General features: G+C 59.0%; 108 protein-coding genes and 2 pseudogenes (1 of these 110 only partly in view). 56 read left to right on the top strand and 54 right to left on the bottom strand.

The window, feature by feature from the left end; all coding sequences use genetic code 11:
• From ACM6IO_RS06410 to ACM6IO_RS06390, 5 genes are all read right to left on the bottom strand, one after another.
• Positions 1–620: the 5' portion of an ABC transporter ATP-binding protein gene (locus ACM6IO_RS06410; RefSeq protein WP_008034381.1), read on the bottom strand. The gene continues 82 nt to the left of window position 1, outside the view; the window shows 620 of its 702 coding nt (coding positions 1–620); it begins with the start codon at positions 618–620; the stop codon falls past the left edge of the window.
• Positions 621–1,388, bottom strand: a complete 768-nt coding sequence (gene livG, locus ACM6IO_RS06405) for a high-affinity branched-chain amino acid ABC transporter ATP-binding protein LivG (RefSeq protein ID WP_008034380.1) — start codon at positions 1,386–1,388, stop codon at positions 621–623.
• A complete protein-coding gene (locus ACM6IO_RS06400) occupies positions 1,385–2,641 on the bottom strand; it encodes a high-affinity branched-chain amino acid ABC transporter permease LivM (RefSeq protein ID WP_008034379.1) in 1,257 nt (418 codons plus the stop codon). The genes livG and ACM6IO_RS06400 overlap by 4 nt, the downstream gene beginning before the upstream one ends.
• Entirely contained in the window at positions 2,638–3,561 is a 924-nt protein-coding gene (gene livH, locus ACM6IO_RS06395; RefSeq protein WP_008034378.1) for a high-affinity branched-chain amino acid ABC transporter permease LivH, read from the bottom strand. Before livH ends, ACM6IO_RS06400 begins: the two co-directional genes overlap by 4 nt.
• Before the next feature lie 232 nt (positions 3,562–3,793).
• Positions 3,794–4,921 (bottom strand): branched-chain amino acid ABC transporter substrate-binding protein, encoded by a 1,128-nt coding sequence (locus ACM6IO_RS06390; protein WP_223437626.1) that lies wholly within the window; start codon positions 4,919–4,921, stop codon positions 3,794–3,796.
• A 340-nt stretch (positions 4,922–5,261) separates the two neighbouring features.
• On the opposite strand from ACM6IO_RS06390, the gene ACM6IO_RS06385 reads away from it, so the two are divergent.
• The gene (locus ACM6IO_RS06385; RefSeq protein ID WP_008043547.1) at positions 5,262–5,567 is read left to right on the top strand and encodes a DUF2288 domain-containing protein; all 306 of its coding nucleotides are present in this window, start codon (positions 5,262–5,264) and stop codon (positions 5,565–5,567) included.
• Between the two features lie 1,071 nt (positions 5,568–6,638).
• Here the strand turns inward: ACM6IO_RS06385 and ACM6IO_RS06380 are convergent.
• Entirely contained in the window at positions 6,639–8,840 is a 2,202-nt protein-coding gene (locus ACM6IO_RS06380) for a hypothetical protein (RefSeq protein ID WP_008034213.1), read from the bottom strand.
• Between the two features lie 198 nt (positions 8,841–9,038).
• Between ACM6IO_RS06380 and ACM6IO_RS06375 the strand changes: the two genes are divergently transcribed.
• Entirely contained in the window at positions 9,039–9,935 is an 897-nt protein-coding gene (locus ACM6IO_RS06375) for an NAD(P)-dependent oxidoreductase (RefSeq protein ID WP_414911171.1), read from the top strand.
• On the opposite strand, the gene ACM6IO_RS06370 is transcribed toward ACM6IO_RS06375, so the two are convergent.
• Together ACM6IO_RS06370 and ACM6IO_RS06365 are read right to left on the bottom strand one after the other, a co-directional pair.
• Positions 9,826–12,108 (bottom strand): putative bifunctional diguanylate cyclase/phosphodiesterase, encoded by a 2,283-nt coding sequence (locus ACM6IO_RS06370; protein WP_414911170.1) that lies wholly within the window; start codon positions 12,106–12,108, stop codon positions 9,826–9,828. The genes ACM6IO_RS06375 and ACM6IO_RS06370 overlap by 110 nt on opposite strands.
• A gap of 143 nt (positions 12,109–12,251) precedes the next feature.
• Complete coding sequence (locus tag ACM6IO_RS06365; RefSeq protein ID WP_414911169.1) at positions 12,252–12,611, bottom strand: YkgJ family cysteine cluster protein; 360 nt, start codon at positions 12,609–12,611, stop codon at positions 12,252–12,254.
• 337 nt (positions 12,612–12,948) lie between these two features.
• Here ACM6IO_RS06365 and ACM6IO_RS06360 point away from each other — a divergent pair, with 337 nt between their 5' ends.
• Positions 12,949–14,298 carry a spinster family MFS transporter gene (locus ACM6IO_RS06360; protein WP_008043599.1) on the top strand — a complete coding sequence of 450 codons (1,350 nt, stop codon included), beginning with the start codon at positions 12,949–12,951 and terminating at the stop codon, positions 14,296–14,298.
• Positions 14,299–14,499: 201 nt separating this feature from the next.
• Here ACM6IO_RS06360 and rapA read toward each other — a convergent pair whose 3' ends face one another.
• Entirely contained in the window at positions 14,500–17,346 is a 2,847-nt protein-coding gene (gene rapA / locus ACM6IO_RS06355; RefSeq protein ID WP_008034221.1) for an RNA polymerase-associated protein RapA, read from the bottom strand.
• 219 nt (positions 17,347–17,565) lie between these two features.
• Here rapA and ACM6IO_RS06350 point away from each other — a divergent pair, with 219 nt between their 5' ends.
• A complete protein-coding gene (locus tag ACM6IO_RS06350) occupies positions 17,566–17,907 on the top strand; it encodes a hypothetical protein (RefSeq protein WP_008034222.1) in 342 nt (113 codons plus the stop codon).
• Here the strand turns inward: ACM6IO_RS06350 and ACM6IO_RS06345 are convergent.
• The 3 genes from ACM6IO_RS06345 to ACM6IO_RS06335 all read right to left on the bottom strand — a co-directional run bounded on the left by ACM6IO_RS06345 (position 17,904) and on the right by ACM6IO_RS06335 (position 20,654).
• The gene (locus tag ACM6IO_RS06345; protein WP_192228643.1) at positions 17,904–19,091 is read right to left on the bottom strand and encodes an aminotransferase class V-fold PLP-dependent enzyme; all 1,188 of its coding nucleotides are present in this window, start codon (positions 19,089–19,091) and stop codon (positions 17,904–17,906) included. The genes ACM6IO_RS06350 and ACM6IO_RS06345 overlap by 4 nt on opposite strands.
• A complete protein-coding gene (locus ACM6IO_RS06340) occupies positions 19,088–19,558 on the bottom strand; it encodes a RidA family protein (protein ID WP_008043590.1) in 471 nt (156 codons plus the stop codon). The genes ACM6IO_RS06345 and ACM6IO_RS06340 overlap by 4 nt, the downstream gene beginning before the upstream one ends.
• A 202-nt stretch (positions 19,559–19,760) precedes the next feature.
• Positions 19,761–20,654, bottom strand: a complete 894-nt coding sequence (locus tag ACM6IO_RS06335) for a LysR substrate-binding domain-containing protein (protein WP_414911168.1) — start codon at positions 20,652–20,654, stop codon at positions 19,761–19,763.
• Positions 20,655–20,840: 186 nt separating this feature from the next.
• Here ACM6IO_RS06335 and ACM6IO_RS06330 point away from each other — a divergent pair, with 186 nt between their 5' ends.
• Both ACM6IO_RS06330 and ccoM read left to right on the top strand, forming a co-directional pair.
• The gene (locus ACM6IO_RS06330) at positions 20,841–21,002 is read left to right on the top strand and encodes a hypothetical protein (RefSeq protein ID WP_085988412.1); all 162 of its coding nucleotides are present in this window, start codon (positions 20,841–20,843) and stop codon (positions 21,000–21,002) included.
• Between the two features lie 142 nt (positions 21,003–21,144).
• Entirely contained in the window at positions 21,145–21,261 is a 117-nt protein-coding gene (gene ccoM, locus ACM6IO_RS06325; RefSeq protein ID WP_007906619.1) for a cytochrome c oxidase subunit CcoM, read from the top strand.
• A gap of 1,197 nt (positions 21,262–22,458) precedes the next feature.
• On the opposite strand, the gene ACM6IO_RS06320 is transcribed toward ccoM, so the two are convergent.
• Together ACM6IO_RS06320 and ACM6IO_RS06315 are read right to left on the bottom strand one after the other, a co-directional pair.
• Complete coding sequence (locus tag ACM6IO_RS06320) at positions 22,459–23,934, bottom strand: inorganic phosphate transporter (RefSeq protein WP_008025627.1); 1,476 nt, start codon at positions 23,932–23,934, stop codon at positions 22,459–22,461.
• A 377-nt stretch (positions 23,935–24,311) separates the two neighbouring features.
• The gene (locus tag ACM6IO_RS06315) at positions 24,312–24,512 is read right to left on the bottom strand and encodes a hypothetical protein (protein ID WP_007903846.1); all 201 of its coding nucleotides are present in this window, start codon (positions 24,510–24,512) and stop codon (positions 24,312–24,314) included.
• 667 nt (positions 24,513–25,179) lie between these two features.
• Here ACM6IO_RS06315 and pcaR point away from each other — a divergent pair.
• The 11 genes from pcaR to pcaC all read left to right on the top strand — a co-directional run bounded on the left by pcaR (position 25,180) and on the right by pcaC (position 36,034).
• Positions 25,180–26,022: a pca regulon transcriptional regulator PcaR gene (pcaR, locus tag ACM6IO_RS06310; RefSeq protein WP_008025635.1), complete on the top strand. Its 843-nt coding sequence runs from the start codon at positions 25,180–25,182 to the stop codon at positions 26,020–26,022.
• A gap of 127 nt (positions 26,023–26,149) precedes the next feature.
• Complete coding sequence (locus tag ACM6IO_RS06305) at positions 26,150–27,496, top strand: MFS transporter (RefSeq protein ID WP_008039434.1); 1,347 nt, start codon at positions 26,150–26,152, stop codon at positions 27,494–27,496.
• A gap of 269 nt (positions 27,497–27,765) precedes the next feature.
• Positions 27,766–28,623, top strand: a complete 858-nt coding sequence (locus ACM6IO_RS06300) for a CoA transferase subunit A (protein ID WP_223556989.1) — start codon at positions 27,766–27,768, stop codon at positions 28,621–28,623.
• Positions 28,623–29,402, top strand: coding sequence for a CoA-transferase subunit beta (locus ACM6IO_RS06295; protein ID WP_008025640.1), 780 nt, complete (start codon positions 28,623–28,625; stop codon positions 29,400–29,402). Before ACM6IO_RS06300 ends, ACM6IO_RS06295 begins: the two co-directional genes overlap by 1 nt.
• Complete coding sequence (gene pcaF, locus ACM6IO_RS06290) at positions 29,399–30,604, top strand: 3-oxoadipyl-CoA thiolase (protein WP_414911167.1); 1,206 nt, start codon at positions 29,399–29,401, stop codon at positions 30,602–30,604. The genes ACM6IO_RS06295 and pcaF overlap by 4 nt, the downstream gene beginning before the upstream one ends.
• Positions 30,605–30,640: 36 nt before the next feature.
• The gene (gene pcaH / locus ACM6IO_RS06285) at positions 30,641–31,345 is read left to right on the top strand and encodes a protocatechuate 3,4-dioxygenase subunit beta (protein WP_223450964.1); all 705 of its coding nucleotides are present in this window, start codon (positions 30,641–30,643) and stop codon (positions 31,343–31,345) included.
• Position 31,346: 1 nt separating this feature from the next.
• Complete coding sequence (gene pcaG / locus ACM6IO_RS06280) at positions 31,347–31,913, top strand: protocatechuate 3,4-dioxygenase subunit alpha (RefSeq protein WP_008025646.1); 567 nt, start codon at positions 31,347–31,349, stop codon at positions 31,911–31,913.
• Between the two features lie 184 nt (positions 31,914–32,097).
• Entirely contained in the window at positions 32,098–33,402 is a 1,305-nt protein-coding gene (locus tag ACM6IO_RS06275; protein WP_226298743.1) for an MFS family transporter, read from the top strand.
• A 45-nt stretch (positions 33,403–33,447) separates the two neighbouring features.
• On the top strand, positions 33,448–34,812 hold the full coding sequence (locus tag ACM6IO_RS06270; protein WP_414911166.1) for a 3-carboxy-cis,cis-muconate cycloisomerase: 1,365 nt from the start codon (positions 33,448–33,450) through the stop codon (positions 34,810–34,812).
• Between the two features lie 11 nt (positions 34,813–34,823).
• Positions 34,824–35,630 carry a 3-oxoadipate enol-lactonase gene (gene pcaD / locus ACM6IO_RS06265; RefSeq protein WP_223436409.1) on the top strand — a complete coding sequence of 269 codons (807 nt, stop codon included), beginning with the start codon at positions 34,824–34,826 and terminating at the stop codon, positions 35,628–35,630.
• Between the two features lie 11 nt (positions 35,631–35,641).
• Positions 35,642–36,034 carry a 4-carboxymuconolactone decarboxylase gene (pcaC, locus tag ACM6IO_RS06260; RefSeq protein WP_008025653.1) on the top strand — a complete coding sequence of 131 codons (393 nt, stop codon included), beginning with the start codon at positions 35,642–35,644 and terminating at the stop codon, positions 36,032–36,034.
• A gap of 112 nt (positions 36,035–36,146) precedes the next feature.
• Here pcaC and ACM6IO_RS06255 read toward each other — a convergent pair whose 3' ends face one another.
• From ACM6IO_RS06255 to emhA, 7 genes are all read right to left on the bottom strand, one after another.
• Positions 36,147–36,965 carry a methyltransferase domain-containing protein gene (locus ACM6IO_RS06255; RefSeq protein ID WP_414911165.1) on the bottom strand — a complete coding sequence of 273 codons (819 nt, stop codon included), beginning with the start codon at positions 36,963–36,965 and terminating at the stop codon, positions 36,147–36,149.
• A gap of 20 nt (positions 36,966–36,985) precedes the next feature.
• Positions 36,986–37,363 (bottom strand): DUF1641 domain-containing protein, encoded by a 378-nt coding sequence (locus ACM6IO_RS06250; protein ID WP_192228649.1) that lies wholly within the window; start codon positions 37,361–37,363, stop codon positions 36,986–36,988.
• 22 nt (positions 37,364–37,385) lie between these two features.
• The gene (locus tag ACM6IO_RS06245; RefSeq protein WP_192228650.1) at positions 37,386–38,576 is read right to left on the bottom strand and encodes an FAD/NAD(P)-binding oxidoreductase; all 1,191 of its coding nucleotides are present in this window, start codon (positions 38,574–38,576) and stop codon (positions 37,386–37,388) included.
• Positions 38,577–38,768: 192 nt separating this feature from the next.
• On the bottom strand, positions 38,769–40,022 hold the full coding sequence (locus ACM6IO_RS06240; RefSeq protein ID WP_414911164.1) for an OprD family porin: 1,254 nt from the start codon (positions 40,020–40,022) through the stop codon (positions 38,769–38,771).
• Between the two features lie 439 nt (positions 40,023–40,461).
• Entirely contained in the window at positions 40,462–41,922 is a 1,461-nt protein-coding gene (emhC, locus tag ACM6IO_RS06235; RefSeq protein WP_192420621.1) for an efflux RND transporter outer membrane subunit EmhC, read from the bottom strand.
• Positions 41,922–45,083, bottom strand: a complete 3,162-nt coding sequence (emhB, locus tag ACM6IO_RS06230) for an efflux RND transporter permease subunit EmhB (RefSeq protein ID WP_008025664.1) — start codon at positions 45,081–45,083, stop codon at positions 41,922–41,924. The genes emhC and emhB overlap by 1 nt, the downstream gene beginning before the upstream one ends.
• A 3-nt stretch (positions 45,084–45,086) precedes the next feature.
• A complete protein-coding gene (gene emhA, locus ACM6IO_RS06225; protein WP_008025666.1) occupies positions 45,087–46,244 on the bottom strand; it encodes an efflux RND transporter periplasmic adaptor subunit EmhA in 1,158 nt (385 codons plus the stop codon).
• Positions 46,245–46,512: 268 nt separating this feature from the next.
• Here emhA and emhR point away from each other — a divergent pair, with 268 nt between their 5' ends.
• Positions 46,513–47,145: an efflux system transcriptional repressor EmhR gene (gene emhR / locus ACM6IO_RS06220; RefSeq protein ID WP_192228653.1), complete on the top strand. Its 633-nt coding sequence runs from the start codon at positions 46,513–46,515 to the stop codon at positions 47,143–47,145.
• 191 nt (positions 47,146–47,336) lie between these two features.
• Here the strand turns inward: emhR and ACM6IO_RS06215 are convergent, their stop codons facing one another.
• From ACM6IO_RS06215 to ACM6IO_RS06195, 5 genes are all read right to left on the bottom strand, one after another.
• The gene (locus ACM6IO_RS06215) at positions 47,337–47,984 is read right to left on the bottom strand and encodes a hypothetical protein (RefSeq protein ID WP_414911163.1); all 648 of its coding nucleotides are present in this window, start codon (positions 47,982–47,984) and stop codon (positions 47,337–47,339) included.
• A gap of 149 nt (positions 47,985–48,133) precedes the next feature.
• A complete protein-coding gene (locus ACM6IO_RS06210; protein ID WP_414911162.1) occupies positions 48,134–48,799 on the bottom strand; it encodes a hypothetical protein in 666 nt (221 codons plus the stop codon).
• A 298-nt stretch (positions 48,800–49,097) separates the two neighbouring features.
• Entirely contained in the window at positions 49,098–50,147 is a 1,050-nt protein-coding gene (locus ACM6IO_RS06205; RefSeq protein ID WP_192228656.1) for an alkene reductase, read from the bottom strand.
• Positions 50,148–50,176: 29 nt separating this feature from the next.
• On the bottom strand, positions 50,177–51,343 hold the full coding sequence (locus ACM6IO_RS06200; RefSeq protein WP_192228657.1) for an MFS transporter: 1,167 nt from the start codon (positions 51,341–51,343) through the stop codon (positions 50,177–50,179).
• Between the two features lie 34 nt (positions 51,344–51,377).
• Positions 51,378–51,680 carry an ArsR/SmtB family transcription factor gene (locus ACM6IO_RS06195; RefSeq protein ID WP_226298752.1) on the bottom strand — a complete coding sequence of 101 codons (303 nt, stop codon included), beginning with the start codon at positions 51,678–51,680 and terminating at the stop codon, positions 51,378–51,380.
• Between the two features lie 156 nt (positions 51,681–51,836).
• Between ACM6IO_RS06195 and ACM6IO_RS06190 the strand changes: the two genes are divergently transcribed.
• On the top strand, positions 51,837–52,406 hold the full coding sequence (locus tag ACM6IO_RS06190) for an ACP phosphodiesterase (RefSeq protein WP_192228658.1): 570 nt from the start codon (positions 51,837–51,839) through the stop codon (positions 52,404–52,406).
• Between the two features lie 110 nt (positions 52,407–52,516).
• Here the strand turns inward: ACM6IO_RS06190 and ACM6IO_RS06185 are convergent, their stop codons facing one another.
• Positions 52,517–53,311, bottom strand: coding sequence for a lysophospholipid acyltransferase family protein (locus ACM6IO_RS06185; RefSeq protein WP_223450946.1), 795 nt, complete (start codon positions 53,309–53,311; stop codon positions 52,517–52,519).
• A complete protein-coding gene (gene olsB, locus ACM6IO_RS06180; protein WP_008025682.1) occupies positions 53,311–54,066 on the bottom strand; it encodes an L-ornithine N(alpha)-acyltransferase in 756 nt (251 codons plus the stop codon). Before olsB ends, ACM6IO_RS06185 begins: the two co-directional genes overlap by 1 nt.
• 154 nt (positions 54,067–54,220) lie before the next feature.
• On the opposite strand from olsB, the gene ACM6IO_RS06175 reads away from it, so the two are divergent.
• The 5 genes from ACM6IO_RS06175 (at position 54,221) to ACM6IO_RS06155 (ending at position 58,800) form a co-directional block, all read left to right on the top strand.
• A complete protein-coding gene (locus ACM6IO_RS06175) occupies positions 54,221–55,099 on the top strand; it encodes an acyl-CoA dehydrogenase (RefSeq protein ID WP_008039481.1) in 879 nt (292 codons plus the stop codon).
• A 154-nt stretch (positions 55,100–55,253) separates the two neighbouring features.
• The gene (locus ACM6IO_RS06170; RefSeq protein WP_414911161.1) at positions 55,254–56,348 is read left to right on the top strand and encodes a serine hydrolase domain-containing protein; all 1,095 of its coding nucleotides are present in this window, start codon (positions 55,254–55,256) and stop codon (positions 56,346–56,348) included.
• On the top strand, positions 56,345–56,674 hold the full coding sequence (locus ACM6IO_RS06165) for an amidase (RefSeq protein WP_414911160.1): 330 nt from the start codon (positions 56,345–56,347) through the stop codon (positions 56,672–56,674). The genes ACM6IO_RS06170 and ACM6IO_RS06165 overlap by 4 nt, the downstream gene beginning before the upstream one ends.
• Positions 56,675–57,050: 376 nt before the next feature.
• Positions 57,051–57,641, top strand: a complete 591-nt coding sequence (locus tag ACM6IO_RS06160) for a YceI family protein (RefSeq protein WP_008039484.1) — start codon at positions 57,051–57,053, stop codon at positions 57,639–57,641.
• Between the two features lies 1 nt (position 57,642).
• Positions 57,643–58,800, top strand: a complete 1,158-nt coding sequence (locus ACM6IO_RS06155) for a phospholipase D-like domain-containing protein (RefSeq protein ID WP_414911159.1) — start codon at positions 57,643–57,645, stop codon at positions 58,798–58,800.
• Between the two features lie 140 nt (positions 58,801–58,940).
• On the opposite strand, the gene bglX is transcribed toward ACM6IO_RS06155, so the two are convergent.
• The gene (bglX, locus tag ACM6IO_RS06150; protein ID WP_223436432.1) at positions 58,941–61,232 is read right to left on the bottom strand and encodes a beta-glucosidase BglX; all 2,292 of its coding nucleotides are present in this window, start codon (positions 61,230–61,232) and stop codon (positions 58,941–58,943) included.
• Between the two features lie 239 nt (positions 61,233–61,471).
• Here bglX and ACM6IO_RS06145 point away from each other — a divergent pair, with 239 nt between their 5' ends.
• The 4 genes from ACM6IO_RS06145 (at position 61,472) to ACM6IO_RS06130 (ending at position 64,945) form a co-directional block, all read left to right on the top strand.
• Positions 61,472–62,080 carry a LemA family protein gene (locus ACM6IO_RS06145; RefSeq protein WP_008025694.1) on the top strand — a complete coding sequence of 203 codons (609 nt, stop codon included), beginning with the start codon at positions 61,472–61,474 and terminating at the stop codon, positions 62,078–62,080.
• 34 nt (positions 62,081–62,114) lie between these two features.
• Complete coding sequence (locus ACM6IO_RS06140) at positions 62,115–62,870, top strand: TPM domain-containing protein (protein ID WP_414911158.1); 756 nt, start codon at positions 62,115–62,117, stop codon at positions 62,868–62,870.
• A 28-nt stretch (positions 62,871–62,898) separates the two neighbouring features.
• Positions 62,899–63,516: a TPM domain-containing protein gene (locus tag ACM6IO_RS06135; RefSeq protein ID WP_008025698.1), complete on the top strand. Its 618-nt coding sequence runs from the start codon at positions 62,899–62,901 to the stop codon at positions 63,514–63,516.
• A gap of 214 nt (positions 63,517–63,730) precedes the next feature.
• Positions 63,731–64,945 (top strand): class I SAM-dependent methyltransferase, encoded by a 1,215-nt coding sequence (locus ACM6IO_RS06130; protein WP_414911157.1) that lies wholly within the window; start codon positions 63,731–63,733, stop codon positions 64,943–64,945.
• Positions 64,946–65,050: 105 nt separating this feature from the next.
• Here the strand turns inward: ACM6IO_RS06130 and ACM6IO_RS06125 are convergent, their stop codons facing one another.
• Positions 65,051–65,941 (bottom strand): DMT family transporter, encoded by an 891-nt coding sequence (locus ACM6IO_RS06125; protein ID WP_008025702.1) that lies wholly within the window; start codon positions 65,939–65,941, stop codon positions 65,051–65,053.
• A gap of 293 nt (positions 65,942–66,234) precedes the next feature.
• Here ACM6IO_RS06125 and ACM6IO_RS06120 point away from each other — a divergent pair, with 293 nt between their 5' ends.
• From ACM6IO_RS06120 to ACM6IO_RS06110, 3 genes are all read left to right on the top strand, one after another.
• Positions 66,235–66,816 carry a DJ-1/PfpI family protein gene (locus ACM6IO_RS06120; protein ID WP_192228667.1) on the top strand — a complete coding sequence of 194 codons (582 nt, stop codon included), beginning with the start codon at positions 66,235–66,237 and terminating at the stop codon, positions 66,814–66,816.
• Positions 66,817–66,830: 14 nt separating this feature from the next.
• On the top strand, positions 66,831–67,136 hold the full coding sequence (locus ACM6IO_RS06115) for a ribbon-helix-helix domain-containing protein (RefSeq protein ID WP_008025707.1): 306 nt from the start codon (positions 66,831–66,833) through the stop codon (positions 67,134–67,136).
• A 164-nt stretch (positions 67,137–67,300) separates the two neighbouring features.
• On the top strand, positions 67,301–67,645 hold the full coding sequence (locus tag ACM6IO_RS06110; RefSeq protein WP_008025708.1) for a YegP family protein: 345 nt from the start codon (positions 67,301–67,303) through the stop codon (positions 67,643–67,645).
• A gap of 111 nt (positions 67,646–67,756) precedes the next feature.
• Here ACM6IO_RS06110 and ACM6IO_RS06105 read toward each other — a convergent pair whose 3' ends face one another.
• Both ACM6IO_RS06105 and ACM6IO_RS06100 read right to left on the bottom strand, forming a co-directional pair.
• Entirely contained in the window at positions 67,757–68,644 is an 888-nt protein-coding gene (locus ACM6IO_RS06105) for a dihydrodipicolinate synthase family protein (RefSeq protein WP_414911156.1), read from the bottom strand.
• A 29-nt stretch (positions 68,645–68,673) separates the two neighbouring features.
• Positions 68,674–69,456: an aldolase gene (locus ACM6IO_RS06100; RefSeq protein WP_414911155.1), complete on the bottom strand. Its 783-nt coding sequence runs from the start codon at positions 69,454–69,456 to the stop codon at positions 68,674–68,676.
• Positions 69,457–69,614: 158 nt separating this feature from the next.
• On the opposite strand from ACM6IO_RS06100, the gene ACM6IO_RS06095 reads away from it, so the two are divergent.
• On the top strand, positions 69,615–70,157 hold the full coding sequence (locus ACM6IO_RS06095) for a helix-turn-helix domain-containing protein (protein ID WP_414911154.1): 543 nt from the start codon (positions 69,615–69,617) through the stop codon (positions 70,155–70,157).
• Positions 70,158–70,278: 121 nt separating this feature from the next.
• Here the strand turns inward: ACM6IO_RS06095 and ACM6IO_RS06090 are convergent, their stop codons facing one another.
• The gene (locus tag ACM6IO_RS06090; RefSeq protein WP_414911153.1) at positions 70,279–71,298 is read right to left on the bottom strand and encodes a DUF4917 family protein; all 1,020 of its coding nucleotides are present in this window, start codon (positions 71,296–71,298) and stop codon (positions 70,279–70,281) included.
• A 156-nt stretch (positions 71,299–71,454) separates the two neighbouring features.
• On the opposite strand from ACM6IO_RS06090, the gene yiaY reads away from it, so the two are divergent.
• From yiaY to ACM6IO_RS06040, 10 genes are all read left to right on the top strand, one after another.
• A complete protein-coding gene (gene yiaY / locus ACM6IO_RS06085) occupies positions 71,455–72,603 on the top strand; it encodes an L-threonine dehydrogenase (RefSeq protein ID WP_008025719.1) in 1,149 nt (382 codons plus the stop codon).
• A gap of 70 nt (positions 72,604–72,673) precedes the next feature.
• Positions 72,674–73,582 carry a LysR family transcriptional regulator gene (locus tag ACM6IO_RS06080; protein ID WP_008025723.1) on the top strand — a complete coding sequence of 303 codons (909 nt, stop codon included), beginning with the start codon at positions 72,674–72,676 and terminating at the stop codon, positions 73,580–73,582.
• Positions 73,583–73,807: 225 nt separating this feature from the next.
• Entirely contained in the window at positions 73,808–75,001 is a 1,194-nt protein-coding gene (locus ACM6IO_RS06075) for a CaiB/BaiF CoA transferase family protein (RefSeq protein ID WP_414911152.1), read from the top strand.
• Positions 74,998–75,924: a hydroxymethylglutaryl-CoA lyase gene (locus ACM6IO_RS06070; protein WP_414911151.1), complete on the top strand. Its 927-nt coding sequence runs from the start codon at positions 74,998–75,000 to the stop codon at positions 75,922–75,924. Before ACM6IO_RS06075 ends, ACM6IO_RS06070 begins: the two co-directional genes overlap by 4 nt.
• A 174-nt stretch (positions 75,925–76,098) precedes the next feature.
• A complete protein-coding gene (locus ACM6IO_RS06065) occupies positions 76,099–77,430 on the top strand; it encodes an MFS transporter (protein WP_008025730.1) in 1,332 nt (443 codons plus the stop codon).
• 602 nt (positions 77,431–78,032) lie between these two features.
• Positions 78,033–78,497 carry a fosfomycin resistance glutathione transferase gene (gene fos / locus ACM6IO_RS06060; RefSeq protein WP_414911150.1) on the top strand — a complete coding sequence of 155 codons (465 nt, stop codon included), beginning with the start codon at positions 78,033–78,035 and terminating at the stop codon, positions 78,495–78,497.
• Between the two features lie 17 nt (positions 78,498–78,514).
• Positions 78,515–79,153: a LysE family translocator gene (locus ACM6IO_RS06055; protein ID WP_414911149.1), complete on the top strand. Its 639-nt coding sequence runs from the start codon at positions 78,515–78,517 to the stop codon at positions 79,151–79,153.
• 87 nt (positions 79,154–79,240) lie between these two features.
• Complete coding sequence (locus tag ACM6IO_RS06050; protein WP_008036168.1) at positions 79,241–80,590, top strand: bifunctional diguanylate cyclase/phosphodiesterase; 1,350 nt, start codon at positions 79,241–79,243, stop codon at positions 80,588–80,590.
• A 118-nt stretch (positions 80,591–80,708) separates the two neighbouring features.
• Positions 80,709–80,867, top strand: coding sequence for a KGG domain-containing protein (locus ACM6IO_RS06045; protein ID WP_008025734.1), 159 nt, complete (start codon positions 80,709–80,711; stop codon positions 80,865–80,867).
• A 73-nt stretch (positions 80,868–80,940) separates the two neighbouring features.
• Positions 80,941–81,444 carry a DUF4142 domain-containing protein gene (locus ACM6IO_RS06040; protein ID WP_192228673.1) on the top strand — a complete coding sequence of 168 codons (504 nt, stop codon included), beginning with the start codon at positions 80,941–80,943 and terminating at the stop codon, positions 81,442–81,444.
• A 98-nt stretch (positions 81,445–81,542) separates the two neighbouring features.
• On the opposite strand, the gene ACM6IO_RS06035 is transcribed toward ACM6IO_RS06040, so the two are convergent.
• Both ACM6IO_RS06035 and ACM6IO_RS06030 read right to left on the bottom strand, forming a co-directional pair.
• Positions 81,543–82,079: an AidA/PixA family protein gene (locus ACM6IO_RS06035; RefSeq protein WP_414911182.1), complete on the bottom strand. Its 537-nt coding sequence runs from the start codon at positions 82,077–82,079 to the stop codon at positions 81,543–81,545.
• Positions 82,080–82,205: 126 nt separating this feature from the next.
• Positions 82,206–82,709 carry an inclusion body family protein gene (locus tag ACM6IO_RS06030; RefSeq protein ID WP_008025740.1) on the bottom strand — a complete coding sequence of 168 codons (504 nt, stop codon included), beginning with the start codon at positions 82,707–82,709 and terminating at the stop codon, positions 82,206–82,208.
• Positions 82,710–83,102: 393 nt separating this feature from the next.
• Here ACM6IO_RS06030 and tam point away from each other — a divergent pair, with 393 nt between their 5' ends.
• The gene (gene tam / locus ACM6IO_RS06025) at positions 83,103–83,873 is read left to right on the top strand and encodes a trans-aconitate 2-methyltransferase (protein ID WP_414911148.1); all 771 of its coding nucleotides are present in this window, start codon (positions 83,103–83,105) and stop codon (positions 83,871–83,873) included.
• A gap of 277 nt (positions 83,874–84,150) precedes the next feature.
• On the opposite strand, the pseudogene ACM6IO_RS06020 reads toward tam, so the two are convergent.
• From ACM6IO_RS06020 to ACM6IO_RS06000, 5 genes and pseudogenes are all read right to left on the bottom strand, one after another.
• Positions 84,151–84,408: pseudogene (locus ACM6IO_RS06020) on the bottom strand (type II toxin-antitoxin system HicB family antitoxin); the annotation flags it as partial.
• 77 nt (positions 84,409–84,485) lie between these two features.
• Positions 84,486–84,755: a short-chain dehydrogenase gene (locus ACM6IO_RS06015; RefSeq protein ID WP_414911147.1), complete on the bottom strand. Its 270-nt coding sequence runs from the start codon at positions 84,753–84,755 to the stop codon at positions 84,486–84,488.
• Positions 84,756–86,289: 1,534 nt separating this feature from the next.
• On the bottom strand, positions 86,290–87,459 hold the full coding sequence (locus ACM6IO_RS06010) for an AAA family ATPase (RefSeq protein ID WP_414911146.1): 1,170 nt from the start codon (positions 87,457–87,459) through the stop codon (positions 86,290–86,292).
• A 118-nt stretch (positions 87,460–87,577) separates the two neighbouring features.
• Positions 87,578–89,122 carry a Fic family protein gene (locus ACM6IO_RS06005; protein WP_414911145.1) on the bottom strand — a complete coding sequence of 515 codons (1,545 nt, stop codon included), beginning with the start codon at positions 89,120–89,122 and terminating at the stop codon, positions 87,578–87,580.
• A 325-nt stretch (positions 89,123–89,447) separates the two neighbouring features.
• Entirely contained in the window at positions 89,448–89,786 is a 339-nt protein-coding gene (locus tag ACM6IO_RS06000) for a hypothetical protein (protein ID WP_008036183.1), read from the bottom strand.
• A gap of 455 nt (positions 89,787–90,241) precedes the next feature.
• On the opposite strand from ACM6IO_RS06000, the gene ACM6IO_RS05995 reads away from it, so the two are divergent.
• Genes ACM6IO_RS05995 through ACM6IO_RS05975 form a run of 5 tightly spaced genes read left to right on the top strand, consistent with a single transcriptional unit; the run spans position 90,242 to position 95,317 of the window.
• Positions 90,242–91,720: a cytochrome c oxidase subunit II gene (locus ACM6IO_RS05995; RefSeq protein ID WP_207286105.1), complete on the top strand. Its 1,479-nt coding sequence runs from the start codon at positions 90,242–90,244 to the stop codon at positions 91,718–91,720.
• Between the two features lie 43 nt (positions 91,721–91,763).
• Complete coding sequence (ctaD, locus tag ACM6IO_RS05990; RefSeq protein WP_414911181.1) at positions 91,764–93,539, top strand: cytochrome c oxidase subunit I; 1,776 nt, start codon at positions 91,764–91,766, stop codon at positions 93,537–93,539.
• Positions 93,536–94,228, top strand: a complete 693-nt coding sequence (locus ACM6IO_RS05985) for a cytochrome c oxidase subunit 3 (protein WP_008036190.1) — start codon at positions 93,536–93,538, stop codon at positions 94,226–94,228. Before ctaD ends, ACM6IO_RS05985 begins: the two co-directional genes overlap by 4 nt.
• Before the next feature lie 6 nt (positions 94,229–94,234).
• Positions 94,235–94,945 (top strand): heme-copper oxidase subunit III family protein, encoded by a 711-nt coding sequence (locus ACM6IO_RS05980; RefSeq protein ID WP_008036192.1) that lies wholly within the window; start codon positions 94,235–94,237, stop codon positions 94,943–94,945.
• 54 nt (positions 94,946–94,999) lie between these two features.
• On the top strand, positions 95,000–95,317 hold the full coding sequence (locus tag ACM6IO_RS05975; RefSeq protein WP_007988247.1) for a cytochrome C oxidase subunit IV family protein: 318 nt from the start codon (positions 95,000–95,002) through the stop codon (positions 95,315–95,317).
• A gap of 52 nt (positions 95,318–95,369) precedes the next feature.
• Here ACM6IO_RS05975 and ACM6IO_RS05970 read toward each other — a convergent pair whose 3' ends face one another.
• Positions 95,370–95,924 (bottom strand): magnesium transporter, encoded by a 555-nt coding sequence (locus tag ACM6IO_RS05970; RefSeq protein WP_192228681.1) that lies wholly within the window; start codon positions 95,922–95,924, stop codon positions 95,370–95,372.
• A gap of 492 nt (positions 95,925–96,416) precedes the next feature.
• Here ACM6IO_RS05970 and ACM6IO_RS05965 point away from each other — a divergent pair, with 492 nt between their 5' ends.
• Entirely contained in the window at positions 96,417–97,616 is a 1,200-nt protein-coding gene (locus tag ACM6IO_RS05965) for a tyrosine-type recombinase/integrase (RefSeq protein WP_414911144.1), read from the top strand.
• A 6-nt stretch (positions 97,617–97,622) separates the two neighbouring features.
• Here ACM6IO_RS05965 and ACM6IO_RS05960 read toward each other — a convergent pair whose 3' ends face one another.
• The 10 genes from ACM6IO_RS05960 to ACM6IO_RS05915 form a co-directional block, all read right to left on the bottom strand.
• Positions 97,623–97,805 (bottom strand): helix-turn-helix transcriptional regulator, encoded by a 183-nt coding sequence (locus ACM6IO_RS05960; RefSeq protein WP_414911180.1) that lies wholly within the window; start codon positions 97,803–97,805, stop codon positions 97,623–97,625.
• 13 nt (positions 97,806–97,818) lie between these two features.
• Positions 97,819–98,136 (bottom strand): hypothetical protein, encoded by a 318-nt coding sequence (locus ACM6IO_RS05955; RefSeq protein ID WP_414911143.1) that lies wholly within the window; start codon positions 98,134–98,136, stop codon positions 97,819–97,821.
• A 3-nt stretch (positions 98,137–98,139) separates the two neighbouring features.
• Entirely contained in the window at positions 98,140–98,565 is a 426-nt protein-coding gene (locus tag ACM6IO_RS05950; protein WP_414911142.1) for a DUF2528 family protein, read from the bottom strand.
• Complete coding sequence (locus tag ACM6IO_RS05945; RefSeq protein WP_414911141.1) at positions 98,558–98,839, bottom strand: hypothetical protein; 282 nt, start codon at positions 98,837–98,839, stop codon at positions 98,558–98,560. The genes ACM6IO_RS05950 and ACM6IO_RS05945 overlap by 8 nt, the downstream gene beginning before the upstream one ends.
• Positions 98,840–98,937: 98 nt before the next feature.
• The gene (locus ACM6IO_RS05940; RefSeq protein ID WP_414911140.1) at positions 98,938–99,228 is read right to left on the bottom strand and encodes a hypothetical protein; all 291 of its coding nucleotides are present in this window, start codon (positions 99,226–99,228) and stop codon (positions 98,938–98,940) included.
• Positions 99,229–99,242: 14 nt separating this feature from the next.
• The gene (locus ACM6IO_RS05935) at positions 99,243–102,026 is read right to left on the bottom strand and encodes a toprim domain-containing protein (protein WP_414911139.1); all 2,784 of its coding nucleotides are present in this window, start codon (positions 102,024–102,026) and stop codon (positions 99,243–99,245) included.
• Complete coding sequence (locus tag ACM6IO_RS05930; RefSeq protein ID WP_414911138.1) at positions 102,023–102,262, bottom strand: hypothetical protein; 240 nt, start codon at positions 102,260–102,262, stop codon at positions 102,023–102,025. The genes ACM6IO_RS05935 and ACM6IO_RS05930 overlap by 4 nt, the downstream gene beginning before the upstream one ends.
• Before the next feature lie 75 nt (positions 102,263–102,337).
• On the bottom strand, positions 102,338–102,700 hold the full coding sequence (locus ACM6IO_RS05925) for a hypothetical protein (RefSeq protein WP_414911137.1): 363 nt from the start codon (positions 102,698–102,700) through the stop codon (positions 102,338–102,340).
• Positions 102,697–103,176 carry a YmfL family putative regulatory protein gene (locus tag ACM6IO_RS05920; RefSeq protein WP_414911136.1) on the bottom strand — a complete coding sequence of 160 codons (480 nt, stop codon included), beginning with the start codon at positions 103,174–103,176 and terminating at the stop codon, positions 102,697–102,699. The genes ACM6IO_RS05925 and ACM6IO_RS05920 overlap by 4 nt, the downstream gene beginning before the upstream one ends.
• A gap of 29 nt (positions 103,177–103,205) precedes the next feature.
• A complete protein-coding gene (locus ACM6IO_RS05915; RefSeq protein ID WP_414911135.1) occupies positions 103,206–103,418 on the bottom strand; it encodes a DNA-binding protein in 213 nt (70 codons plus the stop codon).
• An 84-nt stretch (positions 103,419–103,502) separates the two neighbouring features.
• Between ACM6IO_RS05915 and ACM6IO_RS05910 the strand changes: the two genes are divergently transcribed.
• Together ACM6IO_RS05910 and ACM6IO_RS05905 are read left to right on the top strand one after the other, a co-directional pair.
• A complete protein-coding gene (locus ACM6IO_RS05910) occupies positions 103,503–103,853 on the top strand; it encodes a helix-turn-helix domain-containing protein (RefSeq protein ID WP_414911134.1) in 351 nt (116 codons plus the stop codon).
• Positions 103,854–103,954: 101 nt separating this feature from the next.
• Complete coding sequence (locus tag ACM6IO_RS05905; RefSeq protein WP_414911133.1) at positions 103,955–104,140, top strand: hypothetical protein; 186 nt, start codon at positions 103,955–103,957, stop codon at positions 104,138–104,140.
• A 34-nt stretch (positions 104,141–104,174) separates the two neighbouring features.
• Here ACM6IO_RS05905 and ACM6IO_RS05900 read toward each other — a convergent pair whose 3' ends face one another.
• The 3 genes from ACM6IO_RS05900 to ACM6IO_RS05890 form a co-directional block, all read right to left on the bottom strand.
• Positions 104,175–104,432, bottom strand: coding sequence for an ogr/Delta-like zinc finger family protein (locus ACM6IO_RS05900; RefSeq protein ID WP_414911132.1), 258 nt, complete (start codon positions 104,430–104,432; stop codon positions 104,175–104,177).
• A gap of 65 nt (positions 104,433–104,497) precedes the next feature.
• Complete coding sequence (locus ACM6IO_RS05895; RefSeq protein WP_414911179.1) at positions 104,498–105,376, bottom strand: phage portal protein; 879 nt, start codon at positions 105,374–105,376, stop codon at positions 104,498–104,500.
• Complete coding sequence (locus ACM6IO_RS05890) at positions 105,288–107,351, bottom strand: terminase large subunit domain-containing protein (protein ID WP_414911131.1); 2,064 nt, start codon at positions 107,349–107,351, stop codon at positions 105,288–105,290. Before ACM6IO_RS05890 ends, ACM6IO_RS05895 begins: the two co-directional genes overlap by 89 nt.
• A 162-nt stretch (positions 107,352–107,513) precedes the next feature.
• Here ACM6IO_RS05890 and ACM6IO_RS05885 point away from each other — a divergent pair, with 162 nt between their 5' ends.
• The 5 genes and pseudogenes from ACM6IO_RS05885 to ACM6IO_RS05865 all read left to right on the top strand — a co-directional run.
• The gene (locus tag ACM6IO_RS05885) at positions 107,514–108,416 is read left to right on the top strand and encodes a GPO family capsid scaffolding protein (protein WP_414911130.1); all 903 of its coding nucleotides are present in this window, start codon (positions 107,514–107,516) and stop codon (positions 108,414–108,416) included.
• 1 nt (position 108,417) lies between these two features.
• Complete coding sequence (locus ACM6IO_RS05880; protein WP_414911129.1) at positions 108,418–109,434, top strand: phage major capsid protein, P2 family; 1,017 nt, start codon at positions 108,418–108,420, stop codon at positions 109,432–109,434.
• Positions 109,434–110,150, top strand: a complete 717-nt coding sequence (gpM, locus tag ACM6IO_RS05875; protein ID WP_414911128.1) for a phage terminase small subunit — start codon at positions 109,434–109,436, stop codon at positions 110,148–110,150. Before ACM6IO_RS05880 ends, gpM begins: the two co-directional genes overlap by 1 nt.
• Positions 110,151–110,251: 101 nt before the next feature.
• Positions 110,252–110,713, top strand: coding sequence for a head completion/stabilization protein (locus ACM6IO_RS05870; RefSeq protein ID WP_414911127.1), 462 nt, complete (start codon positions 110,252–110,254; stop codon positions 110,711–110,713).
• A pseudogene (locus ACM6IO_RS05865) lies at positions 110,710–110,829 on the top strand (phage tail protein); the annotation flags it as partial. The gene ACM6IO_RS05870 and the pseudogene ACM6IO_RS05865, both read left to right, overlap by 4 nt.

Raw genomic sequence — 110,829 nt, 5'->3', positions numbered from 1 at the left:
TCCAGAACGTATGCGCGGTCAGCGATTTTCAGCGCCTGGTTGGCGTTCTGCTCGACCAGGAACACCGTCACGCCATCCTTGCGCAGCTGTTCGATGATGTCGAAGATCTGCTGGATGATGATCGGCGCCAGACCCAGCGATGGCTCGTCGAGCAGCAGCAGCTTGGGCTTGCTCATCAGCGCACGGCCGATGGCGAGCATTTGCTGTTCGCCGCCGGACATGGTGCCGCCGCGCTGATTGAAACGCTCTTTCAGGCGTGGGAAAAGTCCGAGGACCTTGTCCATCTGTTCCTGGTAATCGCCCTTTTCAGTGAAGAAGCCACCCATGGAGAGGTTTTCTTCTACGGTCAGGCGAGCAAACACCCGACGACCTTCCGGCACGACGGCGATGCTCTTGCGCATGATCTGCGACGAACTCTGGCCGACGAGCTCTTCGCCCATGTAGCGGATGCTGCCGCTGTGGGCTTGCGGCGAACCGCAGAGGGTCATCAGCAGGGTCGATTTGCCGGCACCGTTGGCACCGATCAGGGTCACGATCTCGCCCTGACGGACTTCGACGTTGACGCTGTGCAGCGCCTGGATCTTGCCGTAGAAGGTGGAAACGTTTTCGAATTGCAGCATTTACGCTTCCCCCAGGTAGGCTTTGATCACTTCAGGATTGTCGCGGATCTGTTCCGGCGTACCGTCGGCCAGAGGCGTGCCCTGGTTGATCACGACGATGTGGTCGGAAATGCTCATGACCAGTTTCATGTCGTGTTCGATCAGCAGCACGGTGACGTTGTGCTCTTCACGCAGCATGCTGATCAGCGCCTTGAGATCCTCGGTTTCCTTCGGGTTCAGGCCGGCAGCCGGTTCGTCGAGCATGAGGATCCGCGGGCGGGTCATCATGCAACGGGCGATTTCCAGACGACGTTGCTGACCGTAGGCCAGGGTTCCGGCCGGACGGTTGGCAAACGCCTTGAGGTTGACCTTGTCCAGCCAGTACTCGGCGAACTCCATGGCTTCGCGTTCGCTTTTGCGGAAGCCCGGGGTCTTGAACAGGCCCGCCAGGAAGTTGGTGTTCAGGTGACGGTGCTGGGCGATCAAGAGGTTCTCGACCGCTGTCATGTCCTTGAACAGCCGCACGTTCTGGAAGGTGCGCACCACGCCTTTGAGGGCGATCTTGTGGCCGGGCAGGCCTTCGATCGGCTCGCCGTCCAGCATGATGCTGCCGCCGCTCGGCTTGTAGAAACCGGTCAGGCAGTTGAACACGGTGGTCTTGCCGGCGCCGTTGGGGCCGATCAGTGCCACGACCTGTTTCTCTTTCACGCTCAGGGCTACGCCATTGACGGCCAGCAAGCCGCCGAAGCGCATGCTCAGGTTTTCGACTTTAAGGATCTCGCGGCTCATTTGCGCAGCTCCATGTGAGGACGTTGCATGGGCAGCAGACCTTGAGGACGCCAGATCATCATCAGCACCATCAAGGCGCCGAACATCAACATGCGGTATTCACTGAACTCACGCATCATTTCCGGCAACAGGATCATCACCGTGGCGGCGAGTACGACGCCCAGCTGCGAGCCCATGCCACCCAGCACCACGATGGCGAGGATGGTCGCCGACTCGATGAAGGTGAAGGACTCCGGTGTGACCAGGCCCTGACGCGCGGCGAAGAAGCTGCCCGCGAAACCGGCGAAGCACGCGCCGAGGGTGAAAGCCGAGAGCTTGATGATCGTCGGGTTCAGACCCAGAGCACGGCAGGCGATTTCGTCTTCACGCAACGCTTCCCAGGCACGGCCCAGGGGCATGCGCAGCAAGCGGTTGATGACGAACAGCGCAAACAGCGCGAGGAACAGCGCGACCAGGTAAAGAAAGATCACCTTGTTGATCGAGTTGTATTCCAGGCCGAAGTACTCGTGGAACGTCTGCAGGCCTTCAGCCGCCTTACGTTCGAAAGTCAGGCCGAAGAACGTCGGTTTCTCGATGTTGCTGATGCCGTTCGGACCACCGGTGATGTCGGTCAGGTTACGCAGGAACAGACGGATGATTTCGCCGAAGCCCAGGGTCACGATCGCCAGGTAGTCACCGCGCAGACGCAGGACCGGGAAACCGAGCAGGAAGCCGAAAGTGGCCGCCATCAGGCCGGCGATCGGCAGGCAGATCCAGAAGCTCAAGCCGTAGTAGTGCGACAGCAGCGCGTAGCTGTAGGCGCCGACGGCATAGAAACCGACGTAACCGAGGTCGAGCAGGCCGGCCAGACCGACCACGATGTTCAGGCCCAGGCCGAGCATCACGTAGATCAGCACCAGCGTGGCGATATCCACCGCACCGCGAGAACCGAAGAACGGCCAGACCAGCGCGCCGACGATCAGCGCGATGATGATCCAGCGTTGGGTGGTCGGCAGGGTCAGGAAATTACTGGCCTTGGCCGGCATCACCGGCAGGTTGGGCGAGGATTTCCAGGCCGAGCTGATCTGCTGGTCGAACAGCACCCGCAGGAACATCAGTACCGAGCACACGGCGATGGTGATCAGCGTGGCAGTGCTGGTGCCATGGACTTCGAGGTTGATGCCGACAATGGTCAGCTTCAGACCGAGTACCGGGTAGGCAACGGCCCACACCAGCAAGGCGCTGAACAACGCCTGTTTAAGATTCCTAGTCATACTTTTTCAACCTCCGGACGGCCCAACAGGCCGGTAGGCCGGAACAACAACACCAGAACCAATAGGCCGAACGCCACGACGTCCTTGTACTGGTCGCCGAAGATATCGGCACCGAAGGCTTCCGCCACCCCAAGCACGATCCCGCCGAGCATGGCGCCGGGGATGCTGCCGATACCGCCCAGTACCGCTGCGGTGAAGGCCTTGAGGCCGACCAGGAAACCGGCGTTCGGGTTGATCACGCCATATTGCATGCTCAGCAGCACGGCCGCGATGGCCGCCAGTGCTGCACCGATGACGAAGGTCAGGGCGATGATGTTGTTGGTGTTGATACCCAGCAGGTTGGCCATCTTGATGTCTTCGGCACAGGCGCGGCAGGCGCGACCCAGGCGAGAGCGGGAGATGAACAGCGTCAGGCCGAGCATGGCGATCAGGGTCACCACGAACACCACGATTTGCATGTAGGAAATCAGCACTTCATGTGCGCCACCTGGCCCGATGGCGAAGTTGCCGGGGATCAGGTTGGGGATGGATTTGTCCTTGGAGTCTTGCGCCAGCAGAACCGTGTTCTGCAGGAAAATCGACATACCGATGGCGGAAATCAGCGGGATCAGACGGTTGCTGCCGCGCAAGGGGCGGTAGGCGATCCGTTCGATGCTGTAACCGTAGGCACTGGTCACGACGATGGTCGCGAGGAAAGCGGCGGTCATCAACAGCGGAACACTGTCGAGTCCCATCATGGACAGGCCCGCAATGGCGATGAACGCCACGTAGGAACCGATCATGTACACCTCGCCGTGGGCGAAGTTGATCATTCCAATGATGCCGTAAACCATCGTATAGCCGATGGCGATCAGGGCATACGTGCTGCCAATGGTCAGACCATTAACCAGCTGTTGGAAGAAGTGATAGATGTCAGGCATTACAGCGCTCCTAAAAACCTGATACGCATTTCACTGGTGGAGTCATTTTCCCGCTCGAGCCCCGTGGATCTGCATCCACTTCGAACGCGAGGTTTGCCAGCGAACCGCTGATGACGGTTTTGAGATTTTCAGGTGGGGAGACTGGCGGATCACGCCAGCGCGGCCCAATACGTTCGTAAAACAAAGCCCACGGCACGCCGTGGGCTTTATTGGCAGTCAGTCAGGCAACGCCTTACTGAGGCTTGGCTTCAGTTTTTGGTTTGCCGAAGTGCCACTCGTAAACCACAAATTTGAAGTCTTTCAGGTCGCCCTTCTCGTCGAAGCTCAGGTCGCCGGTAGGGGTCTTGAAGGTGCCTTTGTGGATGGCTTCAGCCACTTTGGCGGAGTCTTCGGACTTGGCAGCCTTGATACCGTCGGCAATTACGGTCACCGCCGAGTAGGCCGGGAACACGAACGGACCGCTCGGGTCTTCTTTCTTCGCTTTGAACGCGTCAGCCAGGGCGATGTTGGCAGGATCCTGGTCGAAGGATTTCGGCAGGGTCACCAGCAGGCCTTCGGAAGCTTCCTTGGCGATCTGCGAAATGGAGTCGTTACCCACGCCTTCCGGACCCATGAACTTGGCTTTCAGGCCTTTTTCCTGGGATTGACGCAGGATCAGACCCAGCTCCGGGTGGTAGCCGCCGTAGTAGACGAAGTCGACGTTGGCTTGCTTGAGCTTGGAGACCATCGAAGAGAAGTCTTTGTCGCCGGCGTTGATGCCTTCGAACACGGCAACCTTGACGCCTTTGCCTTCCAGGGTTTTCTTCACGGCACTGGCGATGCCTTCACCGTATTGCTGTTTGTCGTGCAGGACAGCAACGATCTTCGGTTTTACGAAGTCGGCAATGTAGTTACCGGCGGCAGGGCCCTGGGCGCTGTCCAGACCGATAGTACGGAAGATCATTTTGTAACCGCGATTGGTGATGTCCGGGCTGGTGGCAGCCGGGGTGATCATGATCACGCCTTCGTCTTCGTAGATGTCCGAAGCCGGTTGAGTGGAGCTGGAGCACAGGTGACCGACTACGAACTTGACGCCGTCGTTGACGACCTTGTTCGCTACAGCCACAGCTTGTTTTGGATCACAGGCGTCATCGTATTCAACGGCTTCGAGTTTCTTGCCGTCTACGCCGCCCTTGGCGTTGATCTGTTCGATGGCCATTTTGGCGCCACTGAACTGCATGTCGCCGTATTGGGCTACAGGGCCGGTTTTAGGGCCGGCGATGCCGATCTTGATGGTGTCAGCTGCGAACGAATGGCTGGCAACCCCGGCCAGAACCATAGCGGCAAACAGTTTGGAAATCTGCTTAGTAGCCTTAGTCATAGTGCTCCACTCTTACTGTTGTAGTTTTTATAGTCCTGGCGCCGTAGCAGCAGAACCGGGTCAGATATCTTCGAATATCCTCCGGAAAATGCCCCCGGCAACTGTACCGGTACAGTGTAGAGCGCCGATTGTTAGCCTGGGAAGGCAGCGCCGGGGGGCAAAACCTGAGGGTGTCGCTTTTTTGAAAGAAAAAGACAGAATTGCGGCGGGGGTTGTAGCTGAATTCTCAGCAATCCTTGGCTTTCCTGCAGTTTTCAATCGGTAACTCAATTGCATCCGGGTTTTTCTGCCTGACCACCGACGTTATCATCCACGTCGATTTCTTTTCCGGACAGGACCCATGACTCAAGAACCTAGCACCCTCTATGCCAAGCTGCTTGGTGAAACCGCATCTATTACCTGGAAGGAGCTGGAGCCCTTCTTCGCCAAGGGTGCCCTATTGTGGGTCGATCCCGGTCTGGATTTGATCGCGGTGGCCGAGGCTGTGGCGACGGACGAAGGGACGAAAGTGGCTGCCTGGCTGGCCGCCGACACGGTCGCCAAGCTGTCTGAAACGCGGGCGCTGGATCTTTTTGAACGTGATCCGGAGTTGTGGGCAGTGGTGGTTTCGCCGTGGATTCTGATCCAGGAAAGGGCGACGAAGTGAAGTTGCGCACCGAATGAGTGCGTCGCTTCGCCGGGGAAAAGTGTGTAGCCGAGTAGCGTGATGGCATGTTGCCGTAGAGAAAGGCCACAGGCGGAGTTGGCATAACGGTGACGTAAACGTAACGGGCACAGTTTATTGAGCAGCCGATGGGCTGCTTAATTGTTTCTGGATGTTGGAATTGGGGGGCTGTTCAGGCTGGGAGTTGTGGTTTTGTGTACATATCCATTGCTGCGGTAACGGCCTCTATGGGTTTCGCCCTTACGGCGAGTCACTTGGAAAAGCCCCAAGTAACCAAGGGCTCTTGCCCCTTTCGTCCGGTGCCTCGCCCAGGCTCGGCATACCCTCGCTCCGGTCCTGCTCCGTGGGCCCGCCGCCATCGGCCATCCATGGCCGGGGGCGGCTAACCCGGCATCCATGCCGGGTTGCCCACTGCGCAAAACCTCCACTCGGCCTCCCCATGGGGCAAGCAGATCAAAATCAAAAGCCAGATCAACACCGCGCGAGGCGGCCTTAAAGTCGACCTGGCTCTTTGGTGGTCCGCGTTGTCCTTCTTTGTTTCGTACACTCATTCCGGACTTGTACACCAATCCCCTGTAGGAGCCGGCTTGCTGGCGATGGACGTTAACGATGACGCGGGCTGCCTGAATGTGCGCGGTGGCTGGGCGTTTTTCGCGAGCAGGCTCGCTCCTACATGGGATCGGCGTCAGCACGGTCAAACAAGCGCAGCGCGCCCGCTTGACGCCCCGGTCGGCCCAAAGGCCGCCTCGTTTTTGATTTTGATCGCAGGCGCCCCGTTAACCACGCTGGCCGAACGCAGGCATTGCGCAGCGGGGAAACCGGCAAGGATGCCGGTTTAGCCGCGCTGGGCCAGGGATGGCCCATCGCGGCGACCCGCGGAGCAATGCCGGAGTGAGGGCACACCGAGCCAGAGCGAGGTGCCAAGTGGTGGGGCAAGAGCGTTTGGTTACTTGGCGCTTTTCCAAGTAACTCGCCGTAAGGGCGAAACCAATATCCGCCATCACCCAAAAAACGGATATACACCCCGAAACAATGGAACGACGCGATTTCAGATCAGACGGTAAACGTCTTGCCCGTGTGGTTATTAAGCGAAATAACCTTGGTCTTGCCAATCCGGTGACGGTAGATCTCGCGCAGGTACTTGATCGCCTTTTTCACGCAATCGCGCGACAGGCGAATGTCATTGATCGAGACAAATTTTTCCTTGTCGTTGATCAGCTCGCGGTACTTCTTCTCGTACATCGGTTTGATCGCATACCAGTTGGTATCGAGGATCTTCGCCGGGTTCTCGAACTCGTTCAGCAAGTCGTCGATCAGCTCTTCGTTGAAGTCTTCGTTGATGATGAAGTCGAGGATCGAGTTGTCCAGCGTATCGTCGAAGCGGTACGGGTTCTTCGCGAAGCAGCGCTTGATGAAGGCCACGATCAGCGTCAGGAAGTCGTCCGACAGGCACGGGCTCTTGGCGATCAAGGTGGTCAGCGACAAGTTGGCCGACGCGCCGATCACCAGCGCATAACGCTTGAGCGTGGTGTTCGGGAACAGGCTGTTGAGGTGAGTCTTCAACCGGTTCAGGTCCATGTACGACAGCTTGTAGTCTTTGGGCAGCGAAACAATCGACACCACCGACGAGCAGTTCTTGAAGAAGTGCAGGTCGTGCAACGCGGCCGCGTCGTAACCGGAATTCTTGTACTGCTCCAGCGAGGCGCGATAGCGCTTGGACTCGATCGGCAGCAGGCTGATGCCTTCAATGGCCTGGGTCACTTTGTTGAAGTGCGGCAGGTCGATGGAGCGGAAGAACAGGTCATCGATGTTCAGGCGCTGCGGCTCTTTCTCGAACACCTTGAACTTGTCACTGCTTGGCGGCGGGGTTTCCGGCACGACCGATTCGGCGTAGGCAATCGCCACCGGGCCGGCCAGGCTCATGAACAGGTCGTTGGCGTCGAGGCGAATGGTTTCGCCGATGTCGATGCCGGCGCGACGGAAATAGTTCTGGTCGTAGTCAGTCGTGACCGCCTGCGCCGTCAGAATGTTGAAGATCTGCTGCGAAATGTATTGGTTGGCGTGCTTTTCCATCGCGTTGACGTCGATGTTCTGGATGTTGCCGTCATCGCTTTCTTCGGCATAACGCATGATGTCGTTGGAAATCAGCATCATCGCGTTCCATGGGCGGATACGGCCCATGACGCTGGCTTCGCTGCTGTCTTCGTTGGCGAAGTTGTAGGAGAAGTCCCATTCTTCCGAGAGATATTTGCACAGCAGGCGACCGGCGTTGATGTGCAGCGCCTCGGACATTTCACTGCGGTGATCGGAAATGTTCGGCAGTACGCAGATGCCGCTGGTGAAGATCGGTTCGAAGACGAAGGAATGACCGCTTTTGCCGTCGTGCTCGTCCATCGGCTTGGTGTCGAACGTCTTGTTCATGTACGAGTGCTGCTGGGCCAGGCCGAATTCCGAAGCCATGCCCGAACCGGTACCGCCGCCGGCACTGAAGATCGAGAAGTACAGGCGCGACTGGTTGGCCTTGATGCCGCAGCTGTCGATCAGGTACGAGTGAATCATTTTCCAGTCCGGGCTGGAGAAACGCTGGGTGTCCTTGTTCAGGATGATCTTGGCCAGGTACTGACCGAGGATCGGCGCGTTACCGGCGCCACCGGCGTGGACTTCCGACAAGTCCATGATTTTCATTTTGCTGTAGTCGCGCAGGAAGCCGCTTTTTTCGCCCTTGCGCGAGAAACGGATGCGACCGGCGATGTCTTTGTCGAGGTCGCCGAGCATCACCAGCGGTTCGACCAGGAACACCGGCTTGGTGGCCTTGTTCGGGCCCAGGCGCAGGTTGTTGCGGATCCACTGGGCCGGGCTGTAGCCCTTTTCCGCGTAGCGCTTGTCCGGCGACAGGCGATCTTCGTTGTTGAATTCGTTGAGGTAGAACTTGCGGGCGTTGTACACCAGCTCCGCGACGTCCAGCGCGATGTTCGAGCCGCAGCGACCGAGGCCGATCAGGCACACCGACGGGAATTCCTGATCGTTGTGCTGTTCGTTATCGCCTTCCAGGTGCGGCGGACGCGGGAACACCATGTCGCGCAGACCGTCGAGGTTATCGAGGATGCGGTCGGTATTGGTCTCGGTGAAGTACAGGTATTGCTGAGTCGCCAACGGGCGCGAGGGGCTCAATGGCTTCGACGGCGTGGGGCTGTTCGCCGCGGGGCTCAGCGTCAGATCGGAAATCGCAGTGGCCGGATTGTTTTTAGAAGTCATTGTGCGCCATGTACCTGGGCTGGTTGGCTGGACGACTACGTGTCGTCAAACCATCACGGATGGGTTCTCGCGTCTTTTTTCAGCGCGTATTGGGCCCAAGCGTCAGGGACTGGGCCTGAACATCACTCGGGGGAATCCTTTCCTTAGTCATGATGAATCGGCCAATATTTGGCGATCTTTAATGAAAAAGGAGGCCAAATGATGTCAACCCTACCTTCGTTGGGTTTTGCCGGTATCGGCCTTATGGGCCTGCCGATGTGTCGGCGCCTGCTGGCTGCGGGGTTTTCGCTGACTGTATGGAACCGCAATCCGGCCAAATGTGCGCCGCTGGTCGAGGCGGGTGCGCGACAAGTTGCCACGCCTGCCGAGCTGTGTCGGCACGCCGATGTGCTGATGTTGTGCCTGGCCGACACGGCCGTGGTGCGCGAGGTGGTGTTTGGTCCGGGCGGAGTGGCCGAAGGTGGGAAAAGCGGCCAGTTGCTGGTGGATTTTTCCAGCCTGGAACCCACCGCGACGCGGGAAATGTCGGCGCGGTTGGCCAGCCAGACCGGCATGCGCTGGCTGGACGCTCCGGTGTCCGGGGGCGTTATCGGCGCCGAGGCCGGGAGCCTGGCGATCATGGTGGGCGGCGAAGCGGCGGACCTTGAGCGTGTCAGGCCTGTTCTGCTCAGCCTCGGCCAACGTGTCACTCATATGGGCGCGGTCGGGGCGGGGCAGGTGACCAAGGCCTGCAATCAGATGATCGTTGCCTGTAACGCTCTGGTCATCGCCGAAGTCGTGGCGCTGGCCGAACGTTCCGGTGTGCAGGCCAGTCTGATTGCCGAAGCGCTCGCCGGCGGTTTTGCCGATTCAAAACCGTTGCAGATCCTCGCCCCGCAAATGGCCGAAAGCCGTTTTGAACCGGTGAAATGGCACGTGCGCACGCTGCTCAAGGACCTCGATACCGCGGTGAAATTTTCCCGTGAGCAAGGTTCGGCCACGCCCATCAGCGGATTGGCCGCACAATTGATGCGGTTGCATGGTAGCCAGGGATTCCTGGAAAAAGATCCGTCGACCCTGGTGCAGCTGTACCGCGAACCGGACTCAGCGGACTGATCGTGTGCCCGTGTTTGCGCTGGTTGATTTCACTGAGTACCGGACGGAGTTCCGCCAGCGGCACCGGGCGGCTGAGCAGGTAGCCCTGGACGAAATCGCAGCCGTTGCGCTGGAGAAACTCGTATTGCTCAAGGGTTTCGACGCCTTCGGTGATCACCTGCAAATGCAGGGTGTGAGCCATGACGATAATCGCCTGAACGATTTCCATGTCCTGAGTCGACTTGGGAATGTCCTGGATGAACGAGCGATCGATCTTCAGCGAGTTGAGCGGCAGGCGCTTGAGGTAGGCGAGGGAGGAATAACCGGTGCCGAATTCGTCGATCGACAGCGACACGCCGAGGGCGCGAATCTGGCGCAACAACACCAGCGAATTGGCGATGTTGACCATCAGCGCGTTCTCGGTCACTTCCAGTTCCAGTCGCTGCGGCGCCACTCCGGCAACCCGCAACGCGTGTTCGATTTCATCGGCGAGGTCTTCGCGCGCCAGGTTCAGCGGTGAGCAGTTGACGGCGATGTGCAGTTCTTCGCAGCCCTGACGTGACAGCTCGCTCAGGTCCTCGCAGGCTTTGCGCAGAACCCAATTGTCCAGCTCGGCAATCAACCCGTTGGCCTCGGCGATGGCAACGAAGCGGTCCGGTGTCAGCAACCCGTGAACCGGATGTTGCCAGCGGACCAGCGCTTCCAGCTTGCTGACCTGTGCGGTTTGCAAGTCGAAAATCGGTTGGTAATGCAGGATCAGCCCGGTGTTTTCATGCAGGGCGTGGCGCAGTTCCTCTTCGAGTTGCAGCTCCAGCGTGGCTCGGGTTCTCAGGTTCGGGCTGAAGAAATTCAGGCCGTTGCGGCCGCCGCCCTTGGACTGGTACAGCGCCAGGTCGGCGTGTTTCAGCAATTCCTCGCAGGTGGTGCCATCCTCCGGAAACAGGCTGATGCCGATGCTGGTGGTCATGACCATGCGCCGCCCGGACAGCTCGATCGGTTCCTTCATCTTCAGCATGATGCGCTGGGCCATGGCCCGTGCTTCCTCGCGTTCACGCAGGCTGATGAGGAGGCAGAACTCGTCACCACCGAAACGCGCCACCACATCTTCGTGACTGCGTACCGAACCCTTGATGTGCTGGGCCAGGACTTTGAGCAATTCGTCGCCGGCGTCATGGCCGAGGCTGTCGTTGATCCGCTTGAAGTGGTCGATGTCCAGAAACATCACCGCGAGCATGCCGCCTTCATCGGTTTTCTGGAGCAGCCTCTCGGCGAAGATCTGGTTGAAGCCTCGGCGGTTGATCAGGTTGGTCAGGGCGTCATAGTTAGCCACTTCCTGCAGCGACATGCGCGCCTGATCCAGTTGGCCGAGCAGCGTGTTGACCCGTTGCAGGTCGCGTTCCTTGTGTTGCAGTTTCTTGTCCGCCAGTGCTGCGCTGATGCTGCTGCCGATGATCAGCAGCGTGATGACCGCCACCGTCAGCCCCAGTTGCAGGTGATTGTTGTCACCGGGCAACGTCAGTGGGCTGCCGGTCGGCAACACCAGGCTGAAGGCGGCCATGCCGGTGAAATGCATGCTGATAATGCCCGCCCCAAGCACCAGGCTGGCGCTGAATTTGACCAATTGATGGAGCAGGCCAGAGCCTTCGCGCAATCGACTCGACAGCAACAGCGCCGCGAGGCTGGCGCCAATGGCGATGACGATGGAAAGGATGAACAGCACCGGTTCGTAATACGTCATCGCATTCGAACGCATCGCCGCCATGCCCACGTAATGCATGATCGCGATGCCCAGGCCAATGCAAATGGCCGCCTGGATGTACTGCCGGATGCTCAGGTGAGGATGACTGAGGGTGTGCATCGCCAGCCACGAGGCGAACAGGGCAATCAGCAGGGAGGCAAGGGTGACGGGCAGTTCGTATTGAATCTCGACCGGCGCCTGAAACGCCAGCATGCCGATGAAATGCATGGCCCAGATGCCGCCTGCCAGGCACCCGGCGCCGATCCAGCGCCACAGCCGTTGTGACGCCGGGTTTTCCGAATGCCCGACCCGTTCGGCCATGTCCAGCGTGGCGAAGCCGCCCACACAGGCGACCAGATAGGCCAGCAGCACCAGAAAAGGATCATGTGTGCAATTGAGGACAACTTGCCCGTTCGCGGTTAGCTCGGTAAAAAAATGCAAACCAAGCCACTCCATAGCATGCCCCGTCTTGTCCCGGCCCGCGCCATGCACGCTGGCGAATGCTTTGGAGTATAGAGGTCATACAAAGAGCGTCAGCGGTGATGGCACATTGGCACTAATGATTTTGGCATAAGCGTTATAGCGTTTACGGCTAAGACTCAGGCGATCTGCTCATAAGGTAAATCGGGTTGCAGCGCTGGTAACCCGAAGGCGGCTCGTGCCGCATCGCAATCCACATTCGCCTCGCCGTTGGCCCAGGAAGCATCGAACTCGCGGCAAGTGCTGGAGCGTTGGTCGTAAATCGAGCATTGCACCGCGGTGCCGACTTCACCGACCAATCCGACACAACGAGTCGGTTTGCAGTCGGTGCCGAGCATGGCCACCCGGCTGGGGCTGATCGGCGCCACCAGTTCATCGGGCACTAAACCTCCGGCCGAGGTGCATTCACCCCAGAAAAAAGACACGCGAAAGTGAGAACAGCAGGCACCGCAATTCAGACACGGACTGGCTTCGGACATGGGCGATAATCAAAGGAGGGATGGGGGCATGGTGTGGCAGACAAGGCCGCTATTCTAGGCTTCGCCTCGGGCTTTGGAAGGGGGGTACAGAGGTATTTTTCAACGGTTGGTCGGATCATGGAAAACACCACCAACCCACTGTGGGACGGGCGATACGACCGGTATATCAGTCACATGAATGTTGAATGTGGCATCGCCATCGCTTGCAAGCCAGCTCGACTGGCGCCATGGGTTGATATCAGCCTTACGAATAATTACAGACAGTTGCACCGGGCCTGACTAGATTGCAGGTTCCGGGGACAGTGATGCCCCAAAAACAATAAAAAGAGACGGACCCATGCAGAACTCGACCCAAGCGGCGAATGCCTGGCGCATTCTGTTCCTGCTGTTCCTGGCCAATCTGTTCAATTTCTTCGATCGCACCATTCCGGCCATCATCATCGAGCCGATCCGTATGGAATGGCACCTCAGCGACTTTCAACTGGGGATCATCGGTACCGCCTTCACCATTGTCTATGCGATTGCCGGGCTGCCGCTGGGGCGGATGGCCGATACCGGCTCGCGCGCCAAGTTGATGGGTTGGGGGCTGGCGGCCTGGAGCGGGCTGACAGCGGTCAATGGGCTGGTGGGCAGTTTCTGGAGTTTCCTGATCGTGCGCATGGGCATCGGTATCGGTGAGGCCAGTTACGCACCTGCCGCCAACTCGCTGATCGGCGACCTGTTCCCGGCCCACCGCCGTGCGCGTGCGATGGGCATTTTCATGCTGGGTCTGCCGTTGGGCCTGCTGCTGGCGTTCTTCACCATCGGCTGGATGGTCAAGGCGTTCGACAGCTGGCGCGCGCCGTTCTTCATCGCGGCGGTGCCGGGGCTGATCCTGGCGGTCTTCATGTTTTTCATCAAGGAACCGAAACGCGGCGCAGCGGAAAGTGTGCAGGTCTCGCAGGAGCGTGTGGACCGGCCGATCCGCCGGGTGCTGGCGGTGCCGACCTTTCTGTGGTTGGTGATGGCGGGGCTGTGTTTCAACTTCGCGACCTATGCCTGCAACTCGTTCCTGGTGCCGATGCTGCAACGCTACTTCCAGATGCCATTGCACGAAGCGGCGGTGGCGACCGGTGTGATCGTTGGTGTGACGGGGCTGTTCGGCCTGACGTTGGGCGGCTGGGTCGCAGACAAGATTCACCAGCGGGTGGCCAATGGGCGGCTGCTGTTTGCGGCGTTCAGCCTGATCGTTTCGACGGTGTGCACCGCGTGGGCGTTGCATGCCGGGCGGATCGAGATCGGGGTGTTCGTGGCGGTGTTCAGTCTGGGCTGGTTGTTTGCCTACAACTTCTACACCTGCGTTTACACGGCCATCCAGGACGTGGTCGAACCACGCCTGCGGGCCACGGCGATGGCGCTGTTCTTTGCCGGGCTGTATTTGCTGGGTGGCGGATTGGGGCCGGTGGTGGTGGGCGGTTTGTCCGATCACTTTGCGCACACGGCGATGCTGGCGGCCGGCGCCGAACAGATGACCGAAGCGTTCAAGGCTGTTGGCCTGCATGACGCGATGTACCTGATTCCGGTAGCGCTGTTCTTTACGATGGTGTTCCTGTTCATGGCGTCGCGGTGTTTTGTGCGGGATGCGAAGCGGATGAAGGAAGGCTTGGTGGCGGTGGTTGAGCCGCAGATCCCGGCGGTCACCGCTTAGAAAAACTGGAATAGAAGACCTGTAGGAGCCGGCTTGCTGGCGATGGACTCGAATACGCCGCGGTGAACCAGTCAGTACGCGTTATCGTTAACGACCATCGCCAGCAAGCCGGCTCCTACAGGGATTGTCTGGTTTATCCGAGACAAAAAAAGGCCCGCATCGCTGCGGGCCTTTTTCATTGCGCGAGGTGGGGCAGGGCGATTAACCCGCCACCAACACCCGAATCGCTTCCAGTCGCAGCGCTGCCTTGTCGAGCATCGCCAGACCTTGTTCACGCTGTTTACGCAGGGCAACCAGTTCGCTGTCGCGTACGGTCGGGTTGACCGCTTGCAACGCGGTCAGGCGCGCCAGTTCTTCATCGGTATCAGCCGCGAGACGACGTTGCGCCTCAGCCACGCGCTCGGCATGACGCGGGAAGATTTTCTCTTCGCCGGCGTTGATCCGTGGCGTCAGCTGATCGCGCTGGGCCTGGATGAACTTGTTGGCGCTGGCACGCGGCACGCTTTCCAGTTGATCGTTCAGGGTCTCGAACGACACCCGGGCCGACAGGTCATTGCCATTGGCATCGAGCAGGCAGCGCAGCGCGGCCGGCGGCAGGTAACGACCCAGTTGCAGCGAACGCGGTGCAACCACTTCGCTGACGTAGAGCAGTTCCAGCAACACGGTGCCCGGTTTCAGCGCCTTGTTCTTGATCAGCGCCACGGCGGTGTTGCCCATCGAACCGGACAGCACCAGGTCCATGCCGCCTTGCACCATCGGGTGTTCCCAGGTGATGAACTGCATGTCTTCGCGAGACAGCGCCTGGTTGCGGTCGTAAGTGATGGTCACGCCTTCGTCGTCGCCCAGCGGGAAGCTGGCGTCGAGCATTTTTTCGCTCGGCTTGAGGATCAGGGCGTTTTCCGAGTGGTCTTCACTGTCGATACCGAATGCATCGAACAGGGTTTCCATGTAGATCGGCAGCGTGAACTGATCGTCTTGCTCGAGGATGTCCTCGACCAGTGCATCACCTTCGCCAGCGCCGCCGGAATTGAGTTCCAGCAAGCGGTCACGGCCAGTGTGCAGCTCGGCTTCCAGGCGCTCACGCTCGGTGCGAGCCTCGTCGATCAGCGCTTGCCACTCGCCGTCGTCGGCATTTTCCAGCAGCGGCAGCAGGCGCGGGCCGAACTGATGCTGCAAGGCGTTGCCGGTCGGGCAGGTGTTGAGGAATGCGTTCAACGCTTCGTGGTACCACTGGAACAAGCGCTCTTGCGGGCTGGTTTCGAGGTACGGCACGTGCAGTTCGATGATGTGCTTCTGGCCGATCCGGTCGAGACGACCGATCCGCTGCTCCAGCAGGTCCGGGTGCGACGGCAGATCGAACAGCACCAGGTGGTGCGAGAACTGGAAGTTGCGACCTTCACTGCCGATTTCCGAGCAGATCAGCACTTGCGCGCCAAATTCTTCATCGGCGAAGTAGGCGGCGGCGCGGTCACGCTCAAGGATGTTCATGCCTTCGTGGAACACCGTCGCAGGAATACCGGAACGCACGCGCAGGGCGTCTTCCAGGTCCATGGCGGTTTCGGCGTGGGCGCAGATCACCAGCACTTTGGTGCGTTTGAGCATTTTCAGCTGGTCGATCAGCCACTCGACGCGCGGGTCGAATTTCCACCAGCGTTCTTCTTCGTTGGCGTCCGGCTGGGCCTGGAAGCTGACTTCCGGGTACAGCTCGGCGTGATCGCCCAGCGGCAGTTCGAGGTATTCATCGGGGCACGGCAGCGGGTACGGATGCAGTTTGCGTTCCGGGAAACCCTGCACAGCGGCGCGAGTGTTGCGGAACAGCACACGGCCAGTGCCGTGGCGGTCGAGCAGTTCACGGACCAGGCGGGCACTGGCTTCAGTGTCGCCATCATTGACGGCGCTCAGCAGCGCTTCACCTTCGTTGCCGAGGAAACCGTGAATGGTCTTGTGCGCTTCAGGCGACAGGCGCCCCTTGTCCAGCAGCTCCTGAACGGCTTCGGCCACCGGGCGATAGTTCTCGCTCTCGGCGCGGAAGGCGTGCAGGTCATGGAAACGGTTCGGGTCGAGCAGGCGAAGACGCGCGAAGTGGCTGTCCTGACCCAGTTGTTCCGGGGTGGCGGTCAGCAGCAATACGCCGGGAATGACTTCAGCCAACTGTTCGACCAGCGAGTACTCAGGGCTGGCCTTGTCTTCGTGCCACACTAGGTGGTGGGCTTCGTCGACGACCATCAAGTCCCAACCGGCGGCGAACAGCGCGTCCTGGGCCTTTTCGTCTTCCACCAGCCATTCCAGGGCGACCAACGCGAGCTGGGTGTCTTCGAATGGGTTGGCGGCGTCGCTTTCGATGAAGCGTTCTTCGTCGAACAGCGCGACTTGCAGGTTGAAGCGGCGGCGCATTTCCACCAGCCACTGGTGCTGCAGGTTTTCCGGCACCAGGATCAGCACGCGGTTGGCGCGGCCCGAGAGCAGTTGGCGATGAATCACCAGGCCGGCTTCGATGGTTTTGCCCAGGCCCACTTCGTCTGCCAGCAATACCCGCGGCGCAATGCGGTCGGCGACTTCACGGGCGATGTGCAACTGGTGCGCGATGGGTTGCGCACGCACGCCGCCCAGGCCCCAGAGCGAGGATTGCAACTGGCGGCTGGTATGTTCCAGGGTGTTGTAGCGCAGGGAGAACCAGGCCAGCGGGTCGATCTGCCCGGCGAACAAACGGTCGCTGGCCAGTCGGAACTGAATGAAGTTCGACAGCTGGGTTTCCGGCAGGGTGACCACTTCGTTCTGCGCGTTGAGGCCGTGGTAGATCAGCAGGCCGTCGATGTCGTCGACTTCCTGTACGGTCAGTTTCCAGCCTTCGAAGTGAATGATCGAATCGCCCGGCGAAAAACGCACGCGGGTGAGGGGCGCATTCCGTAGCGCGTACTGGCGAGTCTCGCCAGTGGCCGGATAGAGCACGGTCAACAAGCGGCCGTCCTGTGCCAGAACGGTGCCTAAACCCAGCTCGGCTTCGCTGTCACTGATCCAGCGTTGCCCCGGTTGATACTGCTGCGCCATGCTGCCTGACTCCCACCTTGAAAAAGCGGGCTATCTTAACGGAATGAGGGCTTCAGGGCCAAAGGACTCTCAGAAAAACTCACAGTCTTACGTTAGTCCACCGCTTGAGACGTGTGCGGGCCGGGGCACTTGTTAGTGCCAATCCGGTCACAGTTTGCGACCGATGGCTCAAGTCGCCATCCCCGCAGCCGACAGCCTGCTGACAGGAGACAAATAATTATGCTGCCACCGATGCTCCCCTTGAGTGCCGTGCCGATCACTTCACAGCACGACCCGATCCGCCAGCGCCCGGATATTCCGCCTGTTGTACCGGTGCAGGAAAGCTCCAACGAAAGCACGATCGACCTGCAACAGCGCGATCCGGAAGAGGCGGCGTTTCAGCTGCGCGAGGAACAGCGCCGCAAGCAGGAAAAGGAACGCCGTCGCCGTGAAGCCGATGAAGATCCTGAAGAGCACCTGGCCATTCCCGGCACGGAGCTCAACGCGGATAACACCGTGCCGGTCGCGCCATTGATGGACGACGAGCCGCGTCAGGGGTTGTGGGTCGACATTCAGATTTAGTCCTTGATGAGGGAAAGTTCGTTGAGGGCGTTGAGCAGTACATCCACTTCTTCTTCGGTATTGAGGTAACTGACGGCAATCCGCGCGATGCTGTCCAGCCCTCGGGCCTGCATATCCAGCGGCGTATAGGCGACGCCATTGGCGCCGATGTTGATCCCTCGTTGCGCCAGCCGCTGCTTCAATTCAACGCTGTCCCAACCCTTGAGCGTGAAGGCGACCAAGCCTGATTGCTGATTCGCCGGCCCCAGGTTGTGTAGCGTCAGCCCGCTGACCGACTCAAGGCGTTCGCGCAGTTGCCCGCTCAAGCCCTCGATCCGCTGGCGAATCCGGGTTGCACCCAAGTGGTTGAACTCCTCCAGCGCATTGGCCAGCCCGGCCAGCAAAGCCACCGACACTTCACTGGTTTCAAACCGCCGCGCATCGTCACGCACCGAGAAACCTTCGCCGTCCCACGGTGCGGAAAGCACGTCCAGATGGCCGGGCACGAGACGTTCGAGAAACCCCGGTTTGATGTACAACAACGCCGTTCCTCGCGGGCCACGGAGGAATTTGCGTCCGGCGCCCTTGAGCACATCGCAGTTCAACGCCTGCACATCGCAGGGCAATTGCCCCAGCGCCTGGCCGGCGTCGATGAAGTAGGGAATGCCGTGCTGGCGCGCCACGGCGCCGATGGCCTCGGCCGGGTTGATCAGGCCGCCGTTGGCCGGCAGCCAGGTCAGCGCGATCAGCTTCACCTTCGGGTCGATCATCTGCTGGAGGGCGGACACGGACACGGCGCCCGTCTCATCGCAGGGAATCACCTCCAGCCGCGCCCCGGCGCTGACGGCCCCGGCGATGCAGGCCAGATTGCCGCCCCATTCATGGCGCCCGACCAAAATCCGCTCGCCGTCCTGCCATGGCCCCAATGCATTGAATGCCATGCCCCAGGCAGCCGAACCGCTGCTGGCGAACGCGATGTTTTCAGTGTTTGCATTGAGCAGCAGGGCCGCCGCACTGCGAGCGCGGGCCTGCACGCTCTGGTCGGCGGCCTCCATGGGGCCGCAGCGGGCTTCGAGTCGCAGTTGCTCGATGATCGCGTCGAGGGTGGCCTGGCTCGGCAACGAGGCGCCGGCGTGGTTGAAGTGAATCACGCTGGCACACCCCGGCGTCGCCGCTCGCAAACGCTCCACTTCGTCGAGGTTCATGGACGCAGCTCGAAAATCGCGTCGATTTCCACGGCCACGCCGCCGGGCAGGCTCGATACGCCGACAGCCGTGCGCACATGCCGGCCTTTTTCGCCGAGGGCATTGACCAACAGGTTGGACGCGCCATTGGCGACCGCACCTTGACGCGCAAAATCCGCGGCGCTGGCGATGAACACGCCAAGACGGATGATGCGCACCAGTTTCGACAGGTCATCACCGAGCGCATCGCTCAATTGTGCGAGCAGGCCCAGCGCGGCAAGTTCGGCGGCGTTGGCGCCTTCTTCATCGGAGATCGACTCTCCCAATCGGCCGATGAATGCCGGTTTGCCGTCCAGTAACGGAATCTGACCGGAAATGAACAACTGGTTCTGGCTGACCACGTGGTTGACGTAATTGGCGATGGGCTGGCTCGGTGTCGGCAGGCTCAGGCCAAGTTGCTGGACGCGGTGGGCGAGTGAATCGGTCATGGTGAATCCTCCTGAATGAAGGCTTCAGCATGTTGGCGGACGGGGAGTGCGACAAACGGATAGATTTAATCCGACGTATTCAATTGGCTCATGCGTAGATCGAATGTGGGAGCGAGCCTGCTCGCGAAAGGGTGTGTCAGTCACATGAATGTTGGATGGGACATGGCCTTCGCGAGCAGGCTCGCTCCCACAATTTTGAACTTCAGTCGCCGTGAGATTTGTGTGCGATGTTGGCCATCTCATTCAGCCATTCACTAAAGCATTGTGTTGCGTGGCTCGGCGGTCGCTCGGGCGTGACCAGCCAATAGCCGATATCGCTAATGAACGGCGGGGTGGAGAAGGCTTCTACCAACGAGCCGTCCTTGAGTCGGCGCTCGATCAAGTGATGACGTCCCATGGCGATGCCTTGGCCGGCCACGGCGGCTTCGACGACGATGTTGTAGTCGTGGAGCATGACGCTGGGGCAATGGCTGAGGTCGATGGCGTTGTGCGCGCTCCAGTCGATCCACTCGAACGGCTGGTGCGACTTGGCCATGAGCAGCGGGCCTTGGTCGGTGCCCTTGGCCTTGAACGCCGGGCTGCAGACCGGGGTCAGTGTTTCCACCATAAAGCGTCGGGCCTGGACTTTCGGCCAGCCACCTTTGCCGTAGCGAATGGCCAGGTCGACTTCGCCGCCGCTGACGTCGGCCAGTTGCACCGAGGGCAGGAGTTCGACATGAATGTGCGGGTGGCGCGCGTTGAAACTGGCCAGGCGCGGCGCCAGCCACAGGGTGGCGAACGAGGCGAGCAGGCCGATGCGCAGGGTGCTTTCCTGGTGCTCATTGCCCCGCAGTTCACGGGTGGCCAAGGCGATGGAGGTGAGAGCCGGTTGAATCTGCCGGTAATACGCTTCGCCGGCAGGCGTCAGATCGATGGCCCGGGTGCGGCGGATAAACAGCCGCTGGTTGAGGAACTGTTCCAGTTTCTGCACTTGATGGCTGATTGCACTTTGGGTCACCGACAATTCATCGGCGGCCTTGATGAAACTCAAATGGCGCGCCACGGCCTCGAAGGCGCGCAGGGCCATCAAGGGAGGCAGATCCTGGTGCAGTTCCACGGCGCGGGTCCTTTGGGTCCATCGCAAAGTCGCGATTGTGCGTTGAAAAAACGCCGTGAGCACATATTTTGTTAAGCCGCTGTTACGCAGGCGACTGGTCAGCGCGGGCGCCAGACCGCATTATTGGCGCAATCCTGCCGAGCGATGCGGCAGTTGAACTTCATTTCACACGATGCACTGAAGACCATGAGCCAAGACGACAAACTGATCGACCTCAATTCCGAACGCGCCAAGCGTGTTCATGACCTCAACGAAAAACGCCTGAACGAAGTGCGCCAGGCATTCGAGCAGGCAATGCCGTTGGGCAAAGCGAAGAAGAAGCCGAAGAGCAAACCGAAAAAGCGTTAAACCCCTCGCATCCGTTGATGCAGATCAGTTTTCCCCCTCCTTTGCGCCCAGTCTCGGGCGATATTGATCCCGGTCAATTTCCTCTCCTGCCTGATTGGTTAACTTAGCCCCATCGCAACAGGGCAAGTGCAGGAGGCCAGTCATGTTTTTCGACAACGTGGTGATCGCCGGAGTGCTGACAGTCGGCCTCATGGTTCTGTTTTTCGCAGGGTTTGGATTTTTTATCTGGAAAGATTCGCACAAACGGAAAAAACCGTAGGTCTTTCTGGATGCAATGAGCACGCAAGGCATTTTGGGCAACTTCGGTTGCCCTTTTTTTTTGCCTGCGAAAATCTGGTGGTTTGTGTGGGTTGGCGGTGGGGGGGGCTGAGTTGGGCAACGGCCTGGGGGTTTCAGGTAGGTTGTTGGGTGGGGGACATATCCGTTTCTGTGGTAACGGCGGCTATCGGTTCCGCTCTTACAGCGGGTCACTTGGAAAAGCCCCAAGTAACCAAGGGCTCTTGCCCCTTTCGTTCGGTGGCTCGCTAATGTTCGCCATACCCTCGCTCCGGTCCTGCTCCGTGGGCCCGCCGCGATCGGCCATCCTTGGCCGTGCGCGGCTAACCCGGCATCCATGCCGGGTTGCCCACTGCGCAGAACCTGCGCTCGGCCTCTCGAGGGGGCGACTACCGCCACAGCCCGCCGAGGCGGCCTGAAAGCCGACCTGGCTCTTTTGATGTCCGCGTTCTCCTTCTCTGCTGCGTTCACTCATTCCGGATATGTACACCGATCCCCTGTAGGAGCCGGCTTGCTGGCGATGGCGTCCGTCCAGCCAATACATACGTTGACTGACCCACCGCTATCGTCGGAACGCCGCCCGCAGCAAGCCGGCTCCTACAGGAGATCGTGGACATACCGAAAACATGTGCATTTCCCCTGTAGGAGCCAGCTTGCTGGCGATGGACGTCAACGTTAACGCGGGCTGTCTGAATGAATGCGGTGTCCAAACGATTTTCGCGAGCAAGCCTCGCTCCTACAGGGAATCGCGTGCGCTTTTGATTTTCACCACTCATCAGGCCGAGCGTTAGCTCGCCTTCCGCTTTTGATCTGAGCGCCCCCTCGAGAGGCCGAGTGGAGGTTCTGCGTAGTGGGCAACCCGGCATGGATGCCGGGTTAGCCGCCCCCGGCCATGGATGGCCGATGGCGGCGGGCCCACGGAGCAGGACCGGAGCGAGGGCATGCCGAGCCTAGGCGAGGCACCGAACGAAAGGGGCAAGAGCCCTTTGGTTACTTTGGGGCTTTTCCAAAGTGACTCGCCGTAAGGGCGAAACCAATAGCAGCCGTTACCGCAGAAATGGATATGCACCCCATCCAACACCACCCCCCCCAGCTCGCGTGCTTCGTGAAGTTCACTAATACGCAGCGATAAAAAAGGCGCGAACCTCACGGAACGCGCCTTTTTCGTTGCAGCGATGTATCAGCTGGCCAGTGCCTTCGAAGCCAGCCAGAACAGGCCAGCCGACAGGCCCACGGTTGCCGGCAGGGTCAGGACCCAGGCCAGCAGGATGGTTTTGACGGTGCCGCCCTGCAGGCCGCTTTTGTTGGCAACCATGGTGCCGGCCACGCCCGAGGACAGAACGTGGGTGGTGGACACCGGCAGGCTGAAGATGTTGGCCATGCCGATCAGGCTCGCCGTCGTGATCTGCGCCGACATGCCCTGGGAGTAAGTCATGCCTTGCTTGCCGATCTTCTCGCCGATGGTCAGTACCACGCGTTTCCAGCCAACCATGGTACCCAGGCCCAGCGCCAGTGCGACCGCCAGGATTACCCAGAACGGAGCGTATTCGGTGGTGGTGGTCAGGTCTTTGCGCAGTTTGTCCAGGTCAGCCTTTTCACGGGCCGCGAGGCTTGGCAGTTTGCTGACTTTCTTGGCCGTGTCGTCCAGGCAGAGCAGGTAGCGACGCACTTCGATGCGGCTTTCCGCCGACAGCGAGTGGTAATCGGCCACACCTTTAAGGGTGTCGAGCAGGGCGGAAATGGTCGGTTCGGTCTGTTTCGGGTTGCAACGGAATTTCTCCGGCAGATCGCCTTCCACGCTTTTGCCCAGTGCCAGGAACTCGCCCAGCGTATCGGCATTGCGTTTGTAGAACTGGCTCAGGTGCAGGGTCGCATCGCGAGTCCGTTCGATCTGGTACGTGGTGCTGCCCAAGTCGAGGACGAACTGCGCCGGCACGATACCGATCAGCACCAGCATGATCAGGCCGATACCTTTCTGACCATCGTTGGAACCGTGCACGAAGCTCACGGCCATGGCCGAGATCACCAGCACCAGGCGGTTCCAGAACGGCGGATGCTTCTTGTCGTCGATCTTGCGGCGCTGTTCCGGCGTCTTGTGCATCTTCGACAGCGGACGCCACCATTTAAGGCCGATCAGAATCAGCGCGGCGACCAGGAAGCCGGCCATTGGCGAGAACACCAGGGAGGCACCGATATCGATCGCCTTCTGCCAGTTCACACCATCGGCCAACGGAATGTCGTTGATCAGGGCGTTGGCCAGGCCGACCCCGAGGATCGAGCCGATCAGCGTGTGGGAGCTGGAGGCCGGGATACCGAAGTACCAGGTGCCCAGGTTCCAGGTGATGGCGGCGGCGAGCAACGAGAACACCATGGCCAGCCCGTGACCGGTGTTCACATTGATCAGCAGTTCTACCGGCAGCAGGTGGACGATGGCATACGCCACGCCGACACCGCCCAGCAGCACGCCAAGAAAGTTGAACACACCGGAAAAGAACACGGCCAGATGAGGCGGCATGGCTTTGGTGTAGATAACAGTGGCCACCGCGTTTGCAGTGTCATGAAAGCCGTTGATGAACTCGAAGGCGAGGACAAAGGCGAGGGCGAGCAAGAGGCTCACAAGCACCCAAGCATCCAGTCCGCTGAATAAATCGATCATGAAGGTTTTCTGACCCGGTCATAAGGGGGCGCGATTATGCCAGAAAAGACTGCTAATCGATGCACTAGCTGCTCATCGGTAACATTCTTCAACGAATTAGTTTGCGGAAATAGCCCAGGCGCCGGGTTTTTACCGGGTTTTGCAAGTCGTTGAATTTCTTTGGAAAGCCCGCAGGCACAAGGGTTTCTCTCTTGTAGGCGAGAGACTTGAACGCTTGTGTGAAATATCTGAGAAGAGGGCCAGACATGAGCCATTTGCCTCATCAGATGGATGAGGAGGCCGCTGCCCGCTCGTAGCGGGCGCGAATGGCAACATCATTGCTTCCCGCTTTTAACGGGGGCAGGCGCGGGCCCTTGAAAGGAATCAGGCCGGGGCAATCATGGCTCTTCGGCTTTGAGTTCCTTTTCCATCTTCTGCAATTCCTGGGAAAAAGCCTGATCCTGAACGGTGGCGCGTTTACGCCAGGGTTTGCGTTCCGGTTCGGGCTGAGCGGCGTAGGTGGTGACTTCCCCGCCGTAAACTTCCTTGTAACGTTGTTCCTGGCGCTCAAGTTCCGCGCGCAGTTCGTCTTTCGTCACAGTGCTACCTGTATGGGTTGAGATTAATTCTGGTAAATCGCGCTGCAGCAAATGCATTGACCACGCTCGCCGAAAGGACAATGCCCGCAAAGGCATCGTTTTACGACACGGCAATCAATACTTCCATGTTGCAGGCGGCCACGGCACCAGAGCAAAACGGCTGACGTAGCATCAGTTTCCTGTTTCAGCGAGCGCGCTGGCGGAGCATATGAAATGAACGACAGGCACTTGCTGCGGGCAGCCGCGATGGAACATCGTGCTGCCGGGTGACGCAATCGGCAAGTAAAAACCGAGGGGTCACTGAATTGCATTATAGCGGTCGATTTGCAGAACACTATCGCCAAGGAGTTAAAAATGAATGGCAATGTGTGATTGTTTTGTTACTTGAAAGTTTTGTGGTCACTTAGCAGTGATGTCTTTCTGGCGTCATTAAGCCGAACAAGTTAAAGCTTATATGGGGTGCTTTAACGGCGGGTTCAAGCAAAGGTAAAACATGTAATAGAGGGCGAGCCGAAACCTGCACAGCGTCTGTCGCGTCCATAGGGCTGATTGCGATTATCGGTCGGCCGTTCGATAATCGCCCGATCTTGGCTGCCTGTGGCTTGTGCGCCGAACCCGGCGCCGCATGTAATAGCCTTCGCCGATCCGTGTGGGAAAAGGACCTGATATGAACGAGCAAATGCGCAATTCCTTCGCTTCAGTAGCGCCGCCGATAGTCGCGTCGCCCGCCAAGCGGATCCAGGCCCTGACCGGCGACCCGGATTTCATGACGTCCCTGGCCCGTGGCCTGGCCGTGGTGCAAGCGTTCCAGGAGCGCAAACGGCATTTGACCATCGCCCAGATCAGTCACCGCACGGAAATTCCCCGCGCCGCTGTGCGACGTTGCCTGCACACCCTGATCAAACTCGGCTACGCCACCACCGACGGTCGCACCTATTCGCTGCTGCCCAAAGTGCTGACCCTCGGCCATGCCTATCTCTCCTCGACCCCGTTGGCGGTGTCGGCCCAGCCTTACCTCGACCGCATGAGCGAGCAACTTCATGAGGCCTGCAACATGGCCACGCTGGAAGGCGACGACATTTTGTACATCGCCCGCTCGGCGACCACTCAGCGTCTGATCTCGGTGGACCTGTCGGTGGGCGGACGCTTGCCCGCCTATTGCACCTCCATGGGCAGGATTCTTCTCGCGGCACTGGACGACACGTCGCTGCGCGAATACCTCGACCATGCCGACCTGCAAGCCAAGACCAGTCGCACTCTGCATACCCCCGAAGCGTTGCTCGAGTGCCTGCAGGAAGTACGGCAACAAGGCTGGTGCATCGTCGATCAGGAACTGGAACAAGGCCTGCGCTCGATTGCCGTTCCGGTGTACGACGCTTCCGGGCAAGTGGTGGCGGCGCTCAACGTCAGCACGCACGCCGGCCGGGTCAGCCGCAACGAGCTGGAGCAACGGTTCCTGCCGGGTCTGCTGGCGGCCAGCCGCAACCTCAGCGCCCAGTTGTTTGCCTAAGCTGTTCGGTAATCGCCCAGACTCGCGTTTAACGAATTGACGCACTTTCCCCAGGATCACTAATGTCGCGGCAGCGCCAGCCTAGGCTGGCACCTGTCCGACTGCGTTCTTGCGTGGAATAAAAATAATGAACCAGCCTCAGTCTGCTGTAGGAAACTGCCTCGACGTGCAGTCCTTCATCAATGCTCAACCCATTTCGCGCTACCAGTGGCGAGTGGTGATCCTGTGTTTCCTGATTGTCTTCCTTGATGGCCTCGACACCGCGGCCATGGGCTTCATCGCGCCAGCACTGTCCCAGGACTGGGGCATCGATCGCGCCAGCCTCGGTCCGGTGATGAGTGCGGCGTTGATCGGTATGGTCTTCGGCGCACTGGGTTCCGGCCCGTTGGCTGACCGCTTCGGGCGAAAAGTCGTACTGGTGGGCGCCGTGTTGTTGTTCGGCGCCTTCAGCTTGGCGTCGGCTTACAGCACCAATGTCGATCAATTGCTGGTGCTGCGCTTCCTGACCGGCCTGGGCCTGGGCGCCGGCATGCCGAACGCCACGACGTTGCTGTCGGAATACACCCCGGAGCGCAAAAAATCCCTGCTGGTGACCAGCATGTTCTGCGGCTTCAACCTCGGCATGGCCGGTGGCGGGTTTATTTCGGCCAAGCTGATTCCGGCGTTCGGCTGGCACAGCCTGTTGCTGATCGGCGGAATTCTGCCGCTGATCCTCACCGTCGTTTTGCTGCTCTGGCTGCCGGAATCGGCGCGTTACCTGGTTGTGCGCAATCGCGGCACCGACAAGGTACGCAAGGCGCTGGCGCCGATCGATCCGAGCGTTGTCGCTCAGGCATCCAGCTTCAGTGTGCCGGAACAGAAAACCGTGAAGGCCCGCAACGTGTTTGCAGTGATCTTCTCCGGCACTTACAGCACCGGCACCTTGCTGTTGTGGCTGACCTACTTCATGGGCCTGGTGATCGTTTACCTGCTGACCAGTTGGCTGCCGACGCTGATGCGTGACAGCGGCGCGAGCATGGAGCAAGCGGCGTTCATCGGCGCGCTGTTCCAGTTCGGCGGTGTGTTGAGCGCCGTGGGCGTGGGCTGGGCGATGGATCGGTTCAATCCGCACAAAGTCATCGGCACTTTCTACCTGCTGGCGGGGGTGTTTGCCTACGCAGTAGGGCAGAGCCTGGGCAACATCACGCTGTTGGCAACCCTGGTGCTGGTGGCGGGGATGTGTGTCAACGGCGCGCAATCGGCGATGCCTTCTTTGGCGGCGCGGTTTTATCCGACTCAAGGGCGGGCGACGGGTGTGTCGTGGATGCTCGGGATTGGCCGCTTTGGCGCGATCCTCGGGGCGTGGATGGGCGCGACGTTGCTGGGGTTGGGCTGGAACTTTGAACAAGTGCTGACGGCGCTGGTGATTCCGGCGGCGTTGGCGACGACGGCGGTGGTGATCAAGGGCATGGTCAGCCATGCGGATGCGACCTGAGTCCGGGTTTCAGAATCTTCAGTGGGTTTGATGGCCTCTTCGCGGGCAAGCCTCGCTCCTACAGGTAATCACTGAACCTGTAGGAGCGAGGCTTGCCCGCGAAGCTTTTTGGGATCGGTAGCCAAACAACAATCTGTTCGATAAACGAACACTCAGTCGATTATCGGATTGTTTGGCGTTTTTCAGGGGCTTACTCTCTAGTCATTCCGGCGCGCGCATCGCGCCTTTTTCTACCACTGTCGGTTCATAACAAAACGGGAGCCTGCCCCATGGCTGAAATCCTTTCGCTGCACGACGCGGTGAAGCAATTCGTTAACGACGGCGATACCGTTGCGCTCGAAGGCTTCACTCACCTGATCCCTACGGCGGCGGGTCATGAAATCATTCGTCAGGGCAAGAAAGATCTGACGCTGGTACGGATGACACCTGACCTGATCTACGACCAATTGATCGGTGCCGGTTGTGCTCGCAAGCTGATTTTCTCCTGGGGCGGCAACCCGGGCGTGGGTTCGCTGCACCGTCTGCGTGATGCGGTCGAGAAGCAGTGGCCGCACCCGCTGGAAATCGAAGAACACAGCCACGCCGACCTGGCGAACGCCTACGTCGCTGGCGCCTCCGGCCTGCCGTTCGCGGTGCTGCGTGCCTACGCCGGTTCCGACCTGCCGAAGGTCAACCCGCTGATCAAATCCGTTACCTGCCCGTTCACCGGCGAAGTGTTGGCCGCCGTGCCTTCGGTACGCCCGGACATCACCGTGATCCACGCGCAGAAGGCCGACCGTAAAGGCAACGTGCTGCTCTGGGGCATCCTCGGTGTACAGAAAGAAGCCGCACTGGCCGCCAAGCGCTGCATCGTCACCGTTGAAGAAATCGTCGACGACCTCAACGCACCGATGAACTCCTGCGTGCTGCCGACCTGGGCGTTGAGCGCTGTCTGCCATGTTCCCGGCGGTGCGCATCCTTCCTACGCCCACGGCTACAACGAGCGTGACAACCGTTTCTACCAGGCCTGGGACCCGATTGCCCGCGACCGTGACACCTTCACCGCGTGGATCAACGAGTACATCCATGGCTGCGCTGACTTCAGCGAGTTCCAGGCCAAGCTGGCCGCTGCTTCGGAGGCGAAGTAATGACTTACACCACCAATGAAATGATGACCGTTGCCGCCGCTCGCCGACTGAAGAACGGTTCGGTGTGCTTCGTTGGCATCGGCCTGCCGTCGAAAGCAGCCAACCTGGCGCGGCTGACGTCCTCGCCGGACGTAGTCCTGATCTATGAATCGGGTCCGATCGGTGCCAAACCGAGTGTATTGCCGCTGTCGATTGGTGACGGTGAACTGGCGGAAACCGCTGACACCGTCGTCCCGACCGGTGAGATTTTTCGCTACTGGTTGCAGGGCGGGCGCATCGACGTCGGTTTTCTCGGCGCCGCGCAAGTCGACCGCTTCGGCAACATCAACACCACGGTGGTCGGCGATTATCACGCACCGAAAGTCCGTCTGCCGGGCGCCGGTGGCGCGCCGGAAATCGCCGGTTCGGCCAAAAGCGTGTTGATCATCCTTAAACAGTCGTCGCGTTCCTTCGTCGACAAGCTCGACTTCATCACCTCGGTCGGCCATGGCGAGGGCGGCGACTCGCGCAAGCGTCTGGGTCTGCCGGGCGCCGGTCCGGTCGGCATTATTACCGACCTGTGCATCATGGAACCGGAAGCGGGCACCCATGAATTCGTGGTCACGGCGTTGCACCCTGGCGTGACCCGCGAGCAAGTGGTTGCGGCCACCGGTTGGGCGATTCGTTTCGCTGACACTGTTGAACACACCGCCGAGCCGACCGAGGTTGAACTCAAGGCACTCAGGGATCTGGAAGCCCGCACCGCCGCCGCCCACGGCCAAGCACCCGGAGAAGCGTGATGCGTGACGTTTATATCTGCGACGCGATTCGCACCCCCATCGGCCGTTTCGGCGGTGGCCTGTCGGCGGTTCGCGCCGACGACCTGGCCGCCGTGCCGATCAAGGCCTTGATGGAGCGCAACCTGTCGGTGGACTGGAACGCCGTGGACGAGGTGTTCCTCGGCTGCGCCAACCAGGCCGGTGAAGACAATCGCAACGTGGCGCGCATGGCGCTGCTGTTGGCAGGCCTGCCGGAAACCATTCCGGGCGTGACCCTCAATCGCCTCTGCGCTTCGGGCATGGATGCCATCGGCACCGCGTTCCGCGCCATCGCCAGCGGTGAAATGGAACTGGCGATTGCCGGCGGCGTCGAGTCGATGTCCCGCGCACCGTTCGTGATGGGCAAGGCCGATGCGGCGTTCTCGCGCAACATGAAGCTGGAAGACACCACCATCGGCTGGCGTTTCATCAACCCGTTGATGAAAGCGCAATACGGTGTCGATGCGATGCCGCAGACCGCCGACAACGTGGCCGACGATTACGAAGTGTCCCGCGAGGATCAGGACGCGTTTGCCCTGCGCAGTCAGCAGCGGACTGCCGCCGCGCAAGCTGCAGGATTTTTCGCGGAAGAAATCGTTGAAGTGCGGATTGCCCACAAGAAGGGTGAAACCGTCGTCAGCCAGGACGAACATCCTCGCGCTGATACCACGCTGGAAACCCTGGCCAAGCTGAAACCGGTCAACGGTCCCGACAAAACCGTCACCGCCGGCAATGCGTCGGGTGTGAACGACGGCGCGGCGGCACTGATTCTGGCCTCGGCCGACGCGGTGAAGAAACACGGTTTGACCGCTCGCGCCAAAGTGCTGGGCATGTCCAGCGCCGGTGTCGCACCGCGTGTCATGGGCATTGGCCCGGTGCCGGCGGTGCGCAAGCTGACCGAACGCCTCGGCCTGGCGGTCAGCGATTTCGATGTGATCGAACTCAACGAAGCCTTCGCCAGCCAAGGCTTGGCGGTGTTGCGTGAACTGGGCCTGGCGGACGACGCGGCGCAGGTCAACCCGAACGGTGGCGCCATTGCCCTGGGCCATCCACTGGGCATGAGCGGTGCGCGCCTGGTGTTGACGGCGTTGCATCAGCTGGAAAAAACCGGTGGCAAGAAAGGTCTGGCGACCATGTGCGTCGGCGTTGGCCAGGGTCTGGCCTTGGCCATCGAACGGGTCTGACCCACAGCAGTGACAATAAGAACTGAGGAAAGCGAAATGACTGACAAGCCTGGTTACCGTCGCCCGCAGGAAGGCACCCAGCCGGAATACCTGCACCCGACTTATCAATCCACTAACTTGCGCTCACCGTCGAAGCCGTTGGTGTTTTTGCCTCATTCGTTGTCGGAAATTACCGGTCCGACCATCGGCGCCGAACGCGTCAACGAGAAGGACAATGACCTGACGGCCCAGCACAAGGGCGAGCCGCTGGGCGAGCGCATCATCATTCACGGCCGCGTGCTGGATGAAAACGGTCTGCCGGTGCCGGGGATTCTGGTGGAGATCTGGCAGGCCAACGCCGCCGGTCGCTACAACCATGCCCGCGACCTGCACGACGCGCCGCTGGACCCGAACTTCACCGGCACCGGCCGCACCGTGACCGACGCCGATGGCTGGTATCAATTCCAGACCATCAAGCCCGGCGCTTACCCGTGGGGCAACCACCACAATGCCTGGCGTCCGGCGCACATCCATTTTTCGCTGTTCGGGCCGAGCATCCTGACGCGCCTCGTCACGCAGATGTATTTCCCCGGCGACCCGTTGCTGGCGTACGACCCGATCTACAACTGCGTGCCCGATACCAGCGCCAAAGAGCGCTTGATCGCCAGTTTCGACCTGGAAAAAACCATCCCTTCCTATGCCCTCGGTTACCGCTGGGACATCGTCTTGCGCGGCCGCGACGCCACGCCGATGGAGAAATAAGATGACGCTGACTGCGACCACGTCCCACACCGTCGGGCCGTATTACCACATCGGCCTGACCTGGCTGAACCGCGAAAACCTGACCGTCGAACAAACCCTGGGCGAGCGCGTGGCGATCACCGGGCAAGTCATCGACGGCAACGGTGACATCGTCAACGACGCGATGCTGGAAGTCTGGCAGGCCAACGCCGCCGGCAAGTACGACCACCCCGAAGACGATCAGGCCAAACCGCTGGACCCGAACTTCGAAGGCTTTGGCCGGATCCCGGTGGATGCCGAAGGGCGCTTCCGCTTCACCACGATCAAACCGGGCACAGTGGAAGGCCTGAAAGGTTCGACCCAGGCGCCACACCTGGTGGTGCTGGTGTTTGCTCGCGGGCTGGTGAAGCACTTGCTGACGCGGATCTACTTTGATGGCGAACCGGCCAACGTCGCCGACCCGTTGTTGGAGTGCGTGCCAGCCGAACGCCGCAATACCTTGCTGGCGAAGCAGGATGCGACCGGTGTTTACCAGTGGAATGTGATTCTGCAAGGCACGGACGCGGAGACGGTGTTCTTCGATTATTGAGTGAACACCACAACCTTGTAGGAGCCGGCTTGCTGGCGATCGCGGTGTGTCATTCAGCATTGATGACACTGACACACCGCAATCGCCAGCAAGCCGGCTCCTACACGGGATCTGTGTGCATCTGTGGAACGGGACTGTTGCAAAGTGTGTCTAGACTCTCACTGTCCCCATTGAGTGAAAAACAATGACAACGCCAATCGCTTCAACCGCGCTATACACCGGCGAAGAGCGCAGCAAACGGATCTTCGCGATTGTCGGCGCCTCGTCCGGCAACCTCGTCGAATGGTTCGACTTCTACGTCTACGCCTTTTGCGCGATCTATTTCGCCCCTGCCTTTTTCCCGTCCGACAACCCTACGGTGCAGTTGGTCAACACCGCGGGCGTCTTTGCCGCCGGGTTCCTGATGCGCCCGATTGGCGGCTGGATTTTCGGTCGCGTCGCGGACAAGCACGGGCGCAAGAATTCGATGCTGATATCGATTCTGATGATGTGCTTCGGTTCGTTGCTCATCGCCTGCCTGCCGACCTACAAGGACATCGGCGTCTGGGCGCCGATCATGCTGCTGTTCGCCCGTTTGCTCCAGGGCCTGTCGGTGGGCGGCGAATACGGCACCACCGCCACCTACATGAGCGAAGTCGCCCTCAAGGGCCAGCGCGGTTTCTTCGCCTCGTTCCAGTACGTGACTTTGATTGGCGGGCAACTGCTGGCGGTGTCGCTGGTGGTGGTGCTGCAACAGTTCCTCACCGAGGATGACCTGCGTGCCTATGGCTGGCGGATTCCGTTCGTGGTCGGTGCCATGGCGGCATTGGTTTCGCTGTACCTGCGTCGTTCGCTGAAAGAAACCACCAGCAAGGAAATGCGCGAAAACAAGGACGCCGGCAGCATCCGCGCGCTGTTCCGCGACCATAAAGCCGCGTTTATCACCGTGCTCGGCTATACCGCCGGTGGCTCGCTGATTTTCTACACCTTCACCACGTACATGCAGAAGTACCTGGTGAACACCGCCGGCATGCATGCCAAGACCGCCAGCTACATCATGACCGGCGCGCTGTTCCTTTATATGTGCATGCAGCCGATCTTCGGCATGCTCTCGGACAGGATCGGCCGCCGGAGCTCGATGCTGTGGTTTGGCGCACTCGGCACGCTGTGCACCGTGCCGATTCTGCTCAGCCTGAAAAGCGTCACCAGTCCGTTCATGGCCTTCGTGCTCATTACCCTGGCGCTGGCGATTGTCAGTTTCTACACCTCGATCAGCGGTCTGGTAAAAGCCGAGATGTTCCCGCCCGAGGTGCGTGCATTGGGTGTTGGCCTGGCTTACGCGGTGGCGAATGCAATATTCGGTGGTTCAGCGGAGTATGTAGCCTTGAGCCTCAAAGCGGTCGGCATGGAAAACTCCTTCTACTGGTACGTGACGTTGATGATGGCGATAGCGTTCCTGTTCAGCCTGCGTCTGCCCAAACATGCGAAGTATCTAGAAAACGACCTTTGATCCACACCCGCGGGCCCAAGCGGCCCGCGCCTCCAGGGACTGTTTATGAACCAGCGACCGGGCAATCAATTGTTCGATGCCTATTTCACTGCGCGCGATATGCGCGAGGTGTTTTGCGATCAGGGCCGGGTTCAGGCCATGCTCGATTTCGAAGCGGCGCTGGCCCGCGCCGAGGCGCATGTCGGGTTGATTCCGCAGACGGCGGTGGCGCCTATCGAAGCGGCTTGCCGCGCCGGGCATTACGATTTCGCCGCCCTCGGCGAGGCGATTGCCACGGCCGGTAATTCGGCGATTCCACTGGTGAAGGCGTTGGGCAAACAGATCGCGACCACCGATGCCGACGCCGAGCGCTATGTGCATCTGGGCGCCACCAGCCAGGACGTGATGGACACCGGTCTGGTGCTGCAATTGCGCCGGGCGCTGGAACTGATTGAGAGCGATCTGGCGCAACTGGGCGAAACCCTTTCAACGCAAGCCCGGCGTTATGTCGCCACGCCGCTGGCCGGTCGCACCTGGTTGCAGCACGCAACGCCGGTCACCTTGGGCATGAAGATCGCCGGTTGGCTGGGCGCGGTCACCCGCAGCCGTCAACGCCTGCAAGAACTCAAACCGCGCCTGCTGGTGCTGCAATTCGGCGGCGCCTCCGGGACCCTCGCGGCCCTCGGTGCGCAAGCGCTGCCGATTGCCGACGCGCTGGCCACTGAGCTGCACCTGACGTTGCCCGACCAACCGTGGCACACCCAACGCGACCGCTTGGTGGAGTTCGGTTCGGTGCTGGGATTGATCGCCGGCAGCCTCGGCAAGCTCGGTCGCGACATCAGCTTGTTGATGCAGACTGAAGCGGGCGAAGTGTTCGAACCCTCGGCGCCGGGCAAGGGCGGTTCGTCGACCATGCCGCACAAACGCAACCCGGTGGGCGCCGCCGTGCTGATCGGCGCTGCAACACGGGTTCCCGGTCTGCTCTCGACCCTGTTCAGTGCGATGCCGCAAGAGCACGAGCGCAGCCTCGGCCTGTGGCATGCCGAGTGGGAAACCCTGCCGGAGATCTGCTGCCTGGTGTCCGGCAGCCTCAAGCAGGCATTGCTGGTGGCAGAGGGACTGGAAGTGGACGCCGAGCGCATGGCCCGCAACCTCGACCTGACCCAAGGCCTGGTGCTGGCCGAAGCGGTGAGCATCGTTCTCGCGCAACGGGTCGGCCGCGACACCGCGCATCATTTACTGGAACAGTGCTGCAAGCGCGCCGTGGCCGAGCAACGGCATTTGCGCGCGGTGCTGGGCGACGAGCCGCACGTGACCGCCGAGCTCTCGGCCGCTGAACTCGATCATCTGCTGGACCCCGCTCACTACCTCGGACAGGCCCGTACCTGGGTCGAGCGAGCGGTGGCTGAACATTCTGCGTTAACTGCCTGAAGGAGACTGCTGTGGCTTTCGTACAACTCGCCGAGGGCGAACTGCACTACCAAATTGAAGGGCCGCACTTCGATGGCCCGGTCGATGCGCCGGTGCTGGTGCTGTCCAACTCGCTGGGCACCGACCTGCACATGTGGGACGCGCAAATTGCCGCGTTCACCGAGCATTTCCGAGTGCTGCGTTTTGATACCCGTGGCCACGGCAAATCCCTGGTCACGCCGGGGCCGTACAGCATCGAACAACTGGGCCGAGACGTGCTGGCGCTGCTGGATGCGTTGCACATTGAGAAGGCGCATTTTTGCGGTCTGTCGATGGGTGGCTTGATCGGCCAGTGGCTGGGCATCAATGCCGGTGATCGATTGAACAAACTGGTGGTGTGCAACACCGCCGCGAAAATCGGCGACCCGTCGATCTGGAATCCGCGCATCGAAACCGTGTTGCGTGACGGCGCAGCGGCCATGGTTGCCCTGCGTGATGCGTCGATTGCGCGCTGGTTTACCCCGGACTTTTCCGAGGCCAATCCGGCAGCGGCGAAACGGATTACCGACATGCTCGCGGCCACTTCACCGCAAGGCTACGCAGCCAATTGCGCTGCCGTGCGCGATGCCGATTTCCGTGATCAGCTGTCCTCGATCAAGGTGCCGTTGCTGGTGATCGCCGGCACCGAAGACGCGGTCACGCCGCCGTCCGGTGGGCACTTCATCCAGGAACATGTGGCGGGTGCCGAGTACGCCGAGTTCTACGCGGCGCACCTGTCCAACGTGCAGGCCGGCGATGCGTTCAGTGATCGCGTTCTCGCTTTTTTGCTGGGTCATTGAGGGGAACATCCGTGGACGAGAAACAACGTTACGACGAGGGCATGAACGTCCGCCGTGCAGTCCTCGGCGACGCCCATGTCGACCGCAGCCTGAACGCGCTGACCGAGTTCAATTCGGAGTTTCAGGAGATGATCACCCGCCACGCGTGGGGCGACATCTGGACCCGACCTGGCCTGCCACGCCACACTCGCAGCCTGATCACCATCGCCATGTTGATCGGCATGAACCGTGAGGGCGAGCTCAAACTGCACCTGCGTGCCGCCGCCAACAATGGCGTGACCCGTGGCGAGATCAAGGAAGTGATCATGCAGAGCGCCATCTACTGCGGCATCCCGGCGGCGAATGCGACGTTTCATTTGGCCGAGTCGGTTTGGGACGAGTTGGGCGTCGAGTCCCGGGAATAATGTTCGCGATTTGCGGTGCATGAATTGACGCCTTCGCGGGCAAGCCTCGCTCCCACAGAGGTTGTGATAATCCTGTAGGAGCGAGGCTTGCCCGCGAAGGCAATGTCATGCGTTACACCGTCGCGACGATGAATATGCGCTTGAACGGAAACAGCGTTCGCCCGTCGCTCTCCGGCGGGTAATGCGCGTGTATGCGCATCAGGTAGTGGTAAATGAAGCGCGCCTGTTCGTCGGCCTTGAGTCCCTGCATCACTGCCCGCAGCGCCGAGACCTTGACCCAGTCATAGATCGGCGATTGGCCGCAGACCACCTGCAATTGCTCGGTCTCCCAGATGTCCAGGGTTTCGCAAATCGGGGCGAGCAGGCGGTAGTAGTCTTCCAGCGACAAGAGCGTTCGTGCGGCCATGGCCTCGCGCAGTTGCGCCGTGCCTAACGGTTGGCCGCACGCCCCCGCGTCTTCCAGCGTGTCGAGCACCAGCCGATACCACAACGCATCCCGCCAGTCGGGCATGTGCGCTGCCAGGCAACCGCCTGGGTTGAGCTGCCCGAGCAGTCGCGGCAGCAGTTGATGGTGATCCTTGATGAAGTGCAAAACGGCGGCGGCGAACAGCAGGTCTGCTGGCTGTTCGGGCTGCCAGTCGAGCAGGTCACACTGTTTCCACAGCGCCTTGATGGGCAGACGGCGGGCTTCGTCGAGCATTTGTCCGGAGCTGTCGATGCCCTGCAACTGCGCGCGAGGCCAACGCTTGGCCAACAGTTGCGTGGCGATGCCGGTGCCGCACCCCAGGTCATAAATGCGTTGGGGCGATTTGAGTTCGACACGACTGAGCAATTCACAGATCGGTCGTTGCCTGAGGCGCGAAAACTGCTGGTACGCCTTGGCGTCCCAGTGCGTGCAGGCGCTCCCTGCCTTATCAAGTTTGACGCTCATGAGGTGGCCCTCTCTGGCGGTTACAGTTGTCTTCCGATGACGTTCAGGGTTTTCAGGACAACAGCCACACCTTTGCGCGTGTCCGGCTCGTTCAGCAGTTTGATCAAGGCGTAGACCCCCGGTGGTTCCGGGGCGGCGGCGACTTCGGCGTGGGCCATGCGCACGGCGTTACTGACGGTCCAGGTGGCCGCCGTAGCGTTTTCGAACAACCGCGCCAGTTTTTCCACCATGGCCGCGTCCAGCAGGTCGACCATGTCCGAGGTCAACGAGAGCAAATCGACAAGGTTATCCAGTCGCCCTCCATCGATCAGTGGTTGCAGTTTTGCCATCAAGGCATCGTGTCCCTCCGACCTGTCGGCCGTGCCGATGGCGAGGGTTTCATCTGTCAGGTTTGTCATTGTGTTTGTCTCCCTGAACCCGTCACAGCATGCCCCGGGCAACCGCCCAGTACAGGCCATGATTGAAGCCGTGTCTGAGCAGGCCACCGAGTTTGGTCGGTGGAGTTGGCAGAACGTCGCGCATGTAGTTGTACCAAAGCGGCATGCCGGCATAGAGGCCCATTTGCGCGACGGCCTGGACCCGTCCGTCGTAGACATCGATGGGACCACCAAGACGGATTTCAGCGGCAATGTTGTTGGCGATCACCGGTGCCTGGTTATGGCACGCGCCACCGGCCTTGCTCACCGGCAGATCGCAGGTGTCGCCGATCACGTAGACGCCTTCCAGACCATAGACTTGTAGGGTTTCATGGTGGGTGGGCAGCCAGCCTTCGTTATTGGGCGCTTGTGACGCTCCGGACTCCAGCACGGCATCCACGGCGCTGATCGGCGGCGTTGCCATCAGGATGTCATAGGGCTGCGAGTCGCCTTCTGCGGAGTAGGCAATTTTGCTGTCGGGATCGACACGGTCCAGGGTGAACCCACGCTGAAAACGGATGTTTTTCTGCTCGAAAATACTCGGCAGAATTTCCCCTGTCGGTCGTTGCAGGAACAGGCAATTACGCAGGAGTTGGGCCGTGGTCGGGTAGGTGTAGACGATTTCCACTTTGTCTCGCACACCCCGACGCCGCAAATAATCATCAAGCATCAAGGTGGTTTCGACGGGTGCGATGCCGCATTGATGCGGCACGTTGGGCGTTTGCGGGAAGGACACGGTTATGAAGATCCGGCCTTTTTCGATGGTGCTCAGCTTCTGCGCCAGTTGCCGGGCCGGGTCGTATTGATAGAAGTGGTCGCCGCCTTCTTTCAAACCTTCGATGCGTTCCGGGGCGGGCACGCAACCGGTGGCGATGACCAGAAAATCGTAGTCGTAGACTTTGCCGCTGCGGGTCTTGAGGCATTGCCCCGCGAAATTGAAACGCGTCACTTCTTCAACGTTGAAGGTGATTTCCGGGCGCAGCAATGAGCGTTCCGGGCGCTTGAGTTCTTCCTGAAAAAACAGGTTGAACGCCACGTACATGAACGCAGGTTTGTAGTAGTGATCGGGGGAGTTGGACAGCAGGGTAATCAGGACTTCGCCGCGCAGGATTTCTGGATACAGCTTGTTGACCAGTTGATTGGCCAGCATTGTTCCACCGACGCCGCCACCTACGATAACTATTCGCTTGCTCATACCTGACCTCCGTGGTCATGGCAGCTTCGCGTACAGCATCCGGAGATAACGGAAGAAAATGGGGGCTCCTACATCAGGCTGGAGAACTTGAACGTCTTGATGACTGTATCTGCGGTTCAATAATTCGCCAGTCATCGCGACCAGTGGTCAGCGCCAGCGTTTCCCGCAAGGAGTCAACGCTGGCGCTGAGGCTTACAACAAACTGATCGGGTAGCTGATGATCAACCGGTTCTCGTCGAACTCGTTGTTGCTGTAATCGCGGCGCATGGTCGAGTTGCGCCATTTGACGTTCAGGTCCTTCAGCGCGCCGCTCTGCACGGTGTAGCCCAGTTCACTCTCGCGGCCCCATTCCTTGCCGTCGGTGATGGTGCCGGTGTGTACGTTTTCGCCGCTGATGTAGCGGTTCATCAGGGTCAGGCCCGGTACGCCGAGCGCAACGAAGTTGTAGTCGTGACGTACTTGCCAGGATTTTTCCCGCGCGTTGTCGTAGCTGGAGTTGTAGCTGTCGTTGGCCAGGGTGCCGCCGCTGGTGCCGTTGACGCGCATCCAGGCGCTGTCGCCGGTGAGTTTTTGCAGGCCGACATAGAAAGTGTTGCCGCCGTACTTCGCGGAGAACATTCCTGACCAGGTCTTGTTGTCCAGATCGCCGGCGCGGGCGCTTCCGTCTTCCTTGCCGTAGAAGAAACCGAGGTTGGCGCCCAGGGTCCAGTCGCCGACGGGTTGGCTGTGGGTCAGGTTGACGAATTGCTGGCTGTAGATGTCTTTGAGTTCGGCATTCCATACGCCGATCTGGGTGCGCTTCTCGTTGAACAGGTATTCGCCGCCCTGGAAGTTGAAGCGGTCGGAGGTGAACGCCGCTTTGCCGGTCATCGACATGTCGTTCATGCTGCTGTCGTCACGCGGGCTGTTCTGGCGGAACTGGCCGCCGTAGAGCGTCAGGCCGTTGATTTCCTTCGACGTGATCTGACCGCCACGGAAGGTTTGCGGCAGCGAGCGTCCATCGTCCGAACGCAGGATCGGCAGCACCGGCATCCATTCGCCGACCTTCACTTCGGTCTGCGACAGCTTGGCCTTGAACGCCACGTTGGTGCGACCGAAGTTGTCCGCCGGGCGGCCATCATGGTCCAGCGGCAGCAACTGCGTACCGCCGGTGCCTTTACCGCCGTCGAGTTTTACCGAGTACAGCCCCAGCACATCCATGCCGAAGCCGACGGTGCCTTGGGTGAACCCGGACTTGGCGTCGAGGATGAAACTTTGCGTCCACTCTTCAGCCTTGCCTTGTGCCTTGGTCGGGTTGGTGAAGTTGCGGTTGATGTAGAAGTTGCGCAGGTTCAGGTTGACCTTGGCCCCTTCGACAAAACCCGCCTCTTCGGCCGTGGCGGGCAGGGCGGCGCCGGCCAGTGCGAGAGCGATCAGGCTGGGAACGAAATAAGTGGAAGGCGTCATGGGCTCGGTCTCTCTAATTCTTGGAGATGAAACGGGGCGATGCCGCAACCGTCGGGTTGCAGACAAAAAGATTCGAATTCAAATGAAACGGGGCGAGATCAGCCGGACAGGGCGGGGCGCGGGGGCATGGTGTCGAACCTGTTGTTATTGGTTTTGTGTGGCGAATGGTGCGGGGAATGAACTGGATGGTTCAATTGGTAAAAGCGGGTTTTGGGCGATTATCGAACGCAACATTTGCTGGGTTTTGTGTTGTTAATCTTGGCCCCTTCGCGGGCAAGCCTCGCTCCTACGGGTTAGCGGGGTTCACACATTTTGTGATCGACACGCAACCTGTAGGAGCGAGGCTTGCCCGCGAAGGGGCCTGCATTGCCAACAAACCTTTTCCAGCAGCCAACAAAAAGCCCACCAAACGGTGGGCTTCGTGTTTACAGCAACTCGATCAGAACAACTTCAGCTTCGGCGCTTCTTCTTTCAGCGGCTCGACTTTCGCAGTCTGCTCGTTCCAGCCACCGCCCAGTGCCTTGTACAGATTCACTGCGCTGGTCAGCTGCGCCAGGCGGTCGGTGATCAGCGCCTGTTGGGCACTGAACAGCTGACGCTGGGCATCGAGGAAGGTCAGGTTGCTGTCGACGCCAATGCGATAACGACGCTCGGCCAGACGGTAGTAGTCCTGGTTGGCGGTGACGAAATCACGCTGGGCCTGCAACTGCTCGGTGTAGGTCTGGCGGGCGGCCAGGCCGTCGGCGACTTCCTGGAAGGCCGTTTGAATGGACTTCTCGTAGTTCGCTACGCCGATGTCTTTCTGGATTTTCGAGTAATCCAGGCTGGCGCGCAGGCTGCCGGCGTTGAAGATCGGCAGGTTGATTTGCGGCTGGAACAACCACGTGCCCGAACCGCCCTTGAACAGGCCGGACAGGTCCGGGCTCAACGTACCGGCATTGGCGGTGAGGCTGATGCTCGGGAAGAACGCTGCGCGCGCCGCGCCGATGTTGGCGTTGGCTGCTTTCAGGTTGTATTCGGCTTGCAGAATGTCCGGACGACGTTGCAGCAGATCCGACGGCAGGCCAGGCGGTACATCGCTCAGCAAATCGTCAGACAGCGGCCTGGCTTCCCGCAGATTGGCCGGGATACCGGTGCCGAGCAGCAGCACCAGGCTGTTTTCATCCTGGGCGACCTGGCGTGTGTAGCGGGCCAGTTGCGCACGGGCGTTTTCCACCGAAGTGCGCGACTGCGCCAGGTCCAACGCCGAGGCCACGCCTACTTCGTTGCTGCGCGCGGTGAGCTTGTAGCTCTCCTCGAACGCAGCGAGGGTGTCCTGAGTCAGTTTGCGCAGCTCTTTATCGGCCTGCCAGGTCAGGTAGGCATTCGCCACGCTGGCCACCAGACTGATTTGCGTGCTGCGACGGCCTTCTTCAGTGGCGAAGTACTTCTGCAGGGCTTCTTCGTTCAGGCTGCGAACCCGACCAAACAGGTCGAGTTCATAGGCGCTGATGCCGACGGTGGCCGAGTAGGAACTGGTGATGCCTGCCTGACCGGTCTGTGAAGCGTCAGCCGGAACCCGCTGACGGCTGCCGGTACCGTTGGCCGAAACCGCCGGGAACAGGTCGGCACGCGAGATGCGGTACTGCGCCGCGAACGCGTCGATGTTCAGCGCCGCGACACGCAGGTCGCGGTTGTTTTCCAGGGACAGCTGGATCAGCTGCTGCAACGCCGGGTCATGGAAAAACTGCTTCCAGCCCTGTTCGGCGGCAGCCTGGCTCGGCGCCTGGGCCGGCGAATACGCCGGGCCTTGCGGGTACTGGGCGGCCACCGGTGCTTCAGGCTGCTGATAATCGGGTATCAGCGAGCAGCCGCTCAGCACGAAGGCCGCGACTGCGATGGAGAGTAGCGACTTGCTCATTAGCCAGCCTCTTTAGAAGGTTCAATAGCGTCGTCCTGATCAGCGATTTTTCGCTGACCCATGGCCGACACGGTGACGAAGAACAACGGGACCCAGAAGATCGCCAATACGGTGGCGGTGATCATACCGCCAATTACCACGGTACCGATGGCGTGTTGGCTGCCAGAGCCGGCGCCGCTGGAAATGGCCAGAGGCACTACACCGAGAATGAACGCCAGGGAGGTCATGATGATCGGGCGCAAACGCATGCGGCAGGCCTCGATGGCAGCCTCCTGCAAGCTCTTGCCCTGTTCGTGCAGATCCTTGGCGAACTCGACGATCAGAATGGCGTTTTTCGCCGCCAGACCGATGGTGGTCAACAGACCCACGAGGAAGTACACGTCGTTGGACAGACCCCGCAGGCTGGTGGCCATCAACGCACCGATAATCCCCAGTGGCACCACGAGCACAACGGCAATCGGAATCGACCAGCTTTCGTACAGCGCCGCCAGGCACAGGAACACCATCAGAATCGACAGCGCGAACAGTGCAGGCGCCTGGGAGCCCGCCAGTCGTTCTTCATACGACAGACCGGTCCAGGAAATACCGACACCGGCCGGCAGTTTCAGGGCAAGCGCCTCGACTTCGGCCATGGCTTCACCGGTGGAATAACCCGGGGCAGGGGAGCCGAGGATTTCCATCGCTTCTACGCCGTTGTAACGGGCCAGTTTTGGCGAACCGTAAATCCACTCACCCTTGGCAAACGCGGTGAAGGGAACCATGGTCCCGGTGCTGTTGCGCACGTACCACTTCTTCAGGTCTTCAGGGCTCATGCGCGCGCCGGGCTGGCCTTGCACGTAAACCTTCTTCACACGACCACGGTCGATGAAGTCGTTCACATAGCTACTGCCCAAGGCAATCGACAAGGTGTTGTTGATGTCGGCGATGGTAACGCCCAGCGCACTGGCCTTCTCGTCGTCGATTTCCAACTGGAATTGCGGCTCGTCGTTCAGACCGTTCGGGCGCACTTGCGCCAGCACTTTGCTCTGCGCCGCCATGCCGAGGAACTGGTTACGGGCAGCCATCAGCTTTTCGTGACCGATACCGGCGCGGTCTTGCAGGAACACGTCGAAACCGGTGGCGTTACCCAGCTCCAGTACCGCTGGCGGTGCGAACGCGAACACCATGGCGTCACGGAAGGTGAAGAAGTGCTGTTGCGCACGGGCCGCGACTTTGAACACGTTGTTGTCGGCGTTACGTTCGTGCCACGGCCTCATCATGATGAACGCCATACCCGAACTCTGGCCACGGCCGGCGAAGTTGAAGCCGGTCACGGTAAACACCGAGTTCACCGCATCGCCTTCACCGCCATCCTTGCTTGGACGCAGCAGGAATTCACGCATCTCGTCCACGACGACCTGAGTGCGCTGGGCAGTCGAGCCGGCCGGGGTCTGCACCTGAGCAAACAGTACGCCCTGGTCTTCCTCCGGGAGGAACGAGGAAGGAATACGCATGAACAACCAGATCATGCCGACGACGATGATCACGTAGGCCAGCAGGTACGGTGCCTTGTTGCGCAGAATGTTGCCGACACCACGCTCGTAGCTTTTCACGCTACGGTCGAAGTTGCGGTTGAACCAGCCGAAGAAGCCGCGTTTCGGCACGCCATGCTCGCCCTTGGGAATGGCTTTGAGCATGGTGGCGCAGAGCGCCGGGGTGAAGATCAGCGCGACCAGTACCGACAGGGCCATGGCCGAGACGATGGTGATCGAGAACTGCTTGTAGATCACACCCGTGGAACCGCCGAAGAACGCCATCGGCAACAGTACCGCCGAGAGCACCAGGGCAATACCGACCAGCGCACCCTGGATCTGCCCCATGGATTTCTTGGTGGCCTCCTTGGGTGACAAGCCTTCTTCGCTCATGACCCGCTCGACGTTTTCCACCACGACGATGGCATCGTCCACCAACAAGCCGATGGCCAACACCATACCGAACATGGTCAGGGTGTTGATGCTGAAACCGAACGCCGCGAGGATGCCGAACGTACCCAGCAATACCACCGGGACAGTCATCGTGGTGATGACGGTGGCGCGGAAGTTCTGCAGGAACAGGAACATCACCAGGAACACCAGCACGATCGCTTCGACCAGGGTTTCAACCACACCCTTGATCGACTCGGTCACCACTGGCGTGGTGTCGTACGGGAACACCACTTCCATCCCTTGCGGGAAGAACGGCTTGAGGCTGTCGATGGTCTTGCGCAGGGCTTTCGCGGTGTCGAGGGCGTTGGCACCGTTGGCCAGTTTCACCGCCAGGCCGGAAGCCGGGGCGCCGTTGAACTGGGCGTTGATGCTGTAGTTCTCGCCACCCAGACCGACGTCGGCGACATCTTTCAAGCGAACCTGGGAGCCGTCCTTGTTGACCTTGAGCAGGATTCTGTTGAATTGCTCAGCGGTCTGCAGGCGGGTCTTGCCGATGATCGTCGCGTTCAACTGAGTGCCGGGCAGGGCCGGCAGGCCGCCGAGCTGGCCGGACGATACCTGGACGTTTTGCGCGGCGATGGCGGTTTTCACGTCAATCGGGGTCAGGTTGAAGTTGTTCAACTTGGCCGGGTCGAGCCAGATACGCATGGCGTACTGGGAACCGAACACCTGGAAGTCGCCCACGCCGGCTGTCCGCGAGATCGGATCCTGCATGTTGGACACGATGTAGTTGGACAGGTCGTCCTTGGTCATGCTGCCGTCACGCGAGACCACGCCGATCACCAGCAGGAAGTTTTTCACTGCCTTGGTCACGCGGATACCTTGCTGCTGTACTTCTTGCGGCAGCAGCGGGGTGGCCAGGTTCAGCTTGTTCTGGACCTGAACCTGCGCGGTATCGGAGTTGGTGCCTTGCTCGAAGGTCGCGGTGATCGTCATGGTGCCGTCGGAGTTACTTTCCGAGGACACATAACGCAGGTTGTCGATACCGTTGAGTTGCTGCTCGATCACCTGAACCACGGTGTCTTGCACGGTTTGCGCGGAAGCGCCCGGGTAGGCCACGGAAATGGCGATCGCCGGAGGCGCAATGCTCGGGTACTGGTTGATCGGCAACTTGAGGATCGATAGAGCCCCGACCAGCATGATCACCAGGGCAATTACCCAGGCGAAAATCGGACGGTCGATAAAAAATTTCGACATGGTTTACTCCCCTTTGCCGCTGGAAGCCTTGTTAGCTGCCTGTGCGGGGGCCGGGTTCTTTGCGCCAACGTTAGTCGCCTCAGTGGCTTTGACTTCAATGCCAGGTTTGACGAATTGCAGCCCTTCGGTGATCAGGCGATCGCCGGCTTTCAGGCCGTCCTCGATCAGCCACTGGCTGCCGACAGTGCGGCTGGCCTTGAGCTGACGCAGTTCGACCTTGTTGTCCGCACCGACGACCAGCGCGGTCGGGGAGCCTTTGAGGTCGCGGGTCACGCCTTGTTGCGGCGCCAGGATGGCGGCTGCATTCACGCCGGCCTGAAGCTGGGCGTGAACGAACATGCCGGGCAACAGGGTGTGATCAGGGTTCGGGAACACCGCACGCAGGGTGACGGAACCGGTGGTCTGGTCAACCGAGACTTCGGAGAATTCGAGCTTGCCGTCGAGCTTGTACTGGCTGCCGTCTTCGAGGGTCAGCTTGACCGCCGCCGAGTTGTCGCCGGCCTTTTGCAGGCGACCGCTTTCCAGTTCGCGGCGCAGTTCAAGCAGCTCTACCGAGGACTGGGTGACATCGACGTAGATCGGGTCGAGTTGCTGGATCACCGCCATGGCGTCCGCCTGGCCACTGGTGACCAGTGCGCCTTCGGTCACGCTGGAACGACCGATGCGACCGGACAGTGGCGCATACACTTTGGTGTAGCGCACATTGATCTGGGCGCTTTGCAGGGCGGCTTCCGATTGCAGGCGGTTGGCCTGTGCGGTGTCGTATTCCTGACGGCTCACAGCCTGTTCGTTGACCAGTTGCTTGTAGCGATCGGAGATCGACTTGGTCTGTTGCAGGTTGGCTTCGGCGCTTTTCAGCGTGGCTTCATAGACGGCTGGATCGATCTGATACAGCTGTTGGCCGGCCTTGACGTCGCCGCCTTCCTTGAACAGACGTTTGAGAATGATGCCGTTGACCTGCGGGCGAACTTCCGCGATGCGGTAGGCGCTGGTGCGACCCGGCAGCTCGGACGTCAGGGTGAAGGCTTGAGGTTGCAGGGTGACAACGCCGACCTGAGGCGGTGGAGCGGCCGGTGCCGCTTCTTCCTTTTTGCATCCGCTGAGCAGCGATGCCAAGGCGACGGCAGTGACCAGAGCGGTAACAGCTGGCTTGAATTGCATGAAAATCCTCGGGTCAGGCGCGCAAAAAAACGCACAAGAAAAGATGGAAGGTTAAAAATTGGGTACCGGGTGGATAAGTAGCATGCTAAGGAATATACTTACATTCACGGTTGTTTGTAAATACCTTGGCTGTGTACCCTCGCTGTTACAGAGGCCGTCGCAAGGTTGGAATTGTAGGCCCGGGGACGAGTCCCAAGAGCGCTCGCCCCACTTTTATTCAGCTGATATTCAGACATCGCTGAAGCATCCTGATTGAGGTTGTACTGCCATGGTCCGTCGCACCAAAGAGGAAGCTCAAGAAACCCGCAGCCAGATACTCGAGGCGGCCGAAAAAGCCTTTTTCGAGCGGGGCGTGGCCCGCACGACGCTGGCGGACATCGCAACCCTGGCCGGCGTCACCCGTGGCGCCATTTACTGGCATTTCAGCAACAAGGCCGATCTGGTGCAGGCCATGCTCGACAGCTTGCATGAGCCCCTTGATGAGCTGGCCAAAGCCGCGGAGAGCGAAGACGAGCTCGATCCGCTGGGCTGTATGCGCCGGCTGCTGATTCATTTGTTTCATGAAGTTGCGCTGGACCCCAAGACCCGGCGCATCAACGAGATTCTGTTTCATAAGTGCGAATTCACCGATGAAATGTGCGACCTGCGCCAGCAGCGCCGAACGGCCAGCCTCGAATGCAACATGCGCATTGGCCTGACCTTGCGTAATGCCGTGAATCGCGGGCAGCTGCCGGAAAATCTCGACACCGCCCGTGCGGCCATCAGCATTCATGCCTATATAGATGGCCTGCTGTACCAATGGTTGCTCGCACCGGACAGTTTCCAGCTGCATACCGAGGCCGAGCGTTGGGTCGATACCGGGCTGGACATGCTGCGTTTCAGTCCCAGCCTGCGAAAATGAAGCAACATGCGTAATTGGATCCGTTTATGTCAATAGACGCGGGCGAAGATCAACTCTTCGCCCGCGTTGGTGTACTGGGGTGCTTTTATATAGGGACGCGCTCTGGGATGACAGGTAGCGAGCTACGTATTTTGTAGGAAATTTGTGTCGCAGATGTGAAAAGGTAAGAGCGATCCCCAGTGGTCGCTGCTTCAGCCCAGTGTGATTTCCACCTCGAAGTTGAAAGGCTGATCCTCTGCCATGCGGGTGATTTTGGTGGAGCAATTGATTTTGGATGAGCCGATGGAGGTGACGGTGTTTTTTACCGTTGCCCTGTGTCTTGGCGAAATAACGCCGAAGGATTTGTTCATGATCATGCCGAGCTCAAAACGTATCCCGACGTCCTGATCGATAAAATCCACGAACTGATTGAACATGATTTTGTTCTTCGGCCACGGAGCGGCGTACGTATAGGCAAAATCGGATTTGAATGCTGTCTCTGCGTGAGCCCCGAGCAGGAATGACTCACGCTCTGATGGGCGCAAAGGCAGACTGGTTTGTGCGATTTTAAACGTGTGCGGTGTGTTGTTAATGAGTTTGACGATCACACGAGTGTTTTTCGAACTTTCATCTTGATGACGCCACTGTTCGATTTTCTGATTCAACTCGCGCTCTGACTCAATATTTTCGAGGAAGCCGATTAATTCTACTTGGGCGATCCCGATCAACTCATCCAGCGCCTGCTGATTCTCTTCGCTGAATAGTAGTGGTGTCAGGTTGTAAAGTGTGCCAATGGAAGTGTAATTGAAAAACGATAGTAGATCTTCGTATTTGTTACTGGTTTCTTTGATGTCGTTCATATCGATTCCTTTCGATTGGGTTGAATGGGGCTTGCTGTCATTGCATGTTGAGGCGCATCAATGATATTTCGTTTGATAAGTGCGAGTACATTGATGGCGTGCGCGGCTTTTACCAACAGTGTCAGGTCGTCAGCCTGGACGTGAGTGTTTCAATCAAGAATAATTACAACTCTGTAACTATAAGGGTGTTCAGATAGGCGCTGGGCTATATAGGTTCTGTATGTCGGCTGAGCGTCGCCAAAGGAGCGAATTTTGAGTTCCCATTCAGGTGTGTCGAACCCGGGGAAGGGGAATATTGGTATCGGGTTCTCAATTTTTACCTGCGTCAATATATCAAAACTTTTCTCGATCGCTGTGTAAGTGAAGTAGGTTTTGACTCCGCTTTCTCCTAGTTCGGGTGGTGCGCTATCCATTATGTAGGACTTGGAGCTCCAGGGCGAAACGTCGTATTCACCCTCTGGTTCTGTCGTTGCATCCCAGTTGGAGTAGCTCAGTTTGAAAATATCCGAAGTGCCGTTATAGATGGCAATAATAACGCTTGTTACAGAGTCCTGGAGGTCAGGGGGAGGCCATGCTTCTGCCTCTTTGTTTTCAATGTCTTCTACAAATTTTTTAAATTTATTACTCAGCTCGATTTTTATTTTTTCCTCTCTGGTAATGGAGTTTTCAAATGTAGAGGCAGTATCTTTTATTGAATCTATCATGCCTTGAAGGTTGTCGTACGCGGCAGTTAGAAGATTCTCGATTGTTGGGGTGTTTTCAAGTTTTATGTCTGAAATATTGTGGTTGGTCTTTTTGCTTTGTTTCTCGTCCATGATTTCGGTCTCTCTGGAGCTTGTTTGAGTGATCGAAGATATCAGCAGTTAGAGAAAGTCCGTTGTTCAGATGTGTATTGATTTATTGCCCTGAATAGTCAGATAAATCCGAAGACTATCCCGTCGAAGAAAAGTGCAATAACGCATCAAAGTGAAAAAAACAGGAACTTCGGGTTTTTTTACAAGGTACGAAGGGGGCATTCGTAGCTTCGGCACTTTAAATAAAGAAAACTAAGCATCCGACAAAAAAGCCCCGGCTCTTTCGAGTCGGGGCTTTTTGCGTTTCAGCGGGTGACGATTACAGCGTCGGGTAGTCGATGTAGCCGACCGGGCCCTTGCCGTAGAACAGCTCCGGACGCGCTTCGTTCAGCGGCGCATCGGCTTTCAAGCGTGCCGGCAAATCCGGGTTGGCAATGAACGGCACGCCGAAGGCGACCGCGTCGGCCTTGCCGCTGGCCAGCCAGGCGTTGGCGCTGTCCTTGGTGAAGCGTTCGTTGACGATGTACGGACCGCCGAAGGCTTCCTTGATTTGCGGGCCGAGGCTGTCGGTGCCTTCTTTTTCGCGGGAGCAGATGAACGCGATGCCACGTTTGCCCAGTTCGCGAGCGACGTAGGTGAAGGTTTCGGCGAGGTTGTCGTCACCCATGTCATGGGAGTCGGCACGCGGTGCCAGGTGCACACCGACGCGGCCGGCGCCCCAGACTTCGATGGCGGCATCGGTCACTTCCAACAGCAGGCGAGCACGGTTTTCCACGGAGCCGCCGTATTGGTCGGTGCGCTGGTTGGTGCTGCTTTGCAGGAACTGGTCGAGCAGGTAACCGTTGGCGCCGTGGATTTCCACGCCGTCAAAACCGGCGGCCTTGGCGTTTTCGGCACCGACGCGGTAAGCGTCGACGATGTCGGCGATTTCAGCGGTTTCCAGGGCGCGCGGCGTCGGGTAATCGGCCAGTGGGCGAACCAGGCTGACATGGCCTTTGGGCTGGATGGCGCTCGGTGCGACCGGTTTTTCGCCGTTCAGGTACGACTCGTGGGAAACCCGGCCGACGTGCCACAGTTGCAGGAAGATCTTGCCGCCCGCGCCGTGGATCGCCTTGGTGACGTTAGTCCAGCCGCGCACTTGATCGTTGGACCAGATGCCCGGAGTGTCCGGGTAGCCAACGCCCATCGGCGTGACCGAGGTGGCTTCGCTGAGGATCAGGCCGGCCGAGGCGCGTTGAACGTAGTACTCGGCCATCAGCGCGTTTGGCACACGGCCTTCGTCGGCGCGGCAGCGGGTCAGCGGAGCCATGATGATGCGGTTGGCCAACTCGAGGTCGCCCAGTTTGATCGGATCGAAAATAGTCGTCATGAAATGCACCCTCGTGAGGTATCAGTGAGTCAGTTGGTAGCAGGGGCCAGTTCGGGATTACCGCTCTGACGGAAAGTAATCAGGGTCACCAGCAGGGCGAGTACCGCCAGTGCGGCGGCCGCCAGTGGCACGCTGGTCAGGCCGTAGCCGTGGGCGATGACGCTGCCGCCGACCCAGGCACCGAGTGCGTTGCCGACGTTGAAGGCGCCGATGTTCAGGGTCGAGACCAGGTTCGGTGCAGCCTTGCCGTAGGTCACCACGTTCACTTGCAGGGCGGGTACGGCGGCAAAGCACGCGGTGGCCCAGAGGAACAGGGTGATTTCGGTCGGGATCAGCGCAACGCTGGTCCAGGTCAGTACGGTGGACACCACGGCCATGCTGATGAACACCCCGACCAGCGTCGCCGCCAAGCCTTTGTCGGCCAGTTTGCCGCCGATGATGTTGCCGACCGTCAGGCCCAGGCCGATGAGCATCAGCGTCCAGGTCACGCCGCGTGGCGAGACGCCGGTCACCTCGCCCAGCAGCGGGGCGACGTAGGTGAACAAGGTGAACACCGACGCGGCGAACAGCGCGGTCATGCTCAACGACAGCCAGATACCGGCGCCTTTGAGGGCACGCAGCTCGGCGCGCATGTCGAGTTTCTCTTCGTCGCGCTTGGCCGGCAGGAAGCGGATCAGGCCGATCAAGGCGATCACGCCGATAACGGTCACCGCCCAGAACGTCGAGCGCCAGCCCGCTTGTTGACCCAGCGCGGTGCCCAGCGGCACGCCGAGGACGTTGGCCAGGGTCAGGCCAGTGAACATCAGGGCCACGGCCGAAGCGCGTTTGTTGGCTGGCACCAGGCCCGCAGCCACTACCGAACCGATACCGAAGAACGCACCGTGGCAGAGGGCTGTCACCACTCGGGCAAACATCAGCACGTTGTAGTCACTGGCCACTGCGCAGAGCAGATTGCCGATGATGAATATCCCCATCAACGCCACCAGTGCAGCCTTGCGCGGCAGCCTGGCGGTGGCCAGTGCCATGAACGGCGCACCGATGGCCACGCCCAGGGCGTAACCGGTCACCAGCCAGCCGGCGCCGGGGATCGACACACCGAGGTCGGCCGCCACATCGGGCAGCAGGCCCATGATGACGAACTCGGTGGTGCCGATGGCGAAGGCGCTCAAGGCCAGGATGAGGAGCGAGAGGGGCATTGTTGATTCCTTGTCGGCTGACTGACGTTAAGGGTCAGAGCTCTTTGCTGAAGGTGCGGAGGAATTCCTGGATGGTTTCCTCGTTGCGTTTGAAAAAGTGCCACTGGCCGACTTTGCGGCTGCTGATCAGGCCGGCGCGTTGCAGGGTCGCCAGGTGTGCGGACACCGTGGACTGCGACAAACCGCACCGTTGATCGATCTGCCCGGCGCAGACGCCGTGCTCGTTGCTGTGGGTCTGGTCGGGAAATTCGACGTCCGGGTCTTTGAGCCAGTGCAGGATTTCTCGCCGTACTGGGTGTGCCAGGGCTTTTATTATTTCGTCGAGGTCGAGGTTCATGGCTTGGGGCTCGTGATGAGTAAAACGCTATATCGCGATGAGGCGAACTTTAAATCGGTATTTCGCGATATACAAATATGATTTTGATCTGATGACCGCATAAATCGGTATATCGGGTTATAACGATATGAATGCCGCAGTGTTAAGCTGGGCGGCATGAACTATCTCGCACATCTTCACCTCGGTGGCCAGCGTCCCGGTCAATTGCTCGGCAGTCTGTATGGCGATTTCGTCAAAGGACGGCTGCAAGGGCAGTTCGACCCGGAGATCGAAGCGGCTATCCAGTTGCATCGCAGCATCGACGTGTTTACCGACCGCCATCCGATGGTGGACGTGGCGTTGTCGCGGTTTTCCCTGACCCGCCGGCGTTATGCCGGGATCGTGCTCGATGTGTTTTTTGACCATTGCCTGGCGCGGGACTGGACGCTGTATGCCGACCGGCCGCTGGCGCTGTTCACCGGCGATGTGTATCGGGTGCTGTCCAATGAGCCGCAATTACCGGAACGCCTGGCGAGGATTGCGCCGCACATGGTGGCGAATGACTGGCTGGGTTCTTATCGGGAATTCGACGTGTTGGAGCAGGTACTGCGGGGGATTTCGCGGCGGCTGACCAGGCCCGAGGAACTGGCGGCGGCGATGCAGGAGTTGCGGATGTTGTATGAGCCGTTGAGCGAGGATTTTCGGTTGTTCTACCCACAGCTTCAGGATTTCGCCCGGAACCGCTGACACAAAACCTGTAGGAGCGAGGCTTGCCCGCGAAGAACGATAACGCGGTATATCAGTTACACCGCAGCGTTCCCTTCGCGGGCAAGCCTCGCTCCTACAGAAAGGCAGTGTTACGCGGCGATGAGTTCGCCGGGGCGCCGTGGCTCTGCCGGTTTCGCCACCTCGCCAAACAACACCTTCTGCACCGCCTGCTGCGCTTCGAACGCCAGCGCCGCGCGTTCCCGGCCTTCGCAGGCAATCGGCTTGAGCAGATGAATCTCCACATCGCCCCGGTCATTGGCAAACAGGCGCATCAGGTGCGAGAGCAAGTCATCATCGCCAATGAACGGCGCCAGCGAATCGATTTCACCCTCGCGCAGGTAACGAATCGCCAACGGTTGCAACTTCGCTTGCGAATCAATCGCCGCCGACAGCAAGCGACCATGGAAGGTGCGCAACGAACGGCCATCGGTGGTGGTGCCTTCCGGGAACATCAGCAGCGGATGCGCTTGTTCCAGGTGGCGCGTCATCTGTTTGCGGATCAACTGACTGTCACCCGAACCACGGCGGATAAACAGGCTGCCGGCCTTGGCCGCCAACCAGCCCGCCACCGGCCAGGTGCGCACTTCGGCCTTGGACAGGAATGACATCGGCGTGAGCATGCCCAGCAGCGGAATGTCCGTCCAGGACACGTGGTTGCTGACCCAGAGCATCGGCTCCTTCGGCAATTCACCGTGCACGGTCACGCGAAAGGGCAGGGCATTCGCCAGGCGTGCCATGAAAAATCGCGACCAGCGCTGACGGCGGACCATTGAATGGGCGATGCCCAAACGCTCGAACAAACCGAAGACACTGGCCATGCTCAACCCCAATGCCACCACGACCAACACTCGCGCAATCCGCGCGTACACCCGCAAGCGGCTCATTACACAGCCGCCTTGAAGTGTTTGGCGTAGCGCGGGCAGAGTTCGTCGCGCTTGAGCAGGATGAACACGTCGGCGACCTGGAAGTCTTCGTCCCAGCACGGCTCGCCGCAAATCTTCGCACCGAGGCGCATGTAGGCCTTGAGCAGCGGCGGCATTTCGGCGATGACGTTGGAGGGGATGTCCAGAACCGGCAACGGTTTTTTCGGTTCGGCGCGCAGGTTCTCGGTGCACAGGTAACGTTCGCGCAGACGCTGCATGATCGCGTGAGCCTGAATGCCGCCGTCCTGCATCGGGATGCTCGCGCAACCCATCAGATAGCTGTAGCCGCCCTGGTTCAGGACTTCGGCCAGTTCACCCCAGAGCACGGCGATGGTGCCGCCGTTGCGGTAGGCCGGGTCGACGCAGGTACGGCCGATTTCGAGGATCGGGCCTTTGAGTTGGATCAGGCCGTGCAGGCTGAATTCTTCTTCGCTGTAAAATTTGCCCAGGCTGCTGGCGGCGGTGTGGTCTAGCAAACGGGTGGTTGCCACCAGGCGCCCGGTGTTCAGGTCACGCACGCCGATGTGGGCGCAGTGAACATCATAGTCATCCATGTCCAGACCCAGTTCCGCGCCTTTGAGCTTGGCGTTGAACTCGCCGCTGAACACGTTGAAGCGCAAAGCCTGGGCTTCCTGCAAGGCCTCGGCGCCCACCAGGCGTTCGGCTTGCAGGCGGCGTTCATTGCCGGTGTCGCTGATGCGGGCGATCTGAGTCATTGCGATTCTCCGTGCGGGCTGGTCACCCGTCTTGGGTTAGAGCCGATCGACTTTCTTTATGCGGCCGTGTTGTGCAAAGTCAGGCTATGTAGCCCCGGTGTCATCGCCATGAAGCTTTGGTGATGCTTATATGACAGCCCACGAGGAGCCTCTTATGCCCTGGCAAACCCTGTTGAAACGCCGCGATCGCTTGCCCGCCAATCCGGACCTCGGTGAAGGCTTCGCGACCTTGTTGCAGCAGTTGGGCACGGTCACGCCGTTTGAGTTGGCGGTGGGCGGTGGACGCCTGATGGCGACACCGGGGCTGGCGTTTCTGGTGGGCTATCAGGCGGCTTTGCGCATGCTGTGGCCGAGCGCGCCGCCGAGTCTTGGCGCGTTGTGCGCGACCGAACAGCGCAGCCTGCGAGTGGCGGACATGCAGACGCGCCTGAGCGAACTGCGCCTGAGCGGACGCAAGGATTTCGTGACCGCCGGCGATGCGGCCGACTGGCTGCTGATCGCTGCGCGCAGTGAAGCGCCTGGCGAGTCGCCGCGCCTGAGCCTGGCGGTGGTTTATCCCGGTGAGCCGGGTGTGCGTCTGGAAAAACTCCCGCCGATCCCGCTGATGCCGGACATCAGTCATGGCCGGCTGTTTCTCGACCATGCCTTGTGTGAATTGCTGGCGGGGGATGGCTGGGATGCGTACGTCAAACCGTTCAGAACGCTGGAAGACGTCTATGTGTTGAGCGCGATGACGGCGTGGTTGTATGGCGTCGGCCAGGACAGCGACTGGCCGCAGGCCTTGCAGTTGCGTTTGCTGGCGCTGTTGGCCGGGTGTGCGGAAATGAGCCGGCAGGCGCCGAACAATCCGGCGGGGCATGTGTTGCTGGGCGGGTTGTTTGCGCAGTTCGACGGGTTGAAGGTTGAGGTGAACCAGGCATTGGCCGATGGCCCGCCGCAGTGGGCGGCGATGTGGCAGCGGGATCAGGCGGTGATGGATTTGGCGGCGGGGGCGCGGGGCAAGCGGTTGGCCAAGGCGTTGGCGGCGATCTGACGGGCCTCTTCGCGGGCAAGCCTCGCTCCTACGGATGGCACCGTCCCTGTAGGAGCGAGGCTTGCCCGCGAAGGCGTCTTCATTGACGACACAAATTTTAGATCTGTCATAAACCTCAACTAGGCTCAGCAATCAAATCCGCCGAGCCCCCGCCATGTTCAAAGGCTTGTCCCTGTTTTTCATGCTGCTGCTCAGCCTCTCGACCCAGGCCGAAACCTGGCCCGCCGAGCAATGGTCGACTGGCCCGACCCCGAGCGGCCCGGCGCTGCAAGCCCTGGAAACCTACGCCTTCCCACCCCGAGATGACATCAGCCGAAAAGGCATCCGCACTGACGCCTTGCTGGTGATCCGCGACGGTCAGTTGATCTACGAACGCTACGCCGGCCCGACCAGCGCCGACACGCCGCACCTGACCTGGTCGATCAGCAAGAGCCTCATGGCCACGGTGCTCGGCGTCGCCTATGGCGAAGGCCTGTTCAAATTGCAGGACCCGGTGCTGAAGTTCTATCCAGCGCTGAAAAAACACCCGGCGATCACCCTGGCCGATCTGCTGCACTGGGCCTCGGGCCTGGACTGGCAGGAAGACTACGAATACGCACCGTTGAAGTCCTCGGTGGTAGCCATGCTCTACACCCGCGGCCATCACGACATGGCCGCCTTCACCACCGATCACGCCGAGTACGCCAAGCCCGGTCAGGCTTTTCGCTATTCCAGCGGCGACAGCAATCTGTTGTCCGCGGCGCTGAAAAACATCGTCGGCCCGGCGCGTTATCCCGACTATCCGTGGACCGCGCTGTTCGAGCCGCTGGGGATTCGCCACGCGGTGTGGGAAACCGACGGCACGGGCACTTTCGTCGCCTCGTCCTATGCCTACCTCACCGCCCGCGACCTGGCGCGAGTCGGCCTGTTGATGGCGCGTGACGGCCGTTGGGGCGAGCGGCAATTGCTCCCCAAAGACTGGGTCACCTTCAATCGTGAGCCCTTCGCCCACTATCAAGCGAATCAGGACGACGCAGTTCCGGGCGGTCAGTGGTGGCTCAACCGCGCCGTGGATGGCGCAGCACAACCCTGGCCCGATGCACCTCCCGATACCTTCGCCGCCCTTGGCCATTGGGGTCAGGCGATGTACGTGATCCCCAGCGAAAAACTGGTGATCGTGCGCTACGGCGACGACCGCGACGGTAGCTACAGCCACAACGCATTGCTCAACCTTGCGCGCAAGGCATTCGCCGGGAAGGTGCAGCCATGAGCTGTCGCCCGTTTGTCCGCCGCCGACCGTTCAGTTCGCTGTTGTTGATCCTGCTGATCGCCTTGCTTGGCTGGATCTGGCACGAGCGCGTGGCGCTATGGGCCTTCCCGGACATCATCAGCGCCTACACCGCCAAGGAATACTGCTCGTGCCGATACGTGATGAACAACGACGCCGAGTATTGCCGTGGCTATGTGAAGCAATGGCTGCCCTTCAGCGGTTTTACCGATGACGCCGCCGGCAAACGCGTGACGGTCAGCGGCATGGGGCGCAGCAACAGCGCGCAATGGATCGGCGAACACCAAGGCTGCCGTCTGCAACCCTGACAGATTGCTTTTGTAGGAGCCGGCTTGCCGGCGATAGCGATCTCAGGAACGCCATCGCCGGCAAGCCGGGCTCCTACGGATTTGCGGTGTGCTCAAGAATTGAAGGTTCACGCCAAACCTGTAGGAGCCGGCTTGCTGGCGATAGCGATCTCAGGAACGCCATCGCCGGCAAGCCGGGCTCCTACGGATTTGCGGTGTGCTCAAGGTTGAAGGTTCACGCCAAACCTGTAGGAGCCGGCTTGCTGGCGATGGCGATCTCAGGGACGCCATCGCCGGCAAGCCGGGCTCCTACAGGTGCTGTGTTTGGTCATCGCGGTTTGCAATGCGCTCGCGGACGGTTAAGGTTCGTTCAGGTTTATCTGCCCCACGAGTCTTTATGTTCAAGCGGTCCCTCACCAAAACCCTCGCCTTTGTGCTGCTGGCCAGCGCTACTTTGTCGGCTCAGGCCAATTGGTACCTGGACGGCGAATCCTCGCGGCTGTCATTTGTCAGCACCAAAAACGCCAATGTTTCCGAAGTGCAGCGCTTCCTGGTGCTGCATGGCAAGGTCAGTCCCAAGGGACTGGCCGAGGTGGAAGTCGAGCTGGATTCGGTGAACAGCGGCATCCCCTTGCGTGACGAACGCATGCGCAAGGAGTTGTTCGAGATCCAGACCTTTCCCGAAGCGTTGATCACTGCGCAGATTGATTTGCGCCCGATCAACGACCTCGCCCCTGGTGCGCAACTCGAGCTGCGCTTGCCGGTGACCGTCAACCTCCACGGCAAAACCCGTGAGTACAACGCCGAGTTGTTGGCGACTCGCCTCGATGACCGGCGCTTTCAGGTGGTCACGCTCGAACCACTGGTGATCAACGCCGAGGATTTTGATCTGGCGCCGGGGCTGGACAGCTTGCGCAAGGTCGCCGGGTTGTCGGCCATCAGTCTGTCGGTGCCGGTGGGTGCGGTGCTGATTTTCACGGCGCGCTGACATGGCCGGCGCGATTTTTCCCTGGCGTGAAGGCAACAGCTTCGAACTGCTGATCGACGGTCCGCAGTTCTTTCCGCGGATGCTGGTCGCGATTGCGCGCGCCGAGGAACAAGTTGAACTGGAGCTGTACCTGGTGGAGGCGGGCGCGTGTGCCGAGGCCATGGTTCAGGCACTGGTCCAGGCCGCTGAGCGCGGCGTGCGGGTGCGCTGCCTGTTCGATGATTACGGCAGCCTCGCGTTTACCCTGACCTTGCGTCAGCGGCTGATGGCGGCCGGCGTAGAGCTGCGCTTCTACAATCGCCTGAGCTGGCGACGCTGGGTCGGCAATTTCTACCGCGATCATCGCAAGCTGTTGCTGGTCGATCAGAGCATGGCTGTGGTCGGCGGCACCGGTGTCACCGATGAGTTCTGGACGCCGGGCGAAGACGTCAGCGAATGGCACGAAGTGATGGTGGAAATCACCGGTCCTCTGGTCATCGATTGGCAGTTGCTGTTCGATCGCCAATGGATCGCCAACCGCCATCGCCGCGCCTGGAAACCTGCCTCGCATTTCGGTTTGCCGCGATTGCCACGTGTGCCGCCGATGGGCGAGGGCATGGGCCGGGTCGCGTATGCCGACGCCCGCCAGCACCGCGACATCCTGCAATCGCTGGTTCGTGCGCTGAACAGCGGGCAAAAGCGAATCTGGCTGGCCACACCGTATTTCCTGCCGACCTGGAAAGTCCGCCGCTCGTTGCGCCGGGCGGCAGCTCGAGGCGTTGATGTGCGTCTGTTGTTGACCGGTCCGCGCACCGATCACCCGTCGGTGCGTTATGCCGGGCATCGTTACTACCCGCGATTGCTCAAGGCCGGGGTGAAGATCTTCGAATACCAGCCGTGTTTCCTGCACCTGAAAATGGTGCTGGTCGATGATTGGGTGAGCATTGGCTCGTGTAATTTCGATCACTGGAATTTGCGATTCAACCTGGAAGCCAACCTTGAAGCGCTGGACCCGGGGCTGACGCGTGCGGTGGCGGCGAGTTTCGAGCGGGACTTTGCATTGAGCCAGGAAGTGAGCCTGGAGGCCTGGCAACGCCGGCCGCTGTGGCGGCGGGTGAAGCAGAGGATCTGGGGATGGGTGGATCGGCTGGTGGTGAATCTGCTGGATCGCCGGGGCTGAACGCAGATCCCGAAAACACTGGGATCAAATGTGGGAGCGGGCTTGCTCGCGAAGGGGCCGTGTCAGTCAACGAAGATGTTGACTGACAGTCCGCTTTCGCGAGCAAGCCCGCTCCCACAGGTTTTGTGGCGTTTGAAGGATTACAGAAGTTCGAAGCTCTGCTGCGTCACGTCCTGGGAATCCAGGCCGATCTGCACGTTGAACTTGCCTGGCTCCGCTGCGTACTTCAACTGAGCGTTGAAGAACTTCAGGTCATCCTCGGTGATGGTGAAGTGCACGACTTTCTGTTCACCGGCCTTGAGCGTGATTTTCTGGAAGTTCTTCAGTTCCTTCAGTGGCCGGATCATCGAGCCGGTCACGTCCTGGATGTACAACTGCACCACGGTTTCGCCGTCGCGCTTGCCGGTGTTTTTCACCATGACGCTGGCGTCGAGCTTGCCGGTCTTGTTCAGCGTGGTCGATGACAGGGCCATGTCGGTCAGGCTGAAATCGGTGTAGCTCAGACCGAAGCCGAACGGAAACAGGGGGCCGGTGGTGTCATCGAAATACTGCGAGGTGTAGTTGCCCGGTTTGCCCGGCGTGAACGGCCGGCCAATGCTCAGGTGGTTGTAGTAGGTCGGAATCTGGCCCACCGAACGCGGGAAGGTGATCGGCAGTTTGCCCGACGGGTTGTAGTCGCCGAACAAAACGTCGGCGATGGCGTTGCCGCCTTCAGTGCCGCTGAACCAGGTTTCCAGAATCGCGTCAGCCTGTTCCTTCTCCTGGAGAATCGACAACGGACGTCCGTTCATCAACACCAGCACCAGTGGTTTTCCGGTGGCCTTCAAGGCGCGAATCAGTTCACGCTGGTTTTCCGGAATATTCAGGTCGGTACGGCTGGAGGACTCGTGGGACATGCCACGGGATTCGCCCACGGCTGCCACCACCACATCGGCATCCTTGGCGGCTTTCACCGCTTCGTCGATCAGCACTTGCGCCGAGCGCGGGTCATCGACCACTTCCGGTGCGTCGAAGTTGAGGAAGTTCAGGTAATCCAGCGCCTTCTTGTCGCTGGTGATGTTGGCGCCACGGGCGTAGATCAGCGTCGACTGCGCACCGAGTGCGGTGGTCATACCGTCGAACAGTGTCACCGATTGCGCAGGGCGACCGTTGGCGGCCCAACTGCCCATCATGTCGATCGGTGCCTTGGCCAACGGACCGACCAGCATGATTTTCGCGGTTTTCTTCAGCGGCAGGGTTTCGCCCTGGTTCTTCAGCAACACCAGGCTGCGGCGCGCAACGTCGCGGGCCTCGGCGCGGTGCAGGCGGCTGTCGGCGTTAGTGTCGACCGGATCATCTTCAGCCTTGCCGATGCGCAGGTACGGGTCCTTGAACAGACCCATGTCGTACTTGGCATCGAGCACCGCTCGCACAGCATTATCGATGTCGCTCTGCTGGATCTCGCCGGCCTTGAGCAGCCCTGGCAGCTCCTTGCCGTAGAGCGTGTCGTTCATGCTCATATGAATGCCGGCCTTGATCGCCAGCTTCGCGGCTTCGCGGCCATCAGCGGCAACGCCGTGCTTGATCAGCTCGAAAATCGCCCCGTGGTCGCTGACCGCCAGGCCTTTGAAGCCCCATTCCTTGCGCAACAGGTCGTTCATCAGCCAGGTGTTGGCGGTGGCCGGTATGCCGTTGATCGAGTTCAACGCGACCATGACCCCACCAGCACCGGCGTCAATCGCGGCGCGGTACGGTGGCAGGTAATCCTGGTACATCTTGACCGGGCTCATGTCGACGACGTTGTAGTCGCGACCGCCCTCGACCGCGCCATACAAGGCGAAGTGCTTGACGCTGGCCATAATGCTGTCGGCCGCGTTCGCGCCGGCGCCCTGGAATGCCTTGACCATCACGCCGGCGATGCGCGACACCAGATAGGTGTCTTCACCGAAGCCTTCGGAAGTACGGCCCCAGCGCGGGTCGCGGGAGATGTCGACCATCGGCGCAAAAGTGAGGTCGACGCCGTCCGACGAAGCTTCCTTGGCGGCGATGCGCCCGGACAGGCCAATGGCGTCCATGTCCCAGCTCGAGGCCAAGGCGATAGGGATCGGGAAAATCGTGCGGTGGCCGTGGATCACGTCGTAGGCGAAGAACATCGGGATCTTCAACCGGCTGCGCATCGCCGCGTCCTGCATCGGACGGTTTTCCGGGCGGGTGATCGAGTTGAACGTACCGCCGATGTTACCGGCGGCAATTTCCTTGCGGATCAGCTCCCGAGGCATTTCCGGGCCGATGCTGATCAGGCGCAACTGGCCGATTTTTTCATCGAGGGTCATCTGCTTCATCAGGTTGCTGATGAAAGCGTCCTTGTTTTCCAGAGGTGTGGGCGTCGTGGCGGCCAATACGTTATGACTGGCCAGGCTGACGAACAGGCCCAGCAAACACAGCTTCTTCATGAATGGTTTTCTCAAAAGCCCAAACGGCAGTGAATACGCGCCGGTCAGCCAAAATTTAGGGAGCGACTATTGTTGTTCAGGTAAATGCGGGCACACTTGCGCAGTGTTTTCGCGCAGGGGCATCTTTTAGCCCATTGGCTCGATGCAATCCAGTAGCGGCGGCAGATTATGCCCGAAGTGTCCGGTCAGGAGGTTGCTGGTTGTTTTTTCAACGGAATGTGCACGGGAGCGTCAACCAGATGAATGTACGACATCACACTCGGTCGAGCCTGCAGGTCGCAGCCTTGATGTTGCTGACCACGTTGCTGGCCGGTTGCGGCATCAACAATATTCCGACCCTCGACGAACAGGCCAAGGCCGCCTGGGGCCAGGTGCAAAACCAGTACCAGCGCCGCGCCGACCTGATCCCCAACCTGGTGGAAACCGTCAAGGGCTATGCGAAACACGAGGAGGAAACCCTGACTGCGGTGATTGAAGCCCGGGCCAAGGCGACGTCCATTCAGGTGGATGCCAGCACCCTCGACAACCCCGAGAAACTCAAGCAGTTCCAGCAGGCGCAGGATCAGTTGACCGGTGCCTTGAGCCGTTTGATGGTGGTGTCCGAGCGTTATCCGGACCTCAAGGCCAACCAGAATTTCCTGGCGTTGCAATCGCAACTGGAAGGCACCGAGAATCGCATCGCCGTGGCGCGTCGCGATTTCATTCTCGCGGTGCAGAACTACAACACCGAAATCCGCACTTTCCCGGGCCGCTTGTGGCACACCGTGATGTACAGCGACTTGCCGATCCGCGAAACCTTTGAAGCCACCACCCCCGGTGCCGAGAAAGCGCCTGAAGTGAAGTTCTGACCGGCTTGAAGCATTACCACGGATGAGGTTGCCAATGCGCGTGTTGAATGTGGGCCTGGCGCTGTTGCTTTGGGTGTTTGCTGCCACGGCCCAGGCCGAGCTGAAGTTTCCGGAGCTGACCGGGCGGGTGGTGGACAACGCCGGGATGATCGAGCCGTCGGTGCGCGAGCAGCTGACGCAACAGCTCAATGCCCATGAAAAGGCCACCGGCGAGCAGTTGGTGGTGGTGACGTTGCCGGACTTGCAGGGCGCCGAGATTGCCGACTTCGGTTACCAACTCGGGCGTCATTGGGGCATCGGCCAGAAGGACAAGAACAATGGCGCGCTGCTGATCGTCGCCCGAGATGAGCGCAAGCTGCGGATTGAAGTCGGTTATGGCCTGGAAGATCGCCTGACCGATGCGCAGAGTTCGGTGATCATCCATCAGGTGATCACCCCGGCGTTCAAGGCCGGTAACTTCAGCAAGGGCATCAGCGACGGGGTCGCGGCGATGCTGGTGGTGTTGGGCGGCAGCCCGCTGGATGAACCGTCGACTATTTATGAGTCGGGCGGCGATCAGGACGGTGATTTTGTTTCCCGACACCCGGGGATTTTCGTGTTTCTGGTGGTTCTGTTCATCCTGATGATATTCGTCTTGCAGATGTTCGGGATTCTGCCGGCGGGCCGAGGCGGGTCGGGTGGTTCGAGTGGTGGTTTCGGCGGTGGTGGTTTTGGCGGCGGCGGTGGAGGCGGGGGCTTCAGCGGCGGTGGGGGCAGTTTCGGGGGCGGCGGTTCGTCGGGCGGCTGGTGATAACAATAATGAACGAGCACTTTAAGACATGGCATTACTGACTGAACACGAACAACGCAAAGTCGCCGAGGCAATCGCCCGGGTCGAGCGCGACACCGATGCCGAGCTGGTGACGGTGCTTGCAGCCCGCGCCGACGACTATGCGTACATCCCGCTGCTATGGGCCAGCCTGCTGGCGCTGGTGGTGCCGGGTGTCGTGCATTATTTGACCGGCTGGCTGACCATGCACAGCCTGCTGCTGGTGCAATGGCTCACCTTCATCGTGCTGTGCCTGGTGTTCCGTATTCCGAAAGTCACCACGCACCTGATCCCGCGCTCGGTGCGTCACTGGCGCGCCTCGAACCTGGCGCGCCGGCAGTTCCTGGAGCAAAACCTGCACCACACCGTTGGCAGCACCGGCATGCTGATTTTCGTTTGCGAGGCCGAGCGCTATGTGGAAATCCTGGTGGACGAAGGGATTTCCAAACGGCTGGACAACAAGAACTGGGACGCCATTGTGGCGGCGTTCACCCAGCAGGTGAAACAGGGGCAGACGTTGCAGGGCTTTGTGACGTGCGTGGAGGCGTGCGGCGAGTTGCTCAAGGTGCACGTGCCGGTGACGCATGTGCGCAATGAGCTGCCGAACCGGTTGGTGGTTCTAGGCTGAATCCCAGGCCGCGACGCTTTCCCCTGTGGGAGCGGGCTTGCTCGCGAAGGCGTCGTGTCAGCCGGCATCAATGTTGGATTGAGCACCGCCTTCGCGAGCAAGCCCGCTCCCACAGGGGATGTGTGCCGTTCGGGAAATTACCCGTGCCCTCAATCCTTATCCCCCCTAAAATACCCGCCATTCCCGATTCGCTCCGCCCGAGGCCGTTTTTTCCATGTCCGTCACCGCCACTCCCGCCAGCCTCGCGCCGGATCACCACGCCCAGTTCATCGACCTGCTGCAAACCAGCCTCGACGCCAATGCCTTTATCAAACTGGTGCTGGCCAAGTACGTCGGCACCGAAGCGGATCTGCAACGGCTGATCATCAAGCAACTGACGGTCAAGGATCAGCCTTGCCTGTCCTTCGTCTACCGCTACAAAACCCGCGACATCACCAAGAACCTGCCGCTGGCCGAGGGCGTGGCGACCATCGCCGCGTTGCTGCCGGCCTCGTTCAAAAATGCGCATTTGTTGTCGCTGACCGACGAAGCCCAGCTCGAATACAGCAAAAAGGGCAAGTCTTCGCTGTTCAAGAGCAAACCTCAGCAATTGCGCGAAGTGCCGTCCGCCGAGCACAACCGCGAGAAAAACCGCTTCCTCGACCTCAGCCGGCCGTTCCTCGCCGACCTCGGAGTGACCAACAGCAAGCACGAGCTGATCCCGGCGATGTCGCGCAAGTGGAAGCAGATCAACAAGTTCATCGAAGTCTTCAGCCATGCCCTGACCACCTCGCCGCTGGCACTGGACAAACCGGTGCGGGTCGCGGACTTCGGTTCGGGCAAGGGCTACCTGACGTTCGCGATCCACGACTATTTGCGCAACACCCTGAACGCCGAAGGCGAAGTGACCGGGGTCGAGCTGCGTGAAGAAATGGTCAACCTGTGCAACGCCGCCGCCGCGAAACTGGAACACCCGGGGCTGGTGTTCAAGTGTGGTGACGTGCGCAGTGTGGCGCCGAGCGAGCTGGATGTGATGATCGCGCTGCATGCCTGCGACATCGCCACTGATTATGCGATCCACACCGGCATTCGTTCCGGCGCGTCGATCATCATGTGCTCGCCGTGCTGCCACAAGCAGATCCGCCTGCAAATCCAGAGCCCGGCGCTGCTCAAGCCGATGCTGCAATACGGTTTGCACCTGGGTCAGCAAGCGGAAATGGTCACCGACAGTTTGCGTGCGTTGTTCCTTGAAGCTTGCGGTTATGAAACCAAGGTGTTCGAGTTCATCTCACTGGACCACACCAACAAGAACAAGATGATCCTGGCGGTCAAGCGCGCCGAGCCGGTGGACCCGACCCAGTTGTTGGTGAAGATTCAGGAGCTGAAGGATTTCTACCACATCACCGAACATTGCCTGGAAACCCTGCTGCGCTCTGACAAATACCTCTGAAACACCTTGTAGGAGCCGGCTTGCCGGCGATTTCACGGACGCCATCGCCGGCAAGCCGGCTCCTACAGGATTGAGTTGTGTCAGTGCATTCGGGGGCGGTCAGAGTTACGCGGTGGCAATACGTGCAGGTTTGACCGCCGTTTTACGCCCCAACATCACCGTCACGATCACCCCGGCAGCAAACAGCCAGGTGATCGGCTCGATGTGTTCACCGAAGAACAACGCCGAAAACGCGATGGTGAAGAAGATCTGCAACAGCTGGATCTGACTGACCCGGGCAATGCCACCCATGGCCAACCCGGCGTACCAGGCGAAGAAGCCGATGAACTGCGAGAACAGCGAAACATAACCAAAGGCCCACCAGGTCTTGGCCGAAATTTCGCCCTGGTGTTGCAGCGCCAGGTACACCACCGGTCCGATCAACAGCGGCGTCGACAGCACCAGCGCCCAGCAGATCACCTGCCAGCCGCCCATCTCCTTGGCCAAGCGCCCCCCTTCGGCATACCCCAGACCGCCTACGGCAATCGCGCCGAGCATCAGCAAATCACCGGCCTGAATGCTCCCGGCACCGCTGATCAACGCGTAACCCAGCACCAGCGCACTGCCCAGCGCGGCGCAGGCCCAGAAGGCTTTCGACGGGCGTTCGTGGGACAACCACGCGGCGTACAGCGCCACGCACAGAGGTTGCAGGCCGTTGACCAATGCGCCGTGGGACGCGGGCAAGGTTTGCATCGCCCAGGCGGATAAAACCGGGAAGCCGAGGATCACGCCGGCGATCACCAGCGTCAGGCCTTTGACCTGTTTCCAGGTCGGCCATTTTTCCCTGCGCCACAGCAACAACAGCGCCGCCGGAATCGCCGCGAACAGCGCACGGCCGAGGCCGTTGAGCAACGGATGGAGTTCCTGCACGACGATCCGTGTGAAGGGCAGGGTCAGGCTGAAAATCACAACGCCGAGCAGGCCGAGGGCCATGCCGGTGTTTTCGCGCGTGGACATGAGGGGAACCAGAATCGAGGGTGGTGGGAAGTGTCTTCATCTAGCCATAAACCGTGTTGGCTGCGGTGCTACAGCTAGGCGCAGAGTTATCCGTACAGTTGAGGACGCCTTCGCGGGCAAGCCTCGCTCCTACAGGTTTTGTGCCGAGCGCATTACCGCGACCAACCGAAATCCTGTAGGAGCGAGGCTTGCCCGCGAAGAACGATAACGCCGTAGTAGCTGGTTATTACCTGCCCCTCTGGATAACGACTACCTTGAATACTCCTAAGCATTTCCCCAGAGGAGTCCTCCCCATGGCTGCCAAGAAAATCCTGATGCTGGTCGGCGATTACGTCGAAGACTACGAAGTGATGGTGCCGTTCCAGGCACTGCTGATGGTCGGCCACACGGTGCACGCCGTCTGCCCGGACAAATCCGCCGGCCAGACCGTGCGCACGGCGATCCACGACTTCGAAGGCGACCAGACCTACAGCGAAAAGCCTGGGCATCTGTTTGCCTTGAACTTCGATTTTGCCAAGGTTGCTGAAGCCGACTACGACGCGCTGCTGATCCCCGGCGGTCGTGCCCCGGAATACCTGCGCCTGAACGAAAAAGTCCTAGACCTGGTGCGTGCCTTCGACAAGGCCGGCAAACCGATCGCCGCCGTGTGCCACGGTGCGCAATTGCTGGCGGCGGCAGGCATTCTGGAAGGTCGCGAATGCAGCGCCTACCCGGCTTGCGCACCGGAAGTACGCTTGGCCGGCGGTACGTTTATCGATATCCCGGTGACGGAAGGTCACGTTCAAGGCAATCTGGCCACTGCTCCGGCCTGGCCGGCCCACCCGAGCTGGCTCGCCGGTTTCCTCGGGTTGCTGGGCACCAAAATCACGCTGTAACGAGGGACTTTTTCATGTGCGAGCTCTACGTCAAGGCCGACCCGATTCTCTACGAATCGCGCTCCCGCTCGCTGCGCATCTGCGGGGTGGTCACCACCCTGCGGCTGGAGAATCAGTTCTGGGACATCCTCAGCGAAATCGCCGAAGTCGACGGCATGACCACCAACCAGTTGATCGCCAAGCTGTATGAAGAGGTGATGGATTATCGCGGGGAAGTGGTGAATTTTGCTTCGTTCTTGCGGGTGAGTTGTACGCGGTATTTGTCGCAACGGCGGGTGCAGGCGCCGGAGTTGTCGGTGGTTCGTGCGGTGGTGAAATAGCGTAGACCGTGTCGATCCATTCGCGGGCAAGCCTCGCTCCTACAGGGGAACGCGTTCCTGTAGGAGCGAGGCTTGCCCGCGAAGAGGCCGGTTCAGGCGACAAAAATCCATGGCTGGTCTTTACTCTGAAGCGCGAAACCCCTCAATCGCCAAGGAGAAAAATTATGTCTGGATGGTATGAGTTGAGCAAAACCAGCAACGGCCAGTTTCGCTTCGTGCTGAAAGCGGCGAATGCCGAAACCATTCTGAACAGCGAGCACTACACCACTCGCAGCGCCGCCGAAAACGGCATCGCCTCAGTGCAGAAGAACAGCCCGCTGGATGAGCGCTACGAGAAAAAGACAACCAAGGATGGCCATCCGTATTTCAACCTCAAGGCCGCCAACCACGAGATCATCGGCAGCAGCGAGGCCTATTCTTCCGAGGCCGCGCGGGAAAAAGGCATCGCCAGCGTGAAGACCAACGGCCCGACCACCGTGATCAAGGACAAGACCTTGCCGGTGCTCTAAAAACCACACAAAACCCTTGTAGGAGCCGGCTTGCCGGCGATGGTGTGTCAGCTACAGAAGTGTCGACTGACACACCATCGCCAGCAAGCTGGCTCCTACAGGGTTTGGGGATCAGCGCAACGCGTTCAACAAGCCTTGAAGCTGACTCAGCCCAGCCTCACCGAGAGGAAACACCGGCAATCGCGGATCCCCCACCTCCAGCCCGGTCGCACGCAAACCGGCCTTGATCGTCGCCGGCAACCCGCCCTTCAAAATGAAGTCCAGCAACGGCAACTGGCGATAGAACAATTCACGCGCCTTGCTCAGATCATTGGCCAATACCGCTTCATACAAATCGAGATTGAGCTGCGCAATCAGGTTCGGCGCCGCCGTACACCAGCCTTTCGCACCCGCTGCAAAAGCCTCCAGCGCCAGCGGATTGCAGCCGTTGTAGAACGGCACCTGACCTTCGCCGAGCCGTTGCAATTGGTGCATGCGCTGGATGTCGCCGGTGCTCTCCTTGACCATGGTCACGTTGTCCACGGTGTTGACGATGCGCAGGATCAGGTCGACCGACATGTCCGTGCCGCTGGTGGCCGGGTTGTTGTAGAGCATGATCGGTACGCCGATGCTGTCGCCGATGGCGCGGTAATGGGCGAGGATTTCCGCTTCGCTGAGTTTCCAGTAAGACGTCGGCAAGACCATCACCACGTCGGCGCCATGGGCTTCGGCGAAACGTGCGCGGCGCACCGCTTTGGCGGTGGTCAGGTCGGATACGCTGACGATGGTCGGCACCCGTTTGGCCACGTGCTTGATGCTGAACTCGCTGACCTGGTCCCACTCCGCGTCGCTCAGGTAGGCGCCTTCGCCGGTGCTGCCCAGCGGCGCGATCGAGTGGACGCCGTCGTCGATCAGGCGGTCGATGGAACGTCCGAGCGCGTCGAGATCAACGCCTTCGCCATTGGCGGTGAACGGGGTGATGGTGTAGCCGATGATGCCGTGAATCGTTGGGGTCGACATGGCGACGCTCCTCTTGAAAATGCGTGGGTTCAGTTCAGGCAATCGGCGTGTTGGCGCAGGTTCTGCCGAGCGTAGTAGTTGAACGCAGCGCCATGGCGCTTGGGTTTCGAGATCCAGTCGTGGGCTTCACGGCCCAGTTTCGGAATGATCGGCTTGATGGTCCCGGCGCTCATGGCCAACAGTTGCAGCTTCGCGGCGCGTTCGATCAGTTGCGCGATCACACAGGCTTCTTCGATGGTCGTGCCGGTGGACAACTGGCCGTGGTGCGACAGCAGGACCGCGCGCTTGTCGCCGAGGGCGCCGGCAATCAGTTCGCCTTCTTCGTTACCGACCGGCACACCCGGCCAGCCTTCGAGAAACGCGCAATCGTCGTAGAGCGGGCAGAGGTCCATGTGGGAAATCTGCAGCGGCACTTCGAGCATCGACAGCGCCGCGACGTGCGTCGGGTGCGTGTGAATGATGCAGTTCACGTCCGGCCGGGCGCGGTACACCCAACTGTGGAAACGGTTGGCCGGGTTGGGCATGCCGTGGCCTTCAAGCACTTCCAGGTCTTCGTTGACCAGCAGCAGGTTGCTGGCGGTGATTTCGTCGAAACCCAGGCCCAGTTGTTGAGTGTAGTAAGTGCCGGGCTGCGGGCCACGGGCGGTGATCTGCCCGGCCAGGCCGGAGTCGTGGCCGTGCTCGAACAGAATGCGGCAGGTCAGGGCCAGCTTTTGCCGGTCGGTCCACGTATTATCTGCCAGGGTATTTTGCATCTGGGTCAGCGCTTGCTTGACCAGTTGCTCTTTGGGTAATGCTAAGGTCTTGGCCATATCGGTGTCCTTTGGATGGTTCAATGGACGTCGGATTTGCCGTTCACTCGTTGCTCGCAAGGCCTTGGTGAATGCAAATGACACAAATGATGCTATATGACACTTTGTGTCATTGGCAAGGATGAATCGTTGCCTCCTCGATGGATTAATCGTTCTGCATGTCTATCCGTTTGAAATTACTGAGAAAAAAACTGGGCGTGACGCTTGAGGCCCTGGCTGAAAAATCCGGGATGACCAAGAGCTATCTGTCGAAAGTCGAGCGCGGGTTGAATACGCCGTCCATCGCGGCTGCGCTGAAGCTGGCCAAGGCGCTGAACGTCAAGGTCGAGGAATTGTTCTCCGAAGATAGCGTCAGCCTCGACAGCTACAGCCTGGTGCGCAGCCATGAACGTCAGTCGCTGGCGGTCAATGATGAGAGCCCCGGCTATGCGGTGCTGGCGCATCAGGTGAGTGAGCGCAGTCTGCTGCCGTTCATCATTTATCCGCCGTTCGAATTCGCGGACAAAACCTTCAAGGAACACGTGGGGGAGGAGTTTCTGTTTGTCCATGAAGGGCAGGTGGAAGTGGACTTCATGAACGAGCGCGTGCTGCTAGAGCGCGGTGATGCGCTGCACTTCAATGCGCAGAAACCGCACCGGATCCGCTCAGTGGGCGAGGTTCAGGCGCAGTTGCTGGTGGTGGTGCATAGCGCTGAAGAGTGAGCTGCATAACACCGCGCACCCCTGTAGGAGCCGGCTTGCTGGCGATTGCGTCCGATCAGGCGATAAATGCGTCGACTGACCCGCCGCCATCGCCAGCAAGCCGGCTCCTACAAAATCGGTGTTACACCTCGACGGGAACGGTGAGCTTGGGACTTCCAAGCGCATGCGTCTTCGAATCAAAAAACCGCAGCTCTGATCCGGTCCCCTCAAACACCTTCGCGTAATGCCGCTTCTGATGCTGGATAAACGCCTTGCTGCGCGGATAAATCGAAATCGCGACCATCTTGGGTTTCGCCTGGCGCAACGCATGAATGATGTGGCTGTCCTGCTCGCCCAGCGCATGCCCAAAGATGCACAAGCCCTCGGCATGCCCCAATAACTGGTCATAGCAAAACGACAGATAATCCGAGCTGCGGATGGTCTTGAGCTTGTCTGCACTCGGCCCTTCGTTCACAAACAGCGGCACGTCATCCAGCGTCTTGATCGTGTTGTTGATCGCAAAGCTGCCCAGCAGCGTGCCTTCGGTCGACATCAGTTTGCGTGCCGTGCCGTCCTGATTGCGCACCAGATGCAAACCGCCGTGCAGGTACAGCAGACGGGTTTTATCGGTCGCCGTGGCGCTCAAATCAAACCCTGGCTCGGCACCCTGGAACAGGTCGGTGATCGCATCCGGCTGGTGCTGGATCGCCCAGTAGTTGAGCAAGTCGTAATTGGTGGTGAACACCGTCCGGTAACGACCCAGTTCCTGATTGATCGTCGCCAGTGTCGAAGGCACCACCAGTCGCCACGGGATGTGCACCGCGTGCACGGTGTTGATCAGCGCTTCCTTGATCGCGTAGTAGCGATTGCGCGGCGCGGCGGAGCTGACGGCCAGGGCCTTGTTCACCCGGCTGGTGGTTTTCAGCGCACCCAGCACCTGCTCGAAACTGCGCGTTTGCATCGCGTCGAACACGCTGAGTTCGGACTGGCTCAGGGGTTTTTCTTCGACGGTGCGGGCGTTTTCGAACAGCGAGTCGTAGCCGAAATCGTCCCAGACCGCGCGGCTGGCGCCGTTGCCCACCAGCAGGCCGCTGATCGAGGCGGTGGCGCGCAGGGCGTTCCAGTCTTCTAGTTGGGCATCGACATCCTGGAAATCGGTCATTGCGGTCGTCGTCTCAAAAAGCAAAAGGTCGGATGGGCGGCGACTTTATCACGACCCGGACTTGAGCCAGATCAAGTTAACGCCGCGCCGATGGGTCGATCCTGTGAGTATCCGCCGGATCGAACCGCCGATACGGCCCAGACCTGGAGATTCGCCATGAGCAGCACGTTTTTCATCCCCGCCGTGAACATCATGGGTATTGGTTGCCTCGACGAGGCCATGGACGCCATCGGCAAGTACGGTTTTAAAAAGGCGCTGATCGTCACCGACGCCGGGCTGGCCAAGGCGGGCGTGGCTGCGATGATCGCCGAAAGGCTGGCAATGAAAGACATCGACTCGGTCATCTTCGACGGCGCCAAGCCCAACCCGAGCATCGCCAACGTCGAGAGCGGGCTTGGCCTGCTCAAGGAAAGTCGCTGTGATTTCGTGGTGTCGCTGGGCGGTGGTTCGCCCCACGACTGCGCCAAAGGCATCGCGTTGTGCGCGACCAATGGCGGGCAGATTCGTGACTACGAAGGCGTCGATCAATCCGAGAAGCCGCAACTGCCGTTGATCGCCATCAACACCACCGCCGGCACCGCCAGCGAGATGACGCGTTTCTGCATCATCACTGACGAAACCCGTCACGTGAAAATGGCCATCGTCGACCGCAACGTCACGCCGCTGCTGTCGGTCAACGACCCGGCGCTGATGGTCGCCATGCCCAAAAGCCTGACCGCCGCCACCGGGATGGACGCGCTGACCCACGCCATCGAAGCCTACGTGTCCACCGCTGCCAACCCGATCACCGATGCCTGCGCGCTGAAGGCGATGACGCTGATCAGCAGCAACCTGCGCCTGGCCGTGCGCGATGGCAGCGACCTGGCCGCGCGGGAAAACATGGCTTACGCACAGTTCCTCGCGGGCATGGCGTTCAATAATGCGTCCCTTGGCTACGTGCATGCCATGGCGCACCAGCTGGGTGGTTTCTACGACTTGCCCCATGGCGTTTGTAACGCCGTGCTGTTGCCGCATGTGCAGAGCTTCAACGCGCTGGTGTGCGCCGAGCGCCTGACCGACGTGGCCCACGCAATGGGCGCCGATATTCGCGGCTTCAGCCCGGAAGAGGGCGCGCAGGCAGCCATTACGGCGATCCGCAGCCTGGCCAGGGATGTGGAAATCCCCGCCGGGTTGCGTGAACTCGGCGCCCGGCTCAACGACATCCCGACGCTCGCCAGCAACGCCTTGAAAGACGCGTGCGGCGTGACCAACCCACGTGCAGCGGATCAGCGGCAGATCGAGGAGATTTTCCGCAGCGCGTTTTGACGGTCGCACGGTTCGGGCGCAAAGGACGCTATGCTGCGTCTTCGCCCGAACCGACATCGCCGAGCCCTCCATGCTGCAAAAAAGCCTGATCCGCCGTCTCGATCTGATGACCCTTCAACTGTTTGTCGCCGTCCACGAAGAAGGCACGCTGACCCGTGCCGCTGCGCGCGAAGCGATTGCGGTGTCGGCGGCGAGCAAGCGGTTGATGGAGTTGGAGGAGGCGCTGGGCATCAGTCTGTTTGTGCGTCAGGCCAAAGGCATGACCTTGACTCCGGCCGGCGAAACCCTGTTGCACCACGCTCGGCAGATGTTGTTCAACGTCGAGAAAATGGGCCTGGAGTTAGGCGAGCACAGCCACGGTATTCGCGGCTATGTGCGGATGCTCGCCAACCTGTCGGCGATCATTCAATTCCTGCCGGAAGACCTGCGGGACTTTTCCGAACGTCATCCGCAGGTCAAGACCGACCTCGAAGAACGCCCCAGCAGCGGGGTGATTCAAGGGGTGCTGGATGGCGTGGCGGACCTCGGGATCTGTTCCAGCGACAGCGATGTGAAAGGTCTGCACAGCGTGCTGTATCGCCAGGACAAACTGGTGGTGCTGATGCTGCCGGATCATCCCTTGGCCAGCCGTTCCAGCCTGGCGTTCGCCGATACGCTGGACAGCGATTACGTCGGCCTGCACGCCGCCAGTTCCATCAACATGCGCACCCACGCGGCCGCGCGTCAGGCGGGCAAAGTGCTGCGGCTGCGGATTCATGTGCCGGGGTTCGATGCGATGTGCCGGATGGTCCAGGCCAACATGGGCATCGGGATTTTGCCGCAGAAGGCTTATGAACTGTTTGGCCGGGCGTTGGGTTTGCATGCGGTGCCGTTGACGGATGACTGGTCGGATCGGGCGTTGATCATCGTCGTGCGCGATGAAGCGGCGTTGTCGCCGGTGAGCCGGATGTTGTTTGAGCAGTTGCGCGGGCAGGGTTGAGATTATCGTTGGCAGGTCCGGCCCCTTCGCGGGCAAGCCTCGCTCCTACAGGGATCCCGCAGAACCTGTAGGAGCGAGGCTTGCCCGCGAAGGCTGACCTGAGGTCGCGACAATCTTCCAGAGCGTTCGCGTTTGGCGAACGCCCGTTGCCAACTGAAGGTTGGATTCCATTCCCCTCGCTCCTCTAGCCTTGGCGCATATTCCAAGAATAAGAGGTACCCCGCGATGACTGCCCCCCTGAGCGCAATCAAAGTGATCGAAATCGGCACGCTGATCGCCGCGCCGTTCGCCGCGCGCATGCTCGCCGAGTTCGGCGCCGAAGTGATCAAGATCGAAGCCATGGGCCAGGGCGACCCCCTGCGCAAATGGCGCAAACTGCACGAGGGCACCTCGCTGTGGTGGTACCTGCAATCGCGCAACAAGAAGTCCCTGGCGCTGAATCTGAAATCCCCCGAAGGCATCGAACTGGTCAAGCAACTGGCGACCAGTGCCGACGTGCTGATCGAAAACCTGCGCCCCGGCGCCCTGGAAAAACTCGGTCTGGGCTGGGACGTGCTGCACGCGCTCAATCCCAACCTGACGCTGGTACGCATTTCCGGTTACGGCCAGACCGGCCCCTACCGCGACCGTCCGGGTTTCGGCGCGATCGGCGAGGCCATGGGCGGCATTCGCTACACCACCGGCACCCCCGGTTCGCCGCCGGCGAGGGTGGGTGTCAGCCTCGGTGATTCCCTGGCGTCTTTGCACGCGGTGATTGGTGCGTTGATGTCGCTGCTGCGGGTCAAGACCGGGCAGGGCGGCGGGCAAGTGGTCGATGTGTCGCTGGCTGAAAGCGTGTTCAATGTCATGGAAAGCCTGGTGCCGGAATACGACATGCTCGGCCATGTTCGCGAACGCAGCGGCGGTGCCTTGCCGGGCATCGCGCCGTCCAACACCTACCTGACGGCCGATGGCGCCTACGTGGTGATCGCCGGCAACAGCGACCCGATCTACAAGCGTTTGATGGACGTGATCGGTCGTCGCGATCTGGCCGAAGCGCCAGAGTTTGCTCACAACGATGGCCGCGCCTTGAAAAGTAACGTGCTCGACGCCGCCATCACCCACTGGACCAGCAGCCTGCCCATCGATGACGTGCTGGCGGCACTGGAAGCCGCTGAAGTACCGGCCGGACGCATCTATTCCGTGGCCGACATCGTCGCCGACCCGCACTATCAGGCGCGGGACATGCTGCTCAGCGCCGACCTGCCCGGCGGTGCGAAAGTGAAGATGCCGGGCATCGTGCCCAAACTTTCCGAAACCCCCGGCGGCGTGAACTGGTCGGGACCGGGCCTGGGCCAGCACACCGACGGGATTCTCGCGGGGCTGGGCCTGACGGATGCGGACATCGAACGCCTGAAAACTGAAGGGGTGGTGCAATGATCACTGATTTTTCCGAGAGCCTGATCGTTCAGGAAGTCTCCCCGCGCGACGGCCTGCAGATCGAACCGACCTGGGTGGAAACGGTCGACAAAATCGCGTTGATCGATCAGCTGTCACTGGCTGGATTCAGCCGCATCGAAGCCGGTTCGTTCGTGTCGCCCAAGGCCATTCCCGCCCTGCGCGATGGTGAGCTGGTGTTCAAGGGCATCGCCCGCCAACCGGGAGTGATCTATGTCGCGTTGATCCCCAACCTCAAGGGCGCGCAACGGGCATTGGCGTGCCGCGCCGATGAGCTGAACCTGGTGATGTCCGCCAGCCAGACTCACAACCTGGCCAACATGCGCATGCGTTGCGAAGCTTCATTGGCCGCGTTCGGCGAGATCGTGCAATACGTGGGAGACACAAAGGTTCGATTGAACGGCAGCATCGCCACCACTTTCGGTTGCCCGTTCGAGGGCAAGATCGATGAGGACCGCGTGCTGCAAATCGTCGATGAATATCAGGAGCTCGGGATTCAGGGCGTCACCTTGGCCGACACCACTGGCATGGCTAATCCGCGGCAGGTGGATCGGCTGGTGCGGCGGGTGTTGCAGCGGGTTTCGCCAGCGGATCTGACCCTGCATTTCCACAACACCCGCGGCCTCGGTTTGTGCAACGTGCTGGCGGCTTACGAGGCGGGTGCCCGACGCTTCGACGCGGCCCTCGGCGGGCTCGGTGGTTGCCCGTTCGCACCCGGCGCCTCGGGCAATATCTGCACCGAAGACCTGGTCAACCTGTGCGATGAAATCGGCATTCATACCGGCATCGATCTGCCATTGTTGTTGAACTTGTCGCGAGGATTACCCGCGCTGCTCGGCCACGAAGTCCCCGGCCAACTGGCCAAGGCCGGCCGCAATTGCGACCTGCACCCAAGCCCCTCCTGACCACACCGAATCCCCTTGTAGGAGCCGGCTTGCTGGCGATAACGGTGGGTCAGGCGACATCTATGTTGGATGGGCCGGCCATATCGCCAGCAAGCCGGCTCCTACAAAAAGCGATATCCACCAGACAACAAAAACAATCGGACACCCACGGGAAGTCCGCCTGGAGAAAGCACCATGAGCCTCAATGTACTGGAGGCGGGCGCGAGCCCGTCCGTTAGCCACGACGAAGAAAAAGCCCTGGTCAGCAAAGTCGCCTGGCGCCTGATGCCGCTGATCATGGTCTGCTACCTGTTCGCCTTTTTCGACCGCATCAACATCAGCTTCGCCAAGTTCCAGTTGCAGGCCGACCTGAGCCTGAGCGACACCGCGTACGGCCTCGGCGCCGGTCTGTTCGTGGTCGGTTACGTGATCTTCGAAGTGCCGAGCAACATGATGCTGTACAAGGTCGGCGCCCGACGCTGGATCGCCCGAATCATGATGTCCTGGGGCCTTGCGACGGCGGCGATGGTCTTCGTCAACAGCGAATGGCAGTTCTACGCGTTGCGCTTCGTGATCGGCGCGATGGAAGCGGGTTTTGCGCCGGGCGTCCTGTATTACCTGACGCTGTGGTTCCCGCAGCATTATCGTGGGCGCATCACCTCGATGCTGTTCCTGTCATCAGCATTTGCCGGGCTGGTCGGCGCACCGTTCTCCGGGTTGGTGCTGCAACACCTCGATGGTTTCCTGGACATGCGCGGCTGGCATTGGCTGTTTCTGCTCGGCGGCGTGCCCTGCATTGGCCTTGGTTTGCTGGTGCTGACCTTGCTCAAGGACCGCATCGAAGACGCCCATTGGCTGACACCATCGGAGAAGACGTTGCTGGCCAGCCGCATCGCTCACCACGAACCGCACAAGAGCGGTGGCTCGCTGCTCGCCGCGCTGCGGATTCCCGGTTTTCTCACGCTGGGCCTGATCTACTTCCTGATTCAGGTGGCGTCCTACGGCTTGAACTTCTGGGCACCGCAACTGATCCGCAGTGCAGGCACCGAGAGCCCGGTGATGATCGGTTTGCTGACCGCGATTCCGTACATCTGCGGTGCGATCAGCATGGTGGTGATCGGGCGGTTGTCCGACTCGACCGGCGAGCGGCGCAAGTTTGTCGCCGGGCTGGTGGCGGTGGGCGCGCTAGGGTTCTTCTGTGCCGGGATCTTCGCCAACCACACGACTTTCCTGATTGTCGCACTGGGCTTGCTCGGCGCCGGGATCATCGCCTCAATTCCGAGCTTCTGGACCCTGCCACCGAAACTGCTGGCCGGTGCCGGCGCAGGGGCTGCGGGCGGGATCGCGGTGATCAACACCCTCGGCCAGTTCGGCGGCATCGTCAGCCCGGTCATGGTCGGGCGAATCAAAGACCTGACCGGCAGCACCACACCGGCGCTGTACGTCATCGGCGTCTGCGCGCTGATCGCGGTTGCGCTGTTGTTGTGGGGGCTGCCGCAAAAACTGCGCACGCTCGACAAGTTCTAGGGAAGTACACAGCCCTGTAGGAGCCGGCTTGCTGGCGATGCGTCCCTCAAAAACTGCATCGCAATCCCAGACCGCAATCGCTGGCAAGCCAGCTCCTACAAGACCGCGGCGTTCAGGTAATAACGATCGCTCCCAAAGCAACCACAACCCTGTAGGAGCCGGCTTGCCGGCGATGAGTCCCTCAAAAACTGCATTGCAATTTCAGACCGCCATCGCTGGCAAGCCAGCTCCTACAAGACCGCGGCGTGCAGGAATTAACGATAGCTCCCAAAGCACGCACAACCCTGTAGGAGCCGGCTTGCCGGCGATGGGGCCCTCGAAAACCGCATTGCAACTTCAGACCGCAATCGCTGGCAAGCCAGCTCCTACAGGACCGCGGCGTTCAGGTAATAACGATCTCTCCCAAAGCACGCACAACCCTGTAGGAGCCGGCTTGCTGGCGATGGGGCTCTCGAAAACCGCATTGCAATCTCAGACCGCTATCGCTTGCAAGCCAGCTCATTCAAGGGATCTGGTCCTGAATCAGGCGTTGAACGGGTTGTATGAGCGGATTGAGGAGGAGATATTGCACAGCCTATCTTTCGACGTTCGAGGTAATCAGATTGCTAACCGGCCTCAACCACCTGACCCTCGCCGTCACCGACCTGAACCGCAGCGTGGCGTTCTATCACGACATCCTGCAACTTAAGCTCGAAGCCACATGGGACTCCGGCGCCTATCTCTCGCTACCCGGCCTGTGGCTGTGCCTTTCCCTCGATCCCCTGCGCAACACTGAACCCGCCACCGACTACACCCATTACGCCTTCAGCATCAGCGCATCTGGCTTCCTGCCATTCGTCGAGCGCCTTCGTGCCGCCAACGTCCGCGAATGGCGCGAAAACCGCAGCGAAGGCGCGTCGTTCTACTTCCTCGACCCCGACGGCCACCAGCTCGAAGCCCATGTTGGCGATCTGTCGTCGCGATTGGCAGCCTGTCGTCAGGGGTCGTACGCAGGAATGAAGTTCTTCGACGATCAGTCAGTCGATTCCCCGGGACCTGATATAGACTTGCGCCCATTCACCGGATAGTACAAAAGGATTTCCCGATGACCCCATCGCTGCTCATGGCCGTTCTCGCCTCGGGCTTTATCTACGGCATCACGCCCGGGCCCGGCGTTTTGGCGGTGTTCGGTATTGGTGCAGCGCGTGGGCGAAGGGCAGGGGCAGGCTTTTTGTGCGGGCATTTGCTCGGGGACGTGGTTTGGTGCAGCACCGCGCTGATCGCGATTGTCGGTGCGCGGGAAATTGGCAGCACCGCGTTTGACGTGTTGGGCGTGCTCAGCGGGCTCTATCTGTTCTGGCTCGGTTTGCGCGCAGTGCGGGCCAAACGCAGCAGCGCCGAAGTGCCGCAAGGCCCGGCGCGGCAGCCGTTCTGGCACGGCATTCTGTTTGGTCTGACCAATCCCAAAGCCTATCCGGTGGCGGTGGCGACTTTTACGGCGTTGCTGTCCAGTCGTGCGGAACTGCTGCATTGGTCGATGTTGCCCTGGCTGATCGTTCTGAGCTTCGTTGGCGGTTTGATCGCCTACGCTATCCTCATTGGCATCGTCGGTGCACGGCAGGTGCGCAGCCTGTATCAACGGCATGAACTGGCGATCACCCGGTTGTGCGGGATGATGTTTATCGGTTTCGCCATCAACGCCCTGGTGCATGCCTTGCCGGGGCTGATGCCGAACAAGGCTTGAAACTGATCGCAGGGACGCGTCAGCGGCATCATCACTGGTCAGGGATGGTTCTTTATTGCTGCATTGTTCGGACATGCTCTCTGCACCATGGCAACCAGAAATTCCGCGCCGTCGGCGAGTTACATCGATCTACTGCTGGACGCCGTTTGCGCGGTCGATAAACAGGGGCGCTTCGTTTTTGTCAGCGCGGCCTGCGAGCGCATTTTCGGCTACACGCCTGACGAGTTGGTCGGCCAGCCGATGATCGAACTGGTGCATCCCGCCGACCGCCAGCGCACCCTCGACGCCGCGCGGGAGATCATGGGCGGCGACCCCAAACTCAACTTCGAAAACCGCTACGTGCGCAAGGATGGCCGGGTGGTGCACATCTTGTGGTCCGCACGCTGGTCGGAAGTCGATCAACTGCGCATCGCCGTGGCCCGTGACATCACCGAACGCAAGCAGGCCGAGTCCCGACAAGCGGCGCTGTACGCGATCTCCGAAGCGGCCCACGCGGCGGAAGATTTGTTGGCGTTGTTCAAACGCATCCACCTGATCATCGGTGAATGGCTGCCGGCGCTGAACTTCTCCGTGGCGCTGTATGACGAGCATTGCGCGCAGCTCAATTTCCCTTACCACGTCGACGACAACGAGCAGCAACCCGAACAGCCTGGAACGGTGACCGGACGCTTGTGCGCCGAAGTGATCCGCAGCGGTCAACCGATCCTGCTGACCCCGAATCAGGAAAACACCCCCGCTGGATTCGAGGCGCTGGTCACGGGCCAGCATTCGCCGTGCTGGCTGGGCGTGCCGTTGAACTCTCAGAAAGGCACCATCGGCGCGCTGATCGTCAAAAGCGTGGCGGGCGGCGAGCGCTACACCGAGCAAGACAAGGAACTGTTGCAGTTCGTGTGCGCCCAGGTCGCCACCGCCATCGAGCGCAAGCAGTTGCACGCCCGGCTGCAGCGCATGGCCCAATACGATCAACTGACCCAACTGCCCAATCGCGAGTTGCTCCGGGACCGGCTGAAAGCCTCACTGGCACTGGCCAAGTCGGAAAGCGGGCGCATGGCGCTGTTGTACGTCGACCTCGACCGCTTCAAGGAAGTCAACGACACCCACGGCCATGCAGTCGGCGACATGCTGCTGCAAGCGGTCGCCAATCGCCTGAAAGGCTGCGTGCGGGAAACCGACACCGTGGCGCGCATCGGCGGCGATGAGTTCGTGGTGCTGCTGCACACCATTCAGGCCTCGGAAGATGCCGACAGCGTGGCGGGCAAAATCCGTCATATCCTGGCGCAACCGCTGCGGCTGGATGGGCACAGCCTGAACATTCAATTGAGCATCGGCGTCGCGCATTTTCCCGAGCATGGCACGGAAGAAAAGCAATTGTTCCGCCATGCCGACGAAGCGATGTACACAGCCAAACGCCAGCATCACCTGCGACTCGGGGCCTGAAAACCACGGCACCGTTCGTCGCGTCGATCCCGTTTTTTTTTAAACCTTTGCGGTGATGGAAATTCAGATCCTATGCGGGCTCCTGCTCGCTGCGATCATCACCAAGAGGTAGAGAATCATGCCTAACTCAAGAAACTCGAACTCGGGAAGTTTCGCCAACGATCGAACGAAGGCGTCTGAAGCCGGTCGCAAAGGTGGGAAAACGACCACCACGACTGTCGATAAAGAACCTTTGAAACCCGACATGGGCCGCAAAGGTGGCCAGAAATCCAAGTAGTGGTGAAAGTGGTTTTGATTGAGAGGCGGGAGCGAAAGCTCCCGTTTGAATTTATAGAGAGGAGGGCGCGACCATGAGCCAGATGGCCACCCGATTATGCAGCACCGGATTTGCCACGTTACTGGGCCTGTGTGCCAGCAGTGCCTTTGCCCAGTCACCCACCGAATTCATCAACGATGCCTCGGCCAAAGGCATGGCCGACATCGAAGCCAGTCGCCTGGCGCACCAGAAATCCGAATCCAAAGAGATCAAGGACTTCACCATCATCGTCATCAACGACCGCACCACTGCGAACCAGCACCTGGCGAAAATCGCCAGGCAACTGGACCTGCCGGTAGCGCCACGGGAAGAGGTGGTCGACAAGGCCAAAGCCTTGATGCCGCAAGTGCAGGAGGGTGCGTCCTTTGATCAGGCATACGCCGCCAGCCAGGTGAAAACCACGCAGGAAGCCATCGAACAACTGGAGCAGGAGGCGCAGACCACCGACGTACCGGAAATCAAAGCCTTCGCTGAAGAAACCCTGCCCAAACTGCAGAACCACCTGCAAATGGCCAGGGCGCTGCAAGCAGATTGCTGACGCGCTTTCTGTAGGAGCCGGCTTGCTGGCGATCCGGACAACGCGGTGTGGCTGATTAACCGCGGTGATGCCATCGCCAGCAAGCCGGCTCCTACAGATCAGGGCACCCTTACTTCAACCGCCCAACTGAAATACCCCAACGCCTCGCAGTTTTTATCAACCAGCATGAAATGCAGCTCACACGCCTCAACTCCGGCGGCGAGTCGGGTGCATGCCCAATAATGATCATCGGCTTGGTGAGTACCCGGTTCAGTCGGGTTTTCAGTGTCGGGTGCCGGCACTGTCAGGTCGCCCCGCACCACCAGTTCCGGCACCGACAATACGCCGGCGTCACCCACAGACATCTCGTAAAACACCACGCTGTGCTCAGCGAGCAAGCTGACGGTTCTTCCGCGGATATGGAAAGTCGCATCGCTGCCAGCGGTCAACGTGATTAGGCTGTCATTTGTTGTACTTTGTGGTTCTGACGATCCGTTGATGCTGAAGACGAATCCATCGGAAATGGGTGTCGGATTTTCCGCCTCAAGACTCGGGTCCGGGTAGCGTAGAAACAGTGATTCGGCATCGACGATCAGCAACACATTATTGGCAGTCGCGACGCTTGAGGAAGGAGATTTTATCGGTTCGGAAGTCATCATGGATTCCTTTCATGATGGTGACACTTGACGGTAGCCGCTTCGGTTTATGCAAGGCATTCCGTTCCTGTCGAGGCGGCAACGCAGTCAGCAAAAGCCCCTCGTTGCCAAGGGGCCTGACGCTCGTCAGTTGCGGATGGTAATGAACGGGTCCCACGAACAGCAGCCGACGATCTTGCACTCGCGATCCACGATCAGGAAGTGGAAGTGATACGTCACGCTGCCGCTGGACAGGGTTTCCGAAGACCAGTAATGGTTATCGACTTTCTGGCAGCTGGGCACCGATGGATTGCTGGTGTTGGGCACGGCAACGCAGGCGACAGCCTTGCGTGGCGTGGGTGTGGAGATCAAGTCGAGGCCGATATTGCCGACGAACTTGTAGAAAATCACTGCGGTCTCGAAGCTCTGCGACAGGCTGGTTTCACGCCAGCGAATCAGGTCGCCCACCTGGGCTTTCAAGTTGAGTTCGCCACCGGCCTGGCCGCTCACCACGTTGTTCTGGTTGGTCACCATGTACACGTGATTGACGTCGATCAGTGTCGGTGCAGCAGGGTTTTTGCTGATGTTCGGGTAGTTTTTCAGAATGGTTTCGGTGTCAATGGAAACCAGTACATCCGTGACTCGAGACATAGTGAAACTCCTTGTTCATAGTGAATGCCTGGCATCTTTCCAGGCTCAACAACGCTTGCTTGCCTTGCGGTCGTTGCGCAAACACTACGGACGGAACCCACCTGTCACGGGCATGAGCTGGCCTTGCTCCTTGAGTACAAACCAACGGGTTCGGGTTCCTTCCGACGGGCCGCGATTGGACTATAGAAGTGAAATTCAGGCTGTCAAAACTGCTTTGCTGATAGCTCGACGAACGGTCGATCTGGTTATGAATTCTGATCATTTGGCGATAAGAAACGACCTGCATATCCTTCGAACATCCAAAAGTCGGGTAGGGAGGGATGCGTGGGGCGAGGTATCGTAGCGAACCGGTTGTCGGCCCAGGCCCGGACAACGATTCGACAGGAGAACGCAATGAGTTGGTCCGCCAAGCAATACGTCGCTTTTGAAGATGAACGCACGCGCCCGGCCCGGGATCTGCTCGCGGCGATCCCGCCCGTTGAAGCACGCTCGGCCATCGACATCGGTTGCGGCCCCGGCAACTCGACCGAGCTGTTGCTGGAACGCTTCACCAGCGCCACGGTGCGCGGCGTCGACAGTTCGACCGACATGATCGAAGCCGCCCGCAAGCGCTTGCCGCAGGTGCAGTTCGACACCGTGGATATTGGCACCTGGAACGAGAGCGGTCCGTTCGACGTGATCTTCGCCAACGCGGTGTTGCAGTGGCTGCCCGATCACGCGAATTTGCTGCCGGCTCTGGTGAGCAAGCTTTCTCCCGGTGGCAGCCTGGCGATTCAGATGCCCGACAACCTCAACGAACCGTCCCATCGCCTGATGCGTGACGTCGCTGCCAATGGCCCGTGGGCCAGCAAATTGGCCGACGCCGCCGGGCAACGCACGGAAATGGCCAGTGCCAGCGACTATTACTCGATGCTGCGACCGCACTGTGCGCGCGTCGATGTGTGGCGCACCACCTACCATCATCCGCTGGCGGGCGGTACGTCGGGCGTGGTCGAGTGGTTCAAGGGCAGCGGCTTGCGGCCGTTTCTCGAACCGCTGGATGACGCGGAAAAGGCGCACTACCTCAAGCAATATCACGCCGCTATCGGGCAGGCGTACCCGACGTTGAGCGATGGTTCGGTGCTGCTGCCATTCCCGCGATTGTTCATCGTCGCCACCCGCTAAGTGCGGAAAAGGGACGGATAACGCGGAACGTCATCTGTCCCTTCGCTTGGTGCTCAAGTAATCGAAAAGAAACGACGCAAAGCCGAATAACCCGATCATTGAAATGATCATGAGCCCCAACTCTGAATTGTCCATGCTGATCTCTGCGTGAAAGGTGAGAGGGCAGGGTAGGTGGTTTTGGGGTGGGTTTGAGGGGGCGCTACGGCTTCTTTACTGGCTGGTGGGGATCTATACGGAAACTATACGTGGGGCGCCGAAGTGCTCAGCGTTGAACGTTGGATATGGAGATCTCTACTTCTTCCCAGACACATTCAGCGTACTTCGGATTGGCTGTGTGCAGCGTGATTTTGCTGGCAGGTGGAATCGGTAAACCGTTTTCAGCCAGTATTTCGAAATGACCCTGAATGGCTTCGCGCGCCATAGCCACTGCATCGTCCAGATCTTCGCCGGCGGAAAAACAACCCGGGACATCCGGGATATCCACGCCCCACGCGTGTTTGCCATCGCCAATTGAAATCGCTATCGGATAAAGCATGTTCACTGTTCTCCTGCTGATCCGGTTACTGACGCTGAAAACGCAAAGGGCGCCCCGAAAGGCGCCGCTGTTTAGCGTCAGGACGGTTCCGCATCCATACGTCGTGCGATGACATCCATCACATCGCAGCCATCACGTAGCGGTATGGAGCAGAGCAGTGCGAAGTCGCTGAGAATTACCGAGTCGGTAATGATTTCACCGCGCATCGCGAGGTTTTCCAGGACCTGCGTTACTGCGCCGATTCTGTAGCGGGCTGAGCTGAGAAGGGAATGCAGCGGTTGAGTGGTGTTGACGTAGAAGGTGGGGAGGTCGTCGGCGTTGCTAGTTAGAGCCATGTAGTCATTCATGAGTGATCACCATATCTAAGGGAAGATCTACCACTCAATCGTCGCCAAACAATAGGGTGGTAACTGTACGCGGGTTGGCGAACCGGGACACGGCAAAACCGGCAGACCCTGGGGTCTCCCACGCACAGCTACCAAAAACAAGGCAGCCAAGTGCATTCAAAAGCGTTCCGAGAAATCCTCGGAGGCTTTTGTGCCAGTCATCGAGTCGCCAAACCCAATACGCCATTTGGGCGCGCTCGGACTATAGGTCTCATGACAAAGGCGCAGCAATGGACAAGTCTACGGACAATTCCCAGAGTCGTGTAGGACCTTGCTTTTTCTGAGAAACGGTCATTTTCGTGCCACTGGTTTATGGGCATGAGGAATCAGCGGTTCACAAAATCCAGCCCACAATATACCGGCCACTTGGGCCGGTTTGTGCGTTTGGATACAGAGGCATCAACTCTGCTGCAACACAGCGCTGCTGGGGGCGGAAAGTCTGTCCGGCGCTTTTTTCTTACCATACGAAGAAATTTAATGGCCCCTTTACCCTGCGCGACATCCGCGAACCTAAGGGGAGCAGCAGGCTGGACAAATAAATGAAGACTAGATCCAAGGAGAAGCACATGGCGATTTACCACGAAGCACTACCATCCTTAAAAACTTTCATATAGATAAATGACGGGCTGCAACAAAGGGGAAATTGGTGGGGGGCGCAATGGACTAGCAATAAATGAATGATATGTGAGTGGCGCGGCGATTAAAAAAGAACGGTGGTGTACCGTCCTTTTTGTTATCATGTTTTGAACTGATTTCTAGCACTCATCCAACTTTAATGAAAGTGAGGCGCTATCAAGATCAATTAGCTCTTGATCCCATAATCCGAGTCTTTGTAACTCGATTTTTACGTGTTTGTATTCCAAATCCGAATGTAAAATTGTGGCGGAAGTCGCGGCATACTCAGACTCCGACTGGCACTCCTTTAACACTCCTTTAACGCTTCCAATTAAGCGGTTTCTCGATCTGGTTGAAAGATTGTTAAGGTAGGTTTCGAGCCTCTCCCTAGCTTTAGATAATGTCTCGTGCAATCGTTCGCCGATTTCAAATCGCACCATTACAGCGCGTGATGAATTATTCAAGTCAAGCACATCTAAACTTTCTATCCCTATGTTTGTTTTCGGGCGAAGCCTGTACAGTCGGAATTCAAAATGGTCGCGTGGATTCGTTGTATATGGATTGACTATCGGATCTGTAACCACGTTATGCCCGCTTTTTGACCCGTTGCATCTCTTGCAAGATGGCAGTAGATTTGGCCAGATTACGACTTGATCAGGAAATGTGTCCTTATCTAAAAAATGCTCAACTTCCATGTATTTGCTTTCTTTTGTAAGGTCGCATTCGCACTAGGCGCATTTTCCGAAACTTGTTTTAAGTAACGCTTCTTTTAATTCGCTGAAGTTCCAAACTGAAGTGTTTTTCTCTTTGAAAATCTCGGTCAGTCGCTCCACTTCAGTTGGATTTAGGCATGTGGGATGAAAGTTACGTTCCAGTTTGATCATTGTTGTTCGCTCGCAATTGATGTCAATTGCAGCCTCAGTAGCTTGCGGACATGGCTTAGTGGGTGAAGTGAATTGTCTATTTTTGCAAAAGCAAGCTCTGCACCAGCTTTGTTTTCTTCATCAACTGCAGTTGTGAACTCTTCCATTAGTTGATTGAAAAGTCGCGTCCGTGTATCTGTCATCCCCATGACGTCAGTGAGGACTTCGTCGACCGTCCATCCTTTAAAGCCATAATCTGATTGAGGTAACGGTCGAAAATTCACGCGACCATTTTGCGTTTCCAGAGCCAGTATCTGATTACGCTCTGCAGATTGAATGACGTGCGGGCTGTGAGTTGTTACGACAAACTGAATCATTGGGAAGATTTCAGTCAATAAGTTTGCTATTTTATATTGCCACTCAGGGTGAAGATGAAGTTCGACTTCGTCAATCAGGACTATTCCTTCAAAATCCACAGCCCTAACTCCTGCGAACCTGAACTCTATCTCCTTTATGATTCCAAAGAAAATTGCAAGGCAGGACTTGAAGCCAGAAGACAGGAATTCATAATAGATTGACCCACTTGGTGAGTCCACCAGTATCTCATTCGTGGAAGCGATCACTCTGTTAAACGAAAATTCAGAATTTAGTGCGGAAAAGCATTTTTTTGCTAGTTCAAAATTCTCCATTTGTGCTTCTGAGAGTGCTCCGGGATGAGCTGAGTATAAGTAACGATTTACGAACCAGTTTTTTATGTCGTGTACGCTTACACCGTTCCGGCTTTCTTGCCAAATGGAATAAATTGGTTTATCTACATCTCTGTTAATAGATTGTAATGGTGCATACGCGAATGTTCGAGTTGTTTTCAGAGAAAGCAGGTAGCCTGAATATGTGGTGTTTCCGTGTATCTGAGCTCCTTCATTTGGTTCGTACTGTGTGAAGGTGAAATTTACCGGGATCTCAACTGAATTATGTATGAGTTCGGCTTGGATTTCGCTGCTCTCTGCTAAAACGTTTCGCCGTAAAATTAAAGTTTCTCCGTTAGAGAAGCAATGGGCGATGCATTCTAGTATCGTAGTTTTTCCTATGCCGTTAGGGCCGCATAGAATATTCATTCTCGGATTGAGAGGTAGTGAGAGATTATTTATTCCACCTACATCTCTAATAGTTATTTTTTCTATTTTCAATGCGATCTTCCTTGGGCTGATGCTCTGCTTTTAAAAAAAACATATGTCGATCTGAAATACTATACGGCTGAAAAAAAAGACAGTCTTTTCTCCCGCACTTTATCCGTTTTATCGAAAATCAATCTTCAATAGTTCTCCTCCCGCAGTCTTCAAATGCAGAACGCACAGCCTCCACAACACGCTCCGCCACGCTCTCATCTTCAAGCTGCGGATACCCTTTCTTCAACTTACCAGACACCACCCAGCCATTCTCCTTGATGGAGCGAATCATCCGATTCGCATCCTGGTCAGGCATCTCCAGCACCTCTTTCAACTGTTCCTGAGCCCGCTGAAAAATCACCAACACTCTCGCTTCATCCGCCATTTCCGTTCGAATCGTGTGCTCGACGACGCGTGCGGTGTACAGGACGTGTTCGGTCAGATCGGGATACCGCCAGGCAAAGCAGGCGTCCTCGTATTCATCGAAGATGAAATTGCTGAGCGTGCCATCCTCGTAGGTCACGAGTTCACCGAACCGATAGGCCGTCGCGTAACGTCGCATAAACGGTCGTGAGAACACTTCGAGCGTGCGATCGTAGCCGGCCCGGAAGTCGATCGAACTGGTGATGGTGGCTGACACCGGCAGGATCACGCCGTCGGGCACTGCCTTATCCCGAATCAAGGTGTCGTTGATCAGGAAGCGATGAATCCGGCCGTTGCCATCGCGCATGGGGTGGATATAGACGAAGCCAAATGCCAACACAGCGGCTCGTGCCAGTGACTCCTCACCACGGGTTGCGAGCTCGAACTCGTTGAGTCCTGCCAACAGTGGCGCAAGGTCCGAGAAATGGGGAGCGATGTAATGAACGATGTCCTCGCGCATCGTGGCCTGACCCACAAACACAGGAGAGCGCCGCAAGCCGAGTCCGATGGCATCACGCCCCAGAATGCCGGATTGCAGAGACTGCAGGCTGGCGTTGCTCAACGGGTTTTCGATATGGCCGCAGTGCTGGGCAATGACATGCGCAAACCGCTGGATACGATCGGCCTGGTCGGCTTCCTTTTCGATGAGAAAGCTTGCGCGCGATTCCTTGAACGTCAACCAGCTGGCGGTACGCATAAGGATGTCGGCGCCAAAGGCCTGATCCAACTCGGCCAATGCAGCACGTAGATCGAACTGCAAAGCCTCCTGCACTGACGCCGTACGACGAACCAAAGGGCAGAACTCAGGCGTCCCTGGCAGGTTGTTATTGATTCGCCAGCGCCGCGTTCGCAACGGCTCGCGACGAGTCAGGTACTTCTGGGGTGAAAGTGCATCGACATAGGCGCCATTGGCCACGTCGGGCACATCCAGACGTTCCCCTGTCAGCCATTCGTAAAGGAACCCGGTGCGTCGGGCGTACTGGCCGAAAGGCTCTCGTCGACACCAGTCTTCGATAGGCTGCGAGCCTATCGCCGCAAACAGGCGAGCAAAAAACTCTAGATGAATCTCTTCGTACTTGAGACCGAATTCGAAATGCCCTGCGAAATCGTCTGCGGGCCGGTAGCTTGGCGGATACCGGTTCTCCACATTTCCGTCAATTTCGCGGCTGACACGAACAGTGCCAATCATCGACTCGACACGCAGTGGTTGCACCAGTGCGATGTCATAACGATTCGCGAGGGTCTTGAAACCGACTTGCATTGACGAAATCCTTTATCGGGGCAAGAAAAACGTTAACAGAATGCCGATCTTATGCGAAAACGCTAATTTTTGCCGATGTGAAAATAATAATTCGAGAGGGAATTCGATACTAAATTCGTGTTTTTGAAAAAAAACGCTAACAAGCTATAGCTTAGCTGCTCCTATCCCAGCAGCTGACTCGATTACCCACACCTGATTTCACCAAACACCAGACACAAAAAAACCGGCCATCAAAGCCGGTTTTGACACGTTGATGAAACAGGGCAGACGCCACTCTTTCCGTCCGCCCCTTCCGCGCATTTGAGGACCGAAAATCCCTTAGCCGCTAATCAATCAACTGATCAACCAAAACCGCGTTGCTGTAGATCAGGCAGCCATCACTCGCTCGATGTCCCACCAGATGAAACTGACCGCGCTCGTTGTGGATATAGACGCGCATCTGGCAGTCGGACAAAGGCCCGTATCCCCCTGGCAAGATCAACTCCAGTGTGCTCATGTCGACGTCAACCATGGCTTCCTTTTCATGGGTCTCCTGCAAGCGTTCTTCAGCCTCTTCCAGGCCCCGGTGGAGGGGGCCATCGACGTAAAAATGGATTTCACCTATGGGGGTCGATTTTTGTGCACCGTTGAATTTGCACCAGCCTTCGATCGTCAAGGCACTCATGACGAAATCTCCGTTGTGGACGGCTGGACGTTGTAGCTCTTAGCCGTCATGGGTCTGACCGCTATACCCGGCAAGGACCGTCTTCAGTGGCATTTTCAGCCGATCCCTGCCTGCGTAACACAGATACTAATTATAGCTGGCCACCGCGTTTCGCTTACTCGATGTCTCTGCGCGCCTGATTAGTCTGAAGGGGTGTTACTTAATAGAGACAGTTAGATATAGCGAATGGATTTTAAGTAATCAGCTTGATGCCAAAGTTGGAATATCCAGATGCGCGGGCCTTGTAGCAACAGCGTCTGTAGCGGCCATGAACTATACTTTCAGCGAACTTTGCCACGACGAAAGGTGGTATTGGATCAGCCTGTTTTGGCGTCGGATGAGTCGTGATTAGACGCTGCTGTTCTGTGGGGATGCTTATGCATGCCAATGAGTGACAGGAATAGGAAGAAGGCAAAATGGCAATGGCAATTATTCTTGTCCTGATCGTTATTGCATCCGTGCTCTTCCATTTATTAGCGCCCTGGCATGCGGCACCACCCGCTTCCAATTGGGGTTCAATAGACACCACGCTGTTCATCACGCTGGTCATCAGCGGGATATTTTTCATCGCCATCACCGTGTTCATGGCGGTGGCCGTCATGCGTTTCCGTCACAAGGAGGGCGTCAGGGCCGCCTACCAGCCCGAAAATAAACGGTTGGAATTCTGGCTGATTGTCGTGACGTCGATCGGGATTGCCGGGATGTTGGCGCCGGGTCTTGTTGTTTATAACGATTTCATCCGGGTGCCCAAAAATGCGTATGAACTTGAGGTGGTCGCCCAGCAATGGCAATGGGCTTTTCGTTTTCCGGGTCAGGACGGGAAGTTGGGGAAGTCGGATATCAAGCTTGTTGATTCGGTCAATCCACTCGGTCTTGACCCCAAGGACCCTGTTGGGCAGGACGATGTAATAGTCAGAAGTAATGAGGTTCGTCTTCCGGTCGATCAACCGGTGAAAGTCTTGTTGCGTTCCAAAGATGTTCTGCACAATTTTTATATACCGCAGATTCGCAGCAAGATGGACATGGTGCCGGGAATGGTGTCGTACTTCTGGTTTACGCCAACTGTCATGGGCAAGTATGAAGTGCTGTGTGCCGAGTATTGCGGCGTCGGTCATTACAATATGCGCGGCAATATGATCGTGGTCGACCAGGCCGCCTTCGCGCAATGGCTGGGCAGCCAGCCGACCTTTGCGCAGACATTGACCACGGCCGCCAGGCCCGGTCGGGACAGCGTATTGGAAAAAGGTCGCCAACTGGTCGAGCAATACGGCTGCCATGCCTGCCATAGCCAGGATGGCAGTGCCAGTCTCGGCCCGGGATGGAAGGGCTTGTACGGCCGCACCGAACAACTCGCCGATGGCAGCAGCGTGCAGGTCGATGAGGCTTACCTCAAAGAGTCGATCCTCGATCCGAAGGCCCGCCTGGTGCAAGGCTACCCGCCGGTGATGGTGGCCTATACTCTCAAGGATGATGAATTGGCTGCTCTCATCGCCCTGATCAAATCGCTGGGTGCCGGGCAGCCAGCCGAAGAACCGTCTACCGGCGACGTGTCGGGCTCAGGTGACGACCTGGTGGCACAGGGACAGCGGCTGGCGCAGTCGCTCGGCTGTCTGGCCTGTCACAGTGTCGATGGCAGCAAGGGTATCGGCCCCGGTTGGCAGGGCCTGTATGGCAAGGCAGAAACCCTTGCCGACGGTACGAGCATCAAGGTCGATGAGGGCTATTTGAAAGAGTCGGTTCTCAATCCCGCTGCCAAAATCGTCAAGGGCTACGCAGCTGTCATGCCGCCCTTCACGCCCAGCGACAAGGAGCTGAACGCCCTGATCGCTTTTATCAAATCCAAAGCGAATGCTGACGCTGAATCGAGCAAGGCTGAGCCAGGGAAGTCGCCGTAAAGCCGCCAGAAACACACTGAAACTTCGGCCGGAGGATGACGTGATGGCCTATGCGGAGCAAGCCGAAACAGAGGCACTGCACGAGCCGAAAAGTTTCCTGACCAAATATATCTGGAGTCAGGACCACAAGGTCATTGCCGTTCAATATTCCTTGACGGCGCTGTTCGTGGGTCTTATCGCCGTGGTGCTGTCCGGCTTGATGCGCATGCAGATCGGCTTCCCCGGCAGTTTGGCGTTCATGGACGCCAGTGCTTATTACCAGGCGATGACCATGCACGGCATGATCATGGTTATTTATTTGCTGACGGCCTTGTTTCTGGGGGGCTTCGGCAACTATCTGATCCCGCTGATGGTGGGCGCCCGCGACATGGTCTTCCCCTACGTCAACATGCTCAGCTACTGGTTTTACCTGCTGGCAGTCGTGGTGTTGCTCTCCAGTTTCTTTGTCCCGGGCGGCCCCACCGGTTCGGGCTGGACGCTCTATCCGCCACAGTCCATTACTCAGGGGACACCGGGGGTCGAGTGGGGCATCGTCCTGATGCTCGTCTCTCTGGCGATTTTTATTGTTGCCGCCACCATGGGCGGGTTGAACTACGTCACCACGGTGTTGCAGGCGCGCACCCACGGCATGACGTTGTTTCGCATGCCGCTCTCCGTGTGGGGAATTTTCATGGCCTCGATCATGGCCTTGCTGGCGTTCCCGGCGTTGTTCGTCAGCGCCGTCATGATGCTGTTCGACAAACTGTTGGGCACCAGTTTCTTTATGCCGGCGATGGTCTCGCTGGGGCAGCAGCTCGATCATCAAGGGGGCAGCCCCATCTTGTTCCAGCACCTGTTCTGGTTCTTCGGCCACCCGGAGGTCTACATCGTTGCGCTCCCGGCGTTTGGCCTGGTCTCGGATCTGATCAGCACCCATGCACGGAAAAATATCTTCGGTTACCGAATGATGGTGTGGGCCATTATCGCGATTGGCGTACTCAGCTTTGTGGTCTGGGCGCACCATATGTATGTCAGCGGAATGAACCCGTACTTTGGCTTTTTCTTCGCCGTCACCACCTTGATCATCGCGGTGCCGACCGCCCTGAAAGTCTACAACTGGGTACTGACGCTGTGGCACGGCGACATTCATCTGACCGTGCCGATGCTGTTTGCCCTGGCCTTTATCGTCACCTTTCTGGTCGGTGGCCTGACCGGGTTGTTTCTCGGCAATGTGATCGTGGACATTCCGCTCTCGGACACCTATTTCGTCGTCGCCCATTTCCATATGGTCATGGGCGTCGCGCCGGTACTGGTGGTGTTTGGCGGCATTTATCACTGGTTCCCGAAAGTCACCGGGCGCCTGTTGAATGACACGCTGGGCAAGTTGCATTTCTGGATTACTTTTCTGGGCACCTACGCCATCTTCTTCCCCATGCACTACCTGGGTTTCCAGGGCATGCCGCGCCGTTATTACGCTTATGACAACTACGCGTTCATCCCGCAGTCGGCGCAAGAGTTGAATGCTTTCATTACGGTGGTGGCCTTGACCGTCGGCGTTTCCCAGTTGCTGTTTGTGTTCAACCTGGCCTGGAGCACATTCAAGGGCAAGCCCGCCGGCGGCAACCCGTGGGGCGCGGCCAGCCTGGAATGGCAAACGCCGAACACCCCGCCTATTCACGGTAACTGGGGCGCGAAGCTGCCGGTCGTGCATCGTTGGGCCTATGACTACAGCGTTCCGGGGATCGAACAGGATTTCGTGCCGCAAACAATCTCTGCCGAGGAGCTGGAACAGATGCGACAGCTCAGTGCCGGAACCCGGGCAGCGGACGTTAAAACATGAACAGACTGCTGTTGAAAAACGCCGACGGCGCGGACCCCAACGGCAGCTGGAGTCGTGATCCCGAAGGGATTCAGTCCGCTGAAGGTGCCAATCGAAACCAGACCGCAAAAATAGGCCTGCGCCTGTTTCTGGTCGTGGTGAGTTCGTTGTTCTTTCTCTTTCTGCTGGCCTTTATCGCCCGTTCACAAATGTCCGACTGGCTACCCCTGACAGAGCCCTTGGCGCCGTTAGCCAATCCATGGCAACTCTGGGTGAATTCGGCATTTCTGGTGTTGAGTTGCATCGCGTTGCAGTGGGCGCGCATGGCCGCTCGCCAGGCTCGGCTGAACGCAACGGTCATTGGCTTTGTAGTGGGAGGGGTATTTGCAATTGCCTTTCTGGCGGGGCAGTTCTGGGTCTGGCAGCAGTTTGTCGCCTGGGGCTACTTTGTCGCCAGCAACCCGGCCAATAGCTTCTTCTACCTGTTGACCGGTGTGCACGGGCTCCACCTGCTGGGCGGGTTGTTTGCCTGGGGCAGGACCGTCGCCAGATTCCTGAGTCGCGTGCCGTTGCCGCAACTCAGCGCCAGCGTCGAACTCTGTGCCATCTACTGGCATTACTTGTTGGGTCTGTGGATTGTGTTATTCGCTTTGCTGACCAGCACGCCACAGACTTATGAAGCCATCGCCAGACTCTGCGGCTTGAGGTGATCAGCCATGGCATCGCATCCACAAGCTCCAGGCGAAAGCTCATCCAATCCCCTCGGCTCGCCGTCTGCACCAGGATGGCAAGGCATCGCCAATGACTGGGCCTCGGACAAGGAGGCTTTCAAGCAGGTGCCTTGGGGCAAGGCGATGATGTGGATATTCCTGCTCAGCGACACGTTTATATTCACCTGTTTCTTGACCGGCTACATGTCGGTTCGCATGACCATCACCACGGCCTGGCCAAACCCCAGTGAAGTGTTCGCCTTGACCATCGGCGGTCGAGAAATCCCGCTGATTCTGATCGCCATCATGACGTTTGTGCTGATCAGCAGCAGCGGCACCATGGCCATGGCCGTGAACTATGCCTATCGCCGTGATCGCGCGAAAACCACCGCCCTGATGTTGGCGACCGCTGCCTTGGGCGTGACCTTCGTCGGCATGCAGGCATTTGAATGGAGCAAGCTCATCGCAGAAGGGGTACGTCCCTGGGGGAACCCCATGGGGGCGGCGCAATTTGGCGCCAGCTTTTTCATGATTACCGGTTTTCACGGGCTGCATGTGTCCATCGGTGCCCTCTACCTCAGCATTGTGGCGAGGAAAGTATTGCGGGGAGATTATGAGCGCTCCGGAAACTATCAAAACGTCGAGATAGCCGGGCTGTACTGGCACTTCGTGGATTTGGTGTGGGTGTTTATTTTTGCGTTTTTCTACTTATGGTAAGTCCGGGACGCTGTTCATGAAGGGGAGAGCAGGATCCGCAGAGGAGCACTGATGATGGCGCATGCTCAAGGTCAGCAACATCCGATCAGCCTGTACCTGAAAATCTGGGGGCTGTTATTCGTCCTCAGTACCCTGTCGTACCTGGTCGATTACTTTCACTTCCACGGCTACCTTCGCTGGGCCCTGATCATCACCTTCATGTTGCTGAAGGCCGGTTTGATCGTCTCCATCTTCATGCACATGGCCTGGGAACGATTGGCCATGGTCTACGCCATCCTGGTGCCACCGTTGTGTTTGCTGGTGCTTGTCGGACTGATGGCCACCGAGGCAGACTATGTGTTTCTCAGCCGGGTGATTTTCTTCGGTCAATAGGAAACGCCCGGACGACCTTGAGCCTCCAGGGACTGATCGGCAACCAATGCCGTTATATCGTTCGTTTGAACTGATGCCACCTGTGCAGCCAGGCGACTGTCCAGTGAGGGGCTGCCGTGCCCGTACCGGCGATCTTCAGCAGTGGATGGTGTTCGATAACCCCGTCCAATACCGGCTCCTGGTTCGGCTCGACGTCCACAAAGAAAATGTGTTTTCCCTCTTCTACCACCTGTTTAAAACTGCGGAAGTGAGCGTTTGGCACCTGAATACCAAAAAAACCGCCTTCCCAGATGCAGAAGCCGAATATAACAACGGCGAGAAAGATAAAAGGCATCCAGCCTGCGACGGATTCGGTCCAGCCTAGCCAGTAGGCGCCGCCAAGGACCAACGCGGCGAGTGGCAAACCGATCACCGCACCGATTTCGCCAGAGTGAACGACATCCTGCTCCATCAGCGAGTTGATCTCGTGCAGGTGATGTTGTTCAACATCAGCCACATGTTCGCTGAGCACATGGATTTGTTCGGAGTTGATGCCGTTGGCTTCCAGTTCATTTTCAACGGCTTCAAGGTCGTCGAGATTGTCACTGATGTAATAGTGTCGATTCATGCCACACCTCCCATCCCGTGCTTGCCGTAGACCTCCTCTGTCTTGCAGCTGTTTGCCGGAATTTGCAGTCGGTATCGGTACCCGTGGGCAACGCTTGCGCTTCGTTCAAGCCATGAAAAAGTATAGCACCGCATGGCGTGCGGGCAGGGTAGGGGCATCGGGGCGGCTGGCCTTGCGGGACTCCATATTCAGGGCACAAAAAAACCGGTCACTTGGACCGGTTTTTTGTGTTCCTGCATCCCCCGTCAAAAACTCAACGTGAGACAAAATTCGATTGGAGCGGGTGAAGGGAATCGAACCCTCGTTATCAGCTTGGGAAACTATTATTGGCGTAATGCCATCATCTGCCGGGGAATATCATTAACCCCCCTAAGCCCAGTAGAATCGCGCCTTTCAGCGTGGTGGGGCATTCAGTGCTCGTTCAGCTCGGGCCACAGTAGTTCCGGCTAACTGTCACCACGAACTGTCACCAACTGCCAGGACGAGACACCTATGCTCACGGATAAGCAGATACGGGCGCTGCAGCCACGGGAAAAGCCATACGTCATGTCGGACGGGCGCAGTGCGAGGGGAGAGGGCGTACTGCTACTCAAGATTCGTCCGAACGGGACAAAGGAGTTCTATTTCCAGCGCTTCGTTGGTGGGAAGAAGAAACTCACGAAGCTAGGCACTTGGCCAGCCTTGAGCCTGACCGTTGCCCGGGACAGTTGCCGTGAAGAAAAGGAACTGGTGATTTCAGCGGGCACGTTCCAGCAGCTCATGGACAACTACATCGCAAAGCTTCGCGCTGAAAATGCCGCATCGGTCGAAGACGTCAAAAGTTCGTTTGAGCGCTATGTGACTAAACCTTTTCCGCAAATGACCCAGCGCCCGGTAGCGATGATTGGACCGGTCGAGATCCGCACTGTTATTGCGCGGATGATCGACAACGGCATAACCACCTACTGCAACCGCGTGCGATCGCAACTGCACGCAGCGTTCCAGCTGGGTTTGGAGCAAGAGCACAACCCGCGTAACTATCTGCAGAACAAGGTTCAGTTCGGACTGCTGAGCAATCCGGTGGCCAGCATCCCTGTACAGGCCGATTGGGAACAACCAGGTAACCGGGCGTTGTCCGTTGCTGAGCTCAAGTCGCTATGGAACCTTCTCCCAGAGCAGCTTTCACTGGTGACGTCTGAACTGATCAAGTTCCTGATCGCATCGGGTGGTCAGCGCCCCCAGCAACTCCTGGGCACCACGCGCAAGCAGTACTTCGACGATCACCTGGTTATCCGTAATCTCAAGGGCGTCGACGGTGAGCGGATTTTGCACGCGGTGCCTTACAACAGACTGATGCGGCAAAGCCTGAAGACGCTGGATGAGATCAGCGAAACGAGCGCCTATCGGTTCATGGGGAAGATGGAAGACAAGCCGCTGCACACTCAGTCTTTGTCCAGGGCGGTGACCAAGCTTTACAGCCGACATACAAAGCTGTTCGACGGGCCGTTCACACTCCGCGATGTTCGACGGACCTGTAAAACGCTGATGGGAGTAGCGGGCCTGGAAAAGGAGTTGCGCGATCGGATCCAGGGCCACGCCTTTAATGATGTGTCGTCCAAACACTACGACCGATACGATTACTTCAAAGAAAAGCAGCGAGGCCTGCAGCGTTGGTCGTTGTGGTTGCAGAAGAACATCGTTGCAACGGAGTGAGGCCGCTTACGCGGCCTCTTTGGCTCTCCATCCTGCAGGGTTGTTCTGCCAGGCGATAATTGCAGACTCCCGCCACCCGACGCGGCCGGGGGATATCAGAACAGGTCGGGGGAACCGCCCATCCTTCATGGCACGCCAGATGGTGGAGTGTGAAAGAGACGTGACTTCGATAACGTCCCTTTCACGCATGAAACGATCCAACTTACCCAGCATATTTCCCTCCTGAGAGCGCTGCGCGTGCCTTCCATGCAGCACTTGCGACACCGCGCCATCCATTATCAATACCGTGTTTACTGATCTCTGGCCACGCTTTGAGAAACTCAGCCGTTTCATCGATCGCCACCGGCGCGGGATGCTCATACACCCAAACACCATCATCTGATACCAGCAGATGGGGCGATGTTCCATCCTCCACATTGCGGCACATAGCCAGGCCAAGCGGGTGCAGAATTTCGCTGTTAATACGCACAATCAATCCACGCTTTGACGCTTCGTTCCAGTCGATCGTTTTGATTTCCATAGGTTAAGCCTCCACCAGATCGACGTCGAAGTAGCCCGGCACGTCGACCTGGGCGCCGATCACCCGCATACCGCACCAGCCATATGGCTGCTCGTCCGCTTCGCAGCCGCCAAAACCCTCTGCGCTGTGTAGGTCACGGGTCCAACTGGATCCTGGGTTATCGCCAAACACATTTTTGAAAGTGGGAGTGAACCCTGCACCGCCTTGTTCGAGCATGGCCCTAATTATGGTAGAGCCGGCGAGTCTGATCGCGACGCGCACAACATCGTCGTTTTCATCTATCAATCGAGTTTGATTGTCGGAAAAGTAGTGGTTGATCATTGTTGCCCGCTCAGACGTGAGCACATCGAGATTGACCTCGAGCAGCACCTCGAAGTCTTTCCAGGATTCGCTCACTTTGAAGCGCTTGATATTAGTTTGCTCAGACATGATTTCGGCCCTGCAGTTGCTGGATAGATTTGGTGGGAATGGCGAGCGCTTGGGCGACGACAAGCGCTTCAACGTCGGTCAGATCCCCTTGGGCTTGTGCCATGGTGGCCAGCGACTCAAGGCGGATCCGCGCATCAGGTGTCTTGCACACCTGGTAATCAAACAGCGCTGTTCCGACGATCCGGATGGCCATCAGATGCCGCGCCGCCTGAGCGCCGTCATTGGTCGATGTGGTAGCCTTTGGACCGCTACTGCTTTGGTGTATCGCTTTCATCGTGTTGCCCTCTGTGGTGGTTGGTGTCGGGGAGGTACGAACTCCTCGACATCCTTCGTTTACCGGCGTTCGCCGGCGTCAACTACCGGTGGTTCGCCTCAAGCCTTGCGCACCAGGTGAATTACCAAATCTTCAAACTCCCCTTCGTCGTCGCAGGAATTCCACTCCAGGACGGCTTGCACCTGGTCACGTGAACAGCCGATGACAAGAATCTCGCGCTCGCCTCGAGCAGCTCGTACTTCCAAAATCCCCAGCAGGCCATCGGTGGCGTAGGCGTCGGCGTGTACGATCGGGAGGCCGTCGGCGGTTTCCTTAAGTCCTGCCACCACGAAGCCGATCAGATCTGGGGAAGCTCCGGTGTGTGAACTGGTGATCACTTGAATTTGCATTTGATCGCTCCTGATTAGGCTTTGAAGATCCAGCACTTCACCGTTGGGCATCGGACTACTGATGAATTGCGAATGGCCTGGGCTGAGCGCACGGCGCTATCCACGGCCTTGTAGTCGAGGTAGGGACGGCTGCGGGATTCTTTGAGCAAGTCTTTAAGGCGCGAGACGTCGGCCAGCTTTTGACGGTGTTCAGCGGCCCGCTCTGCAAACTCGTTGAGGTTGATAGCAATCACATCTTTGTTCTTGCTGTGATTGACCATCGGGTCGTCATAGATCGACTCGAGGTATTCGTAGACCTGCCAGAACTCCGCCACGTCGGAATGATCTGCACTTGTCGTGCTCTGCCGCTCAAGCGCCATTTCAATAATTTGTCGGCGCGTCGCTGTCACCTGGGCGTCACTGAGCGTTAACACCAGTTGGATGCTGTCCAGCAGGCTTAACAACTGAGCATGGTTCTTGATGATCCGTTCTACGCGGATTGAACCGCGCAGTTCGTTCTTGCACTTACTGCAGCTGCTGTCGGCAGTAAACGGCGTGCCGCATGCAAAACAATGGGTGTTCAAACGCTGCAGTGTGGTTTCGTGCCCAGGCATCTTTTGCCCAAACATCTCCATTATCGCTGCCTCTTTGCGCAGTGATTTCAGTAGGAAATGGCTAAGAATCGAGCCGTCCAAGGCCGTCAGTTGTTCAGCGGCTGCACGGCTCTCTGGCGTGACAGTCGGTCGAACGAAATGCAGCTTGGTGATACGGGTCATGATGGCTTCTTCGGAGACCACCGCGGCGTTCTGACTGATGGCGATCGTGCCCCGAAACGGCGGTTCATAAGTCTCATTGCCGGCGGTTTTCATGCCTTTGGTAGCCAACGTGCCACCGCCGTAGAAGTCTTTCAGCTCGGTCCAATCAAAAGCTTTCACGTGGTTTTTGTCGTCGTCTTTCCGATCGGACTCAAGAAAGATGACGGGCATGCCAGATACCTGCCCCATCAACCGTGAGCGGCCTGCTTTGGTCGATTTCATTGGGTCGAAGCCTTCATAACCCGGGCGGCCGAGCAGCTTCCAAAGCAGCTTGAGTAGAGTTGTTTTGCCTGCACCGGCCTGTCCGGTGAGTTCCATAAACGGGAATGACTCGAATCGGGTGCGGATCTGTTCGCAGAACAATGAGCCAAAGAAAAACAGCAGGGCTGTGGTGCCATTGGTACCGAAGCAGATCCACAACAGACGTAACCATTCTTCGTTGTAGTTTTTGTTGTCGCGCTGCACCTTCACGTTGACGCCTTTCTGCAGTGACTTTAGGCGCAGCTTGCCGAACTCAAAATAGTCCTCGTTGTTGATTGGGTAGACGTTGCCGTCCTTGATGGCCACGTCGCTATAGAGGTAGCAATGGTTCTCCTTGCTGTAGCCGATGTAGTCGATCGTCGAAACCGTTTTAAGGCCGAACAGTTGATCTTTCATGATCTTGTCCAACTGCTGACCGCTGCCGGTGTACATGGCGCCTGCGGCCATACCGAGCAGTCGTTTTTTGAACTCGCTGGCTGCAGTGAGCTGGCCACTGGTGAAGGTGTTTTTGACGCTACCGCCGTCGTGCGGGAAGTCGACACGTACGTAGTACCAGGACTCGTCGGTGATCTCGTTTCGTTGGTAATAGAGGGCCTGGGGAAAGCAGTTCGCGATCTCGATTACCATGCCGGACTGCTGCAGGGCCTTTCCACGGATCTGCTTTTTGTTCAGAAGCTGATCTTCGCTCTCATCATCGCCTTCCAGTTCCTGGACGGCCCGGTTGAACTTCTCCATGTCCAACTTGAACCAGTAAAGGCGACTGTTGAACCGCAAGTAAAACTCGCTACGTTCCTGCCAGTCGTACATGAGCAGAGCTTTTTCGGCAGCGCTCTCAGCGATGAGCAGCGCACCTTCGTGTCGAGCGGCTTTGATGTCGCTTGCTACCTGGTCGGCTCGCTTATCGATGTCGAGAAAAGCCCAGCGCTGATGTAGATCGTTCCAGTCGACCTTGCGCCCATCGCGCTGTGGGATCTGCGCAGCCTCGCAAATAAAGCCCAGTTCGCGAGCCATCTTTACCCACTTGCGGGTGTAGAGCTGTGCGCCTGGCTCGTTGTCGAGCGCCCATACCAACTTGGGCAAGTCGTCTGCCCGATCGCGCAACAGCGCTTTCAGTGACGCCTCTGGGAAAGCATTGGATGACATAGCCGACACGGCGGAAATGTCGTGATGCACCAAAGCGATCGCGTCAAAGATCCCCTCAACTATCCACAGTTCTTTTACCTCGAGCACGTCAACGCAGGGTGGGCACCACCAAACGCCTTTGTAGCTGTCGCCGGATTTGAAACGGGCCTTCTGTTTTCCGAAGCGCGCTGGCTTGTCTATCAGGCGTTCCCAGTACCCGCCTTTATCCAGGGCGAAGCGAACGGTAGCGCTGGCAGCGTCGAGTTCGCGGGAGTAGTAGGTTTCCTGGGTAAACCAGCCGGCAACTAGGCCGATGTCAAAACCACGGGCGAACTCCATGTATGCCCGGGCAGTTGCTGTAGGGGCGCTCTCTGTCGCAGGTGCGCGCTTGCTCCAGTCCTCGAACAAATCCTCATAAATTTCTTTCACATGCAGCGTGTGGGCGCACTTTTCAGGGCGGCCGCAGATCACCAGCCAAGGTGCTGTGTGTCGTGTAAATAGCGTTTTTTGGTTGCACTTCGGGCAAGTCCCGCCGCGCATGTAGTCGGTGCTTGGGCGATGCTTCAAGCCGTAATCGGACTCGAGGCGCTGCAGGACATCGTTTCGCAGATCGTCTCTCATAGTTGTTTCACTGCTTTAAGGCTGAGGGATAGGGCGGCCATCAGGCTTTTCTGGGCTGCCATCACCGGGGATTTTTCGAGGATCGATTTGTGTCGTGCGATCTGAGGGACGTAGCGATATTCATCTGCGTACCAATGTTCGTTCAGGCTCATCAGGTACTGAGCACGTATGGCAGCCAGTAGCGCTTCGGCGTGGGCCGGAGGCATTTGAGTGGTGACAATTACGGCGTTTCCCATAGTCAAACCTCGGTATCAGGCAAAGCTCACCCAAACCCACGGGCGTGTAGGGCTCGGGACGTTGGTAAAGGGGTGTTAGGTAGCGAGGGTGATGCGTCTGCCGTGGCCGGCAGCAATCAGGTGTTCGTAGATCAAGTAGGCAGGCACTGACCAGGTGCAACCGCGAATGGGGTCAGTGATCACAACGGTGTAGTCCGAGCTCGCCTGCAGGTCGATCTGTTGGCGTGTGTTTATCGTCATAAGGTCGCTGTAGGCATGGTGGACCAGGTGCGTAGCGAGCGACTCTTTGACTTCGAGGCTTTCGACCAAATGATTGACTGTTCGGGAAAGAAACTGCCCCAGATCGCCTAGGTGCTCGCCCTGGTGACGTTCGAGGAACGCCAGCGCTGCTGCGCGAATGGTGTCCTGATAGTCCATATCTGTGGAAACGTTGCTCATTGAGCACCCCCCGATTTATTGCGGTACAGGTCTATGGCAGCCAGCACTTCGGCGTGACGTGCAGCCATGTGAAGGTTGTGGGCATTGAGGATGTGTTCTGCTTCGGTTTCTGAAATGCAACCGTCCGCTAATGCCTTTGCAATTTCTTGGTCAACGCATCCGCGCTTAGCCGCAACCTGCACAGAAAGGGAGTACATCTCGACATTGTCCAATGTCTCTGGATCTGCGACCGAAACGAACAATCCGTCATACATCGCCGCCACGTAGTTGGGTAAATGCTGAGTGCCGGCTTCCTGTTCCAGCTGGTAGAGCTGGGCGTCAGTCAGGGGGCGGCTGTTGTTGTTCTCATAGGCGTGGTTATCAAATTTCTTGAGTGACAGACCAATGCGAGCTGCCGCACATTCGCGCCCGCCTGGGTAGGCGCAGATGATTGCGCTGACTACCTGACGCCGAGTCTTTAGAACTGAGCTTTTCATGTTCTGCTTTTCCCTGTGGGCCGGTGCCATTACTGTTCGATCACGCCGTCTTTGATGCCGAGTAATACGGCGGCGCGATGTGCCTCCCCACGGCGACAATGACTCTGGCCACTCAGCACCGCGTATACGGTGCTGGGGTTCAGATCATGCAATTCAGCAAAGTCTTTCGCGGATTGACCGCGCTTCTCCAGGGCTTCACGTGCTTTTTTGCGGGCTTGCTCAGTGATGCATGTGTTGGGCATAGTGCAATTCCGTGCAATTTCATGTGGTGTGGAATGCACAATGATGCACTTCTGTGCATTTGTAAATGACCTGGATGAATAATTTTGCATCTTTCTGAAGATATAGGTTCTCGGCTGCAAGAAGAGCGGAAGCGTCACGGCATGACGCAGAACCAGGTGGCTGAAGCACTCGGAATTGCCAAACGAACGCAAGCAAACTATGAAGCGGGCACCAGCGATGCGACGGCGTCCTACTTGAGTAAGGCCGCGACTCAGATCGGGTTCGACATTCCTTACATTCTCAACGGCGTGCGAACGACCATGTCGCATGACGCACTTTCCGAGGTCGAGAATCGGCTTGTGATGCAGTACAGAAGCATCACGCCGTTCGACCAAGAAGCCATCAGCCGATTCCTGAAAGCCATGGCAGACGACGCCGCCCGGTCGCGGACTTAACTTGTAACAAAGCATGTACGACATTTGTCGCCCCCCCGTTCTAAAGCCAATTCCCGCCCCGATAACGTCGATTCAGCAATGCACTTTATGGAGTAGTAAGCATGTTGGATCGCACGAACAACGAACGTGTCTTCGTTGGAACCCCGGAATTTGAATGGCTCGGCCTGACTAAAATTGAACGTCGCCTCATCCGTCTGTACCGCTTGTTGAATGAGCAGGAGCAACTTCAACTACGGCGGCTGTCCGAAGTCCTCGCCACTACCCCAGAAGACCCGATCGGCAGCTGATGGACCTGATCGCCGGCACTGTTGGGTCGGCGATTTATGCCACCGCTTGCGACCCCATTTGCTCGAATAGCTCACGCTGTTTTGCCCTGGGCATATCCCTCAATCGGTCGAACAACATCCTTTCGAATGACTGGGCCGATGGGCTCAAGGTGTGCGAAAACGTCAGATTCGCCACCCATGTGTGCCCGCACTTTGCGTCCAGGCACTGGCAATACAGCTTCGCGAAATCCGTGGATAGCTTCTCTCTCGAGGCGATCCGCCCTCTGTGTCCGCATTTGCATTCAACTCGCATTGTGTCCCTCCCCAGGGCAGCCAATAGCCACTATATTGCCACAATATGTAGTGGCAATCTCTTAGCTATGCACTGGATGTAGTGGAATCAACTGCCTCTTTTGGTTCCTTCCAGGTGAATCGCCTGTCTTCGCGTAGCGTGTCATTCAACTGGTTGAACAGCTGACAGATCGGCCGGATCTCGTTGCTGGTGTACACGCGATCTATTTTTTCGATGTCGCCAAAGCCGGCGCTGTTTTCCGGGATGATGCCGGCCAGCGCGGGGTTCATTCGCCAAGCGGCGATCACGTCGTTGCGGGTGATGTTCTTGACCTTCTCCAGTTCATCCTTGGCTTGGAAATCCCCCACGGGGATGATCTGAATCGCCTTCTCGGCGCCGCCCGGGATATTCACGAACATCGAGCGGAAGTTACCCACACCCTTGCTCGCGCTGATCTGATCGCGCAGGGACTCTTCGTCTTCTTCGGTCAGGTTCGGGTCGTTGGTGTAGAAGATGTAACCGGCGTGCGCGCCGTTGCTGTAGTAGCGACGGCGGAAGAGGGTCGCGGCCTCATTGAGCAACAGCGCCTGCATGCCGCCCAGGTAGTCGGGCACGCCGTAAATGTTTTGCTCCACGTCGTAGTTCATGACGTGCTCGACTTCATCCTCTTCGAACTCCACCTCCTTGCCGTCCGGCAACAGCATTACAAAACCACCACCAACCCTGACCCGCATGTTGATCGTCGGCAGATGATCCATTTGTAGCACCTGGCCGAAAGCGTTTCGGTTGCGCAAAAAGTACGCCTCGCCGAACACCATGAAATCCAAACCGGCGCGGCTCATGGTCTGAACTGAACATCCCTCGGAGGCGATGAACTCACGCAGCAACAGATTGCGCTTGAACCCCGGAATGGCGCCGTGGTGAGCGTTGGCGCGCAGCAGCTTGGCCAAGCCTTGGCGCGACACCGGCGGCGTGTAGGTCTTGCCGTCGTGCGTGGCGAACACGCCCAGGTAATGCCCGATGTTCTCGGTCAGGACCTGTTCCGGCGCACCGAATGAAAATGCCCGCATCGGACCTGGTACTGGTTTTTGCGGTTGGTTTTTTGCTGGTTTGCCCATGGGTGCTTGGTCCGCTGAGTGTGTAGCGGCTGCGCCGCTGTTTGTTGGTGTTGAGTGGTTCGTGGGCCAGGGCGTGCATGATCGCCCAGGCGATATCGGCGTGACCGGAGGCGTCGGTGCGCGATGCGCTGTATGTGACCTGGCCACCGCCGGTGGTACCGCGCTTGATCGTCAGGAACGCCTGAGCGATGTCGTTCCAGCCGGCATCCCACTCGATCCGGCTGCCCTGAATCGTGTCCTGTGCCTTGAGCACCAGGGTGTTTTTGGTTTCGAGGCTGTAGTGGATCGAGGTCGCACGCGGGTAGAAATCGCGCACCAGGTCGAACACGCCGTAACCGATGCCGGTGGTATCGATGCCGATGTGCTGGACGTTGAAGCGCTCTGTGAGTTTCTTGACCTGGTCGGCCTGGTACTTGAACGACTGCCCTCGCCAGCTGTGTTTCTCCAGGATCCGGAACTTGCCGCCGTCCTCGAGCGGCGGGGCGATAACCACGCAGCTGGCATCGTCGCGGGTGCGGCTCGGGTCGTAGCCAATCCACACCGGGCTGTTGCCGAATGGGCGCGGATCGTCGGGGTCGTAATCGGTCCACAGCGACAAGTCGGAATAGCAGCGCTCGAGGTCGACCAGGGAGAAGGCGCTTTGTGTGCTGTCGATGAACTTGCACATGAACAGCTGCTGAAATTTGTCCTCGTCGTACTCCAGCTGCAGCTGCTCGAGGTCGAACAGATCGCAGCCGCCGGCAATGGCGTCGAGGATGGTGATGACCTTGCGCCACTGCCCGTCCGGACACAGCGTGCCAGCCGCGGCTTGGGTTTCGCTGGGCCACGGATCCTTGGCGTTTTTGCGTTTGCTGTTGCGGAATTTCTCGCCGGTCCAGAACGGATAGGCCTGGTGCGACACCGCGCTCGGTGTGGAAAAGTAGGTCTTGCGCCACTTCTTGTGGGTGGCCATCGCACTGGCGACGGTGTTCAGTTTCTCGAAATCGCGGATCCAGAAGTATTCGTCGACGTAGACGTGGCCATGGTGGCCCTGGGCGGTGCTGCTGTTGGTGCTGAGAAAGCGCAGCTCGGCCCACGGCTTGCCGTCTTTGCTTAGCACGATCGGGTTGCCGGTCAGCTCAAGGCCGAACCACTCCTGGGCGAACGACACGATGTAACTGCGGAAAATCTCCGACTGGGCGCGGCTGGCCGACAGGAAAATCTGGTTGTCACCGGTGAGCACTGCGTCCATGAACGCTTCGCCGGCGAAGTAGTAGGTCAGGCCTACCTGACGGCTCTTGAGGATGTTGCGGATCCGCGCCGTCAGCGGGTTCTGTTTGGCGGCAAACAGTTCTTTCTGGTAGCCGTACATCTTGCTGATGAACTTGTCGAGAAAGTCGACTTCCGTCAGTTCGCCAACTTCGTTTTTGGCTTTCTTCTCGCGTTTCTTCCCGCCTTTGTCACAGCGATCGCCCCGGTCCCGACGGTCACTGCGTTGAGTGTCGCGGCGCTGGCCATCGTCCGCCGGCGGCTCTCCGATCGGCGCCGGTGCCGGTTTCGCCGATTGCTTCAGCAGCCGTTCGCGAACGGTGGTCAATCGGTCGAGCTCGTCCAGGTCGGCCTTGGTCAGCGACGTGGCTTTGTCCAGGAGCAAGGTGATTCGCCGGCCGACGGCGGTCAGCGGTTCTTCATCCGACAGCATGTCGTCCCACTCACCCTGGCGGATCCAGTAGTAAACGATCCGGATGTTGGGCAAGGACAGTTGCGCCTGAATTTCACGCGGCTTGCAGCGGCGTAAATAGAGGCGTTTGGCGGCTTCTTTAAGTTCGGGGGCGTATGGCATGGCCGCAGTCTATGCGGCGAAAACGCGGGAAACGCGGGGTTAAAATCCGTGATTCACCTAGATCAGCGAAATAGGACCAACTCAAAAGTTAACCGTTTGTTTGGTGGTCGGCCGGTGCATATCTTGGCGGCTCAAATCACCGATTGAGCGCAGTTATTGCCCATGCCCCGTTCCCTTGTTTCGTTCTGGAAACGTGTCGCCACCAGCGGCCCGACCGTAGATGGCCGCGAGATCCTTCCCCAGGAACTGCGTGATATCGCTGAGACCTACAAACCATCTCTGTATACCGCCGTGATCTGGTGTGACCACGAACGCTGGCCGGGTTCGCACGGCACCGTGTTCGCCGTGCGCCTGGTGGAAGAGGGCGACGATCTGGCCCCGGGGCAGATTGCCCTCGAGGCCCAATTGAAGCCCAACAACAAATTGCTGTGGCTAAACGACCAGGGCGAAAAGCTGTTCACCAGTATCGAGATCACACCGAACTTCGCGAACACCGGCAAGGCCTACCTGACCGGCCTGGGCGTCACCGATCAACCGGCCAGTCTGGGCACTCAAGAACTCTACTTTTCGAACAAGACCAGTAAGGCCGCGTACTTCGCCGCCTCCCACGAGCTTGGTCCCCTGCGCGACGAGCCGCCGCAAGGCGAACTGAACAAGTTTGTCGCGTTGTTCGCGGGGCTGCTCAAGTGCTTCGGCGCCGAAGAAACCCCCGCATCCCCGCAAACCCCAACCGAGAGCAAACCCCCAATGGATGAAGCTACAGCCAAGGCGCTGAAGGCACTGCTGGAGCAGCTGTTGCTTGTTGCTGCAGGCATTCAGACCGTGATCGAACCCGTCACCGAAGAGGTAGTGGATCCCATCGTTGACGAAGTCAGCGATGTGGAAACCGCTGTTTCCGGCATCGTCGAGCAGGCAGCCGCTGATCGTGAGTTCGCTCGTAATGGCAACGCTGAAAAGCGTTTGGCCAACATCGAGAAACTGCTGAGCAAGGCGTTCAACACCGTCACCACTCGACAGGTTCCACCCGTAACCGGCCCTGCCGGCAACAAAAAGCGGGTGCTGTGATATGAGCCAGAAATCCCTGTCCAACCGCGCTCTGTTGCAATACTCCGCCCTGTGTTTGGCGATCGGCGAGACCTATGGCGTCGACGTGACTCGTCAGTTCAACGTCGAGCCGAGTATCGCCCAGGAACTGAACGACAAGATCACCGAGCGTGCGGACTTCCTCGAGCGCATCAACGTCGTTCCGGTCACTGAAATCAAGGGCGAGAAGGTCATGTTCGGCGTGAATGGTCCGGTGACCAGTCGCACCAACACCAAGACCACCGATCGCGAAGCCAAGGATGTTTCCGACCTGAATGGCGAGGGCTACGAGCTGTTCGCCACCGAGTCGGACGTCGGTCTGCCGTTCGCCAAGATCGACAGCTGGGCCAAGTTCCCGGACTTCGCCGATCGCTACTCGGCAGCCGTGCAGAAACAGATCGCCCTGGATCGCATCATGATTGGCTGGCACGGCACTCACGCTGCAGCGCAGACCAATCTGGCCACCTACCCGATGTTGCAGGACGTGAACAAGGGTTGGCTGCAATTGGCCCGCGAGCAGATCCCCGAGCAGGTCCTGCACGAAGGTGCAACGGCTGGGAAAATCAAACTCGGTGCCGGCGGCGATTACGAAAACCTCGACGCCTTAGTGCACGACACCAAGCAGATGATCAGCTCAGTGTTCCGTGATGGTGGCGACCTGGTGGCGATTGTCGGCAGTGATCTGCTGGCCGCTGACAAGGCCAAGTTGTATTCCAACCAGGCGGGCAAACCGACCGAGAAGGAACGCATCGAAAGCGCCCAGGTGATTGCGACCTACGGCGGTCTGCCGACTTTCACCGTCCCGCACTTCCCGGTCAACGCCGTGGTCGTCACCAGCTGGGACAACCTGTCGATTTACTTCCAGGACAGCAGCTGGCGTCGTCACCTGATCGAGAACCCGAAACGCTCCCGCGTCGAAGATTACAACGGCCGCAACGAAGGCTACGTGATCGAGCAGTTGGAGAAATTCGCGGCCGCTGAAAACGTGGAGTTGGTCTGATGAGCCTGGCACTGGCGCACAAGCGCCGCGTTCAAGCCGAAGGCCCTGCAGCTGCTGCACGCGCCGGTGCCGAAGCGGTGGTGTATTCATCCGCCACCGCGCTGTCCAGCCCAGCCAACGCCAAGAAACATCTGAAGCTGATGGAAGACGCATTGGCGCAGGACCTGGAACGCGTCAGTGCGATCAACAGCCGCGAACTGCGTCAGCAGCTCAAGCGTGACGAGCTGCTGCCCAAGTACTTGGACTACGTGCAGCGCTACCGCGATTCCGGATTGAGTTTCCCGAACTCGGTGGTGATGCAGGTCCTGGTCTGGCTGTTCGACACGGTGCAATTCGAAGCGGGCCTGGACCTGGCGAACTTCGCCATGGAGCAAGACCAGCCAATGCCGGAGCGCTTCAAGCGCGATGTGCCGACCTTTGTCGCCGATGCGGTGATTGAGTGGGCCGAGGGTGAGCAGAAGGCCGGTCGCAGTCCGGAGCCGTATGTGTCCGACCTGTTGCCGCGTGTCGATGGCGAATGGCAGCTCACGGAGCAGATCCCGGCCAAGTACCACAAGCTGCTTGGGATTCGCGCCCTGGACGCCAGGGAGTGGACGAAGGCCATCACGCACTTTGAACGCGCCACTGAGCTGCACGCCGCTGTTGGTGTGGGCACACGCCTGGAGGGCGCTCGCAAGGCCCTGGCAAAAGAACTGGCTACCCAAGCCGCCGAATAACCCGACTACCCCCCCCCGGCGAGAAACTGTGGATGTGAGCCAACCATTTATGGCCCTGACCCACTGAAGCAGTTTTCCCGCCCCTATTCGAGTGCCCAGCAATGAGCTTTTCCGGGAAACCCACGACCTTTGTGGAACAGGCGATCGAGAACGACGGCTTCTGGCCGGACCTCTCCGTGGCCGAGCTCCAGAAGGGTTACCGCCTGCCGGCGGAGTACCTGGTCGACATGCTGGCCGCTGAACTGATCACCGCAATGACCGAGGTCAATCGCGATCTGGCCAGGCGCAAAAGCCAATGGCAGAACGTGGGCGTCACCACCGTGGAATCTGCGGACACTACGGTGCTGCCCGAGCGCACATTTCACGTAGCGACGTACAAGCGCGCCGTCTACTGCCGCGCCAAGGCCAGCCTGCTGACCCAGTTCGCCACCGTCACCCGCCGTGAAAGCGCGGAAAACACCGGCAAAGATCTGCCGGAGCGTGGCGAGACGTTCCTTGAATTCAGCCAGCAGGCTGTTCGCTCGCTGCAAGGCCGTGGCCGCATTACGGCGGCGCTCCTGTGATCAAACTCCGCGCCCTCACCACCTACCTGATCGAGCGCCGCCTGGTCGAGCCAGAACAGCTCGACAGCTGGACCGACCAGGTGAACCTGGAACTGATCTGGAAGCCCGACGTCGGC

The organism is Pseudomonas sp. IT-P44, assembly GCF_949768225.1.
Lineage (GTDB): Bacteria > Pseudomonadota > Gammaproteobacteria > Pseudomonadales > Pseudomonadaceae > Aquipseudomonas > Aquipseudomonas migulae.
Note: the sequence above shows the minus strand (reverse complement) of the source record. Positions and strands in the feature narration are given on the sequence as shown.

What these genes read in the sequence shown, in the direction of transcription:
- ACM6IO_RS06115 (WP_008025707.1), top strand. Translation starts at nt 66,831, where the DNA reads ATGTGCGAGCTCTACGTCAAGGCCGACCCGATTCTCTACGAATCGCGC.
- livH (WP_008034378.1), bottom strand. Translation starts at nt 3,561, where the DNA reads ATGCCTGACATCTATCACTTCTTCCAACAGCTGGTTAATGGTCTGACC.
- ACM6IO_RS06295 (WP_008025640.1), top strand. Translation starts at nt 28,623, where the DNA reads ATGACTTACACCACCAATGAAATGATGACCGTTGCCGCCGCTCGCCGA.
- ACM6IO_RS06205 (WP_192228656.1), bottom strand. Translation starts at nt 50,147, where the DNA reads ATGACGACTATTTTCGATCCGATCAAACTGGGCGACCTCGAGTTGGCC.
- ACM6IO_RS06340 (WP_008043590.1), bottom strand. Translation starts at nt 19,558, where the DNA reads ATGACCGATTCACTCGCCCACCGCGTCCAGCAACTTGGCCTGAGCCTG.
- ACM6IO_RS05935 (WP_414911139.1), bottom strand. Translation starts at nt 102,026, where the DNA reads ATGAGAGACGATCTGCGAAACGATGTCCTGCAGCGCCTCGAGTCCGAT.
- ACM6IO_RS06110 (WP_008025708.1), top strand. Translation starts at nt 67,301, where the DNA reads ATGTCTGGATGGTATGAGTTGAGCAAAACCAGCAACGGCCAGTTTCGC.
- ACM6IO_RS06145 (WP_008025694.1), top strand. Translation starts at nt 61,472, where the DNA reads ATGAATGTACGACATCACACTCGGTCGAGCCTGCAGGTCGCAGCCTTG.
- ACM6IO_RS06350 (WP_008034222.1), top strand. Translation starts at nt 17,566, where the DNA reads ATGCTGCCACCGATGCTCCCCTTGAGTGCCGTGCCGATCACTTCACAG.
- emhB (WP_008025664.1), bottom strand. Translation starts at nt 45,083, where the DNA reads ATGTCGAAATTTTTTATCGACCGTCCGATTTTCGCCTGGGTAATTGCC.
- ACM6IO_RS05975 (WP_007988247.1), top strand. Translation starts at nt 95,000, where the DNA reads ATGGCGCATGCTCAAGGTCAGCAACATCCGATCAGCCTGTACCTGAAA.
- ACM6IO_RS06075 (WP_414911152.1), top strand. Translation starts at nt 73,808, where the DNA reads ATGACTGCCCCCCTGAGCGCAATCAAAGTGATCGAAATCGGCACGCTG.
- pcaR (WP_008025635.1), top strand. Translation starts at nt 25,180, where the DNA reads ATGAACGAGCAAATGCGCAATTCCTTCGCTTCAGTAGCGCCGCCGATA.
- ACM6IO_RS06065 (WP_008025730.1), top strand. Translation starts at nt 76,099, where the DNA reads ATGAGCCTCAATGTACTGGAGGCGGGCGCGAGCCCGTCCGTTAGCCAC.
- ACM6IO_RS06035 (WP_414911182.1), bottom strand. Translation starts at nt 82,079, where the DNA reads ATGACTTCCGAACCGATAAAATCTCCTTCCTCAAGCGTCGCGACTGCC.
- ACM6IO_RS06165 (WP_414911160.1), top strand. Translation starts at nt 56,345, where the DNA reads ATGAGCTGTCGCCCGTTTGTCCGCCGCCGACCGTTCAGTTCGCTGTTG.
- ACM6IO_RS05995 (WP_207286105.1), top strand. Translation starts at nt 90,242, where the DNA reads ATGGCAATGGCAATTATTCTTGTCCTGATCGTTATTGCATCCGTGCTC.
- ACM6IO_RS06375 (WP_414911171.1), top strand. Translation starts at nt 9,039, where the DNA reads ATGATGTCAACCCTACCTTCGTTGGGTTTTGCCGGTATCGGCCTTATG.
- ACM6IO_RS05940 (WP_414911140.1), bottom strand. Translation starts at nt 99,228, where the DNA reads ATGCAAATTCAAGTGATCACCAGTTCACACACCGGAGCTTCCCCAGAT.
- rapA (WP_008034221.1), bottom strand. Translation starts at nt 17,346, where the DNA reads ATGGCGCAGCAGTATCAACCGGGGCAACGCTGGATCAGTGACAGCGAA.
- ACM6IO_RS06170 (WP_414911161.1), top strand. Translation starts at nt 55,254, where the DNA reads ATGTTCAAAGGCTTGTCCCTGTTTTTCATGCTGCTGCTCAGCCTCTCG.
- ACM6IO_RS05885 (WP_414911130.1), top strand. Translation starts at nt 107,514, where the DNA reads ATGCCCCGTTCCCTTGTTTCGTTCTGGAAACGTGTCGCCACCAGCGGC.
- ACM6IO_RS06210 (WP_414911162.1), bottom strand. Translation starts at nt 48,799, where the DNA reads ATGGACGAGAAACAAAGCAAAAAGACCAACCACAATATTTCAGACATA.
- gpM (WP_414911128.1), top strand. Translation starts at nt 109,434, where the DNA reads ATGAGCCTGGCACTGGCGCACAAGCGCCGCGTTCAAGCCGAAGGCCCT.
- ACM6IO_RS05945 (WP_414911141.1), bottom strand. Translation starts at nt 98,839, where the DNA reads ATGAAAGCGATACACCAAAGCAGTAGCGGTCCAAAGGCTACCACATCG.
- ACM6IO_RS05915 (WP_414911135.1), bottom strand. Translation starts at nt 103,418, where the DNA reads ATGCCCAACACATGCATCACTGAGCAAGCCCGCAAAAAAGCACGTGAA.
- ACM6IO_RS06105 (WP_414911156.1), bottom strand. Translation starts at nt 68,644, where the DNA reads ATGTCGACCCCAACGATTCACGGCATCATCGGCTACACCATCACCCCG.
- emhA (WP_008025666.1), bottom strand. Translation starts at nt 46,244, where the DNA reads ATGCAATTCAAGCCAGCTGTTACCGCTCTGGTCACTGCCGTCGCCTTG.
- pcaH (WP_223450964.1), top strand. Translation starts at nt 30,641, where the DNA reads ATGACTGACAAGCCTGGTTACCGTCGCCCGCAGGAAGGCACCCAGCCG.
- ACM6IO_RS06245 (WP_192228650.1), bottom strand. Translation starts at nt 38,576, where the DNA reads ATGAGCAAGCGAATAGTTATCGTAGGTGGCGGCGTCGGTGGAACAATG.
- ACM6IO_RS06370 (WP_414911170.1), bottom strand. Translation starts at nt 12,108, where the DNA reads ATGGAGTGGCTTGGTTTGCATTTTTTTACCGAGCTAACCGCGAACGGG.
- ACM6IO_RS05955 (WP_414911143.1), bottom strand. Translation starts at nt 98,136, where the DNA reads ATGGAAATCAAAACGATCGACTGGAACGAAGCGTCAAAGCGTGGATTG.
- ACM6IO_RS05920 (WP_414911136.1), bottom strand. Translation starts at nt 103,176, where the DNA reads ATGAAAAGCTCAGTTCTAAAGACTCGGCGTCAGGTAGTCAGCGCAATC.
- olsB (WP_008025682.1), bottom strand. Translation starts at nt 54,066, where the DNA reads ATGACTCAGATCGCCCGCATCAGCGACACCGGCAATGAACGCCGCCTG.
- emhR (WP_192228653.1), top strand. Translation starts at nt 46,513, where the DNA reads ATGGTCCGTCGCACCAAAGAGGAAGCTCAAGAAACCCGCAGCCAGATA.
- ACM6IO_RS06155 (WP_414911159.1), top strand. Translation starts at nt 57,643, where the DNA reads ATGGCCGGCGCGATTTTTCCCTGGCGTGAAGGCAACAGCTTCGAACTG.
- ACM6IO_RS06320 (WP_008025627.1), bottom strand. Translation starts at nt 23,934, where the DNA reads ATGATCGATTTATTCAGCGGACTGGATGCTTGGGTGCTTGTGAGCCTC.
- ACM6IO_RS05930 (WP_414911138.1), bottom strand. Translation starts at nt 102,262, where the DNA reads ATGGGAAACGCCGTAATTGTCACCACTCAAATGCCTCCGGCCCACGCC.
- ACM6IO_RS06190 (WP_192228658.1), top strand. Translation starts at nt 51,837, where the DNA reads ATGAACTATCTCGCACATCTTCACCTCGGTGGCCAGCGTCCCGGTCAA.
- ACM6IO_RS06390 (WP_223437626.1), bottom strand. Translation starts at nt 4,921, where the DNA reads ATGACTAAGGCTACTAAGCAGATTTCCAAACTGTTTGCCGCTATGGTT.
- ACM6IO_RS06055 (WP_414911149.1), top strand. Translation starts at nt 78,515, where the DNA reads ATGACCCCATCGCTGCTCATGGCCGTTCTCGCCTCGGGCTTTATCTAC.
- ACM6IO_RS06240 (WP_414911164.1), bottom strand. Translation starts at nt 40,022, where the DNA reads ATGACGCCTTCCACTTATTTCGTTCCCAGCCTGATCGCTCTCGCACTG.
- ACM6IO_RS06380 (WP_008034213.1), bottom strand. Translation starts at nt 8,840, where the DNA reads ATGACTTCTAAAAACAATCCGGCCACTGCGATTTCCGATCTGACGCTG.
- livG (WP_008034380.1), bottom strand. Translation starts at nt 1,388, where the DNA reads ATGAGCCGCGAGATCCTTAAAGTCGAAAACCTGAGCATGCGCTTCGGC.
- yiaY (WP_008025719.1), top strand. Translation starts at nt 71,455, where the DNA reads ATGAGCAGCACGTTTTTCATCCCCGCCGTGAACATCATGGGTATTGGT.
- ACM6IO_RS06185 (WP_223450946.1), bottom strand. Translation starts at nt 53,311, where the DNA reads ATGAGCCGCTTGCGGGTGTACGCGCGGATTGCGCGAGTGTTGGTCGTG.
- ACM6IO_RS06215 (WP_414911163.1), bottom strand. Translation starts at nt 47,984, where the DNA reads ATGAACGACATCAAAGAAACCAGTAACAAATACGAAGATCTACTATCG.
- ACM6IO_RS05965 (WP_414911144.1), top strand. Translation starts at nt 96,417, where the DNA reads ATGCTCACGGATAAGCAGATACGGGCGCTGCAGCCACGGGAAAAGCCA.
- ACM6IO_RS06330 (WP_085988412.1), top strand. Translation starts at nt 20,841, where the DNA reads ATGAGCCAAGACGACAAACTGATCGACCTCAATTCCGAACGCGCCAAG.
- ACM6IO_RS06400 (WP_008034379.1), bottom strand. Translation starts at nt 2,641, where the DNA reads ATGACTAGGAATCTTAAACAGGCGTTGTTCAGCGCCTTGCTGGTGTGG.
- ACM6IO_RS05985 (WP_008036190.1), top strand. Translation starts at nt 93,536, where the DNA reads ATGAACAGACTGCTGTTGAAAAACGCCGACGGCGCGGACCCCAACGGC.
- ACM6IO_RS06270 (WP_414911166.1), top strand. Translation starts at nt 33,448, where the DNA reads ATGAACCAGCGACCGGGCAATCAATTGTTCGATGCCTATTTCACTGCG.
- ACM6IO_RS06070 (WP_414911151.1), top strand. Translation starts at nt 74,998, where the DNA reads ATGATCACTGATTTTTCCGAGAGCCTGATCGTTCAGGAAGTCTCCCCG.
- ACM6IO_RS05880 (WP_414911129.1), top strand. Translation starts at nt 108,418, where the DNA reads ATGAGCCAGAAATCCCTGTCCAACCGCGCTCTGTTGCAATACTCCGCC.
- ACM6IO_RS06000 (WP_008036183.1), bottom strand. Translation starts at nt 89,786, where the DNA reads ATGAGTGCCTTGACGATCGAAGGCTGGTGCAAATTCAACGGTGCACAA.
- ACM6IO_RS06050 (WP_008036168.1), top strand. Translation starts at nt 79,241, where the DNA reads ATGGCAACCAGAAATTCCGCGCCGTCGGCGAGTTACATCGATCTACTG.
- ACM6IO_RS05900 (WP_414911132.1), bottom strand. Translation starts at nt 104,432, where the DNA reads ATGCGAGTTGAATGCAAATGCGGACACAGAGGGCGGATCGCCTCGAGA.
- ACM6IO_RS06125 (WP_008025702.1), bottom strand. Translation starts at nt 65,941, where the DNA reads ATGTCCACGCGCGAAAACACCGGCATGGCCCTCGGCCTGCTCGGCGTT.
- ACM6IO_RS06175 (WP_008039481.1), top strand. Translation starts at nt 54,221, where the DNA reads ATGCCCTGGCAAACCCTGTTGAAACGCCGCGATCGCTTGCCCGCCAAT.
- ACM6IO_RS05970 (WP_192228681.1), bottom strand. Translation starts at nt 95,924, where the DNA reads ATGAATCGACACTATTACATCAGTGACAATCTCGACGACCTTGAAGCC.
- ACM6IO_RS06015 (WP_414911147.1), bottom strand. Translation starts at nt 84,755, where the DNA reads ATGAATGACTACATGGCTCTAACTAGCAACGCCGACGACCTCCCCACC.
- ACM6IO_RS06090 (WP_414911153.1), bottom strand. Translation starts at nt 71,298, where the DNA reads ATGACCGATTTCCAGGATGTCGATGCCCAACTAGAAGACTGGAACGCC.
- ACM6IO_RS06030 (WP_008025740.1), bottom strand. Translation starts at nt 82,709, where the DNA reads ATGTCTCGAGTCACGGATGTACTGGTTTCCATTGACACCGAAACCATT.
- ACM6IO_RS06300 (WP_223556989.1), top strand. Translation starts at nt 27,766, where the DNA reads ATGGCTGAAATCCTTTCGCTGCACGACGCGGTGAAGCAATTCGTTAAC.
- ACM6IO_RS06305 (WP_008039434.1), top strand. Translation starts at nt 26,150, where the DNA reads ATGAACCAGCCTCAGTCTGCTGTAGGAAACTGCCTCGACGTGCAGTCC.
- emhC (WP_192420621.1), bottom strand. Translation starts at nt 41,922, where the DNA reads ATGAGCAAGTCGCTACTCTCCATCGCAGTCGCGGCCTTCGTGCTGAGC.
- ACM6IO_RS06120 (WP_192228667.1), top strand. Translation starts at nt 66,235, where the DNA reads ATGGCTGCCAAGAAAATCCTGATGCTGGTCGGCGATTACGTCGAAGAC.
- ACM6IO_RS06200 (WP_192228657.1), bottom strand. Translation starts at nt 51,343, where the DNA reads ATGCCCCTCTCGCTCCTCATCCTGGCCTTGAGCGCCTTCGCCATCGGC.
- ACM6IO_RS06345 (WP_192228643.1), bottom strand. Translation starts at nt 19,091, where the DNA reads ATGAACCTCGACGAAGTGGAGCGTTTGCGAGCGGCGACGCCGGGGTGT.
- ACM6IO_RS05980 (WP_008036192.1), top strand. Translation starts at nt 94,235, where the DNA reads ATGGCATCGCATCCACAAGCTCCAGGCGAAAGCTCATCCAATCCCCTC.
- ACM6IO_RS06160 (WP_008039484.1), top strand. Translation starts at nt 57,051, where the DNA reads ATGTTCAAGCGGTCCCTCACCAAAACCCTCGCCTTTGTGCTGCTGGCC.
- ACM6IO_RS06360 (WP_008043599.1), top strand. Translation starts at nt 12,949, where the DNA reads ATGCAGAACTCGACCCAAGCGGCGAATGCCTGGCGCATTCTGTTCCTG.
- ACM6IO_RS06095 (WP_414911154.1), top strand. Translation starts at nt 69,615, where the DNA reads ATGTCTATCCGTTTGAAATTACTGAGAAAAAAACTGGGCGTGACGCTT.
- ACM6IO_RS05950 (WP_414911142.1), bottom strand. Translation starts at nt 98,565, where the DNA reads ATGTCTGAGCAAACTAATATCAAGCGCTTCAAAGTGAGCGAATCCTGG.
- ACM6IO_RS05960 (WP_414911180.1), bottom strand. Translation starts at nt 97,805, where the DNA reads ATGCGTGAAAGGGACGTTATCGAAGTCACGTCTCTTTCACACTCCACC.
- ACM6IO_RS05925 (WP_414911137.1), bottom strand. Translation starts at nt 102,700, where the DNA reads ATGAGCAACGTTTCCACAGATATGGACTATCAGGACACCATTCGCGCA.
- ACM6IO_RS06100 (WP_414911155.1), bottom strand. Translation starts at nt 69,456, where the DNA reads ATGGCCAAGACCTTAGCATTACCCAAAGAGCAACTGGTCAAGCAAGCG.
- ACM6IO_RS06130 (WP_414911157.1), top strand. Translation starts at nt 63,731, where the DNA reads ATGTCCGTCACCGCCACTCCCGCCAGCCTCGCGCCGGATCACCACGCC.
- ACM6IO_RS06255 (WP_414911165.1), bottom strand. Translation starts at nt 36,965, where the DNA reads ATGAGCGTCAAACTTGATAAGGCAGGGAGCGCCTGCACGCACTGGGAC.
- ACM6IO_RS06135 (WP_008025698.1), top strand. Translation starts at nt 62,899, where the DNA reads ATGGCATTACTGACTGAACACGAACAACGCAAAGTCGCCGAGGCAATC.
- ACM6IO_RS06195 (WP_226298752.1), bottom strand. Translation starts at nt 51,680, where the DNA reads ATGAACCTCGACCTCGACGAAATAATAAAAGCCCTGGCACACCCAGTA.
- ACM6IO_RS06365 (WP_414911169.1), bottom strand. Translation starts at nt 12,611, where the DNA reads ATGTCCGAAGCCAGTCCGTGTCTGAATTGCGGTGCCTGCTGTTCTCAC.
- ACM6IO_RS06250 (WP_192228649.1), bottom strand. Translation starts at nt 37,363, where the DNA reads ATGACAAACCTGACAGATGAAACCCTCGCCATCGGCACGGCCGACAGG.
- ACM6IO_RS06080 (WP_008025723.1), top strand. Translation starts at nt 72,674, where the DNA reads ATGCTGCAAAAAAGCCTGATCCGCCGTCTCGATCTGATGACCCTTCAA.
- ctaD (WP_414911181.1), top strand. Translation starts at nt 91,764, where the DNA reads ATGGCCTATGCGGAGCAAGCCGAAACAGAGGCACTGCACGAGCCGAAA.
- ACM6IO_RS05890 (WP_414911131.1), bottom strand. Translation starts at nt 107,351, where the DNA reads ATGCCATACGCCCCCGAACTTAAAGAAGCCGCCAAACGCCTCTATTTA.
- ACM6IO_RS06045 (WP_008025734.1), top strand. Translation starts at nt 80,709, where the DNA reads ATGCCTAACTCAAGAAACTCGAACTCGGGAAGTTTCGCCAACGATCGA.
- ACM6IO_RS05905 (WP_414911133.1), top strand. Translation starts at nt 103,955, where the DNA reads ATGTTGGATCGCACGAACAACGAACGTGTCTTCGTTGGAACCCCGGAA.
- ACM6IO_RS06005 (WP_414911145.1), bottom strand. Translation starts at nt 89,122, where the DNA reads ATGCAAGTCGGTTTCAAGACCCTCGCGAATCGTTATGACATCGCACTG.
- ACM6IO_RS06140 (WP_414911158.1), top strand. Translation starts at nt 62,115, where the DNA reads ATGCGCGTGTTGAATGTGGGCCTGGCGCTGTTGCTTTGGGTGTTTGCT.
- ACM6IO_RS06385 (WP_008043547.1), top strand. Translation starts at nt 5,262, where the DNA reads ATGACTCAAGAACCTAGCACCCTCTATGCCAAGCTGCTTGGTGAAACC.
- ACM6IO_RS05870 (WP_414911127.1), top strand. Translation starts at nt 110,252, where the DNA reads ATGAGCTTTTCCGGGAAACCCACGACCTTTGTGGAACAGGCGATCGAG.
- ACM6IO_RS06275 (WP_226298743.1), top strand. Translation starts at nt 32,098, where the DNA reads ATGACAACGCCAATCGCTTCAACCGCGCTATACACCGGCGAAGAGCGC.
- ccoM (WP_007906619.1), top strand. Translation starts at nt 21,145, where the DNA reads ATGTTTTTCGACAACGTGGTGATCGCCGGAGTGCTGACAGTCGGCCTC.
- ACM6IO_RS06040 (WP_192228673.1), top strand. Translation starts at nt 80,941, where the DNA reads ATGAGCCAGATGGCCACCCGATTATGCAGCACCGGATTTGCCACGTTA.
- bglX (WP_223436432.1), bottom strand. Translation starts at nt 61,232, where the DNA reads ATGAAGAAGCTGTGTTTGCTGGGCCTGTTCGTCAGCCTGGCCAGTCAT.
- tam (WP_414911148.1), top strand. Translation starts at nt 83,103, where the DNA reads ATGAGTTGGTCCGCCAAGCAATACGTCGCTTTTGAAGATGAACGCACG.
- pcaG (WP_008025646.1), top strand. Translation starts at nt 31,347, where the DNA reads ATGACGCTGACTGCGACCACGTCCCACACCGTCGGGCCGTATTACCAC.